The sequence below is a fragment of the Streptomyces sp. MMS24-W38 genome, from assembly GCF_059889265.1.
In genome coordinates this window covers 6,790,486-6,901,621 of record NZ_JCBCPP010000001.1, presented here as the reverse complement: position 1 = coordinate 6,901,621, position 111,136 = coordinate 6,790,486, and the positions used below count along the sequence as shown (strand labels likewise).

At 71.9% G+C, this 111,136-nt stretch carries 105 protein-coding genes and 3 pseudogenes (2 of these 108 running past the window's edge); 58 read left to right on the top strand and 50 right to left on the bottom strand.

Features of this window, described 5'->3' with window-relative positions; translation table 11 throughout:
• A protein-coding gene (locus tag AC6F7H_RS30410) for a hypothetical protein (RefSeq protein ID WP_500762144.1) crosses the window boundary here: on the bottom strand, positions 1-1,425 show its 5' portion. Its footprint begins 840 nt before the window's first position; 1,425 of the gene's 2,265 nt are visible here — the first part of the coding sequence; it begins with the start codon at positions 1,423-1,425; its stop codon lies beyond the left edge, outside the window.
• A gap of 425 nt (positions 1,426-1,850) precedes the next feature.
• Here AC6F7H_RS30410 and AC6F7H_RS30405 point away from each other — a divergent pair, with 425 nt between their 5' ends.
• Entirely contained in the window at positions 1,851-2,690 is an 840-nt protein-coding gene (locus AC6F7H_RS30405; protein ID WP_500760734.1) for a DeoR/GlpR family DNA-binding transcription regulator, read from the top strand.
• Between the two features lie 28 nt (positions 2,691-2,718).
• Here the strand turns inward: AC6F7H_RS30405 and cds1 are convergent, their stop codons facing one another.
• A complete protein-coding gene (gene cds1, locus AC6F7H_RS30400) occupies positions 2,719-3,843 on the bottom strand; it encodes an L-cysteine desulfhydrase Cds1 (RefSeq protein ID WP_500760730.1) in 1,125 nt (374 codons plus the stop codon).
• A 356-nt stretch (positions 3,844-4,199) separates the two neighbouring features.
• Between cds1 and AC6F7H_RS30395 the strand changes: the two genes are divergently transcribed.
• Entirely contained in the window at positions 4,200-4,523 is a 324-nt protein-coding gene (locus AC6F7H_RS30395; RefSeq protein ID WP_500760727.1) for a hypothetical protein, read from the top strand.
• 195 nt (positions 4,524-4,718) lie between these two features.
• Positions 4,719-5,264, top strand: coding sequence for an ATP-binding protein (locus AC6F7H_RS30390; protein WP_500760725.1), 546 nt, complete (start codon positions 4,719-4,721; stop codon positions 5,262-5,264).
• A 20-nt stretch (positions 5,265-5,284) separates the two neighbouring features.
• Here the strand turns inward: AC6F7H_RS30390 and AC6F7H_RS30385 are convergent.
• The 4 genes and pseudogenes from AC6F7H_RS30385 to AC6F7H_RS30370 all read right to left on the bottom strand — a co-directional run bounded on the left by AC6F7H_RS30385 (position 5,285) and on the right by AC6F7H_RS30370 (position 8,572).
• Positions 5,285-5,581, bottom strand: a pseudogene (locus AC6F7H_RS30385) (SHOCT domain-containing protein).
• Positions 5,582-5,744: 163 nt separating this feature from the next.
• Complete coding sequence (locus AC6F7H_RS30380) at positions 5,745-6,167, bottom strand: PPOX class F420-dependent oxidoreductase (protein WP_500760722.1); 423 nt, start codon at positions 6,165-6,167, stop codon at positions 5,745-5,747.
• A 55-nt stretch (positions 6,168-6,222) separates the two neighbouring features.
• Positions 6,223-7,119 (bottom strand): NAD(P)-dependent oxidoreductase, encoded by an 897-nt coding sequence (locus AC6F7H_RS30375; protein ID WP_500760720.1) that lies wholly within the window; start codon positions 7,117-7,119, stop codon positions 6,223-6,225.
• Between the two features lie 214 nt (positions 7,120-7,333).
• The gene (locus tag AC6F7H_RS30370) at positions 7,334-8,572 is read right to left on the bottom strand and encodes an ROK family protein (RefSeq protein WP_500760717.1); all 1,239 of its coding nucleotides are present in this window, start codon (positions 8,570-8,572) and stop codon (positions 7,334-7,336) included.
• A gap of 298 nt (positions 8,573-8,870) precedes the next feature.
• Here AC6F7H_RS30370 and AC6F7H_RS30365 point away from each other — a divergent pair, with 298 nt between their 5' ends.
• Positions 8,871-10,004: a methyltransferase gene (locus AC6F7H_RS30365; protein WP_500760715.1), complete on the top strand. Its 1,134-nt coding sequence runs from the start codon at positions 8,871-8,873 to the stop codon at positions 10,002-10,004.
• A 26-nt stretch (positions 10,005-10,030) separates the two neighbouring features.
• Here AC6F7H_RS30365 and AC6F7H_RS30360 read toward each other — a convergent pair whose 3' ends face one another.
• Positions 10,031-10,885 (bottom strand): class II fructose-bisphosphate aldolase, encoded by an 855-nt coding sequence (locus tag AC6F7H_RS30360; protein ID WP_500760712.1) that lies wholly within the window; start codon positions 10,883-10,885, stop codon positions 10,031-10,033.
• Between the two features lie 41 nt (positions 10,886-10,926).
• A complete protein-coding gene (locus AC6F7H_RS30355; protein ID WP_500760709.1) occupies positions 10,927-11,808 on the bottom strand; it encodes an SIS domain-containing protein in 882 nt (293 codons plus the stop codon).
• 169 nt (positions 11,809-11,977) lie between these two features.
• On the opposite strand from AC6F7H_RS30355, the gene AC6F7H_RS30350 reads away from it, so the two are divergent.
• Positions 11,978-12,757, top strand: coding sequence for a DeoR/GlpR family DNA-binding transcription regulator (locus AC6F7H_RS30350; protein ID WP_500760707.1), 780 nt, complete (start codon positions 11,978-11,980; stop codon positions 12,755-12,757).
• Positions 12,758-12,838: 81 nt separating this feature from the next.
• Positions 12,839-14,680: a glycoside hydrolase family 15 protein gene (locus tag AC6F7H_RS30345; protein ID WP_500760704.1), complete on the top strand. Its 1,842-nt coding sequence runs from the start codon at positions 12,839-12,841 to the stop codon at positions 14,678-14,680.
• Between the two features lie 3 nt (positions 14,681-14,683).
• Here AC6F7H_RS30345 and AC6F7H_RS30340 read toward each other — a convergent pair whose 3' ends face one another.
• A complete protein-coding gene (locus AC6F7H_RS30340; protein WP_500760701.1) occupies positions 14,684-14,866 on the bottom strand; it encodes a hypothetical protein in 183 nt (60 codons plus the stop codon).
• A gap of 238 nt (positions 14,867-15,104) precedes the next feature.
• Between AC6F7H_RS30340 and AC6F7H_RS30335 the strand changes: the two genes are divergently transcribed.
• Positions 15,105-17,387: a heavy metal translocating P-type ATPase gene (locus tag AC6F7H_RS30335; protein ID WP_500760699.1), complete on the top strand. Its 2,283-nt coding sequence runs from the start codon at positions 15,105-15,107 to the stop codon at positions 17,385-17,387.
• Positions 17,388-17,810: 423 nt separating this feature from the next.
• Positions 17,811-18,482, top strand: coding sequence for a phosphatase PAP2 family protein (locus AC6F7H_RS30330; RefSeq protein ID WP_500760696.1), 672 nt, complete (start codon positions 17,811-17,813; stop codon positions 18,480-18,482).
• A 68-nt stretch (positions 18,483-18,550) separates the two neighbouring features.
• Here the strand turns inward: AC6F7H_RS30330 and AC6F7H_RS30325 are convergent, their stop codons facing one another.
• Entirely contained in the window at positions 18,551-19,342 is a 792-nt protein-coding gene (locus tag AC6F7H_RS30325) for a response regulator (RefSeq protein WP_500760693.1), read from the bottom strand.
• Positions 19,339-21,051, bottom strand: a complete 1,713-nt coding sequence (locus AC6F7H_RS30320; protein WP_500760691.1) for a sensor histidine kinase — start codon at positions 21,049-21,051, stop codon at positions 19,339-19,341. Before AC6F7H_RS30320 ends, AC6F7H_RS30325 begins: the two co-directional genes overlap by 4 nt.
• A 347-nt stretch (positions 21,052-21,398) precedes the next feature.
• Here AC6F7H_RS30320 and AC6F7H_RS30315 point away from each other — a divergent pair, with 347 nt between their 5' ends.
• The 5 genes from AC6F7H_RS30315 (at position 21,399) to AC6F7H_RS30295 (ending at position 27,432) form a co-directional block, all read left to right on the top strand.
• Entirely contained in the window at positions 21,399-22,382 is a 984-nt protein-coding gene (locus AC6F7H_RS30315; RefSeq protein WP_500762142.1) for a Bug family tripartite tricarboxylate transporter substrate binding protein, read from the top strand.
• Positions 22,379-22,918, top strand: coding sequence for a tripartite tricarboxylate transporter TctB family protein (locus AC6F7H_RS30310; RefSeq protein WP_500760688.1), 540 nt, complete (start codon positions 22,379-22,381; stop codon positions 22,916-22,918). Before AC6F7H_RS30315 ends, AC6F7H_RS30310 begins: the two co-directional genes overlap by 4 nt.
• A gap of 1 nt (position 22,919) precedes the next feature.
• A complete protein-coding gene (locus AC6F7H_RS30305; protein ID WP_500760687.1) occupies positions 22,920-24,413 on the top strand; it encodes a tripartite tricarboxylate transporter permease in 1,494 nt (497 codons plus the stop codon).
• A gap of 183 nt (positions 24,414-24,596) precedes the next feature.
• Positions 24,597-25,718 carry a GDSL-type esterase/lipase family protein gene (locus AC6F7H_RS30300; protein ID WP_500760685.1) on the top strand — a complete coding sequence of 374 codons (1,122 nt, stop codon included), beginning with the start codon at positions 24,597-24,599 and terminating at the stop codon, positions 25,716-25,718.
• Between the two features lie 55 nt (positions 25,719-25,773).
• Entirely contained in the window at positions 25,774-27,432 is a 1,659-nt protein-coding gene (locus AC6F7H_RS30295; RefSeq protein ID WP_500760683.1) for a cellulase family glycosylhydrolase, read from the top strand.
• 89 nt (positions 27,433-27,521) lie between these two features.
• Here AC6F7H_RS30295 and AC6F7H_RS30290 read toward each other — a convergent pair whose 3' ends face one another.
• Both AC6F7H_RS30290 and AC6F7H_RS30285 read right to left on the bottom strand, forming a co-directional pair.
• A complete protein-coding gene (locus AC6F7H_RS30290) occupies positions 27,522-28,226 on the bottom strand; it encodes a class F sortase (protein WP_500760680.1) in 705 nt (234 codons plus the stop codon).
• 118 nt (positions 28,227-28,344) lie between these two features.
• The gene (locus tag AC6F7H_RS30285; protein WP_500760678.1) at positions 28,345-29,262 is read right to left on the bottom strand and encodes a hypothetical protein; all 918 of its coding nucleotides are present in this window, start codon (positions 29,260-29,262) and stop codon (positions 28,345-28,347) included.
• A gap of 218 nt (positions 29,263-29,480) precedes the next feature.
• Between AC6F7H_RS30285 and AC6F7H_RS30280 the strand changes: the two genes are divergently transcribed.
• On the top strand, positions 29,481-29,750 hold the full coding sequence (locus AC6F7H_RS30280; RefSeq protein WP_500760676.1) for a DUF6332 family protein: 270 nt from the start codon (positions 29,481-29,483) through the stop codon (positions 29,748-29,750).
• Here the strand turns inward: AC6F7H_RS30280 and AC6F7H_RS30275 are convergent.
• Both AC6F7H_RS30275 and AC6F7H_RS30270 read right to left on the bottom strand, forming a co-directional pair.
• Positions 29,711-29,926, bottom strand: a pseudogene (locus tag AC6F7H_RS30275) (response regulator transcription factor); the annotation flags it as partial. The gene AC6F7H_RS30280 and the pseudogene AC6F7H_RS30275 sit on opposite strands and share 40 nt — an antisense overlap.
• A gap of 436 nt (positions 29,927-30,362) precedes the next feature.
• Positions 30,363-31,061, bottom strand: coding sequence for a TetR/AcrR family transcriptional regulator (locus tag AC6F7H_RS30270; RefSeq protein WP_500760673.1), 699 nt, complete (start codon positions 31,059-31,061; stop codon positions 30,363-30,365).
• A 155-nt stretch (positions 31,062-31,216) separates the two neighbouring features.
• Between AC6F7H_RS30270 and AC6F7H_RS30265 the strand changes: the two genes are divergently transcribed.
• The gene (locus AC6F7H_RS30265; protein ID WP_500760670.1) at positions 31,217-31,672 is read left to right on the top strand and encodes a nitroreductase/quinone reductase family protein; all 456 of its coding nucleotides are present in this window, start codon (positions 31,217-31,219) and stop codon (positions 31,670-31,672) included.
• Here the strand turns inward: AC6F7H_RS30265 and AC6F7H_RS30260 are convergent.
• A complete protein-coding gene (locus AC6F7H_RS30260; protein ID WP_500760668.1) occupies positions 31,662-32,915 on the bottom strand; it encodes a geranylgeranyl reductase family protein in 1,254 nt (417 codons plus the stop codon). The genes AC6F7H_RS30265 and AC6F7H_RS30260 overlap by 11 nt on opposite strands.
• Positions 32,916-33,146: 231 nt before the next feature.
• Here AC6F7H_RS30260 and AC6F7H_RS30255 point away from each other — a divergent pair, with 231 nt between their 5' ends.
• A complete protein-coding gene (locus AC6F7H_RS30255) occupies positions 33,147-34,508 on the top strand; it encodes a dipeptidase (protein WP_500760666.1) in 1,362 nt (453 codons plus the stop codon).
• 157 nt (positions 34,509-34,665) lie between these two features.
• Here the strand turns inward: AC6F7H_RS30255 and AC6F7H_RS30250 are convergent, their stop codons facing one another.
• The 3 genes from AC6F7H_RS30250 to AC6F7H_RS30240 all read right to left on the bottom strand — a co-directional run bounded on the left by AC6F7H_RS30250 (position 34,666) and on the right by AC6F7H_RS30240 (position 37,068).
• On the bottom strand, positions 34,666-35,706 hold the full coding sequence (locus tag AC6F7H_RS30250) for an NUDIX hydrolase (RefSeq protein ID WP_500760664.1): 1,041 nt from the start codon (positions 35,704-35,706) through the stop codon (positions 34,666-34,668).
• Positions 35,707-35,845: 139 nt separating this feature from the next.
• Positions 35,846-36,037, bottom strand: a complete 192-nt coding sequence (locus tag AC6F7H_RS30245; protein ID WP_500760661.1) for a hypothetical protein — start codon at positions 36,035-36,037, stop codon at positions 35,846-35,848.
• A gap of 77 nt (positions 36,038-36,114) precedes the next feature.
• The gene (locus AC6F7H_RS30240) at positions 36,115-37,068 is read right to left on the bottom strand and encodes an ROK family protein (RefSeq protein WP_500760659.1); all 954 of its coding nucleotides are present in this window, start codon (positions 37,066-37,068) and stop codon (positions 36,115-36,117) included.
• 233 nt (positions 37,069-37,301) lie between these two features.
• Here AC6F7H_RS30240 and AC6F7H_RS30235 point away from each other — a divergent pair, with 233 nt between their 5' ends.
• Positions 37,302-38,351 (top strand): LacI family DNA-binding transcriptional regulator, encoded by a 1,050-nt coding sequence (locus tag AC6F7H_RS30235; RefSeq protein WP_500760657.1) that lies wholly within the window; start codon positions 37,302-37,304, stop codon positions 38,349-38,351.
• A 7-nt stretch (positions 38,352-38,358) separates the two neighbouring features.
• Positions 38,359-39,186 carry a hypothetical protein gene (locus AC6F7H_RS30230; protein WP_500760655.1) on the top strand — a complete coding sequence of 276 codons (828 nt, stop codon included), beginning with the start codon at positions 38,359-38,361 and terminating at the stop codon, positions 39,184-39,186.
• A gap of 18 nt (positions 39,187-39,204) precedes the next feature.
• Here AC6F7H_RS30230 and AC6F7H_RS30225 read toward each other — a convergent pair whose 3' ends face one another.
• Positions 39,205-40,509, bottom strand: coding sequence for a DUF6986 family protein (locus tag AC6F7H_RS30225; RefSeq protein WP_500760653.1), 1,305 nt, complete (start codon positions 40,507-40,509; stop codon positions 39,205-39,207).
• A 218-nt stretch (positions 40,510-40,727) separates the two neighbouring features.
• Here AC6F7H_RS30225 and AC6F7H_RS30220 point away from each other — a divergent pair, with 218 nt between their 5' ends.
• Positions 40,728-41,633, top strand: a complete 906-nt coding sequence (locus AC6F7H_RS30220) for an endonuclease/exonuclease/phosphatase family protein (protein ID WP_500760651.1) — start codon at positions 40,728-40,730, stop codon at positions 41,631-41,633.
• Positions 41,634-41,735: 102 nt separating this feature from the next.
• Here the strand turns inward: AC6F7H_RS30220 and AC6F7H_RS30215 are convergent, their stop codons facing one another.
• The 4 genes from AC6F7H_RS30215 to AC6F7H_RS30200 all read right to left on the bottom strand — a co-directional run bounded on the left by AC6F7H_RS30215 (position 41,736) and on the right by AC6F7H_RS30200 (position 44,758).
• Positions 41,736-42,698 carry an electron transfer flavoprotein subunit alpha/FixB family protein gene (locus tag AC6F7H_RS30215; protein WP_500760649.1) on the bottom strand — a complete coding sequence of 321 codons (963 nt, stop codon included), beginning with the start codon at positions 42,696-42,698 and terminating at the stop codon, positions 41,736-41,738.
• 62 nt (positions 42,699-42,760) lie between these two features.
• Positions 42,761-43,549 (bottom strand): electron transfer flavoprotein subunit beta/FixA family protein, encoded by a 789-nt coding sequence (locus AC6F7H_RS30210; protein WP_500760647.1) that lies wholly within the window; start codon positions 43,547-43,549, stop codon positions 42,761-42,763.
• A gap of 220 nt (positions 43,550-43,769) precedes the next feature.
• Positions 43,770-44,288, bottom strand: coding sequence for a flavin reductase family protein (locus AC6F7H_RS30205; protein WP_500760645.1), 519 nt, complete (start codon positions 44,286-44,288; stop codon positions 43,770-43,772).
• An 83-nt stretch (positions 44,289-44,371) separates the two neighbouring features.
• Positions 44,372-44,758, bottom strand: coding sequence for a thioredoxin family protein (locus AC6F7H_RS30200; RefSeq protein ID WP_181383873.1), 387 nt, complete (start codon positions 44,756-44,758; stop codon positions 44,372-44,374).
• Between the two features lie 371 nt (positions 44,759-45,129).
• On the opposite strand from AC6F7H_RS30200, the gene AC6F7H_RS30195 reads away from it, so the two are divergent.
• Entirely contained in the window at positions 45,130-45,858 is a 729-nt protein-coding gene (locus tag AC6F7H_RS30195) for a lysophospholipid acyltransferase family protein (protein WP_500760643.1), read from the top strand.
• A gap of 107 nt (positions 45,859-45,965) precedes the next feature.
• Here AC6F7H_RS30195 and AC6F7H_RS30190 read toward each other — a convergent pair whose 3' ends face one another.
• The 3 genes from AC6F7H_RS30190 to AC6F7H_RS30180 are packed head-to-tail and all read right to left on the bottom strand — an operon-like array spanning position 45,966 to position 49,218.
• Positions 45,966-47,039, bottom strand: a complete 1,074-nt coding sequence (locus AC6F7H_RS30190; protein ID WP_500760641.1) for a threonine aldolase family protein — start codon at positions 47,037-47,039, stop codon at positions 45,966-45,968.
• Positions 47,036-47,782, bottom strand: coding sequence for an SDR family NAD(P)-dependent oxidoreductase (locus AC6F7H_RS30185; RefSeq protein ID WP_500762139.1), 747 nt, complete (start codon positions 47,780-47,782; stop codon positions 47,036-47,038). The genes AC6F7H_RS30190 and AC6F7H_RS30185 overlap by 4 nt, the downstream gene beginning before the upstream one ends.
• 38 nt (positions 47,783-47,820) lie before the next feature.
• Entirely contained in the window at positions 47,821-49,218 is a 1,398-nt protein-coding gene (locus AC6F7H_RS30180) for a DUF6421 family protein (RefSeq protein WP_500760639.1), read from the bottom strand.
• A 252-nt stretch (positions 49,219-49,470) separates the two neighbouring features.
• Between AC6F7H_RS30180 and AC6F7H_RS30175 the strand changes: the two genes are divergently transcribed.
• Positions 49,471-50,190: a glycerophosphodiester phosphodiesterase gene (locus AC6F7H_RS30175; RefSeq protein ID WP_500760636.1), complete on the top strand. Its 720-nt coding sequence runs from the start codon at positions 49,471-49,473 to the stop codon at positions 50,188-50,190.
• Positions 50,191-50,196: 6 nt separating this feature from the next.
• On the opposite strand, the gene AC6F7H_RS30170 is transcribed toward AC6F7H_RS30175, so the two are convergent.
• Positions 50,197-50,739 (bottom strand): GNAT family N-acetyltransferase, encoded by a 543-nt coding sequence (locus tag AC6F7H_RS30170; RefSeq protein WP_500760633.1) that lies wholly within the window; start codon positions 50,737-50,739, stop codon positions 50,197-50,199.
• Positions 50,740-50,832: 93 nt separating this feature from the next.
• Between AC6F7H_RS30170 and AC6F7H_RS30165 the strand changes: the two genes are divergently transcribed.
• On the top strand, positions 50,833-51,234 hold the full coding sequence (locus tag AC6F7H_RS30165; RefSeq protein ID WP_500760630.1) for a VOC family protein: 402 nt from the start codon (positions 50,833-50,835) through the stop codon (positions 51,232-51,234).
• Between the two features lie 40 nt (positions 51,235-51,274).
• Here AC6F7H_RS30165 and AC6F7H_RS30160 read toward each other — a convergent pair whose 3' ends face one another.
• Positions 51,275-51,898: a MarR family winged helix-turn-helix transcriptional regulator gene (locus AC6F7H_RS30160; protein ID WP_500760628.1), complete on the bottom strand. Its 624-nt coding sequence runs from the start codon at positions 51,896-51,898 to the stop codon at positions 51,275-51,277.
• Complete coding sequence (locus AC6F7H_RS30155; protein WP_500760626.1) at positions 51,895-53,634, bottom strand: FUSC family protein; 1,740 nt, start codon at positions 53,632-53,634, stop codon at positions 51,895-51,897. The genes AC6F7H_RS30160 and AC6F7H_RS30155 overlap by 4 nt, the downstream gene beginning before the upstream one ends.
• 158 nt (positions 53,635-53,792) lie before the next feature.
• On the opposite strand from AC6F7H_RS30155, the gene AC6F7H_RS30150 reads away from it, so the two are divergent.
• The 3 genes from AC6F7H_RS30150 (at position 53,793) to AC6F7H_RS30140 (ending at position 56,498) form a co-directional block, all read left to right on the top strand.
• Positions 53,793-54,365 (top strand): DUF5134 domain-containing protein, encoded by a 573-nt coding sequence (locus tag AC6F7H_RS30150; protein ID WP_500760623.1) that lies wholly within the window; start codon positions 53,793-53,795, stop codon positions 54,363-54,365.
• A 412-nt stretch (positions 54,366-54,777) separates the two neighbouring features.
• A complete protein-coding gene (locus AC6F7H_RS30145) occupies positions 54,778-55,455 on the top strand; it encodes a phosphatase PAP2 family protein (RefSeq protein WP_500762137.1) in 678 nt (225 codons plus the stop codon).
• Positions 55,456-55,724: 269 nt separating this feature from the next.
• On the top strand, positions 55,725-56,498 hold the full coding sequence (locus AC6F7H_RS30140) for a TetR/AcrR family transcriptional regulator (RefSeq protein WP_500760620.1): 774 nt from the start codon (positions 55,725-55,727) through the stop codon (positions 56,496-56,498).
• Here the strand turns inward: AC6F7H_RS30140 and AC6F7H_RS30135 are convergent.
• On the bottom strand, positions 56,495-58,006 hold the full coding sequence (locus AC6F7H_RS30135; protein WP_500760617.1) for an LVIVD repeat-containing protein: 1,512 nt from the start codon (positions 58,004-58,006) through the stop codon (positions 56,495-56,497). The genes AC6F7H_RS30140 and AC6F7H_RS30135 overlap by 4 nt on opposite strands.
• Positions 58,007-58,213: 207 nt before the next feature.
• Between AC6F7H_RS30135 and AC6F7H_RS30130 the strand changes: the two genes are divergently transcribed.
• A complete protein-coding gene (locus AC6F7H_RS30130; protein ID WP_500760614.1) occupies positions 58,214-58,876 on the top strand; it encodes a DUF305 domain-containing protein in 663 nt (220 codons plus the stop codon).
• Between the two features lie 18 nt (positions 58,877-58,894).
• Here the strand turns inward: AC6F7H_RS30130 and AC6F7H_RS30125 are convergent, their stop codons facing one another.
• Positions 58,895-59,362: a DUF6214 family protein gene (locus AC6F7H_RS30125; RefSeq protein ID WP_109383722.1), complete on the bottom strand. Its 468-nt coding sequence runs from the start codon at positions 59,360-59,362 to the stop codon at positions 58,895-58,897.
• A 366-nt stretch (positions 59,363-59,728) separates the two neighbouring features.
• On the opposite strand from AC6F7H_RS30125, the gene AC6F7H_RS30120 reads away from it, so the two are divergent.
• Positions 59,729-60,532 carry a pectate lyase gene (locus AC6F7H_RS30120; protein ID WP_500760612.1) on the top strand — a complete coding sequence of 268 codons (804 nt, stop codon included), beginning with the start codon at positions 59,729-59,731 and terminating at the stop codon, positions 60,530-60,532.
• A 113-nt stretch (positions 60,533-60,645) separates the two neighbouring features.
• On the opposite strand, the gene AC6F7H_RS30115 is transcribed toward AC6F7H_RS30120, so the two are convergent.
• Entirely contained in the window at positions 60,646-61,467 is an 822-nt protein-coding gene (locus AC6F7H_RS30115; protein WP_500762135.1) for a PaaX family transcriptional regulator C-terminal domain-containing protein, read from the bottom strand.
• Between the two features lie 101 nt (positions 61,468-61,568).
• Between AC6F7H_RS30115 and AC6F7H_RS30110 the strand changes: the two genes are divergently transcribed.
• Together AC6F7H_RS30110 and AC6F7H_RS30105 are read left to right on the top strand one after the other, a co-directional pair.
• Positions 61,569-63,269 (top strand): DNA alkylation response protein, encoded by a 1,701-nt coding sequence (locus tag AC6F7H_RS30110; protein ID WP_500760609.1) that lies wholly within the window; start codon positions 61,569-61,571, stop codon positions 63,267-63,269.
• 52 nt (positions 63,270-63,321) lie between these two features.
• Positions 63,322-64,482: a WD40/YVTN/BNR-like repeat-containing protein gene (locus AC6F7H_RS30105; RefSeq protein ID WP_500760607.1), complete on the top strand. Its 1,161-nt coding sequence runs from the start codon at positions 63,322-63,324 to the stop codon at positions 64,480-64,482.
• A gap of 129 nt (positions 64,483-64,611) precedes the next feature.
• Here the strand turns inward: AC6F7H_RS30105 and AC6F7H_RS30100 are convergent, their stop codons facing one another.
• Positions 64,612-65,328, bottom strand: a complete 717-nt coding sequence (locus tag AC6F7H_RS30100; RefSeq protein ID WP_500760604.1) for a uracil-DNA glycosylase — start codon at positions 65,326-65,328, stop codon at positions 64,612-64,614.
• Between the two features lie 95 nt (positions 65,329-65,423).
• On the opposite strand from AC6F7H_RS30100, the gene AC6F7H_RS30095 reads away from it, so the two are divergent.
• Both AC6F7H_RS30095 and AC6F7H_RS30090 read left to right on the top strand, forming a co-directional pair.
• The gene (locus AC6F7H_RS30095) at positions 65,424-66,542 is read left to right on the top strand and encodes an N-acetylglucosamine kinase (RefSeq protein ID WP_500760601.1); all 1,119 of its coding nucleotides are present in this window, start codon (positions 65,424-65,426) and stop codon (positions 66,540-66,542) included.
• Between the two features lie 84 nt (positions 66,543-66,626).
• A complete protein-coding gene (locus tag AC6F7H_RS30090) occupies positions 66,627-67,550 on the top strand; it encodes a sirohydrochlorin chelatase (RefSeq protein WP_500760599.1) in 924 nt (307 codons plus the stop codon).
• A gap of 108 nt (positions 67,551-67,658) precedes the next feature.
• On the opposite strand, the gene AC6F7H_RS30085 is transcribed toward AC6F7H_RS30090, so the two are convergent.
• Entirely contained in the window at positions 67,659-68,711 is a 1,053-nt protein-coding gene (locus tag AC6F7H_RS30085) for a lactonase family protein (RefSeq protein WP_500760598.1), read from the bottom strand.
• Between the two features lie 178 nt (positions 68,712-68,889).
• On the opposite strand from AC6F7H_RS30085, the gene AC6F7H_RS30080 reads away from it, so the two are divergent.
• Both AC6F7H_RS30080 and AC6F7H_RS30075 read left to right on the top strand, forming a co-directional pair.
• Complete coding sequence (locus AC6F7H_RS30080) at positions 68,890-69,036, top strand: hypothetical protein (protein ID WP_500760595.1); 147 nt, start codon at positions 68,890-68,892, stop codon at positions 69,034-69,036.
• A 160-nt stretch (positions 69,037-69,196) separates the two neighbouring features.
• Positions 69,197-69,946, top strand: coding sequence for a DUF4142 domain-containing protein (locus AC6F7H_RS30075; protein WP_500760592.1), 750 nt, complete (start codon positions 69,197-69,199; stop codon positions 69,944-69,946).
• A 25-nt stretch (positions 69,947-69,971) separates the two neighbouring features.
• Here AC6F7H_RS30075 and AC6F7H_RS30070 read toward each other — a convergent pair whose 3' ends face one another.
• Positions 69,972-70,757, bottom strand: a complete 786-nt coding sequence (locus AC6F7H_RS30070) for a LysR family substrate-binding domain-containing protein (RefSeq protein ID WP_500760590.1) — start codon at positions 70,755-70,757, stop codon at positions 69,972-69,974.
• A 71-nt stretch (positions 70,758-70,828) separates the two neighbouring features.
• Between AC6F7H_RS30070 and AC6F7H_RS30065 the strand changes: the two genes are divergently transcribed.
• Both AC6F7H_RS30065 and AC6F7H_RS30060 read left to right on the top strand, forming a co-directional pair.
• Positions 70,829-71,221, top strand: a complete 393-nt coding sequence (locus AC6F7H_RS30065) for a DUF5997 family protein (protein ID WP_500760588.1) — start codon at positions 70,829-70,831, stop codon at positions 71,219-71,221.
• Positions 71,222-71,498: 277 nt separating this feature from the next.
• Positions 71,499-71,987 (top strand): hypothetical protein, encoded by a 489-nt coding sequence (locus AC6F7H_RS30060; protein WP_500760585.1) that lies wholly within the window; start codon positions 71,499-71,501, stop codon positions 71,985-71,987.
• 238 nt (positions 71,988-72,225) lie between these two features.
• Here the strand turns inward: AC6F7H_RS30060 and AC6F7H_RS30055 are convergent, their stop codons facing one another.
• The gene (locus AC6F7H_RS30055; RefSeq protein WP_500760584.1) at positions 72,226-73,131 is read right to left on the bottom strand and encodes an oxidoreductase; all 906 of its coding nucleotides are present in this window, start codon (positions 73,129-73,131) and stop codon (positions 72,226-72,228) included.
• A gap of 649 nt (positions 73,132-73,780) precedes the next feature.
• Here AC6F7H_RS30055 and AC6F7H_RS30050 point away from each other — a divergent pair.
• The 5 genes and pseudogenes from AC6F7H_RS30050 to AC6F7H_RS30030 all read left to right on the top strand — a co-directional run.
• Positions 73,781-73,837, top strand: a pseudogene (locus AC6F7H_RS30050) (hypothetical protein); the annotation flags it as partial.
• Between the two features lie 60 nt (positions 73,838-73,897).
• A complete protein-coding gene (locus AC6F7H_RS30045; RefSeq protein WP_500760582.1) occupies positions 73,898-74,497 on the top strand; it encodes a DUF5753 domain-containing protein in 600 nt (199 codons plus the stop codon).
• Positions 74,494-74,700 carry a DUF397 domain-containing protein gene (locus AC6F7H_RS30040; protein WP_500760580.1) on the top strand — a complete coding sequence of 69 codons (207 nt, stop codon included), beginning with the start codon at positions 74,494-74,496 and terminating at the stop codon, positions 74,698-74,700. The genes AC6F7H_RS30045 and AC6F7H_RS30040 overlap by 4 nt, the downstream gene beginning before the upstream one ends.
• A 131-nt stretch (positions 74,701-74,831) precedes the next feature.
• Complete coding sequence (locus tag AC6F7H_RS30035) at positions 74,832-75,923, top strand: DNA polymerase III subunit beta family protein (RefSeq protein ID WP_500760578.1); 1,092 nt, start codon at positions 74,832-74,834, stop codon at positions 75,921-75,923.
• Between the two features lie 148 nt (positions 75,924-76,071).
• Complete coding sequence (locus tag AC6F7H_RS30030) at positions 76,072-77,364, top strand: MFS transporter (RefSeq protein WP_500760576.1); 1,293 nt, start codon at positions 76,072-76,074, stop codon at positions 77,362-77,364.
• A gap of 128 nt (positions 77,365-77,492) precedes the next feature.
• On the opposite strand, the gene AC6F7H_RS30025 is transcribed toward AC6F7H_RS30030, so the two are convergent.
• Positions 77,493-77,963 carry a cation:proton antiporter regulatory subunit gene (locus AC6F7H_RS30025; protein ID WP_500760575.1) on the bottom strand — a complete coding sequence of 157 codons (471 nt, stop codon included), beginning with the start codon at positions 77,961-77,963 and terminating at the stop codon, positions 77,493-77,495.
• Positions 77,964-78,259: 296 nt separating this feature from the next.
• Here AC6F7H_RS30025 and AC6F7H_RS30020 point away from each other — a divergent pair, with 296 nt between their 5' ends.
• The 3 genes from AC6F7H_RS30020 (at position 78,260) to AC6F7H_RS30010 (ending at position 80,684) form a co-directional block, all read left to right on the top strand.
• Positions 78,260-79,171 (top strand): universal stress protein, encoded by a 912-nt coding sequence (locus AC6F7H_RS30020; protein ID WP_500760573.1) that lies wholly within the window; start codon positions 78,260-78,262, stop codon positions 79,169-79,171.
• Positions 79,172-79,306: 135 nt separating this feature from the next.
• Positions 79,307-80,143 carry a universal stress protein gene (locus AC6F7H_RS30015; RefSeq protein WP_500760571.1) on the top strand — a complete coding sequence of 279 codons (837 nt, stop codon included), beginning with the start codon at positions 79,307-79,309 and terminating at the stop codon, positions 80,141-80,143.
• A 64-nt stretch (positions 80,144-80,207) separates the two neighbouring features.
• Entirely contained in the window at positions 80,208-80,684 is a 477-nt protein-coding gene (locus AC6F7H_RS30010) for an SRPBCC domain-containing protein (RefSeq protein ID WP_500760569.1), read from the top strand.
• A gap of 41 nt (positions 80,685-80,725) precedes the next feature.
• Here the strand turns inward: AC6F7H_RS30010 and AC6F7H_RS30005 are convergent, their stop codons facing one another.
• On the bottom strand, positions 80,726-81,154 hold the full coding sequence (locus AC6F7H_RS30005) for a YjbQ family protein (protein WP_500760567.1): 429 nt from the start codon (positions 81,152-81,154) through the stop codon (positions 80,726-80,728).
• 115 nt (positions 81,155-81,269) lie between these two features.
• Here AC6F7H_RS30005 and AC6F7H_RS30000 point away from each other — a divergent pair, with 115 nt between their 5' ends.
• Positions 81,270-82,391, top strand: coding sequence for an NAD(P)-binding domain-containing protein (locus AC6F7H_RS30000; RefSeq protein ID WP_500760565.1), 1,122 nt, complete (start codon positions 81,270-81,272; stop codon positions 82,389-82,391).
• 83 nt (positions 82,392-82,474) lie between these two features.
• Here AC6F7H_RS30000 and mltG read toward each other — a convergent pair whose 3' ends face one another.
• Together mltG and AC6F7H_RS29990 are read right to left on the bottom strand one after the other, a co-directional pair.
• Positions 82,475-83,320: an endolytic transglycosylase MltG gene (mltG, locus tag AC6F7H_RS29995; RefSeq protein ID WP_500760563.1), complete on the bottom strand. Its 846-nt coding sequence runs from the start codon at positions 83,318-83,320 to the stop codon at positions 82,475-82,477.
• 43 nt (positions 83,321-83,363) lie between these two features.
• A complete protein-coding gene (locus AC6F7H_RS29990) occupies positions 83,364-85,166 on the bottom strand; it encodes an ABC transporter ATP-binding protein (protein WP_500760561.1) in 1,803 nt (600 codons plus the stop codon).
• A gap of 146 nt (positions 85,167-85,312) precedes the next feature.
• Between AC6F7H_RS29990 and AC6F7H_RS29985 the strand changes: the two genes are divergently transcribed.
• The 5 genes from AC6F7H_RS29985 (at position 85,313) to AC6F7H_RS29965 (ending at position 90,645) form a co-directional block, all read left to right on the top strand.
• Entirely contained in the window at positions 85,313-85,747 is a 435-nt protein-coding gene (locus tag AC6F7H_RS29985; protein ID WP_500760559.1) for a MarR family winged helix-turn-helix transcriptional regulator, read from the top strand.
• 277 nt (positions 85,748-86,024) lie between these two features.
• Positions 86,025-87,872 (top strand): ABC transporter transmembrane domain-containing protein, encoded by a 1,848-nt coding sequence (locus AC6F7H_RS29980; protein ID WP_500760556.1) that lies wholly within the window; start codon positions 86,025-86,027, stop codon positions 87,870-87,872.
• Positions 87,869-89,650, top strand: a complete 1,782-nt coding sequence (locus AC6F7H_RS29975; RefSeq protein ID WP_500760554.1) for an ABC transporter ATP-binding protein — start codon at positions 87,869-87,871, stop codon at positions 89,648-89,650. The genes AC6F7H_RS29980 and AC6F7H_RS29975 overlap by 4 nt, the downstream gene beginning before the upstream one ends.
• Before the next feature lie 200 nt (positions 89,651-89,850).
• Positions 89,851-90,321 carry a DUF5709 domain-containing protein gene (locus tag AC6F7H_RS29970; protein ID WP_500760552.1) on the top strand — a complete coding sequence of 157 codons (471 nt, stop codon included), beginning with the start codon at positions 89,851-89,853 and terminating at the stop codon, positions 90,319-90,321.
• Positions 90,322-90,390: 69 nt separating this feature from the next.
• Positions 90,391-90,645 (top strand): type B 50S ribosomal protein L31, encoded by a 255-nt coding sequence (locus tag AC6F7H_RS29965; RefSeq protein ID WP_109380703.1) that lies wholly within the window; start codon positions 90,391-90,393, stop codon positions 90,643-90,645.
• 28 nt (positions 90,646-90,673) lie between these two features.
• Here AC6F7H_RS29965 and AC6F7H_RS29960 read toward each other — a convergent pair whose 3' ends face one another.
• Positions 90,674-91,468 (bottom strand): metal-dependent hydrolase, encoded by a 795-nt coding sequence (locus tag AC6F7H_RS29960; protein ID WP_500760550.1) that lies wholly within the window; start codon positions 91,466-91,468, stop codon positions 90,674-90,676.
• 145 nt (positions 91,469-91,613) lie between these two features.
• Between AC6F7H_RS29960 and AC6F7H_RS29955 the strand changes: the two genes are divergently transcribed.
• Both AC6F7H_RS29955 and AC6F7H_RS29950 read left to right on the top strand, forming a co-directional pair.
• Positions 91,614-94,127 carry a DEAD/DEAH box helicase gene (locus AC6F7H_RS29955; RefSeq protein WP_500760548.1) on the top strand — a complete coding sequence of 838 codons (2,514 nt, stop codon included), beginning with the start codon at positions 91,614-91,616 and terminating at the stop codon, positions 94,125-94,127.
• 19 nt (positions 94,128-94,146) lie between these two features.
• Positions 94,147-95,013 (top strand): acyl-CoA thioesterase, encoded by an 867-nt coding sequence (locus tag AC6F7H_RS29950; RefSeq protein ID WP_500760545.1) that lies wholly within the window; start codon positions 94,147-94,149, stop codon positions 95,011-95,013.
• Positions 95,014-95,260: 247 nt separating this feature from the next.
• Here AC6F7H_RS29950 and AC6F7H_RS29945 read toward each other — a convergent pair whose 3' ends face one another.
• On the bottom strand, positions 95,261-95,674 hold the full coding sequence (locus AC6F7H_RS29945; RefSeq protein ID WP_500760543.1) for a roadblock/LC7 domain-containing protein: 414 nt from the start codon (positions 95,672-95,674) through the stop codon (positions 95,261-95,263).
• A gap of 278 nt (positions 95,675-95,952) precedes the next feature.
• Between AC6F7H_RS29945 and AC6F7H_RS29940 the strand changes: the two genes are divergently transcribed.
• Positions 95,953-96,552, top strand: coding sequence for a class I SAM-dependent methyltransferase (locus tag AC6F7H_RS29940; RefSeq protein WP_500760541.1), 600 nt, complete (start codon positions 95,953-95,955; stop codon positions 96,550-96,552).
• Between the two features lie 21 nt (positions 96,553-96,573).
• Here AC6F7H_RS29940 and AC6F7H_RS29935 read toward each other — a convergent pair whose 3' ends face one another.
• On the bottom strand, positions 96,574-97,470 hold the full coding sequence (locus AC6F7H_RS29935) for an oxygenase MpaB family protein (protein WP_500760539.1): 897 nt from the start codon (positions 97,468-97,470) through the stop codon (positions 96,574-96,576).
• Positions 97,471-97,710: 240 nt separating this feature from the next.
• Here AC6F7H_RS29935 and AC6F7H_RS29930 point away from each other — a divergent pair, with 240 nt between their 5' ends.
• Positions 97,711-98,547 (top strand): hypothetical protein, encoded by an 837-nt coding sequence (locus tag AC6F7H_RS29930; protein WP_500760536.1) that lies wholly within the window; start codon positions 97,711-97,713, stop codon positions 98,545-98,547.
• A 94-nt stretch (positions 98,548-98,641) separates the two neighbouring features.
• Here the strand turns inward: AC6F7H_RS29930 and AC6F7H_RS29925 are convergent, their stop codons facing one another.
• Complete coding sequence (locus tag AC6F7H_RS29925) at positions 98,642-98,824, bottom strand: tail-anchor membrane protein (RefSeq protein WP_109380710.1); 183 nt, start codon at positions 98,822-98,824, stop codon at positions 98,642-98,644.
• 299 nt (positions 98,825-99,123) lie between these two features.
• Here AC6F7H_RS29925 and AC6F7H_RS29920 point away from each other — a divergent pair, with 299 nt between their 5' ends.
• Together AC6F7H_RS29920 and AC6F7H_RS29915 are read left to right on the top strand one after the other, a co-directional pair.
• Entirely contained in the window at positions 99,124-102,117 is a 2,994-nt protein-coding gene (locus tag AC6F7H_RS29920) for an SCO1167/SCO6262 family helicase (RefSeq protein WP_500762133.1), read from the top strand.
• A complete protein-coding gene (locus tag AC6F7H_RS29915; RefSeq protein WP_500760534.1) occupies positions 102,114-103,448 on the top strand; it encodes an SWF or SNF family helicase in 1,335 nt (444 codons plus the stop codon). The genes AC6F7H_RS29920 and AC6F7H_RS29915 overlap by 4 nt, the downstream gene beginning before the upstream one ends.
• A gap of 42 nt (positions 103,449-103,490) precedes the next feature.
• Here the strand turns inward: AC6F7H_RS29915 and AC6F7H_RS29910 are convergent, their stop codons facing one another.
• Complete coding sequence (locus tag AC6F7H_RS29910) at positions 103,491-103,805, bottom strand: hypothetical protein (protein ID WP_500760531.1); 315 nt, start codon at positions 103,803-103,805, stop codon at positions 103,491-103,493.
• Positions 103,806-104,234: 429 nt separating this feature from the next.
• Positions 104,235-105,401 carry a xylose isomerase gene (gene xylA, locus AC6F7H_RS29905; RefSeq protein ID WP_500760529.1) on the bottom strand — a complete coding sequence of 389 codons (1,167 nt, stop codon included), beginning with the start codon at positions 105,399-105,401 and terminating at the stop codon, positions 104,235-104,237.
• Between the two features lie 114 nt (positions 105,402-105,515).
• Here xylA and xylB point away from each other — a divergent pair, with 114 nt between their 5' ends.
• The 3 genes from xylB to AC6F7H_RS29890 all read left to right on the top strand — a co-directional run bounded on the left by xylB (position 105,516) and on the right by AC6F7H_RS29890 (position 108,900).
• Complete coding sequence (xylB, locus tag AC6F7H_RS29900; protein ID WP_500760527.1) at positions 105,516-106,985, top strand: xylulokinase; 1,470 nt, start codon at positions 105,516-105,518, stop codon at positions 106,983-106,985.
• A 66-nt stretch (positions 106,986-107,051) separates the two neighbouring features.
• Positions 107,052-108,287: an ROK family protein gene (locus AC6F7H_RS29895; RefSeq protein WP_500760525.1), complete on the top strand. Its 1,236-nt coding sequence runs from the start codon at positions 107,052-107,054 to the stop codon at positions 108,285-108,287.
• 214 nt (positions 108,288-108,501) lie between these two features.
• The gene (locus AC6F7H_RS29890; protein WP_500760523.1) at positions 108,502-108,900 is read left to right on the top strand and encodes a luciferase domain-containing protein; all 399 of its coding nucleotides are present in this window, start codon (positions 108,502-108,504) and stop codon (positions 108,898-108,900) included.
• Positions 108,901-108,958: 58 nt separating this feature from the next.
• On the opposite strand, the gene AC6F7H_RS29885 is transcribed toward AC6F7H_RS29890, so the two are convergent.
• The 3 genes from AC6F7H_RS29885 to AC6F7H_RS29875 all read right to left on the bottom strand — a co-directional run.
• Complete coding sequence (locus tag AC6F7H_RS29885) at positions 108,959-109,153, bottom strand: hypothetical protein (RefSeq protein ID WP_109380715.1); 195 nt, start codon at positions 109,151-109,153, stop codon at positions 108,959-108,961.
• Between the two features lie 103 nt (positions 109,154-109,256).
• On the bottom strand, positions 109,257-110,120 hold the full coding sequence (locus AC6F7H_RS29880) for a phosphatidylinositol-specific phospholipase C/glycerophosphodiester phosphodiesterase family protein (protein ID WP_500760520.1): 864 nt from the start codon (positions 110,118-110,120) through the stop codon (positions 109,257-109,259).
• 192 nt (positions 110,121-110,312) lie between these two features.
• Positions 110,313-111,136 carry the 3' portion of an acyl-CoA dehydrogenase family protein gene (locus AC6F7H_RS29875; RefSeq protein ID WP_500760518.1) on the bottom strand. The gene runs 298 nt beyond the window's last position, so 824 of the gene's 1,122 nt are visible here — the last part of the coding sequence; the start codon falls outside the window, past its right edge; the stop codon is at positions 110,313-110,315.

Genomic DNA, 111,136 nt, shown 5'->3' with positions numbered 1-111,136 from the left:
GACGATGCGGGGTGCCCGGTCGGTGAGGGTGGCCATGGTGCGGGCGTAGGCGATCCGCCGGGTACGGGCGGGGTCGCCGGTCTCGCCCGGGAACTCGTGCGCCACGGCGGCGCGCTCGTCGCGGGCGATGCGCCAGGCCCGCCGGGCCAGCCAGCCGCAGAGCCCCAGCAGCAGGACGAGCAGGGGCGGGATCACGGACGCCTGCCAGGTGAGCACCACCGGTGGCCCGGGAATCGACGCCCCGGTGCCGTCCAGCCAGTCGGAGACCCGCTGGGCCACGCCGCCGGACATCACGCCGCCCAGTGCGCAGGCCAGCATCGCGACCGCGGGTCCGGCCAGTCCCCGCATGGCGGCACGCCGATCGGGGGCGCTTCGGTGCAGGGCGTGGGCGACTCCGGCGAGCACGATCACGAGGAGGCCCTGGGCGAGGGTGATGGTTCCGAAGGTCGCATCGCCGGACAGCCGGCCCGCCGACTCCCAGCCGGGGCGCTGCCATCCGGCGTACACCAGGGTCAGGACGAGCAGGGCGAGTGCGGCAAGGGGCAGCAGGCGCACCACGCGGGTGTCGAGTTCGCCGTCCAGCCGGCGGTCGGTGCGGCCGCGGCGGCAGACCACCCACACCACGGCGGCCGCGCCGGCGAACAGCGCCGCTTCGAGGAGCGGGCCGAGGACACCCAGCACCGCGGGGCCGCCGGGAGCACGGTCGTGACGGGCAGCCGCGCTGCCGACCGCGGCGGCGACGGTGAGCAGTCCGGCGGCGGTGTGCGCGGCGCGCAGCCGGGCGACCAGACGACGGCCGTACCAGAAGCCGGGCCGGCCCAGGGCGGTGGGGCCGGCTTCCTCCTCGGGCCCCTCGGGCTCGATCTCGTGGGCCATCGGCTGCTGGGACTCGTACGCGCTCCAGGTGCGCAGGGACAGGTACCACAGCAGCCCGGTCAGGGCTGTGGGCACCAGGGCGGCGAGGGCGAGCCGGCGGCCCGGCAGGCTCCACCAGCCGCCGTCCGAGGCCTCGGGCGACAGGAAGCCGAGCCAGGAGTGCCGCGCGGCGCACGCGTGCGTGCCCGCGCACTGCCAGGCCGCGAGGTCCAGGGCGACCTCGCAGGCGGCCGCGACGAGCAGCACCGTCAGGCTCAGTCCGGCCAGCCGCACCAGCAGTCCGTACAGCTTCACGAGGCGTCTGCCTCTGCGGCCTCGGGCCGTCGGGCGCATCCAGTGGGCGAGGTTGACCACCATGAAGGGCAGCAGCAACAGCCACAGGGCGCGGGTGCCGTTGCCGGAGGTGAGGTTGCACCAGACGTAAGCCTCGGGGACCGGGCCGTCCCGCTGGTCGGCGGGCCGGCGCTCCGCGTCGGCGTCGTCGGCACGCCGGAACACGGCGGCGATGTCGTCACCCGTGATCCGCACCGTGCGCGGATCGTTCAGCATCTCCTGCGGGGTGGTGCCGCCCACCCCGTGGACCAGGAGTTCCAGGGCTGCTCCGGCTTCCCCGGCCCGCTCGGCCGGGTCGCCCGCGCCCTCGGCCGGTCCGTGTTCCCGCGCATGCTCCACTGCTTCGCACCTCCCCCGTGACACGCCGTCGGATCCGTCCGTGCGGGCACAGGATCTCCCCTGCCGGAGCGGCTCGCACCTGTTCTCACGGAATCTCCCCGATCCGGGTGAGGTTCGGGCGGCCCGCGGGACGAATCCACGGGACAACGGTGGCATGTCCGCGACGAACAGCCGGGTGCGCCGCCCTTGTACCGGCATGCGAGGATGGGACGCCGACGCACCGGTGACTGAAAGAACGTGCCGGTCGGACCGGGCGTGTGCGGCGTGTCGGACGGCTGGGCGGCGAAAGGACCGGAGCGTACGTGAGCGAGAATCAGAACCTCCTCGCGGAGCAGCGGCGCGCCCTGATCCTCGACGAGGTCCGGCGCCGCGGCGGAGTCCGGGTCAACGAACTGACCCGCAAGCTCGGCGTGTCGGACATGACGGTCCGCCGCGACCTCGACGCGCTGGCCCGGCAGGGCGTCCTGGAGAAGGTGCACGGCGGCGCGGTCCCGCTGGTCGAGGCCAGCACGCACGAACCCGGTTTCGAGGCCAAGTCGGGTCTGGAGCTGAGCGCGAAGGACGACATCGCGCGGGCGGCGGCCGAACTGGTCGCCCCGGGGGCGGCGATCGCCCTCTCGGGCGGCACGACGACGTACGCGCTGGCCGGCCGGCTGCTCGAGGTACCCGACCTCACGGTGGTCACCAACTCGGTGCGGGTGGCGGACGTCTTCCACGCGGCGCAGCGCACCTCGGGCCCCCGGCAGGGCGCGGCCACCGTCGTGCTGACCGGCGGTGTGCGCACGCCGTCGGACTCGCTGGTGGGGCCGGTGGCCGACCAGGCGATCGCGATGCTCCACTTCGATCTGCTGTTCCTGGGGGTGCACGGCATATCGGTCGAGGCCGGGCTGTCGACGCCGAACCTCGCGGAGGCCGAGACCAACCGGCGTCTGGTGCAGTCGGCGCGGCAGGTGGTCGTGGTCGCCGACCACACCAAGTGGGGCACGGTGGGCCTGAGTTCGTTCGCGTCTCTGGACCAGGTGGACACGCTGGTGACGGACTCCGGGCTGCCGGCCGAGGCCCGCCTCGAGGTCTCCGAGCATCTGCGGCACCTGGTCGTGGCGGGGGAACCCGACGACCCTGCGGATCCCGCGGACGGCTGACCCCGCCGTTCGGACCGCCCGAAAGCCGTCAGTGCGGCCAGGCCCCGGTGCGCAGCAGCGTCTCGATCGACGCCGTGTGCGGGGCGATCTCCAGACCCTGGTCGGCCAGCCACGCGTCCGAGTAGTACTTGTCGAGGTAGCGGTCCCCCGGGTCGCAGAGCAGCGTCACCACGCTCCCCTGCCGCCCTTCGGCCACCATCTCCGCGACGATCCTCAGCGCGCTCCACAGCCCGGTGCCGGTGGAGCCGCCCGCCTTGCGGCCGATGACCCGCTCCAGGGCCCGTAGGGCGGCGACGGCGGCCGCGTCGGGCACCTTCATCATCCGGTCGATGGCACCTGGCACGAAGCTCGGTTCCATCCGGGGCCGGCCGATGCCCTCGATGCGGGAACCGCTGTCGCAGGTGACGTCCGGATCGCCGGTGGTCCAGCCCTCGAAGAAGCAGGAGTTCTCCGGATCGGCGACACAGACACGGGTGTCGTACTGCATGTAGTGGACATAGCGTGCGAGGGTCGCCGAGGTTCCGCCGGTGCCGGCCGTGGCGACGATCCACTCGGGTACCGGGAACGGCTCCGACTCCAGTTGGCGGAAGATGGATTCGGCGATGTTGTTGTTTCCCCGCCAGTCCGTGGCCCGCTCGGCGTAGGTGAACTGGTCCATGTAGTGGCCGCCGGTCTCCGCCGCGAGGACGGACGACGCCTCGTACATCGTGCGGGGGTCGTCCACGAAGTGGCACCGGCCGCCGTGGAACTCGATGAGGCGGCACTTCTCGGCGCTCGTCGTGCGCGGCATGACGGCGATGAAGGGCACACCGATCAGCTTCGCGAAGTAGGCCTCCGACACGGCGGTCGAACCGCTGGACGCCTCGATCACCGGGCGGCCCGGACGGATCCAGCCATTGCACAACCCGTAAAGGAAGAGGGAGCGGGCAAGCCGGTGCTTCAGGCTGCCGGTCGGATGCGTCGACTCGTCCTTGAGGTAAAGGTGGACGTTCCACCGCTCGGGCAGCGGGAAGCGCAGCAGATGGGTGTCGGCCGACCGGTTGGCGTCGGCCTGCACCCTGCGCACGGCCTCTTTCAGCCAGTCGCGGTAGCCGGGGTCGCTGTGGTCGACATCGAGGGTGACGCCGCTCGGGGGCTGTTGGGGGGTACTCACGACAGGGCTCCTTACGCTGAGCGCCGACGGCGTCCCGCGCGGCCGACACCCTGATCATATGCACCCCAGAATCGCCCCTCACCTGCATAAACATCTCTTTGAGCGACCCAAAGGCAACCCTGGTACCACGTCTTGTCCCCCTGCCGGGGGCGCCCGGGGCGCGGCTGTGGGGGCGCATTCGCGCGAGTGCTTCGGGCACCGCGGGGAACGGAGGTGCGTGCACTGGTGCTCGGCGGCGGGGGCGGGCAGACTGCACCGGCGGAGCAGGGTCCCGGACGGGGGCACACTGGATCTGGACATGAGCCGGCCCGCGGAGCACGGTCCGGTACACCGACGCGCACAAGGGGGCGGGTGGCATGGCCGAACCGGAGTTCACGGCCAGGGGCGTGCGGATCGGCAGGCGGCTGCGGTCGCTCACCCGGGCCGGGCAGGTCCGGATCAGCGACGGCAGGCTCGAGTTGCTCACCAGCCACGGAACCGAGATCGACAGCGCGCCGGTGCGGGCCGTACGCGCCTCCCGGCCCTGGTTCGCACCCGAGGACCGTGCCCTGGCCGACCTCAACGGCCATCGGTACCTGCTGACGCTGGGCGACCACGACCCGGCGCCGGGCGAGCCGGGGCCGCCCGCGGCACGCCGCTTCATCGAAGCCGTGCGCCGGGCATCGGGCCGCGACGCATGAGATGTCCGTGAGTTGCGTCACTTCAGGCCCTGCGTCACGCTGTTGTCACGTCACTCTGGGTTTACCGGCGATAACGCTGCGAACCAGCCCGCCGGCCACGACAGCAGGCGGCCATGTCGCGCGGGCACCCTGCTGGATCCGTACTCCGTGTTCTTCCGGACGTCCGTCCGGGCCTGACACCGGGGAGTCGCAGCTGTGATCACTCACCCAAGCAGACACTGCACGGTGGAGCTCCAGGCTCTGCCTTCGAGGATCGGCCAGGTACGCAGAATCGTATCTGCGCAATTGCGCTACTGGCATATGGAAATTTTGATAGACCGGGCCTCGCTCGGTGTGACGGAGCTGTTGTCCAACGTCCACCGGCACGCCCAGCCCGACAAGACCTGCACGGTCGAGCTGGAAGTACTGCTCGCCCGGCTCAAGGTCTCGGTGCGCGACCACGACCCGCGGCTGCCGGTCGTGTCGGACGCCGGTCCGCTCGCCACCTGCGGGCGGGGGCTGGCCATGGTGGCCGCGATGAGTGAGAGCTGGGGCGCGCTGCCGGACGGCGAGTCGGGCAAGGTCGTGTGGTTCACGCTGCCGACGCCGTCCGCGGCTCCCGTCGCGGACTGGGAGCGGTGTCCGAGGATCAACGCCGTCGAGCACGCCGCACACCGGTTCGCAAAGGTCGCACTCGTCGAGCACGCCGTCGAGGGCCACCGGCACGAACCGGAACCCGCCCGGTCCGCCGTTGCCGGCTGACCGGGCGGTGACTCCGGTGGTCATGCCGCACCGCCCTTGCCGCGCCGGCCGAACTCCTCGTCCAGGACGGACAACCGCAGCCAGTACTCGCTCTCGTCGATCTCGGTCGATCTCGCCGGAGGCGAAGCGGTGGCCGAGCACCTTGACGGGCGAGTCGTCCGCCACGGTGGGCCGGCCGGAGGCGGGCCACGGCGTCTCCGCCATGCCGTGCGGCGCAGCAGTGCGACGCCGCCGCCGATGACCAGAGCCCGGATCAGGGGGAAGAACAGGACCCACGGGCCGGGCCCGCCGTCACCGAAGTGCGCCAGGGACTGCATGAGCGTTCAACTCCTCGGATGCGCTGTCGCGTCGTGGTGACGCGACGCTTCCGAGAGTCGTCCCCCAGGGGGTACCGGGTCGTCGTACGGCCGGCGGCACCGCGCGTACCCCACGGGAAGCACCCGGGACGACGGCACCTGCTCCCCTCCTCCCCCGTCGGGTTCAGGTGGACGACTGGTCGCTGTCCTTCAGCGCGCCCCAGCCGTGCCAGCGGTCGACCTCGATCCAGGCGCTGACCCGGGCCCGGGCCCGGTTCGGGTACGGGTTGCCGGTGTAGTGCCGGGAGAGGCGGTCGATGTCGGCCAGGCCCTCGTCGTCCTTCAGCTCGACGACGCGGCCGATGAGGGTGACATGGGTGTACCAGTTGTCCTCGTCCAGCACGGTGAGGGTGACGCGCGGGTCGCGTCGCAGGTGCTTCAGACGGACCCTGCCCTCGTCCAGGCTGATCAGCGCGCGGCCGTCCTCCCACACGTACCAGGTGGGCGTGGAGACGGGTGTGCCGTCGGAGCGGAGGGTGGCCATGACGCAGGGGTTGGGGCGGCGCAGCAGGTCGTCGGCCTCGGAAGGCAGCGGGGGCTTGGACACTACGGACTCCTCGGTGGGTCGTCGAACGGTTCCCCGGACGCTTCGTACCGGGTGCTCAGGTGGTGGACTCGTCGTGACGGGCGAAACTGGCGTAATAGGCGGCGGCCATGTCCTCATCACCGTGGCCCTGGGCCGCGGCGCGTTCCAGGCGTTCGGCGCCGGCCGCGGCCACGTCCAGGCGTACACCGTGCTGCTCGCCGGCCCGGACGATCAGACGGGCGTCCTTGGCGGCGGTGGTCACGGCGAACTGGGCCGGGGTCAGCGGTCCGTCCAGGATCAGCCCCGCCTTGGCGCGCAGGTAGCCCATGTCGAGCGGGCCGCCCGCGATGAGGTCGAAGAAGCCGCCGGGGTCGACGTCCAGCGCCTCGGCCAGGGCTAGGGTCTCCCCCACGGCGGAGGTGACCGCGAGGACCCAGCTGTTGGCCACGAGTTTGAGCCGGGTCGCGCTGCCGACCGCCCCGTCCTCGCCGGTCCACACGGTGCGGGCGCCGACGGCGTCGAACACCGGGGTCACCGTGGTCCTGCCCCCGGCCGGTCCGGCGGCGATCACGGTCAGCTGTCCGGCCTCGGCCGGCTGCCGGGTGCCCAGCACCGGGGCGTCGTAGAAGATCAGGCCGTGCTCGCGCGCGAAGTCGGCCAGCTCGGCGACACCCTCGAGACCGGCGGTGGTGGACTGCGCCCAGACGGTGTCGCGCCGCAGGGCGGGGGCGGCCAGCCGCATCGTCTCCAGCGTGGCGGGACCGTCGTAGAGCATGGTCAGGACGACGTCGGCGGACTCGACCGCCTCGGCGGGGGTGCCGGCTACGTGTGCGCCGTCGGCGGCGAGCGGGGCGGACTTGGCGCGGGTGCGGTTCCAGACACGGACGGCGTGGCCGGCCCGGGCGAGGTTGCGGGCCATCGCGGCACCCATGATGCCGGTGCCCAGGACGGTCACGGTGAGCTGGTCGGTCATGGCCTCGGCTTTCTGCGGTTCGGGGCGGTCGCCCCGTGTGCGGTGGGCAGTGCCTCGTGCTCCGGTCCCGGATCCGGGGCGAGTGTCCCGGACCCGGTCGGCGCGCGCACTGTCCGTCAGTGCTTCGCCGATCACGTTTCGTGGGTCATTGTGCGGTCCCCGGCCGTGGTTCCGCCTGTCGACTCGGGCATCCGCCTGCCCACCGGCCGGACCGTTATGCCAGGGCCCCCAGCGGATCGTCGAGGACCGGCTGCCAGGCCAGTTCGGCGGCGCCGACCAGGCTGTTGTGATCCAGGGTGCAGGCCAGGATCGGAACGCCGCCGCTGCGGCCCCACAGGCTGCGGTCGGCGACGACGGCGCGCAGCCGGTCCGGGGCGGCGTCCAGGAGGGTGCCGTGCAGGCCGCCGAGGATGATCCGGTCCGGATTGAGGATGTTCACCAGGCCGGCGAGACCCAGCCCCAGGCGGTCGACGAGGGTGGCGACGGCGGCACGGACGGCCGGGTCGTCGTAGTGCTCGTGGATCAGTGTGTCGGCCTGTTTGAGAAGGGACATCTCGGGGCCGGGTGCGCGTCCGGCCGCGGTGAGGAAGGCGAGCGGGTCGGCCTCCACGTCCAGGCAGCCCCGGCTGCCGCAGTAGCAGGGGCGGCCCCCGGGGTTGACGGCGAGGTGGCCGACCTCCAGGGCGAGGCCGGAACTGCCGGTGTGCAGACGGCCGTCGAGCACCAGCGCGCCGCCGACGCCCCGGTGGCCGGTGGCCACGCACAGCAGGTCGCGCGAGCCGCGCCCCGCGCCGTGCCGGTGCTCGGCGAGGGCGACGAGGTTGACGTCGTTCGCCGCGAAGGCGGGGCCGTCGAGACCGGCGGCGCGCACCTGCTCGGCGAAGATCTCCCGCACCGGGGCGCCCGTGGGCCAGGCCAGGCGCAGCGGGCTGAACACCAGCCCCTCCGGTTCGGCCACCGCGGACGGCACGGAGAGCCCCGCTCCGACACACCGGCGTCCGGTCTCGCGGAGCAGTTCGGCGCCGGCCGCGACGACGGAGCCGAGCACCTTCGCCGGGTCGGCGTCGATGACCTCGCTGCCGGGCGCGGTGGCGACGATCCGGCCGCCGAGGCCGACGAGGGCGGCCCGGAACCCGTCGGAGTGCACCTGCGCGGCCAGTGCCACCGGTCCGTCCTCGGCGATCGAGAGCCGGTGCGAGGGCCTGCCCTGCGAACCGGCGGCCGCGCCGGGCCGGGCGTCCACCCTGATCAGGCCGAGCGCCTCCAGTTCGGCGGCGACGGCGCCGGCGGTCGCCCGCGTCACACCCAGTTCCGCGGTGAGCACCGCACGGGTCGGGGCACGCCCGGTGTGCACGAGCTCCAACGCGGGCCCCAGCGCTCCGCGTCCCCGGTCCAGCCGCGTCCTCGAGGTGGTCCCTTCCCCCGCCGGCCGGGGGTCCGCCTTCCCGCTCATGAGGGTGAGTCTCCCATGATCCGAAACACCGGCGGGCTGTCGGCCGTCGGCCCGGAGCGGGATGCTCAGCCGCCCGGCCGGTCCCCACTCCGGTGGTGCCGTACCCGTGTGCACGCACGGGCCCCCGTGGTGGGCGAGCCGTGACGGCCCGCCGAAACGGAGGACACGGGCGCCACCGAGGCCGGGCTGTTCCCCCGGGCCCGGGGGAACAGCCCGGCGCCCGAGGTCTCCTCCCGTCCGACACCGCTCGAGCTGGAACTCCGGGCTCCGCTAGCCTGGTCGCACGATGAACGACCGTATGACGACTCCGTGGGGCGCGCCGGTACTGACCCGCTTCCCCGAGGACCCCCGCGACAGGCTGCGCGCCTGGGACGCCTCCGACGAGTACCTCCTCGGGCATCTCGACCGGGAGCCGATCCCACTGGACGGCACGGTCGTGGTCGTCGGAGACCGCTGGGGGGCACTGGTCACGGCGCTCGCCGCGCACCGGCCGACGCAGATCACCGACTCCTGGCTGGGGCAGGAGGCGACCCGCGCGAACCTGGCACGCTCCGGTGTCGAGCCGGGCACGGTCCGACTGCTCACCACGCAGGATCCGCCGCCGGCCCGGATCGATGTGCTGCTGGTGCGGGTGCCGAAGAGTCTGGCGCTGCTGGAGGACCAGTTGCTGCGGCTGGCGCCCGCGGTGCACGAGGGCACGGTCGTCATCGGAACCGGCATGGTGAAGGAGATCCACACCTCGACGCTGAACCTCTTCGAGCGGATCATCGGCCCCACCCGGACCTCCCTCGCCGAGAAGAAGGCCCGGCTCATCTTCTGCGCCCCGGACCCTGCCCTGGCCCGGACCGCCAGTCCCTGGCCGTACAGCTACGCGCTGCCCGACGGCGTCGGCGCGGTCTCGGGCCGGACCGTCGTCAACCACGCGGGGGTCTTCTGCGCCGACCGGCTCGACATCGGCACCCGGTTCCTCCTGAAGCATCTGCCGACCGGGCGGACGGGCCTGCGGGTGGTGGACCTCGGGTGCGGCAACGGTGTCGTCGGTACGGCGGTGGCGCTGGCCGACCCGCGGGCCGAGGTGCTGTTCGTCGACGAGTCGTTCCAGGCGGTGGCGTCCGCGGAGGCCACGTACCGGGCCAACGGCGTACCGGGGCATGCCGAGTTCCGGGTCGGCGACGGCCTGGCGGGCGTGCCGGACGGCAGCGTCGACCTGGTGCTCAACAACCCGCCGTTCCACTCCCACCAGGCGACCAGCGAGGCGACGGCCTGGCGCATGTTCACCGGCGCGAGGCGCACCCTGCGCCCCGGCGGTGAGCTGTGGGTGGTCGGCAACCGCCATCTGGGGTACCACGTGAAGTTGCGGCGGCTGTTCGGGAACAGTGAAGTGGTGGCGAGCGACCCGAAGTTCGTCGTTCTGAAGTCCGTGAAACGTTAGCGCCGCAGCGCCCTTGACGGCCCGCGTCAGTGGGGGGTGAGCGTCACGATGATGTCCGCCACCGCGCGGGCCATCGCTTCCCGGCCCACGGTCAGGTAGCCGCGGGAGTCGACCGCTTCGGGGTGGGTGGCGAGGAAGTTCCTGATGGCGCCGGTCATGGCGACGTTCAGGGCGGTGCCGATGTTCACCTTGGCGATGCCCGATCCGACGGCCGCGGTGAGTTCGGTGTCCGGCAGGCCCGAGGACCCGTGCAGGACGAGGGGGACGTCCAGAGTCGCGGAGAGGCGTTCGAGGAGGGCGTGGTCGAGGGTGGCGGTGCGGGTGGTCATGGCGTGGGTGGTGCCGACGGCGACGGCCAGGGCGTCCACGCCGGAGTCGGCGACGAAGGCGCGGGCCTGGTCGGGGTCGGTGCGGGCGCCGGGCGCGTGGGCGTCCAGCGGCGGCGTTTCGCCCTTGCCGCCGATCTCCCCCAGTTCCGCCTCGATCCACAGGCCCCGGGCGTGCGCCCAGTCGACGGCCGCCCGGGTCGCGGCGAGGTTCTCGGCGTAGGGCAGCCGGGCCGCGTCGTACATCACTGAGCCGAAGCCGGTGTCCGCGGCCTGGCGCAGCAGGGCGTCGCTCTGGACGTGGTCGAGGTGCAACGCGACGGGAACGGCGGCGCGTTCGGCGGCGGCGACGGCGGCGCGGGCGAGCGGCAGCAGACGACCGTAGCGGAACTTGACCGCGTTCTCGCTGACCTGGAGGACCACGGGTGCGTTCACCGACTCGGCCCCGGCTATGACGGCTTCGACGTGTTCCAGCGTGATGACGTTGAACGAGGCGACGGCGGAGCCTGCCGCGGCGGCGCGGTCGACGAGTTCGCCGGTGGTGGTGAGGGGCACGTTCGCTCCTTTCCGGTCTTTTCCGGTCCTTTCCGGCGGGTTCAGGGCTCGAGAACGACTGAGCGGGTGAGGTGGCGGGGGCGATCGGGGTCGAGTCCGCGGGCCTCGGCGACGGCGACGGCGAGGCGCTGGGCGCGGACGAGTTCGGCCAGCGGGTCGAGGGTGCCCTGGATCCACGATCCGCCGGTGTCCCGTACCTGCGCGGCCAGACCGTCCGGTGCGTCGCCCAGCATCCAGGTAGCCGTACCGCGCGTGGTGACGCTGATGGGGCCGTGCCGGTATTCCATGGCCGGGTAGGCCTCCGTCCACGCCAGGGCGGCCTCCCGCATCTTCAGACCCGCCTCGTGGGCGAGGCCCACGGTCCAGCCGCGACCGAGGAAGGTGAACTGGGTGCAGTGCACGAGCCCTTCGGGCAGCGGCCGCGCGAGGGCGGTTCGCGCGTCCTCGACGACCGTTTCGGTGTGCAGGCCGAGGTGGGCGCGGAGCAGGGTGAGGGCCGTGGTCGCGAACCGCGTCTGGACGACGGAGCGTTCGTCCGCGTAGTCGAGTACGACGGTCTCGTCCGCCGATGTCGTCACGGCGGTGTCCGGGTCGGCGGTGAGCGCGGTGGTGCGGGTGCTGCCCTTCAACCGGTCGAGCAGGTCCAGGACTTCGGTGGTGGTGCCGGAGCGGGTGAGGGCGACGACGTGGTCGTAGGCACGTCCGTGCGGGAACTCCGAGGCTGCGAAGGCGTCCGTCTCGCCCTGGCCCGCTCCCTCGCGCAGGGCCGCCACCGCCTGCGCCATGAAGTACGAGGTGCCGCAGCCGACGACCGCGACCCGCTCCCCCGGTGCCGGGAGGGCCCGGGTGTGCTCGGCCGCCTGCATCGCGGCCCGCGTCCAGCACTCGGGCTGACTCGTCAGTTCGTCCTCGACATGCGTCATGTCCGCCCTCATCATCCTCGATGATTGTTGTTGCAAGATAGAGCGGAGTTTCAAGCACAATCAAGCATCCGAGCAGAGATCGTCGGGTGCGTCGGCGTCTGCCCGGCGGACAGGCGCTAAGGTCGCCGGAGGCCGAAAGACGGCAGGTGGCCGCAGGACGGGAGGGCGGATGTCGCGGGACGCCCGCTGGCAGGCGCTGCTGGAACTGCTCGTCGAGCGGGGCCGGCTGGACGTGGACGAGGCCGCCGCCGAACTGGAGGTGTCGGCCGCGACGATCCGCCGGGACTTCGACACCCTCGCCGGGCAGCAGATGCTGGTGCGCACCCGGGGCGGGGCGGTGGCGCACGGGGTGTCGTACGAGCTGCCGCTGCGCTACAAGACCGCTCGCCGCGCCTCCGAGAAGCAGCGGATCGCCGAGGCGGTGGCGGGGTTCCTCGCACCGGGCGAGGCGGTCGGGCTGACCGGCGGCACCACCACCACGGAGGTGGCGCGTGCGCTGGCGGTACGCGGTGATCTCGCGTCCGGGTCGCCCGCGCTGACGGTGGTGACCAACGCGCTCAACATCGCCAATGAACTCGCCGTGCGCCCACAGTTCAAGATCGTGGTGACGGGCGGTGTGGCGCGGGCCCAGTCGTACGAGCTGGTCGGGCCGCTCGCGGACGGGGTGCTGGGGCAGATCACGCTCGACGTGGCGGTGCTCGGCGTCGTCGCCTTCGACGTCGTACACGGTGCGGCGGCGCACGACGAGGCGGAGGCGGCGATCAACCGACTGCTGTGCGAGCGGGCCGAGCGGGTGATCGTGGCGGCCGATTCCAGCAAGCTGGACCGGCGGGCGTTCGCCCGGATCTGTTCGGCCGAGTCGGTGGACACCCTGGTCACGGACGCGGCGGCGGCCCCGGAGACGGTGCGCCGGTTCGAGGAGGCTGGGCTGCGCGTCGTCGTGGCGTGAACCGCGCACCGCGGGCCGGCCTGCCGGGTCTGCCTAAGCTGGCAGACAGAGCGGCACGTACCGCGGGCCAGGGAGGCTGCGATGGACGAAACGGCGAGGGAGCGGGGAACGTCCGGCAGGCAGCGGTACGCGCCGGTCGCCGATCACGGCCTGATCGGCGATCTGCGCAGCGCGGCGCTGGTGGCGACCGACGGCACCATCGACTGGTACTGCTGCCCGGACTTCGACGCGCCCAGTGTCTTCGCCGCGATCCTGGACGCCGAGCGCGGGGGCTCCTTCGAGCTGACGGCGGCCGTGCCGGCGCGCACCAAGCAGTTCTACTTCCCCGACACCAATGTCCTGATCACCAGGTTCTTCACCGAGGACGGCGTGGGTGAGGTGCAGGACTTCATGCCGGTCACCGGGGAGCCGGAGCCGGCCGAGGAGGGCCGGCACCGGCTGATCCGGCGGGTGCTGTGCGTGCGCGGCGCCCTCCCGTTCCGGATGCGGACGGCTCCGCGGTTCGAGTACGGCACCCGGCCGCACACCCTGCGACTGGCCGGCGAGCTCGCGGTGTTCGAGTCCGAGGCGCTGTCCCTCGCGCTCACCTCGACCGTCCCCCTGGAGGCCGACGGCCCGGACGTGCGGGCCGACTTCAAACTGGCGGAGGGCGAGACCGCGGTGTTCGCCCTGGACCAGGTCGGCGGCGAGGTGGCCCCCCGCCACTGCGCGCACCGGGAGGCGGAGGAGCAGTTCGGCACCACGGTGCGGTACTGGCGGCACTGGCTGTCCTCCTCCCGTTACCGCGGCCGGTGGCGGGAGATGGTGCACCGCTCCGCCCTCACCCTGAAGCTGCTCACCTACGCGCCGACCGGGGCGATCGTGGCGGCGCCCACGACGAGCCTGCCGGAGGAGCTCGGCGGGGAACGCAACTGGGACTACCGGTACGTGTGGATGCGGGACGCGGCCTTCTGCGTGTACGCGCTGCTGCGGCTGGGCTTCTCCGAGGAGGCCAAGGCGTTCATGGGGTTCGTGGCCCGGCACGTCAGTCCCGGCGCCGGGTGCCCCTCCGGCCCGCTGCAGATCATGTACGGCATCGACGGCCGTACCGACCTGTCCGAGCGTGAACTCGGCCATCTGGAGGGGTACCGGGGTTCGGCACCGGTGCGGGTCGGCAACGCGGCGGCCGACCAGTTGCAGCTCGACATCTACGGGGCGCTGATCGACTCCGTCTACCTGTACGACAAGTGGGCCGAGCCGATCTCCAGCGAGCAGTGGGACCGCGTGTGCGCGCTGGTGGACTGGGTGTGCGCGCACTGGGACCAGCCCGACGAGGGCATCTGGGAGACGCGCGGCGGGCGCAGGAAGTTCCTCTACTCGCGGCTGATGTGCTGGGTGGCGATCGAGCGGGCCGTCCGCATGGCCACCCGGCGCGGCCTGCCCGCCGATCTCCCCGGCTGGCGGGCGAGCCGTGACGCCATCTACCGGCGAATCATGGGCCACGGCTGGTCCGAGGCACGCCGGGCCTTCGTGCAGCACGAGGACGGAGACGTGCTGGACGCGGCGGTGCTGATGATGCCGCTGACGAAGTTCATCGCGCCGACCGACCCGAAGTGGCTGTCCACGCTCGACTCCCTCACCAGGGATCTGGTGTCGGACTCGCTGGTCTACCGGTACGACCCGGAAGCGAGCCCGGACGGCCTGCGCGGAGACGAGGGCACGTTCTCCATCTGCTCGTTCTGGTACGTCGAGGCGCTGACCCGGGCCGGGCGGCTCGACGAGGCGTCCCTCGCCTTCGAGAAGATGCTGACGTACGCCAACCACCTGGGCCTGTACGCCGAGGAGATCAGCCACACCGGGGAGCAGCAGGGCAACTTCCCGCAGGCGTTCACACATCTCTCGCTGATCAGCGCCGCGTTCAATCTGGACCGCGCCCTGGGCTGAGTCTCAGTGGCCGCGGCCCGTGCCCTCGCCGGGCGCGGGTGACGCGGGGGTGCGTGTCTCGTCGTGCGCCGGTGCGGGCGCGCTGTCCGCGACGACCGGGTCCAGCCCCTGGCCGACGCCGTAAGCCATGCCGGAGGTCGCAGCCAGGGCTGCGACGAATGCGGTGATCTTCAATCCGGCACGCATGGTCACCTCTTCTCTGAAACTCCTCGGAATCGCCTCGGAGCAGCACGTCCGGCCCGGGCCCGGCCCGGTGCCCACACACCCCAAAATGCCCCCAGGGGGTATCTATTCAAGACCTGGTGACCCTTGAAATCAAATACCTCCCGGGGGTATACCTGGGAAGCGGGAGAGATACCCCCGACCCGTATACTGCAATCGGCTGCCGGCATGTTCCGGCCGGCCCTCGTCACCAGGAGCGCCCATGACCGTCCGTACAGCCGGCAACGAGACCGAGGCCGGGGCCCGGGGAGAGGTGGAGCTGGTCATCGGCGGGATGACCTGCGCCTCCTGCGCCGCGCGGGTCGAGAAGAAACTCAACCGGATGGACGGGGTCACCGCCACGGTCAACTACGCCACCGAGAAGGCCAGGGTGTCGCACGACGGCGCGGTCACCGTCCAGGACCTGATCGCCACCGTCGAGGCCACCGGGTACACGGCACGGGAGCCCGCGCCGCCCGCGCGTGGGAACGAGCCCGCGTCCTCCGGCTCCGCCGGATCCCCCGACGAGCTCCGGTCTCTGCGGGAGCGGTTGATCACGGCCGTGGTGCTGTCGGTGCCCGTCGTCGCGATGGCGATGATCCCGGCCCTGCAGTTCGAGTACTGGCAGTGGCTGTCCCTGACACTGGCGGCACCGGTCGTGACGTACGCGGCGTGGCCCTTCCACCGGGCGGCGTTCACCAACGCGCGGCACGGTGCGGCCACCATGGACACATTGGTCTCGGTCGGTACCTCGGCGGCGTTCCTGTGGTCGCTGTGGGCGCTCTTCTTCGGCACCGCCGGCACCCCGGGCATGACCCACCCCTTCGAACTGACCATCGCCCGTTCGGACGGCGCCGGGAACATCTATCTGGAGGCTGCCGCGGGTGTCACCGCGTTCATCCTGGCCGGGCGGTACTTCGAGGCGCGCGCCAAGCGGAAGGCGGGCGCGGCGCTGCGGGCGCTGATGGAACTGGGCGCGAAGGACGTCACCGTGCTCCGGCCCGACGGGCGCGAGGAGACGGTGCCCGTCGAGGAGTTGGCGGTCGGCGACCGTTTCCTGGTACGCCCCGGCGAGAAGATCGCGACCGACGGGGCAGTCGTCGAGGGCACCTCGGCGGTGGACGTCTCCATGCTCACCGGAGAGTCCGTGCCGGTGGAAGTGGCCCCCGGGGACGCGGTCACCGGGGCCACACTCAACGCGGGCGGGCGTCTCGTCCTGGAGGCCACCCGGGTCGGCTCCGACACCCAGCTCGCCCGGATGGCGAAGATGGTGGAGGACGCGCAGAACGGCAAGGCCGCCGCGCAGCGGCTCGCGGACCGGATCTCCGCGGTCTTCGTGCCGATCGTGATCGCGCTGGCCCTGGGCACGCTGGGCTTCTGGCTGGGCGACGGCGCCGGGCTGACCGCCGCGTTCACCGCCGCCGTGGCCGTACTGATCATCGCCTGTCCGTGCGCCCTCGGCCTCGCCACGCCGACCGCGCTGATGGTCGGCACCGGGCGCGGCGCGCAGCTCGGCATCCTCATCAAGGGCCCGGAGGTCCTGGAGACCACCCGCCGCGTCGACACCGTGGTGCTCGACAAGACCGGCACGGTCACCACCGGCCGGATGACCCTGCTCGCCGTGCACCCGGCCGAAGGTACCGACGAGGCCGACGTGCTGAGGCTGGCAGGCGCCCTGGAGCACTCCTCCGAGCACCCGATCGCCCGTGCCGTCGCCGACGGCGCCCTGGAGAAGCTGGGCACGCTGCCCTCTCCCGAGGACTTCGGCAACGTGCCAGGACTCGGCGTCCAGGGTGTCGTGGAGGGCCATGCGGTGCTCGTCGGCCGGGAACAGCTGCTGGCGCAGTGGGAACTGAAGCTGCCGGCCGAGCTGGCGCGGGCCCTGGAGACGGCCCAGGCCGCCGGGCGCACCGCCGTCACGGTGGCCTGGGACGGTGAGGCGCGCGCGGTGCTGGAGATCGCCGACGCCGTGAAGGAGACCAGCCCCGAGGCGGTGCGCCGGCTGCGCGCGCTCGGCCTCCGGCCCGTCCTGCTGACCGGGGACAACGAGGCGGTGGCCCGGACCGTCGCCCGCGAGGTCGGGATCGCGCCGGAGGACGTCATCGCCGAGGTGCTGCCGCAGGACAAGGTGGATGTCGTCAAGCGCCTTCAGGCGGAAGGCCGCTCGGTCGCGATGGTCGGCGACGGTGTCAACGACGCGGCCGCGCTGGCCCAGGCCGACCTCGGCCTGGCCATGGGCACCGGCACGGACGCGGCCATCGAGGCCGGCGACCTGACCCTCGTCCGGGGCGACCTGCGGGCCGCGGCGGACGCGATCCGGCTGGCCCGCCGCACTCTCGGCACGATCCGGTCCAACCTGTTCTGGGCCTTCGCCTACAACGTCGCCGCGCTGCCGCTCGCCGCGGCCGGCCTGCTCAACCCGATGATCGCGGGGGCGGCCATGGCCTTCTCCTCGGTCTTCGTCGTCGGCAACTCCCTCCGCCTGCGTACCTTCCGGGCGGCCTGACCGGCGACGGTCACCCGGACGGGTGTGACGGCCGGGCTGCGGCGGGGGCGCGGAGACGTACCGGGTGGATCACGCGTACCGTGGGCACCTGATGATTCCCGGTCCACGGTGCGGGTGCGTCCAGGGCCTGTCCGGCGGATCAGGCCGCAGGAACTCGACGGCGCCTCATCGGCGCCGGTGAGCGGGGCCTGGTGCGGTCAGCTGCGAGGCGGAGGAGGGAGTCGGTCGGGGTCTCCCCTGCTCATGGGGCTCCCCCCGCTCGAGCGAAGCCGAGAGCTCGGGGAAGGAGCCGTGGCGACCGACGACAACGCCGCAGACAGGCGTACCGGCCCCCGCGTCTGCGGCATGATCCGCCGGACAGGCCCTGGCGAGCCCCGGACACACGGCCCCCCCACATACACAACGCCACCGCGGGAGAGACGAATGAGCGAGCCGACCACCACCGACCAGGGCGGTACCCGTCCGCTCACCGCGCCCGCCCGGCCCGCCGACGGACTCCGTCGGATGGCGTCCGCCGTCCTCGGCGATCTCAGGGCCGTGGACGGTGCCCTGTACGCGGCGGTGGCGGCCACTCCCACCCCCACCCTCGACCGGGCCCTGCGCCGCCTCTCGCACGCGGCCGACCATTCGAAGATCTCGTTCGCCATCGCCGGTGCCCTCGCCCTGGGCGGGTCGCGGCAGCGCCGGGCCGCGCTCGTCGGCGTGGGGGCCATAGCCGTGGCGTCGGCGTCGGCCAATCTGCTCGGCAAGCGTCTGGTCCGCAGGAACCGGCCGGACCGGGAAGCCGCCCGGGTGACCGTGGACCGGCATGTCCCGATGCCCACCTCGGCTTCCTTCCCCTCCGGGCACACCGCGTCGGCGGTCGCCTTCGCCACCGCCGTCGGTACGGTCCTGCCCGCGGCCTCCGGCCCGCTCGGCGCACTGGCCGGCGCGGTGGGCTACTCACGCATCCATACGGGCGTGCACTACCCGGGAGACGTCGCCGCCGGCGCGGTTCTCGGCATCGCGAGCGCGGCCGCCGCCCTCGCCCTGGCGTCAGCCCGCCTCCCCGCCTCGTACGGAAGCGGAAGGCCACGCCCGTCCCGGGCCCGGTGACCGCCGACCGGGGAGGACGAACACCGTCCCCGGGAGCGACGCGGCCCGCCGGTCCCGGGACGGCACGCCTAGAGCCGCGCCCCGCCCCGCGGGCGGACCCCACCGGCCCGCCCGCCGGCCTGCCGCAGGGGCCCTCCGACGAACCGGTAGCGGCGTTCCGGCCGCCCCGCGACCCCGTACCGCAGCGAGACCTCGGCCGTGCCCACGGTGTGGAAGTGCTCCAGGTAGCGGCGGGCGCTGACCCTGGAGACGCCGGTGAGGGCGGCGCACTCGGTGGCCGACAGCGTGCCGTCGGCCTCGCGCAGGGTGCGCTCGACCAGTTCGGCGGTCTCCGCACTCATGCCCTTGGGCAGCATCGGAGCCGCGTACGTCACGACCGGCGCCGCCGCTCCGGCCAGCACCCGGTCCACGTCGGCCTGGCCACGTACGACCGTGCCCAGCAGCCGACCGCGTTGGACGGCGTACCGCTCCAGCCTGGCCCGCAGGTCCTCGAACTCGAACGGCTTGAGCAGATAGTCGACGACCCCGTGCCGGACCGCCCCGCGCACCGTCTCCGCCTCCCGTGCGGCGCTGATGGCCATCACGTCGCAGTCGTGCCCCGCGCTGCGCAGCCGGGGGATCACGTCGAGGCCGAACAGGTCCGGCAGATACAGGTCGAGCAGGACCAGATCGGGACGGAGTTCGTCCACCGCGGCGACGGCCTGCTCACCGGTGCTGGCGACGCCGACGACCCGGAACGCCTCGACGCGGTCGACGAAGGCGCGGTGCACACGGGCCACCATGAAGTCGTCGTCGACCACGAGCACGTCGATCGTGTCGGCGCGCGCGGGCCCGGCGTGCTCACCGTGCGTACTGGTCATCGGCCGGCTCCTTCCGCCACCGCGTCGGCGAGGTGGCTCACGGTCATGCGGGCGGTGAACATCGCTCCGTCCGGGGTGTTGGTCACCGAGATCTCACCGCCGTGACGTTCGCAGACGAGACGGGTGAGCGCCAGTCCGATACCGCGCTCGCCCTCCTGGGCGGCCTTGGTGGTGAAGCCGTGTGAGAAGACCTCGCGGGCCAGTTCGGGGGTGACTCCGGGGCCGGAGTCACGGACGACGATCTCCACACTTGCGGCGTCGTGGCGCAGTTCGACCTCGACCCAGGCGTCGTGCCCTCCCTCTCCGCCAGGGCCCCCTGTCCCCGGATCGGCACCCGGATCGCCCACGGTGGCCGCCGCGTCCACGGCGTTGTCCACGAGGTTGCCCACGACCGTCGCCACGTCGGCGGCGTCCTCGGGGGCCAGCCGGTCGAGGGCGCTGTTGTCGGAGATGCGCAGGGTCACCCTGCGTTCGGCGGCGAGGGAGGCCTTCGCCGTCAGCAGGGCGGCGACGGCGGTGTCCCGCACCCGCCGGCTGAGCGTGACGTCGAGGGACTGACGGCGCCGGCTCAGAGCACGTATGTAGCGCACGACCTCGTCCTGCTCACCGATCTGGATGAGCCCGGAGATCGTGTGCAGCTGGTTGGCGAACTCGTGCGCCTGGGCGCGCAGCAACTCGGAGGAGCTGCGAAAGGACCCGATCTCCCTTTCCAGACGGGCGAGTTCGGTACGGTCGCGCAGGGTGGTGACCGCACCGAGAAGACGCCCGTCCTTGGTGACGGTCATCCGGTTCATCACCAGCACCCGGCCGTGCCGCACGACGACCTCGTCACGCCGACGACCGGGCCCGTGCCGCGACGGGTCCCCAGCCCGGTCCTGCGTTCCGGCGAGGACGTCCCGCAGCCGCCCGTCGACGCCGAGGGAGTCCAGGCTCTGGCCGACGCAGTCCTCGGGCAGGGCGAGCAGACGGCGCCCCATCTCGTTGACGAGGGTGAGCCGGTGCTGCGGATCCAGTGCGACCACGCCCTCGGCGATGCCGTACAGCATGGCCTCGCGGTGTTCGGCGAGCCCCGCGATCTCGCGCGGCTCGAGGCCGAGACTCTGCCGCTTCACCCGCCGCGCGAGCAGCCAGGAGCCGGCCACTCCCAGCCCGCTGGCGATGCCCAGATAGGCGAGCAGATAGGAGGAGGCACCGCTGAGCCGCTGCCACACCGTCGGGTCGGTCACGCCGATCATCACCGTGCCGAGGTGGCGCCCGAGGTTGTGCCGGTCCGCCCCGAGGACCGGCACCTGCGCGACCCGTTCACGGCTGCCGTCGAGCGTCATGGGTCCCGACCAGCCGCGCCCGCGTACCGCGCCGTCGCCCGGTGGCAGGCGTTCACCGATCACCGTGGGGTTCGTGGAGGCGACGATCCGGCCGTCCGGACCGGCCACGGTCACCGAAGTGACCCCGGACTGCGTCTGGGTGGAGTTCACCAGCGCGGCGAGAGCCTCGCCGGGCACCGGTCGCGTCAGCCTGCTGCGCACCAGCGGGTTGGCGGCCAGCTGTTCGGCGAGGGCGCCGACCCGGCGGCCCTCGACCCGGTTGAACGTCGCCTCCGACTGCGCCAGGGAGACCGCGGCGACCGCCAGCAGGACCACCACGACGATGGCGAGCTGGAGCACCAGCATCTCGCCCGCGAGGGTCTGACGGCGGAAGGTGACGGCCACGACGTACTCAATCTCTCCTGCCGACGGGCTCTCCGGCCGGCGATGCCCTCCGGCGGGCACGACGCGGTGCGACGCAGGTGACGGGCTGCCCCATCATGGCGCCCACCTGCGCCGGGCGAAAGACACCGGCACCGCCCGGACTGCCCGCGGTGCCCCGGGAATGCCGCGACACGGTCGCCCGGGACCCGCCCCGGACGTCCGGCGGGCCGCTGACGCAATGACCAAAACCTCCGTTGGTTCCGCAAGCGGGACAGCCCGCCGGCACACGTGCACCATGTGGCGCACGCCGCCCTCCCCCACAGGGCTTCGCGTGACCCCAGACGACCGACCGACAGGTGGTGGCATTCGTGCGCCTGCGCACTCCCCTCGCCCTGCTCGGGGCCGCCGTGCTGGTACTCGTGGGTCCGCCGCTGCTCACGACCGGCAGCGGCACCGAGACCGGCACACAGATCCCGGGCCTGCGCTTCATGGTTCCCAACACGCCCGGCGGCGGCTACGACATCACGGCCCGTACGGCCGCGAAGAACGCCGAGGACGCCGGGCTCACCCACAACATCGAGGTGTTCAACCTGCCCGGCGCCGGCGGCACCGTCGGCCTCAGCAGACTGGTGAGCGAACACGGCAACGGCAAGCTCGCCATGTCGATGGGCCTCGGTGTCGTCGGCGCCGTCCGGTCCAACGACGCGCCGAAGACCCTCGGCGACACCACCCCGATCGCCCGGCTCACCGAGGAGCAGGACGTCGTCGTGGTCGCCAAGGACTCCCCGTACAAGACGATCGACGACCTGATCGGCGCCTGGAGGGACAACCCCGGCAAGCTCCCGGTGGGCGGCGGTTCCTCCCCCGGCGGACCCGACCACCTCGCGCCGATGCTGATGGCGCGGGCCGCCGGGATCGCCCCGAAGCAGGTCAACTACATCCCCTTCGACGGCGGCGGCGAGCTGCTCGCCTCGATCCTCGGCAACAAGGTCGGGTTCGGCGTGTCCGGCGTCGGTGAGTACCTCGACCAGATCGAGGCGGGTGAGCTGCGCCTACTCGCGGTCACCGGACCGGAGCGGGTCCCCGGGCTCGACGCGCCCACACTGCGGGAGGCGGGCTACGACGTGAACTTCACCAACTGGCGCGGCCTCGTCGCCCCGCCCGGACTGACCGACGCCGAACGCGACAAACTCGTGGCACTGGTCGAGGAGTTGCACGATTCGGACGAATGGCACAAATCCATGAAGCAGAACGGCTGGGACGACGCCTTCCTGACGGGAGAGAAGTTCGGTGACTTCCTGGAGGCCGAGGACAAGCGCGTGGTGTCCGTCCTGAAGGAGCTCGGACTGTGACCACACCGACCACCGGCCTGACCCCCGAGCCCGCCGCCGAGCGGCGCTCCTGGCTGCGCGACCACTCGGAACTCGGCGTCTGTGCCATGCTGCTGGCGCTCGGCGTCCTCGTCCTCACCGACGCCCTCACCATGGACGTCGACATCACCCAGCGCGGCCCCGTCGGACCGAGGACGGTACCGGTCGTGGTCGGCGTCGGACTGCTGCTCGTCGCGGCCCTGCTCGCGGTCGACGTACTGCGCGGCGGTCGGGGGCAGGCCGAGACCGGCGAGGACGTCGACCTGTCCGAACCCGCCGACTGGCGCACGGTGCTGCTGCTCGCCGGGGTGTTCCTCGGCTCGGCCGTCCTCATCGAACCGCTCGGCTTCCCGGTCGCGGGCGCACTGCTCTTCTGGGGCGCGGCCTTCGCCCTCGGCAGCCGCAGGTTCGACCGCGATCCGCTGATCGCGGCAGTCGTCTCCCTCGTCGCCTACACCGTGTTCAACAACCTGCTCGGAGTACCGCTGCCCGGTGGTCCGCTGATGGGAGTGCTGTGACGTGAACGCCCTCAACTCCCTTCTGGACGGCTTCGGTACGGCCCTGACCCCGATCAATCTGCTGTGGGCCGCGATCGGCGTGCTGTTGGGCACCGCGATCGGCGTACTGCCCGGTATCGGCCCGGCGATGGCGGTGGCGCTGCTGCTGCCGGTGACGTACGGGCTCGACCCGATCGCCGCGTTCATCATGTTCGCGGGGATCTACTACGGCGCGATGTTCGGCGGTTCGACGACCTCGATCCTGCTGAACACACCGGGGGAGAGCGCCGCCGTGGTCGCGGCCATGGAGGGCAACCCCATGGCCAAGTCGGGTCGTGGTGCGCAGGCACTGGCCGCCGCCGCGATCGGTCACTTCACGGGTGGCATGGTCGGCACGATCCTGCTGGTCGCGTTGGCGCCGGCGGTCGCCGAACTCGCCGTGGACATCGGCGCGCCGGACTACTTCGCCATCATGGTGCTGGCCTTCATCGCCGTGACGTCGGTGCTGGGTTCGTCGCGGATCCGGGGTCTGGCCTCGCTGCTGATCGGCCTGACGATCGGCCTGGTGGGCCTGGACCAGATGACCGGCCAGCAGCGGCTGACCTTCGGTTCCCTCCAACTGGCCGACGGCGTCGATGTGGTGATCGTCGCGGTGGGCCTGTTCGCCATCGGCGAGGCGCTGTGGGTCGCCGCGCATCTGCGGCGCAGGCCGCCCGAGCCGATTCCGGTGGGCCGGCCGTGGCTGGGCCGCGGCGACGTGCGGCGCACGTGGAAGTCCTGGGCACGCGGCCCGTTCATCGGCTTCCCCTTCGGGGCGATCCCGGCGGGCGGCGCGGAGATCCCGACGTTCCTGTCGTACGTCACGGAGAAACGGCTGTCCAAGCACCAGGACGAGTGGGGCAAGGGTGCCATCGAGGGCGTGGCGGGACCGGAGTCGGCGGCATCGGCCTCGGCGGCGGGCACGCTGGTGTCCATGCTGACGCTCGGCCTGCCGACCACGGCCGTCGCGGCGGTGATGCTGGCCGCCTTCCAGCAGTACGGCATCCAGCCGGGCCCGCTGCTCTTCGAGCGTGAGCCCGAGCTGGTGTGGGGCTTGATCGCCTCCCTGTTCGTCGGCATGGTGCTGCTGCTCGCCCTCAACCTCCCGCTGGCACCGGTGTGGGCGAAGCTGCTGCGCATCCCGCGGCCGTACCTGTACGCCGGAATCCTGTTCTTCGCGACGGTCGGCGCGTACGCGGTCGGCGGCGAGGTGATCGACCTGGTGATTCTGCTGATCATCGGTCTGATCGGCTTCGGGATGCGGCGGTACGGCCTGCCGGTGCTGCCCGCCATCATCGCCGTCATCCTCGGCCCGGCCGCCGAGCAGCAGCTCCGCCGCGCGCTGCAGATCAGTGACGGCAGCGTCGCGGGTCTGGTCAACACGCCCTTCTCGGTGATCGTGTACGCGGTCATCGCGCTGCTGCTGGCCTGGCCGCTGCTGCGGAAGGTGGTGCTCCGCAGGCGCGTCGAGTCCTGATCCGCGCGTGGAGTTCTCCGCGCCTTGGGTGTGGTGCACAGGTGCACCACACCCAAGGCGCGTTCCGACATCGCGGCACCGCCGCGCGCGCTTCCCTCCGCCACCCCTCTTGACGCGTCACTGACAAGGGTGGCTTGATGTCTCGATGGGAGCGCTCCCACATCGTCCGGGGAAGGGAACACCATGCGCGTCACCGACCGCTTACCGCTACGGGCGCTGCTCGTACTGACCGCCCTGCTCCTCCCGTTCGGCCTCGCCCTCGGCCCTCTAGCGCCACACGCGGCGGCCACGCCGAACGCGGGCCCCGTCCGCATCATGCCGCTGGGTGACTCGATCACCGGCTCACCCGGCTGCTGGCGGGCCACGCTGTGGAACCAGTTGCGGAACTCCGGCCACACGGACATCGACTTCGTCGGCACGCTGCCCGGCCAGGGCTGCGGCCTGGCGTACGACGGCGACAACGAGGGCCACGGAGGCGAACTGGTGACCAACGTCGCGGACCAGGATCTGCTGCCCGGACGACTGGCGGCGACCCGGCCGGACATCGTTGTCATGCATTTCGGCACGAACGACGTCTGGAGCAGCGTCTCCCCCGGCCGCATCCTCGCCGCCTACACCAAGCTGGTGGCGCAGATGCGCGCGGCCGATCCCGACACACGGCTCCTGGTGGCCCGGATCATCCCGATGAACCCCGCGAGCTGCGCCGGCTGCGCCCAGCGCGTCGTCGACCTCAACGCCCTGATCCCCGGGTGGGCCGAGGCGACGAGCACCAGCCGCTCCCCGGTGACCGTGGTCGACCAGTGGACGGGCTTCGACACCGCCGCCGACACCTACGACGGCGTGCACCCGAACGACTCCGGCAACCAGAAGATCGCCGCCCGCTGGTACCCGGCCCTGTCCGAACTCCTCGACCGGGGTGTCCCGGGCGACCCCGGTGGCCCCGGCGACGGCGAACCGGCCTGTGTCGCGTCGTTCCGGGCCGTCTCGTCCTGGCAGGGCGGTTACCAGGCCGAAGTGACGGTACGCAACACCTCCGCCGTCCCCCTCTCCGGCTGGACCTCGACGGTCGCACCGGCCGACGGCGCTCGACTGACCCAGGTGTGGAACGGCACGCTCGGCGCCGCCGCCGACGGCACGGTGACCGTCACCAACACGATCTGGAACGGCGCCCTGGCTCCCGGCGCGAGCGCCGCCTTCGGCTTCCTCGCCCACGCCCCGGCAACGTCCGGCGCCCCGGCGGCGACCGTCGGCTGCACGGCCGCGGCAGCCTCCTGCGCCATGGCGCACACCGGGCACGCCCCATGACGCACGGCACGCACCAGGACCGAACCGACCCCCGAACCGCACCTCTGGAGCCGCCATGAGAACCCGCGCTTCCCGCATGCTCTTCCCCGCATCCACCGCCCCCCGCGTGGCCGGTCTGATCGCCGCTCTCCTGGGGCTCCTCCTCCCGCTGCTCGCCTTCGGCACCCCGGCCCACGCTGCCCCCACCGGCTTCCGCGTCGAGAACGGCCGGCTGTTGGAGGCCTCCGGGAACGACTTCGTGATGCGCGGCGTCAACCACGCCCACACCTGGTACACGGACCGGATCAGCTCTCTCGCACACATCAAGGCCAAGGGCGCCAACACCGTGCGCGTGGTTCTCTCCAGCGGCGACCGATGGGCCGCCAACGACACCGCCGACGTGGCCGACGTCGTCGCGCGGTGCAAGCAGAACCGGCTGATCTGCGTCCTCGAGGTGCACGACACCACGGGTTACGGCGAGCAGAGCGGAGCGGTGACGCTCTCCCGCGCCGCCGACTACTGGATCGGCGTGCAGAGCGCGCTGACCGGTCAGGAGGACCATGTCATCGTCAACATCGGCAACGAGCCCCACGGCAACACCGGCTACACGAACTGGACGGCCGACACCAAGGCCGCGATCCGGAAGCTGCGCGACGCCGGGTTCGACCACACGCTGATGGTCGACGCCCCCAACTGGGGCCAGGACTGGGCGTTCACCATGCGTGACAACGCCGCCTCGGTGTTCGCCGCCGACCCGGACGCCAACACGGTGTTCTCCATCCACATGTACGGCGTCTTCGACACCGCGGCCGAGATCAGCGACTACCTGGGCCGTTTCGTCGCCGCGGGGTTGCCCCTCGTCGTGGGCGAGTTCGGGCACAACCACTCCGACGGCGACCCCGACGAGGACACCGTTCTGGCCGTCACCCGGCAGCTCGGGCTCGGCTACCTCGGCTGGTCCTGGAGTGGCAACGGCGGCGGGGTCGAGTACCTGGACATGGTCGTGAACTTCGACCCGAACCGGCTGACCAGCTGGGGTGAGCGCCTCTTCGACGGCGCCAACGGAATAGCGGCCACCTCCGAGGAGGCCGCTATCTACTCCTCCGGCCCGGGCCGTGACACCACGGCTCCGACCACCCCCGGCACGCCGGCCGTCTCCTCGGTGACCTCGTCGTCCGCCACCCTCTCCTGGACGGCGGCCACCGACACGAACGGAGTAACGGGCTACGACGTCGTTCGGATCGACAACGGTGACGAGACGGTCGTCACCACTACCACCGGCACCTCCGCGACTCTCACCGGCCTCTCCCCCGCGACCTCCTACACCTTCGCTGTGTACGCCCGCGACGCGGCCGGCAACCGCTCACAGCGTTCCGCCACGGTGACGGTCACCACGTCCTCCGGCGGGAGCCAGGGCTCCTGCGAGGTCAGGTACCGGGTGACGAACGAATGGCCCGGCGGCTTCCAGGGCGAGGTCACGGTCCGCAACACCGGCGGCTCAGCGGTCGACGGCTGGACGCTGAGCTGGGTCTTCCCGGGTGCCCAGCGCATCACCAACATGTGGGGCGGCACCCCGGCCCAGACCGGTTCCGAGGTCAGTGTCGCCTCGGCCCCCTACACCGCGGCGATCCCCGCGGCCGGCTCCGTCACCCTCGGCTTCACGGCCACCACGACGGACCGCAATCCGAGTCCCTCGGCGTTCACCCTCAACGGGTCCGTCTGCTCAGTGGCCTGACGAACGCGCTGCCCGGAAGGGTGCCTTTCTCCCCCTTCCGGGCAGCGAACCCATGCCGCCGTCCGTCCGTGGCGGGCGGTCCGTCCGGATCAGACCAGGTGGGCGAAGACCACCAGGTTCTCGGTGTAGTCCTTGGCCGCGCGGTCGTAGGCTCCGGAGCAGGTGATGAGCCGGACCTGGGCGTCGTCCGTGTCGGCGTAGACCCGCTCGTTGGGGAAGTCGTTCTTGGCGAACGACTCCGCGTGGTCGATCACGAACGTCGCGTTCCGCCCGTCGGCCCGCTCCACCGTGAACCGGTCGCCCTTCTCGAGTTCGGAGAGCCGTGCGAACACGGCCGGCGAGGTCTTCGTGTCCACGTGTCCGGCGATGATCGACGTTCCGTGCTCGCCCGGGGACGCCCCGTCGGCGAACCAGCCGACCAGGTTGATGTCGTCCGGCGGCGGTGCGTCGAGCTGGCCCGAGGCTCCGACGGCGAGATCGGTGAAGGGTGCGTCGACGTCGATGTCAGGGATGCGGATCCGGGTCGGGGCGGACCGCGGCAGTTTCCTGCTCGTCGGCGCGGTCGTGGCGGGACCGGAGGCCGAAGGGGACGCCGACGGGGACATCATGGCGGAGGCCGCGGGGGGAGAGTGCGGGCCGCGGGCGTCGGCGGAGGGCTCCTCCCCGCCGCCGAGCAGGCTCACCGCAAGCACCAGGGCCGCCGTACCCCAGAAGATCGCCGTCATGAGGGCGCGCAGTCTCCGCCTCGCCGGAGTCGGATCGTTGTGGTCGGGGGAAAGGGGGCGGGCTGCCATCGGGGGACCACCTCATTCGGACACGGCAGCGAACACGGCATACGAAAAGGACGAGCCGGGGCCGCCGTACGCGCGACGCGCGTACGGCGGCCCCGGCTCCTATGACGTCAGGCATGGCTCAGGCCACGCTTCCGAAAGCCTTCTTGCGCTTCAGCGCGTAGGCACCGGCGCCGAGGACCACCAGGGCAGCCAGGCCGCCGCCGGAGACAGCCGGGTCCGCGAGGCCGCCACCGCCGGCGTGCACTCCGCCGTGCGGCTTCTCGTTGTAGCCGCCCTCGTCGTTGTAGCCGCCCTCGTCCTTGTAACCACCCTCGTCCTTGTAACCACCCTCGTCCTTGTAACCACCCTCGTCCTTGTAGCCGCCCTCGTCCTTCTTGCCGCCCTCGTCCTTCTTGCCCTTGTGCTCGCCGTCGTCGTGCTTGCCGCTCCAGTCACCCTCGTTCACGGCCGCGAGAGCCCCACCACCGGTGTGCACTCCGCCGCGCGGCTTCTCCTTGTGGCCGCCCTCGCCCTTCTCGCCCCTCTCGTCCTTACGCTCGTCGCACCTCTCCTCGCACCTCTCGTCCTCGTCCTCGTCCTCGCCGTAATCGCCGTCGTCCCCGGCCACAGCGGTGAGAGCGCCGCCGCCGGTGTGCACTCCGCCGCGCGGCTTCTCCTTGTGGCCGCCCTCGCCCTTCTCGCCCTTCTCGCCCTTGTGCTCGTCGCCCCTCTCGTCCTTACGCTCGTCGCACCTCTCCTCCTCGCGCTCCTCGCACCTCTCGTCCTTGTACTCGTCCTCGTCCTCGTCCTTGTACTCGCCGTAATCGCCGTCGTCCCCGGCCACAGCGGTGAGAGCGCCGCCGCCGGCGTGCATTCCGCCATGCGGCTTGTCGTGCCTGCTGTCCTCCTCGTGGCGGCTGTCCTCCTCGTGCTCCTTGCTGTAGGAAGACTTGTCGTGGTCCGAGTCGCCCATATGGGCGGCAAAGGCTGCGGGCGCCCCGACCACGAGGGCCGCGGTGGCCGTCGCGGTGGCGAGCAGCATGCGGGCAGAGCGCATCTGACTGTCCTTCCGTCGGCGCACCCGGCTGCTGACACCTGGCCAGCACGGTTGACCGGGCCCCGACGTGATTAACCGTCAGTCATAAGAGCCGCTCCCACCATTCGAGGCGTTCACACGGGTTACGGCTTCACCCTGACGGCGTACCAGCGGGTGCTCACGGCGCCGGGCTGCTTGACTTCGGGAAAACCGAGCAGGGACTTGTTCGGGGGACACCGGTGCGGCGGACTCAGGCCGAGCGGGACGCGAGCACCATCGAGATCGGCTACGCCCTGTGCAGCGCGGCGTTCGCCGCGGCGGTCCTCTTCGGGGCGGTGGCAGGTTCCGCGCTCCTCTTCAGCCTCCCGGGCACCGTCGAAGGCCTCCTGCTCCATGCCGGGCTGGTGCTCGCTCCGGTTCTCTTCCTCGTGCGTGTGGCCAGTGTGCTGCTGCGGTTCCGGATGGTTTCTCAGCCCGGCCAGCCCGGCCGTGCCGGGCCCGACTCGTAGGCCAGGAAGGCCAGTTGTGCCCGGTCGCGGGCACCCAGTTCGACCATGGCCCGGCCGACGTGGGTCTTGGCGGTGAGCGGGCTGACGACCAGGCGGCGGGCGATCTCCTCGTTGGACAGGCCGATGCCGACCAGGGCCATCACCTCCCGCTCCCGTTCGGTGAGTTCGGACAGGGCTCCGGTGGCGGGTCCGTCGTCGATACGCGGCCGCAGCCGCCCCGCGTCCTGTTCGACGCGCACGCGCGCGTGCCGTGATCCGGAGTGCCGTATCCGGACACGAACAGCAGCAGTCGCGCGAGGGGGTCCAGCGCCGTCCGCTCGCCCGCCCGGGCGTGTTCGGCGAAGTGGGAGCCGATCGGCACGAAGGCCGTGAGAAGCGCGGTGGAGCGCCGTGCCAGGGCCACCGGGAACGGCGGCGCTCGACGCCCTCGCCGGCCCAGCGGCCCCGGCCGGGCGGGCCGGTCGCCACGTCCCCGGCGGCCCGCCTCGGCGCCCGTGCTGCTCGTCCATGCCCGTCACGCTGGACGCCGGGTGCGGCGAACGGCATCACCCCGGCGTCGTGATCACGTGTGCTCCCGGCGAAGTACGCCGTCAAGGGTGCCAGGGGACGCCGCTACGTCAGTGCCGGCAGGCCCACGGAGTGGGCGAGTCGGCCCACCGCGTGCCGGAAGAACGTCGCGCGGTCCTCCACGACCCGGTGGAACTGCCCGAACAGTTCGAACCCGATCAGTCCGTACAGCTCGGCCCAGGCCGCCACCATCGCCGCCACCACCTCCGGCGGGAGGTCCGGCGCGAGGTCGGCGGCCATCCGCTCGGCCTCCGGCCGCAGCCCGGCCGGAAGCGGGGGTTTCGCCAGTTCGGAGTCGCACTGTGCGTCCCGCAGGACGTCCCTGAGCAGGAAACCCACACGAGCGGCGGCCGGGACGGTGGTCTCCGGCGCGCTGTATCCGGGCACCGGCGACCCGTAGATCAGCGCGTACTCGTGCGGGTGCCCGAGCGCCCAGTCGCGCACGCCCTCGCAGAGCGCGGTCCAGCGCCGGGTCGGCGCGGCGCCGGCGACCGCGCCATGGGCTGCTTCGGCGGCGTCGCCGAGGGAGTCGTAGGCATCGATGATGAGCGCGGTCAGCAGGTCGTCGCGGCTCGGGAAGTACCGGTACATCGCGGAGGAGGCCATGCCGAGTTCGCGGGCCACGGCCCGCAGTGAGAGCTTGGCGGCGCCTTCCGCCGCGAGCTGCCTGCGGGCTGCTTCCTTGATGGCCGCGGTGACTTCGAGCCTCGCTCGGGCACGGGCGCCGTGTGCTGTGCTGCTCATGCGGATCAGTGTGCCACGAACCCAGAGCAGCGCACACAAAGGAGAGCAGCGCTCTTGCCTTGCCGTGTCGACACCGTGCAGACTGAGGACACAACGAGAGCGGCGCTCACAAAAGAGAGCAGCGCTCCCAATGGCATTCCGACCGGAGGTCACCGATGTCGTCGTCAACGCCCTACTACCGCAAGAGCAGTCCCATGGCCGTCCGGCTCAACAGCGTCATCGGCCGGCTGGCCCGGCACGGCGTCAGCCTCGCCGGCGCCGCCGAGCTGTCCGTCCGCGGCCGCACGAGCGGACGGATGCAACGCATCCCGGTCAACCCGCACACCTGGGACGGCGCGCAGTATCTGGTCTCGGCGCGCGGCCACTCCCAGTGGGTACGCAACATGCGCGCCGCCGGGGGCGGAGAGCTGCGCGTCGGACGCAAGGTCCGCTCCTTCACCGCGGTGGAGCTTCCCGACGAGGAGAAGCTCCCGATCCTGCGGACCTACCTGAAGAAGTGGGGCTGGGAGGTGAACCAGTACTTCCAGGGGGTCACCGCCGAGTCCTCCGACGAGGAGATCGTCGCGTCCGCCCCCGACCACCCGGTCTTCCGGATCACGGTCACGAACTGACGGACGCGCCCTCGGAGTCGGACCCGCCGCCCGCGGGACGCCGGTCCAGCGCGGTCATGGCGCGGTGGGCCATCGGGTGAGTGCGGACCAGCTCGCCCAGTGTCGTCGCCCCGCGCGTGATGTCCCGGAACGCCCTCCAGGCGGGGCGGAAGCCGGTGAGGACGGCGTGGAACACCCCGGGGCGCCGTTCGAACGCGGCCAGCATCCGCTTGCCGACGCTCATCTCGACCCCGAGTCCCGCCTTGACCGCGAAGGCGTAGTTCAGCGCCTGCCGGCGCGTGTCCACGGCGTCGTGCGCCTCGGCGATACGCACCGCCCACTCCCCCGCCAGCCGGCCCGAGCGCAGCGCGAAGGAGATGCCCTCACGGGTCCAGGGTTCCAGCAGTCCGGCGGCGTCCCCGCACACGAGCACCCGGCCGCGTGAGAGCGGCGAGTCCTCGGTGCGACAACGGGTCAAGTGTCCGGAGGAGATGCTCGGTTCGAAGCCGGCGAGGCCGAGCCGTCCGATGAAGTCCTCCAAGTACCGCTTGGTCGCGGCGCCTTCACCCCGCCGCGAGATCACACCGACGGTCAGCGTGTCCCCCTTGGGGAAGACCCATCCGTAACTGCCGGGCATCGGACCCCAGTCGATGAGCACCCGCCCCTTCCAGTCCTCGGCGACGGTCTCCGGCACCGGGATCTCCGCCTCCAGCCCCAGGTCGACCTGGTCGACCTTGACCCCGACGTGCGCTCCTATCCGGCCGGCGCTGCCGTCCGCGCCGACCACGGCCCGCGCGAGCACGGTCTCACCGCCCTGCAGGACGAGGGCGACCGTGCGGCGGTCCGGCACGGCCGAGCCGTGCTGCTCGACCCGCTGCACGGCGGCGCCGGTCCGCAGTTCGGCGCCCGCCTTCTGCGCGTGCTCCACCAGATGATGGTCGAACTCGGGCCGGTTGATCAGTCCGAACAGCATCTGCCTCGACCGGCGGGTGCGGGTGAAGCGGCCGTTGTGGGAAAACGTCACCGCGTGCACGCGGTCCTTCAGCGGAAGTTCGAAGCCGGGGGGCAGCGAGTCGCGCGAGGGGCCGATGATGCCGCCGCCGCAAGTCTTGTAGCGCGGCAGGTCCGCCTTCTCCAGCAGCAGCACGCGCCGCCCCGCGACCGCCGCCGCGTAGGCGGCCGAGGCCCCCGCGGGTCCCGCGCCCACCACGACGACGTCCCATACCTGCCGCGCGTCGTCCGCCGAAGAGTTCTCGCTGCTCACGATGGTCTACTGCTCCCGATCCAGCCGCCTGCCTCCCCCAAGCTCTCGGCTTCGCTCGAGCAGGGGGTACCCCATCTGTCTCCCGCATACTACGGCGACGATCACCCGAGGCCGCTGTGGGAGGATCGGACGGCATGGATGCCCCGTACAAGGGCCTCGTCCGTGCCGAATGATCGTCCCGCACACGAAAGTACGCATCCGTACAACGTCGCACCCACAAGGAGCGTGCCCATGTCGTCGAATCCGGTCGCCGTGACCGTCACCTCACTGATGCCCCGGGCGAAGGAGGAACTCGCCGAACTGGTGGCCTTCAAGTCGGTGGCGGACTTCGACCAGTTCCCGCGCAGTGAGAGCGAGGGCGCCGCGCGCTGGATCGCGGACGCGCTCACCGCCGAGGGGTTCCAGGACGTGGCCCTCCTCGACACCCCGGACGGGACCCAGTCGGTGTACGGCTACCTTCCCGGTCCCGAGGGCGCGAAGACAGTGCTCCTGTACGCCCACTACGACGTGCAGCCGCCGCTGGACGAGGCGGGCTGGGACACCCCGCCGTTCGAACTGACCGAGCGGGACGGCCGCTGGTACGGGCGCGGGGCCGCCGACTGCAAGGGCGGCGTGCTCATGCATCTGCTGGCCCTGCGCGCTCTCAAGGTCAACGGTGGTGTGCCCGTCAACGTCAAGGTGATCGCCGAGGGGTCGGAGGAGCAGGGCACCGGCGGCCTGGAGCGGTACGCCGAGCAGCACCCCGAGCTCCTGGCGGCCGACACCGTCGTCATCGGTGACAGCGGCAACTTCCGCGCCGGTCTGCCGACGGTGACCGCCACCCTGCGCGGCATGACGCTCGTGCGGCTGCGGGTCGACACCCTCGAAGGCAACCTGCACTCGGGCCAGTTCGGCGGTGCCGCCCCCGACGCCCTGGCCGCCCTGGTCCGTGTCCTGGACTCGCTGCGCGCCGAGGACGGCAGCACGACCGTCGACGGGCTGGCCGGCGACAGCACGTGGGACGGACTGCAGTACGACGACGAGCAGTTCCGCAAGGACGCCAAGGTGCTCGACGGCGTGGACCTGATCGGCTCCGGCACGGTCGCCGACCGTATCTGGGCCCGCCCGGCCGTCACCGTCCTCGGCATCGACTGCCCGCCGGTCGTCGGCGCCACCCCGTCCGTGCAGGCGAGCGCCCGCGCGCTGATCAGTCTGCGCGTGCCGCCGGGTGTGGACGCGGTCGAGGCGACCAAGCTGCTCCAGGCCCACCTGGAGGCGCACACGCCGTGGGGTGCGCGGGTGAGCACCGAGCAGATCGGTCAGGGCCAGGCGTTCCGCGCCGACACCACCAGCCCGGCCTACCGGGCCATGGCCGACGCGATGGCGGTCGCGTACCCGGGCCAGGAGATGGGCTACGCCGGTCAGGGCGGCTCCATCCCGCTGTGCAGCACCCTCGCGTCGCTCTACCCGCGGGCGGAGATCCTCCTCATCGGGCTGAGCGAGCCGGAGGCTCAGATCCACGCGGTGAACGAGAGCGTCTCCCCCGACGAACTGGAGCGGCTGTCGGTCACGGAGGCGCTGTTCCTGCGCAACTACGCGGCCGCCGTGAGCTGATCCCGCCGGGCCCGTCCGACGTTCTGCCGCGTTGCCGCCGTATGCGCATCCGGACACACGCGCGGCGGCAACGCTCCGCGCGGGCGGCGGATACGGCCGGGGCGTCCCGCCGAGCCCACGAGGGCCGAGCGGCCCGCCGTCGTCCCGTGTCCTCTCCTCAGCCGACCGGTACCCCCGCTTCCAGGTACACGGCCTTCCCGCGTTCCCGTGCCCGCAGGGCGCGGCGGAGGCGCTCGTAGCGCACCGGGGGCAGCATGTCGGCGGCCTCCGTCTCGGAGACGAAGCGCCAGTCGCGCAGTTCGGGGCCGGGCAGCAGCAGCCGCGCGGCGTCGGCGGCGGGGAGACGACCGCCGTCGAAGATCAGACGCAGACCGCCGTAGGCGGGCGGCGCGGGTGGTTCCCAGTCGACGACGAGCAGTGCCGGCACGTCGTCGAGGCGGATCCCGGTCTCCTCGGCGACCTCGCGCATGCCCGCCCGCGCGGGTGCCTCACCGGGTTCGACGACCCCGCCCGGGAACTCCCAGCCCGGCTTGTAGGTCGGGTCGACGAGAAGCACTCTGTCCCGCTCGTCGAAGAGGAGGACACCGGCGGCCACGGTCTCGGCGGTCGGCTCGGGTGTCTGCACGATGTCGCAGGCGGGCACCTCTCCGTTGCCGACCGCCTCGGCGATGCGGACGGCGGTGGCGTACGGAGTCAGCGGGCCGGTGTCGACCGGGTAGGCGTCGGCGGTGAGCCAGGAGGCCAGGGCCGCCCGGTACGGCTCGATGTGGTCGTAGGACCACTGCCGTACCCGCATCTCGCCGTCCGGGAGGTCCGGCCGGACCTCCCGGCCCGCTATTCGCTCGCGCAGGATCGTTTCCGCCGGAGCGAGGAGAACATGCCGGACCGGAATGCGGCGGGCCGCGAGGCCGCCGAATATCTCGTCCCGGTACTCCTGTCTCAGCAGGGTCATCGGGATGACGAGGGTCCCGCCGAGTTCCGCGAGCATCGCCGCCGCCGTGTCGATCACCAGCCGACGCCAGATGGGAAGGTCCTGGTAGTCGCCGACCTCGGCGAGGTGTTTGGGCGGAAGCAGATGGCCCAGCGCCCCGCCGATGACCTCGGGGTCGAAGAGCGCGCTGTTCGGGATCAGTTCGATCAGTTCCCGTGCGGTCGTCGTCTTCCCCGCACCGAACGCACCGTTGATCCAGACGATCACGGTTCCCCCTCTTCTGTTGGCCCCCTGTGGCTTGCCCGCTCCACCCTGCCACGGAAACCAGCCCCAGTTGAGAACGCACACCGACGGCGCCGGCGCCCCCTTCCGAGGCGTCGGCGCCGTGGATTTCGCGGTGGGCCCGTCAGCCCCTGGCCTCCCGGTCGTCGTCGGCGAGGACCGGGCTCTCGTCGGCGACGGTCTGGTCGAGGGTGCCGAGGGTGTCGCCGACGGGAAGGCTGTCGAGGCTCTCACCGAGCGCGTGAGACGGGGTGATGGCCGCGACGACGAAGCCGGTGGCGAGGGAGGCGATGGCGAGCATGCTGCGCTTCTTCATGCCGGGCTCAACTGCCGAAACCGCCTCGGGGTCACGCGGCGCGGAGAATACGGCGTGGTGCGTGGGGCCCGCCGTCCTCAGACGCCCGCGGCGGCCGGGTCCTTCCGCTTCGCCAGCGCCGCGGCCGCCGCGCCCACCAGGCCGGCGTCGGTGCCCATCTGCGCCGGTGTCACCACGAGCCGCTGGACGAAGGACAGGGTCGCGTACTCGGCCAGGGCCTGCCGCAGCGGTGCGAAGAGTACCTCGCCCGCCTTGCCCACTCCCCCGCCGACCACGGCGATGTCGATCTCGACGAGGGTCGCGGTGGCCGCGATCCCGGCGGCCAGTGCCCGCGCGGCCCGGGCGAACGACGCCACGGCCACCGGATCCCCGGCCCGGGCGGCGGCGGCCACTGCGGCGGCGGAGGTGTCGCCGTCCGGTCCGGGGCGCCAGCCGTTCTCCAAGGCCCGTCGGGCGATGTTGGGGCCGCTCGCGATGCGTTCCACGCAGCCGCGTGAGCCGCACGGGCACGGGTCGCCGTCGAGATCCACGCTGATGTGGCCGATGTGCCCCGCGTTGCCGGTCGGTCCGGGGTGCAGCCGGCCGCCCAGCACCAGTCCGCCGCCGACCCCGGTCGAGACGACCATGCACAGCGCGTTGTCATGACCGCGGGCGGCGCCCTGCCAGTGTTCGGCCGCGGTGATCGCCACACCGTCGCCGATCAGTTCCACGGGCAGCCCGCCGGTCGCCGCCCGGACCCCGGCGACCAGCGGGTAGTCGCGCCAGCCGGGCACGTTCACCGGGCTCACGGTGCCCGCCGAGGCGTCCACGGGGCCCGCGCTGCCGATGCCGACCGCGCCCGCGTTCTCCCACAGCGGGGACGCGGTGAGCTCCGCCAGCACCGCCCCGACCTCCCGCATCACGGTGTCGCCGTCCTCCTCGGCGGGCGTCGGCCGCTGGGCACGGACCAGGATCCGGCCACGGCCGTCCACCAGCGCGCCGGCGATCTTGGTACCGCCGATGTCGAGCGCAGCCACGAGGTCGGTGTGCATCAGTGTCGGATCTCCCCCGTCAACCATGAGAAACGCGCCGAAATGACCCATGCCCGGCCAGGAACCGACACACAGGGCGAGCCGCACCTCGATCTCGCGGTGATCTGCGGGCCGGAGTGCGCGATGGACAGTGTCCCCGAGCCTGACAACGTTGTCCAGGCCCTATGCTCGACGCCACATCCTCATACAAGCCCATGGATCCACGCATCCCATGATCGACAGGACACCACACCGTGCCGGAGACGCCCCGCCGCACCAACCGCCTCTCAGGGTCCCGTTACGGCAACCGTCCGACCATGAAGGACGTGGCGGCCCGCGCCGGGGTCGGCCTGAAGACGGTCTCGCGAGTGGTCAACGGCGAGCCCGGGGTCACGCCGGAGACGGAGCGCCGGGTGCAGGAGTCCATCGACGCCCTCGGTTTCCGCCGCAACGACAGCGCCCGGGTGCTCCGCAAGGGCAGCACCGCCAGTGTCGGCCTGGTCCTGGAGGATCTCGCGGACCCGTTCTACGGTCCGCTGAGCCGGGCGGTCGAGGAAGTCGCCCGCGCGCACGGCGCGCTGCTGATCAACGGCTCCAGCGCGGAGGACGCCGACCGCGAACAGGAGCTGGTGCTGGCGCTGTGCGCCCGCCGGGTGGACGGGCTGGTGGTGATTCCGGCCGGTGACGACCACCGGTACCTGGAACCGGAACTCAAGGCGGGCGTCGCCACGGTCTTCGTGGACCGGCCGGCCGGTCGCATCGACGCCGACGTCGTCCTCTCGGACAACTTCGGCGGTGCCCGTGACGGCGTGGCGCATCTGATCGCCCACGGGCACCGGAGAATCGGTTTCATCGGTGACATGCCCGGCATCCACACCGCGTCCGAACGGCTGCGCGGCTACCGCGCCGCCATGGAGGACGCGGGCATACGGGTGGAGGACGCCTGGATCTCCCTCGGCGTCACCGACCCCGAGCGGGTGCGCCGGGCCACCGAGGAGATGCTCTCCCACCCGGACCCGGTCACCGCGGTCTTCGCGGGCAACAACCGGGTGACCGTCACCGTGATCCGGGTCCTGACCGAGCGGTCCCGTCAGGTCGCGCTCGTCGGCTTCGACGACATCGAACTCGCCGATCTGCTCCAGCCGGGCGTCACGGTCGTCGCCCAGGACGCGGCGGCCCTCGGCCGGACCGCGGCCGAGCGCCTCTTCCGCCAGATGGACGGCACCCTGCTCGCCCCCGAGCGCATCGAGCTGCCGACCCGGCTGATCACACGCGGCTCCGGCGAGCTGCCCCCGGCGGACTGAGCCCGCGGTGTCCACCGAGTACCGCACCGGCGACCCGGGTCCCGCAGGGCGCACACTGCGGGCGCTGGGCCTGGCCGAGGCACCGCGTGAGCATCCGTTGTTGTATCCGGGGCCGTGGCCACGGGAGTCGGCGCTGCTCGACGGGGACCGGCTGCTGCCGCTGGACCGCCTGGTCCACGAGGACCGGGTGCCCGTCCTCGCCTTCGGTTCCAACGCCAGCCCCGGCCAATTGCGGTACAAGCTGGCCCGGTTCGGAATTTCCTCGCCCGTCCCCATGGTGCTGGCCCGGGCGTCCGGTGTCGACGTGGGTGTCTCGGCGCATGTGAGCCGGATGGGCTATGTGTCCGCTTCTCCGGTCAAGGCCCCTGGTGTCGAAAGGGAGTTGTTCGTGATCTGGCTCGGCGTCGAGCAGCTCTCGGTGATCGACGCGAGCGAGGGCGTGCCGCTGCCGGACGGCAACTACGACCGCGCCTGGCTGCCCGCACCCGACGTCCGCGTGGAACTCCCCGACGGCACCCCGCTCCCCGGCGCCCACGCCTACGTCAACCAGCACGGTGTCCTCCACGACGGCACCGGAGCCCCGCGCACCCACTGCGGGCAGCGCCCCTTGCTCACCGAACTCCTCATGAGGTCAAGGAGGTTGCGGGAACTGTTCGGCGTCTCCGCCGAACAGTTCAGTGCGCGGGCCCGTGCCGACCGGCTGCTGTGCGCACGGGGCACGCGGGTGTTCGCCGAGGAGCACCTGGTGACGGCGTCGGGGCTGGAGCGGTACGTACGGTCTCAGCGGGTGGGGAGCCCGGGCACCGGTGCGTCGTTTTCGCCGCCCCGCACGTAGCCGACGCCGACGAGGGGGCTACCGGGCGGAGGCCTCCAGGCCGCCGCGGCACGGGGACGCGAAGCCCTCCAGGTCGGCGCGGGTGAGGCCGGTCGTCCGCGCGACCTCGGCGATGTCCAGGGCGCCGCAGTCCAGGCCGCGCAGCAGGTGTCCGGCGAGGGCCTTCGCGGTGGCGGGCTCGTCCATGACGTCACCGGCGGTCCGGGTGGCGTACCGGGCGAGCCGGGCGGCGGCCTGCTCGAAACCCTCCCGGTAGAAGGCGAAGACGGCCGCGTAACGGGTGGGGAGGTGACCGGGGTGCATGTCCCAGCCCTGGTAGTAGGCACGGGCGAGGGCGCGGCGGGTGAGGCGGTGGTGCAGCCGCCAGGCCGCGTGGACCTGTGTGCTCGGGCCGACGGGCAGGACGTTGGTGGAGCCGTCCGAGACACGTACGCCGGTGCCCGCGGCGGCGACCTGCATGACGGCCTTGGCGTGGTCGGCGGCCGGATGGTCGCTGGCCTGATGGGCCGCGGAGACACCGAGGCAGGCGCTGTAGTCGAAGGTGCCGTAGTGCAGTCCGGTGGCGCGGCCCCCGGCAGCCTGGATCATCCGGGCGACGGTGGCGGTGCCGTCGGCGGCGAGGATGGCCTGGCTGGTCTCGATCTGGATCTCGAAGCCGAGCCGGCCGGGCTCGAGACCGCGCGCCTTCTCGAACGCCTCGAGGAGCCGCACCATGGCGGTGACCTGCTCGGGATAAGTGACCTTGGGCAGTGTCAGCACCAGCCCGGCGGGCAGCGGGCCGGCCTCGGCCAGGCCGGTGAGGAAGATGTCGAGGGTACGGATGCCCCGGTCGCGCACGGCGGCCTCGAGGCACTTCATCCGGATGCCCATGCAGGGGGCGGCCGTGCCGTCCCGGTACGCCTCGGCGATCAGCCGGGCCGCGCGGGCGGCGGTCTCGTCCTCCTCGGCGTCGGGGCGGTTGCCGTAGCCGTCCTCGAAGTCGACGCGCAGATCCTCGACGGGCTCGCGCTCCAGCTTCGAGCGGACGCGACCGTACACGTCCTCGGCGAGTGCGTGGTCCAGCCCGATGGCGTCGGCGAACGAGGCGGCGTCCGGGGCGTGTTCGTCGAGCGCGGCCAGTGCCTGGTCGCCCCAGGAGCGGAGGGTCCCGGCGGTGAAGGCGTCACCGGGGACGTAGACGGTGTGGACGGGCTGACGGGTGCCGGGGTCTCCGGGGTAGCGCCGTGCCAGTTCGGCGTCGACGGGCGCCAGGGAGGCGCCGATCTCCGCGCCGACGGCGTCCGTGAGGCTCGTCGCGACCTGCTCCTGCCGACCCTGGGTCATCCCACACCCACCCAATCTTCCGCGGCACGGAATCAACAATCCGTTGAACGAAGCTATCGGGCGGTCTCCGGACCGGTCAACACCGTCTTACGCCCCGCTCGCGCCCCGATCCACTCCACCGTCTCGGCGTGCCCCCCGTGCATCTGGCACTGTCTGTATTCGCTTCCTCCGTCCGACTCGCCCGGAAACCGCCGCACGGCACCAGCGAAGGAGCTTCTGTGCCGAACCACAGCCGAGTCACGCGCCGCCTGGGACTGAGAACCGCGCTCGCCGCCTCCGTCACGCTCCCGCTCTCCAGTACAGCGCTGCCCCCCGAGCCCGCCTCGGCCCGGGGACGTCCGGGCCGGCCGCTGGAGGTCATGTCGTTCAACCTGCGCTTCGCGAGTACGGCGGAACCCCACAGCTGGGCCGCCCGCAGACCCGTGACGCGCCGGCTGCTGCGCCGCGAGCAGCCGCACGTCATCGGCACCCAGGAGGGCCTCCACCAGCAGCTGCGCGACATCGAGGCCGACCTGGGGCCGTCCTACGACTGGATCGGCACCGGCCGGGCGGGCGGCAGCCGCGACGAGTTCATGGCGGTCCTCTACGACACCCACCGGCTCGCCCCGCTGGAGTACGACCACTTCTGGCTGTCCGACACGCCGTACACGATCGCCTCGAACACCTGGGGCAGCGCCCACCTCCGCATGGTCACCTGGGTCCGCTTCCGCGATCTGCGCGCCGGTGGCCGGGAGTTCTACGTCCTCAACACCCACTTGGACAACGCCAGCCAGTACGCACGCGAGCGGGCCGCCGCCCTGATCGCCGAGCGCGTCGCCGGGCTCGCGCGCTCCCTGCCGGTGGTCGTGACGGGGGACTTCAACGTCGCCGCCCACGGGAACCCCGTGTACGACACGCTGCTGGGCGCCGGCCTCGTCGACACCTGGGACGCGGCGGCCGACCGGGGCGAGCCTTACGGGACGTTCCACGGGTACGGGCCGCTGGTTCCGGGCGGTGCCCGCATCGACTGGATCCTGACCACACCCGGCGCCACGGTGCACCGGGCCTCGGTCAACACCTTCACCCTGGACAGTCGGTTCCCGAGCGACCATCTGCCGGTACAGGCGTCGCTCGCCTTGGGCTAGACGGCGCCGTACCGGAACAGGATGTGCCGGGACAGGCCGAGGCCCCCACGACCACGGGAACTCGAGGTGCGGTCGCGGGGGCCTCGTACGGTACGGGGAGGGTCAGCCCTTGCGGGCCTTGATCTCCTCGGTGAGCTGCGGGACCACGTCGAACAGGTCGCCGACCACGCCGTAGTCGACCAGATCGAAGATCGGCGCCTCGGCGTCCTTGTTGACCGCCACGATCGTCTTCGAGGTCTGCATGCCCGCCCGGTGCTGGATCGCCCCGGAGATCCCGGCGGCCACATACAGCTGCGGCGACACGCTCTTGCCGGTCTGCCCGACCTGGCTGGTGTGCGGGTACCAGCCCGCGTCCACCGCGGCCCGCGAGGCCCCCACCGCCGCACCGAGCGAGTCGGCCAGCGCCTCGATCACCGCGAAGTGCTCCGCGCCGCCCACCCCGCGGCCCCCGGAGACCACGATCGCGGCCTCGGTCAGCTCCGGACGGCCCGTCGCCTCCCGCGGCGTGCGCGCCACCACCCGGGTGCCCCTCGCCTGCGCGGAGAACGTGACGTCCAGCGCCTCCACCGCGCCGGCGGCCGGGGCCGGCTCCACCGCCGCGCTGTTCGGCTTGACCGTGATGACCGGGGTGCCCCGGGAGACCCGGGAGCGGGTGGTGAACGCGGCGGCGAACACCGACTGCACGGCCACCGGACCCTGATCGCCGGCCTGAAGGTCGACGGCGTCGGTGATCACGCCCGAGCCCAGGCGCAACGCGAGACGGGCCGCGATCTCCTTGCCCTCGGCAGAGGACGGCACCAGCACGGCGGCCGGGGAGACCTGCGCGGCCGCGGCCTGCAGGGCGTCCACCTTCGGCACCACCAGGTAGTCGGCGTACTCGGCGGCCTCGTGGGTGAGCACCCGGGCCGCGCCGTGCTCGGCCAGCACGGCGGCGGTGTCGGCGGCGCCGGCGCCCAGCGCGACGGCGACCGGCTCGCCGATCCGGCGGGCCAGCGTCAAAAGCTCCAGGGTCGGCTTGCGGACCGCGCCGCCGGCGTGGTCGACGTAGACGAGAACTTCAGCCATGGGACTTCTTCTCTCCTGCTTGCGAAAGATGAGGGGCGAAAAGCGAGCTCGAGCCGCGTGGCTCAGACGAACTTCTGGCTCGCGAGGAAGGCGGCGAGCTGCTTGCCGCCCTCGCCCTCGTCCTTGACGATCGTGCCCGCGGTGCGGGCCGGGCGCTCGGTCGCCGACTCGACCGCGGTCCAGGCGCCGGCCAGGCCGACCTCGTCGGCCTCCAGGTCGAGGTCGGACAGGTCCCAGGAGGTCACCGGCTTCTTCTTGGCCGCCATGATGCCCTTGAACGACGGGTAGCGTGCCTCGCCCGACTGGTCGGTGACCGACACCACCGCCGGCAGGGACGCCTCGAGTTGCTCACTCGCGGCGTCGCCGTCCCGGCGGCCCCTCACGGTGCCGTCCTCGAGGGAGACCTCGGAGAGCAGGGTGACCTGCGGCACGCCCAGGCGCTCGGCGAGCAGCGCCGGGACCACGCCCATGACGCCGTCGGTGGAGGCCATGCCACAGATGACCAGGTCGTAGCCGGCCTTCTCGATCGCCTTGGCCAGCACCAGGGAGGTGCCGATGGCGTCGGTGCCGTGCAGGTCGTCGTCCTCGACGTGGATCGCCTTGTCGGCGCCCATGGACAGCGCCTTGCGCAGCGCGTCCTTGGCGTCCTCCGGGCCCACCGTCAGCACGGTGATCTCCACGTCGTCGTCGGAGTTCCCGGCGATCTGCAGCGCCTGCTCGACCGCGTACTCGTCCAGCTCGGAGAGCAGACCGTCCACGTCGTCGCGGTCGACGGTCAGGTCCTCGGCGAAGCGCCGGTCGCCCGTGGCGTCGGGCACATACTTCACGGTGACAACGATCCTCAAGCTCACGCCGGCTCTCCTACTGCATCGTCATTTCTGGCTGCCTGCCTTCAGGCAGCATAAGCGCCTCAACCGGCCGTTCCCGATCGGGGCGAAGCACTCTTCCCAACGAAATATTACTCGCCAGTACACCCAGTTCTTTCCCGCTGAGCAAGCGCTTTGAACTGTGACCTTCGCAACGCAGCGTAACCGGAACCCGACGGGCCCGCAGCAGGGATCCCCGGCCCCGTCAATCACGCAGTGCGCGGAAACGGCCCTGATGGTGGACGAGGGGCCGGCCGTGACCGGTGTGGTCGCCGAGCAGGACCTCGGCCAGCACGATCCGGTGGTCGCCGGCGGGCACGCGTGTCACCACCGCGCACACCGTCCAGGCGAGGACGTCCTCCAGCACGGGGACGCCCTCGGGGCCCTCGTGCCAGGCGGTGGCCGCGCCGAAGCGGTCGGCGCCCGGGCGGGCGAAGGTGGCCGCCAGCTCCCGCTGGTGCTCGCCCAGCACATGGACCCCGACGTGATCGCTCGCGACGATGGCGGGCCAACTGGCACCCCCGGTGCCGACACCGAAGGAGAGCAAGGGGGGATCGGCCGAGACCGAGACGAGGGAAGTGGCGGTGAAGCCGACCGGGCCGGACTCCCCGCGCGCGGTGATCACCGCCACGCCCGCCGCGTGCTGCCGGAAGACGGAGCGCAGCAGCTCCGGCGAGGCGGGCACCCACCGGGGGTGAAGGAGTTCCGAGTCCTCCGAGAACATGGTGTCAGGCTGACGACAGGTGCCACGCACCGTCAAGTCGGTCCCGGGATGTGGGAGATGACTCACGGGAGGGCGTCCCTCCGTCACACCGCCTCCCCCAGCGCGGCGATCACATCGGCCTTGCGCGGCTGCCCGGTGGCCCGCCGCACGACACGGCCGTCGGCGTCGAGGACCAGCACCGTCGGCGTCTTGAGGATCTCGAGCCGGCGCACGAGGTCCAGGTGGGCCTCGGCGTCGATCTCCACATGGGCCACGCCCGGGACCAGGCCGGCCACCTCGCCGAGCACCCGCCGGGTCGCCCGGCAGGGCGCGCAGAAGGCGCTGGAGAACTGCACCAGCGTGGCGCGTTCACCCAGTTCCGCGCCGAGCTCCGGCGCTCGGAGCCGCTTGCCGTCGTCCCGCCCGCGCACCCGTACTCTCCCGCTCCGCCGCCGCCGCGGCACTCCGTGGGCACTCGCCGCCGCGAGCACCAGCACACACCGTCAGTCCGGTCAGTCCGGTCATCGACTCTTCGTAGCGTTCACGAGACCGCAAAGATTCCCCGGCACCCCGTACGGGTTTTCCGTAGGGGACACGTGATCCATGGACATCGACGCGGGAGGGCCGCGAGATGTACCTGCTCCTGCGGCGGATGACGGTGCGCGCGAGGTAATGGCGACGCAAAAGCCCGAGGTGGATCAAGGGGGTGGACGTGACAAGAATCTCGCCGCAGGCGGCCGTCAGGGCTGGTCCGCCGGTCGTTCTTGGGGCACCATCAGCGACGAGCCGTAAACCTACGGCTGCGTAACTTCGGCTGGGAGTCCCCTTCCCAGGCAGAGACAGGAAGGGTTCCACCCCACCCATGGCAGAACTCGTCTACCGCCCCGTGATCGGTTTCGCCCAGACTCTGTTCAAGGTGTGGGACCTCAAGATCGACTGCCGGGGTTCGGAGAACATCCCGCGATCGGGCGGCGCCGTGCTGGTGAGCAACCACATCAGCTACCTGGATTTCGTCTTCAACGGTCTCGCCGCCCTTCCGCAGAAGCGCCTCGTGCGCTTCATGGCGAAGGAGTCCGTGTTCCGGCACCGGGTCTCCGGCCCGCTGATGCGCGGGATGAAGCACATCCCCGTGGACCGCAAGCAGGGCGAGACGGCGTACGCGCACGCGCTCGACTCGCTCCGGTCCGGCGAGATCGTGGGGGTCTTCCCGGAAGCGACCATCTCGCAGTCGTTCACGCTGAAGAGCTTCAAGTCGGGTGCCGCGCGCCTGGCGCAGGAGGCCGGCGTACCGCTGGTCCCGATGGCGGTGTGGGGCACCCAGCGGCTGTGGACCAAGGGCCACCCCCGCAACTTCAAGCGCAGCCACACCCCGATCACCATCCGTGTCGGTGAGGCGCTCGAGGCGTCCAGGGACAAGTACGCGGGCGCGATCACCCGGCAGGTGCGCGAGCGCGTCCAGGAGCTGCTGGAGGCCGCGCAGCGCGCCTACCCGGTGCGCCCCAGGGGCCAGGACGACACCTGGTGGATGCCGGCGCACCTCGGCGGGACGGCCCCGACTCCGGAACAGGTCCGCGAGGCCGAGGCACGCTGAGCCCGAACGAGCCCCCTTCGAGAATGGCGAGAACGGGGGTTCACCCGCAAGAGCGCGGCCGATCGAGAGTCAACGCGTTCTCGATCGGCCGCACACCCACGCAGTCCCTACGCGCGCGCCATCTCCTCCTTGAGCGCCGCCAGGAACGTGTCCACGTCGTCCTCGGTCGTGTCGAAGGCGCACATCCAGCGGACGTCGCCGGCGGCCTCGTCCCAGAAGTAGAAGCGGAAGCGCTTCTGCAGCCGCTCGCTCACGTCGTGCGGCAGGCGGGCGAAGACCGCGTTGGCCTGTACCGGGTGGAGGATCTCCACTCCGTGCACGGCGCGTACGCCCTCGGCGAGGCGCTGGGCCATCTCGTTGGCGTGCCGGGCGTTGCGCAGCCACAGGTCCCGGGCCAGCAGGGCCTCCAACTGCACCGAGACGAAGCGCATCTTCGAGGCGAGCTGCATGGACAGCTTGCGCAGGTGCTTCATGTGCCGGATGCCGTCCGGGTTCAGTACGACGACGGCCTCGCCGAACAGGGCGCCGTTCTTGGTGCCGCCCAACGAGAGCAGGTCGACGCCGGCCGCGTTGGTGAAGGTGCGCATCGGCACGTCCAGGGTGGCGGCGGCGTTGGCCAGCCGGGAGCCGTCGACGTGCACCTTCATGCCACGGGCGTGCGCGTGCTCGCAGAGGGCACGGATCTCGTCCGGCGTGTACACCGTGCCCAGTTCGGTGGCCTGGGCTATGGACACCACCTGCGGCATGGCACGGTGTTCGTCCTCCCAGCCGTACGCCTGCCGGTCGATCAGCTCGGGGGTGAGCTTGCCGTCCGGGGTGGGCACGGTGAGCAGCTTGATGCCGCCGACCCGCTCCGGTGCCCCGCCCTCGTCCACGTTGATGTGGGCGCTCTCGGCGCAGATCACCGCGCCCCAGCGGTCGGTGACCGCCTGGAGCGCGACGACGTTGGCGCCGGTGCCGTTGAAGACCGGGAAGGCCTCGGCGGTGGGACCGAAGTGGCTGCGGATCACCTGCTGGAGGTTCTCCGTGTACGCGTCCTCGCCGTACGCGACCTGGTGTCCGCCGTTGGCCAGGGCCAGGGCGGCGAGCACCTCCGGGTGGGCCCCGGCGTAGTTGTCGCTGGCGAAACCGCGGACGTCCGGGTCGTGATGACGACGTGCGTCGGTCCTGGGTGGGTTCACGGCTTCTCGGTGAGCCACAGACGGGTTCCGTTCACTTCCGCGGCGGGCTTGTCCCAGACGCCGACGATGGCCTCGGCGAGGTCCTTGACGTCCGTGAAGCCCGCGAACTTCGCGTTGGGGCGGTCGGCACGCATCGCGTCGTGCACCAACGCCTTCACCACCAGGATCGCAGCCGCCGATGTGGGCCCCTGCTCGCCCCCCGCCTTGCGGAAGTAGTCGGCCATGGCCAGCGTCCACGCCTCGGCGGCGGCCTTGGCGGCGGCGTAGGCGGCGTTGCCCGCGGTGGGCTTGCTGGCACCGGCCGCGCTGATCAGGACGTACCGGCCGCGGTCGCTGCGCTGGAGCGCCTCGTGGAAGGCGAGGGAGGTGTGCAGCACGGTGCGTACCAGCAGCAGCTCCAGCAGGTCCCAGTCGTCCAGTTTGGTCTTGGTGAAGGTCTCGCTGCCGCGCCAGCCGCCGACCAGGTGGACCAATCCGTCGACCCGGCCGAACTCCTTCTCGGTGCGACTGGCCCACTCGCGGGTGGAGTCCAGGTCGAGCAGGTCGACCGTGTCACCGGTGACGGTGGCGCCGCCGTGCGCGTAGCGCGCCGCGTCCACGGCCGCCGCCAGTCGCTCCGGGTCGTTGTCGGAGCCGACCACCGTCGCCCCCGCCTCGGCCAGCCTGAGCAGTGCCGCGCGCCCCGCGGGTCCTCCTGCGCCGGCCACCGCGATCACCGCACCGTCGAGCGCCCCGTTCCCCATGGTCCTCGCCTCCTGAGCAGTGTTGTGAATGAGATCGCTCACGCGGCGACCCGCTCGGCGCTGTCCCCCGTGATGCCCCGGGTCGAGGCGATCACGTTCTTCAGCTTCTTGGACAGTGCCTCATAGAACATGCTCAGCGGAAACTCGTCCGGAAGCACGTCATCGACGAGTTTCCGCGGCGGCTGCGTCAGGTCCAGTGCCTCGGGGCCCTTGGCCCACTTGGATCCCGGGTGCGGGGAGAGGTAGGTGGAGACCAGTTCGTAGCCGGCGAACCAGTGGACGAGTTTCGGGCGGTCGATGCCGTCGCGGTACAGCGTCTCGATCTCGGCGCACAGCTGGTTGGTGACCTGCGGGGCGCGGTCCCAGTCGATGCTGAGTTTGTTGTCGGTCCAGCGGACGACATCGTGCTTGTGCAGGTATGCGAAGAGCAGTTGACCGCCGAGGCCGTCGTAGTTGCGGACCCGCTCGCCGGTGACCGGGAAGCGGAACATCCGGTCGAACAGCACCGCGACCTGCACGTCACGTGCCTGCGGGACGCCGTCGCCGGCCAGCTTGACGGCCTCCTTGAAGGCGGTGAGGTCGCAGCGCAGCTCCTCCAGGCCGTACATCCAGAACGGCTGGCGCTGCTTGATCATGAACGGGTCGAAGGGCAGGTCGCCATGGCTGTGAGTGCGGTCGTGCACCATGTCCCAGAGTACGAACGCCTCTTCACACCGCTTCTGGTCGTGCACCATCGCGGCGACGTCCGTGGGCAGCTCCAGGCCCAGGATGTCGACGGCGGCGGCGGTGACGCGGCGGAATCGGGCGGCCTCGCGGTCGCAGAAGATGCCGCCCCAGGTGAACCGCTCGGGGGCCTCGCGCACGGCGATGGTCTCGGGGAAGAGCACCGCGGAGTTGGTGTCGTAGCCCGCGGTGAAGTCCTCGAAGGTGATGCCGCAGAACAGCGGGTTGTCGTAGCGGGTGCGTTCCAGTTCGGCCAGCCAGTCGGGCCAGACCATGCGCAGCACGACCGCCTCGAGGTTGCGGTCGGGGTTGCCGTTCTGCGTGTACATCGGGAAGACGACCAGGTGCTGGAGGCCGTCCTCGCGGCCCGCGGCGGGCTGGAAGGCCAGCAGCGAGTCGAGGAAGTCGGGCACCTCGAAGCCGCCCTCGGCCCAGCGGCGCAGATCCTTCACCAGGGCCTCGTGGTAGGCGCGGTCGTGCGGGAGCAGCGGGGACAGCTCGTCGAGCGCGTCGGTCACCCGGCGCACCTCGGCCTCGGCCTCGGTGCGGGCCGGGGCGTCCTCGGCGTCGAAGTCGATCGAGCCGTCCTTCGCCTGCCAGGGCCGGATCCGCTGCACGGCATCCTTGAGCACGGGCCACGCCGGGTGCTCGACCACCCTCGGCACCGGAGGAACGTTTCTCTCCGCACCCACCTGCACAAGAATTTCCGTCATATCCCATCCTCCGCCAAAGGAACTGCGCACGACGACCGTATACGTACGGGGTTTCTCCCAGCAAGGGGAGTCTCCGCAAATTATCCTGCGCCGCCCCGGCCGTCACCGCATTTTTTCCTGCCCATCGCGCGGGTGGACGACACTCCTCAGAAACGATGTTCAGCGTCTGGACGGAACGGGCACAGGCGATACGGTCCAGGAGGGCCGTAGGGACGCGGCCCTGTGCCGCCGTCGACGGAAGCGAGTCGGATCTTGAACTTCCTCACCATCGGTCACCGCGGAGTCATGGGTGTCGAGCCCGAGAACACCATCCGGTCCTTCGTCGCCGCCCAGGAGGCCGGCCTGGACGTCATCGAGCTCGATCTGCATCTGAGCAAGGACGGCGAGCTCGTCGTCATGCACGACGCGGAACTGGACCGCACGACGGACGGCACGGGTCCGATCGCCGACCGGACCGTCGCCGAACTGCGCACCCTGGACGCCGGCCGCGGCGAGCACGTCCCCGTCTTCGAGGAGGTGCTGGACACCGTCCACGCACCGCTGCAGGCCGAGATCAAGGACGTACAGGCGGCCAGGGCGCTGGCCGAGGTGATGAACCGGCGGGGCCTGGCGGACCGGGTCGAGGTGTCCTCGTTCCACGACGACGCGATCGCCGAGATCGCGCGCCTGGTGCCCGGGGTGCGCACCGCGCTCGTCGCCAGCCTCCCCCACTCTCGAACATACTCGAGCGGGGGGACCCCCATCGGCACGGACGTCGTGGAGCGGGCGGTCGGCGCCGGCGCGGCGACCGTCTGCCTGAACATCCGCCGCCTCACCCTGGAGATCGTCGAGCGGGCCCGCAAGGCGGACCTGAGGATCATCGGCTGGGTGGTGAACACGCAGGACCACCTCAGACTGGTCCGGGCCCTCGGGCTCGACGGCGCGACCACCGACTACCCGGAGATCAAGCGCACCGGCCGGTTCACCGCGTGAGGGCCGTCAGGCAAGTTCCTTGACCAGCAGCTCGAACCGCAGGTCGGCACGTTGCGGAACGCCGAACCGCTCGTCGCCGTACGGGAAGGGCGTCGTCCTTCCCGTACGGCGGTAGCCGCGCCGCTCGTACCAGGCGATCAGGTCCTCGCGCACCGAGATCACGGTCATGTGCATCTCGTTCGCGCCCCAGGTCTCGCGCACCAGCCGCTCCGCGTACGCGATGATCGCCTTGCCGAGCCCGGCGCCCTGGAGCTCGGGGCTGACCGCGAACATGCCGAAGTAGGCGTGATCGCCACGGTGTTCGAGCTGGCAGCAGGCGACGATCCGGCCCTCGCGCTCCACCGTCAGCAGCCGACTGTCCGGCGACTCGACGACCTCCCGCACCCCCTCGGCGTCGGTCCGCTGCCCCTCGAGGATGTCCGCCTCGGTGGTCCACCCGGCCCGGCTGGAGTCACCCCGGTACGCCGACTCGATCAGCGCGACGAGAGCGTCCACATCGGCATCGACGGCGTCACGGAAGGTCAGCGTGCTCTCGGTGACGGTATCCATGGGGCACTTCTCCGGTTTCTCGCTCGCCTCTTCATCACTTCCCGGCGTGGCCAGGGCACGGAAGAGACTAACCCGACCGCTACGCTCGGCCGCATGGTGCATGTACTCGGCAGTCGCGTTCTGCTGCGCCCCACCGATCCCGAGCGCTCCCGCGCCTTCTACGGCGAGCAACTGGGCCTCGCCGTGTACCGCGAGTTCGGCACCGGCCCGGAGCGCGGCACCGTCTACTTCCTCGGGGGCGGCTTCCTGGAGCTGTCCGGCCGGTCCGACACCCCGGCGGCCCCTGCGGCCACGGCGGCGCGGTTGTGGCTCCAGGTCGCGGACGTCGCGGCGGCCCACCAGGAGCTGCGGGACAAGAACGTCGAGATCGTCCGGCCGCCGGTGCGGGAGCCGTGGGGCCTCATCGAGATGTGGACCGCCGACCCGGACGGCACACCCATCGTCCTGGTGGAGACTCCGGCCGACCATCCGCTGCGGTACCGGCCGGGACTCTGAGGCCGGTGATCCGACACCGGGGAGGGGCGCGAGGGCCGCGTCACGCCCGTACGGCGCTCAGGCGTCCTTCCAGCTGCCCCAGCAGCCCGCCGAGCAGCGCGGCCAGCTCGCCGAGATCCGGCCCGCCCAGACCGGAGAGCACGGCGTTCTCGTAGGCGAGTTGCGCGGGCATGATGCCGTCGACGACGTCCCGTCCGGCGTCGGTGAGGCGGACCCGGGCCATGCGGCGGTCACGCGGGTCGCCGCGGCGTTCCACCAGGCCGCGCCCGGTGAGCTGTTTGAGGCGTTTGGTGACGGCGGCGCCGGAGGAGAAGGTCTCGCGTGCCAGTTCGCCCGGTGTCAGTTCGCGCCCGGTGCGACGCAGCGCGCCGAGCAGGTCGAACTCGGGGCGGGTCAGTCCCGCCCGGCTCAGCGGGGCGTCCTCGGCCTGCTGGAGCAGGGCGGCACAGCGGTTGATGCGCCCGATGACCTCCATGGGCCCGGTGTCGAGGCCGGGGTACACGGCCCGCCACTGCCGGACCACCGCGGCCACGGTGTCGCCGCCTGTCGCCGGAAGCCCCTCGCCGGACGAGTTCCCCGCACCGGCCGGGAGTCCCCCGTCGGCGGGAAGTCCTCCCTCGATCTGAAGTCCTGCGTCGGCCGGGAGCCGTTCGGTCGCCGTCATGGCCGTATGTCCTTCGTGTTCGTGCCCGGATCTGTACCCGGGTTCATGTCCGTGCCGGGGTTCGGGTCCTCGCCGGGGGCGGTCAGCAGCCCCTGGCGTCGTACCGTCGCCGCGAGCGTACGGTGTCCCTCCCGCTCGGCGAGCACGACGTGTTCCTGCGGCAGCGTGCGGAGCCACCATTCGCCCGCCGCCGCGTCGGCGGCGGCCCGCAGGTCGACAAGGGCGGCGGCCAGGCCGCGCCGGGCGGTCTCCAGGGCGGTGGGGTCGGCCTGCGGGTCGGTCAGGAGCCGGGCCGCGTGTTCGCGCCGGAGGCCGGCCGTGCTGAGCGCCGTCGCGACGCGGTTGCCCGCCCGCCGGTTGGTGACGGCCAGGGCGGCGACGAAGCCGACCAGCGCGCCGACCAGGGTGTCCACCACACGACCGGTGACCAGGGGGCCGGTCGCCTGGTAGCCGGGGAACTCGGTGATGAGCAGGGCCAGCGGGGTGACGCAGACGCTGCCGAGCCAATAGTTGCGGCCGATGAGCGCTTCGGCCCCGAAGTTGAAGACGAGGCAGCACAGGACGAGGGCGAGCGGCCCCAGGTTGGCGATCGGGGCGACGGCCGCGAAGATCAGCACGCCGACGAGGTTGCCGAAGACCCGCTGCACGGTCCGGCTCCAGGTGAGGGTGATGTTGGCCTGGTAGAGCGCGGCGGCGGTGGTCAGGGCCCAGTAGGGCCGTCCGATCCCGATGGCCAGGGAGGCGTACCCGGCGAGGCTGCAGCCGAGGACGGTGCGTACGGCGATGGGGGTGAGCGGTCCCAGCCGGGACCACAGGGAGCGGTGGGGGATGGCGCTCTCGGCGGCCACCCCGAGGAGTTCGTCGGCGCCCGAGCGGGGGTCGTCGGCGCCCGGGACACTGCCCGTGCCGCGCAGCTCACGGGCCTGGGCGCGCAACCGCGCGGGGTCGGCCTCCGCCGGCGCGGCGAGCGCGATCTCGGCGCGGATGACCAGCCGTTCGAGGGCTCGGCGGGTGGCGGCGGAGCGGGTTCCGGTGAGGAGCAGGCACTGCCAGGCGGCCTGCACGGCGGCGTAGGCGGCGGCACGGGCCCGGGTGTGGCCGTCGCCGGTGCCGCCGGTCTCGGCGTACGCGGCGGTGGCGGACAGCGCGTCGGCGGTGGCGCGGCGCTCGGGGCCGTGCGGCCGGACGAGTACGGGCGCCATGCCGACCAGCCAGGCCCAGACCCCGGCCACCGCTGCCAGTGCGACATGGTCGGGGACCTGCCCGAGGGTCTGGGGGACGAACAACGAGGCGGAGCTGACGAAGGTGAGGATCACGTTGCCGGGCGGGCCGATGCGCGTGACGTCGCACAGCACCTTCTGCACGGCGGCCAGCAGGGCGCCGACGGCGACCAGGATCACCGCGTTGCTGGTGAGCGAGGCCGAGACCAGGGCCACGGCGAGACCGCCGACCATGCCGATCACCACTCCCGCGAGCGCCTTGGCGCGGGCGGCGTACGGACGGTTGTGGGCGTAGAGGGCGCACAGGGAACCGGCCATGGTGTAGGCGGCGAGGTCCAGTCGGCCGAGGGCGACCAGGATCAGGTTGGGCGGTGCGACTGCGACCACCACGCTGAAGGCGGGCTTGAACCAGATGTTGGAGGGCCGTCCGACGCGCAGTACGTCGACCAGCGGGAAGCGCCGGGACTTCGGCGTGGGGGCGGGATTCGGGGTGGGACGGGGGGTCGCACTGCTCATGACGTACAACGCTACCATGTCTTTTACTCGTAAAACATCTCCGTGACCTGCGGCGCTCCCCCGAATGCTCCCCATGTACCCCTGTGCGCTCGCGTGCACGCCTTCGAGCGGGGGCATGCCTTGACCTGACCGTGGAGCGGCTCCAGGGGGAGGTGCGCGTGCACGGACCGGCGTCGTTCGGCTGGTTGCTGGTCGCGCTCTGCGCGGCGACCGGCGCCTACTGCCTGCTGCGGATGCGCAGCAGTGTCGAGGAGCAGCGCCGCGCCGCGGGCGGTGAGGCGCTGATGGGTTTCGGCATGGCCGCGATGGCCGTGCCGGCGGCGGTGTTCACCCCGCCCTCATGGGCGTGGCCCGCCTGTGCGGTGGTGTTCGGCGCGGCCGCGGTGCAGGCCCTGTGGGCAGGGCGCGGGAGCCCGCGCCATCTGCACCATCCGGTGGGCGCCGGGGCCATGGCCTACATGGCGGTGGTGATGGCCGCCTCCCCCGGCCGGGAGCACGGACACGGCGGCGCGGGCATACCTGCGCTGACCGGGCTCCTGCTGCTGTACTTCGCCGGATACGTGCTGGTGACGGGTGTGCGGCTGGTACCGGTGGCCGCCGTGCCGGAGCACTTGGCGGCCACCGGCGCGGGGCCTTCCGGAGCCTCGGGCTGGGGGGACCGGCCCGAGCTGGCGCTGGCGTGCCGGCTGTCCATGGGGATCGCGATGGTGGCGATGCTGCTGACGATGTGAGGCGGGCCGGCCGGCCGCGGGCCGACGAGCGGGACCGTTGCCCGCGTCACTTTGCCCGATGGGCCGTACCCGGGAGTCCTCCGCGCTCACAGGCCGGCCGCATGATGCTCCCCGCAGCGCTGCTGCTGCCCGGCGTCCTGACCGCCGTCGTCGGTCCCGGGCTGCTCGCGCGGGCCGACCGGCCGGACCGGCTCATGGTGGGGCGCCGGCTGCGGCTGACGGCCGTGGCGTCACTGGTGCCGGTGGTCCCGGTCCTGGTGGCGTTCGCCCCCGGGCTGCGGGCGCTGGGGGAGAACTGCCCGGAAGCATGCGCTGAAGCCCTCTTCGCTCCAGGGCTTCCGGGCGATCGGGGCGTCGGTGTTGGCCCCGGGCCCCGGCGGTCGGCGAGGATCGCTTCATGCGCTCCCCCCACATGTCTCCCCCCGACCTCGAACCGCCGCCCCGTCCACCGGAGCACCGGCACCGCCTGGCCGTCCTGTCCATCGGTGTACCGGCTCTGTGCTCGGTACTGCTGCTGATCCTGGTCGGCGCCGAGTGGCGCCCGCTGACCGGTGTGGACGGCGACATCGCCCGTACCACGCACCGCTGGGCGGTCGACGAACCTGGGCTGACGCAGACGGCCCGCGTTCTGACGGACTGGGTCTGGGACCCGTGGACCATGCGCCTGCTGGCCGGGGCGGTCGCACTGCTGCTGGCGTTCCGGTACGCGGCCCGCTGGACCGCGGTGTGGCTGGTGGTGACCTGCGCCGTGGGGACGGTTCTGCAGCAGGTCCTCAAGGCGGCGGTGGGCCGCGCCCGCCCGGTGTGGGCGAACCCGGTCGACTCGGCCCACTACGCGGCCTTCCCGTCGGGCCACGCCATGACCGCCACCGTTGTCCTCGGTCTCCTGCTGTGGCTCCTGCACCGGCACGGCGTGAGCCGGGCCGTGTGGGTGTGGGCCGCGACCGTGGCGGCGCTCTCGGTGGCCGGCGTCGGTCTCACCCGTGTCTGGCTCGGCGTCCACTGGGCCACGGACGTGCTCGGGGGTTGGCTCTTCGGCGCCCTGGTCGTGGCCGTGGCGGTGCGCGTCCACCGGCGGCGACACCCGTGAGACCGCACGATCCGCGTCTCCCGGAAATCTCCCGCGGGTCCGTGACCACTTCCCGGTGCCTGCCCGGCGGGACGCACGAGGGCCGGACGCACCGGAGCGGCCCGGGCGGCCGCCCGCAGGGCGGGAGACGGCATCGCGTCAGTGCCGTTCTCCTCGGGCGATCCCCCGCGTCGCCCGAGGAGAACGGCAGCCCGGAGTGGACCCACCAGGGGTCTGACCGGACGCGTTGAGTATAGTTGGCTGCCAGCCAGTCAACGCAGGAGTCCAGCATGTCCCCGCGCAGCCCCTCGGTCAATGAAGAATTGCGGAGGCGTTCGAAGGAACGGCTTCTGCAAGCCGCCGTCGAAGTGGTGAGCGAGCGCGGATACGAGGCGACGACGCTCGGCGACATCGCCGACCGCGCGGGGTCCGCGCGGGGTCTGGTCTCGTACTACTTCCCGGGGAAGCGCCACCTGGTGCAGTCCGCGGTGCACCGGCTGATGCACCGGACACTGGAGGAAGCGCTGGAGCGCGAACCGCGCACCGACGACGGGCAGGAGCGGATGGCACGGGCCATCGACGCGATCCTGGGCCTGGCCCGCGACCGCCCCGTACTGATGCGCCAGCACATGGCCGGACTGCTGCAGGCCGAGGGTTTCCTGCCCTGCCCCGAGCAGCGGCGCCTGGCCGAACTGCTCAGCGACACCATCGCCCGGCACGGCTCCGGCGAGGTCGACAGCGACTACCCGATGTTGCGCGCCCTGCTGATGGGCGCCGTGTTCTCGGCTCTGCTGCCGGGTGCGCCGATGCCCGTCGAGGCACTGCGCGCGGAGCTGTTCAAGCGCTACCGGCTCGACTGGGAGCTGGGTGTCCCGCCCGGCACCGAGGTGCCGGGCGGGACGGGTGCGTCGGACAGGACCGGACGGACGGACGGAACGGACCGGACGGACGCGGCCGGCGGAACGGGCGCGTCGAGCCGGACGGATGTGTCGCGGTTCTTCGCGACCGAACCGGCCCCGGGGCCCTCAGCCCCACCCCGTCGCCCCGCCCCGGACAGGTCCTAGCCCCTGTCGTCGAAGTAGTCAGGCTGCGTCTGCGGGTTGAGCTCGCGCATCTGGACCCTGTCGGCCGGGTCGGTGCGCCGGTCGTCGATCCTCAGGACGTCGAGGCCCTTCTCGATGTCGTTCGAGTAGATGTAGCCGTTGTAGTAGTACGCCGACCAGGAGCCGCCGGTGACGATCCGGTCGGTGGCCAGCGGACCCCGCTCGAAGTAGGCGATCTCCTTCGGCTTCGAGGAGTTGGTGAAGTCCCAGACGGAGACGCCGCCCTGGTACCAGGCCTGAACCATGATGTCCTTGCCCTTGACCGGGATCAACGAGCCGTTGTGGGCCACACAGTTCTCGGTGTCCGCCTGGTGACGGGGAATCTTGAAGTAGCTGCGGAAGACGAGCCGGCTCTTGTCGCCCTTGCCGACGATGTCGTAGATGCCGTCCGCGCCCCGGTCCGGTCCGACGGCCGCATTGCAGGTGGCGGCGCCACCGCCGCCCAACTCATCGGTGAACACGACCTTGTTGGCCCGCTGGTTGAAGGTCGCCGAGTGCCAGAAGGCGAAGTTGACGTTGTCCTGCACCCGGTCGATCACCTTGGGGCGCTCGGGGTTCTTGATGGAGAACAGGATGCCGTCGCCCATGCAGGCACCGGCGGCGAGGTCCTCGGACGGCAGCACGGTGATGTCGTGGCAGCCCGTGGTCTTGGAGACGCCCGGGTTGGTGGGCGCGCCCGGGTTTCCGCCGCCGTCCGGCCCCTCACCGGGGAACAGCACCGGGAATCCGACCACCGCCGCCTTGTGCGGGGCCTTGCGCGGCACCTTGATGACGGAGATTCCGTCGTGCGGCGGCTGGCAGTCGGGGTAGGCGGCGTTCGGCGAGTACGAGGAGACGTAGACGTAGACGTTCTTGCGCTCGGGCACCAGCGTGTGGGTGTGCGAGCCGCAGGCGGTCTCGACGGCCGCGACGTAGCGCGGGTTCCGCTTGTCGCTGATGTCGAAGACCTTCATGCCCTCCCACGAGGACTTCTCGGTCGCCGGTTGCGTGGTGCTGTTGCAACTGCTGTCGCTGCGCGAGGAGTCGGTGGAGAGGAACAGCAGGTCACCGGAGACGGAAATGTCGTTCTGGGAGCCGGGGCACAGCACCTGGGCCACCGTCTTCGGTGACTTCGGGTTGCTGATGTCGAAGATGCGGAAGCCGTCGTAGTTGCCCGCGAAGGCGTACCGGCCCTGGAACGCCAGGTCCGAGTTGAATCCGGTCAGCGCGTCCTTGGGGATGTTGGCCACGTGCCGGATGTTGTCGGAGCGGACGACTTCGTCCTGGGCGGGTATCTCGCCGCTCTCGATGGCCTCACGCGCCTCGGCCTGCGCGCTTCGGGACATCTCCTTCGAGGCGGCCGGCTCGTCCCCGGGGTCGGGGATCGCCGCGGCCGGTGCGGCGGTGAGCAGCGCGGCCAGCAGTCCCCCGGCCGCTGCGACGACTCCCAGCCGTCTGCGCCGGGTTCGGGGATCTTTCAACAGGATCACTGTCTTTCCTCCCTTGTACCGTTCGACTCGGAACGGGTGGTGCACCGGCAGTATCTTCCTGACCATGCACATAACAACAGTGGGCAACACACTCGCAACGAAGTTTTCTGCTCACTGCCGCGCGGAAGCGTGCTAGGACAGTCGTCGGCACTCACGAGGTGTCCCGTAACCCTCCCCAGAGGGGTCCCCCCAGCCACAGGAGGTCCCGTGCTCTTCCGCCGTGTGTCACGCGTGTCCGTCGTCGCGACCGGGCTGACCGCCCTGGCCGTACTCGGGCTCGCGGGCTGCGACTCCGATACGGACGACGCCGAGTCGGCTGCCGCCAAGGGGCCTTCGGTGATCGCACCGGGCGAGCCCGGACAGCCGAACCGGACGTTGTCGGCCGCGGAGGCCGCAGAGCAGCGCGCCGAGGACGACTCCCCCAACTCCGCGGACGTCTCCTACACCCGCATGATGATCGAGCACCACTCCCAGGCACTGGAGATGACCGAACTCGTCCCGGACCGCGCCGAGTCGCCGAAGGTCGTCAAGCTGGCCGAGCGGATCGCGGCCGCGCAGCAGCCGGAGATCAAGGCGATGGAGGGCTGGCTGACGACGCACAAGAAGACCAAGAAGGCCGACGAGCACGACCACGACCACGCGGCGATGCCCGGGATGGCGACCCCGGCCCAGCTCAAGAACCTGCGCGCGGCCGAGGGGAAGGCCTTCGACCAGCTCTTCCTCACGCTGATGATCACCCATCACGAGGGGGCGATCACCATGGCCACGGACGTGAAGGCGCAGGGCAACAACATCCAGATCGAGGAGATGGCCGACGACGTGGTCGCCCAGCAGACGAGCGAGATCACGCGGATGCGCGGCCTCCTGTGACGCCCGCGTCGGAGCCGTTCACCGCCGGGTGTGACGCGGGCTCAGCAGGCCCGCGTCACGTGCCCGGCCGATGACCCGCAGCGCCCCGCGCCGGCTGTATCCGGTCGCGCACATCACGGCGAGCACCGGGTCGGCACCTTCCTCCTGGGCCGCGCGGTACTCCCGCGCCACGAAGCGCCTTCCCACGGGTCCCTGCGGCCCGACCACGCGGGTCCGCCGCTCCCCCGTACCGGACGGGGCACCGGCGGCCGGTTCGTCCTCGGCGCCGCAGGCCCGCGCGAGCGGCCCCTCGATCCAGTCGGCGAACAGCGCCAGGTCCTCCAGCGACAGCGCGGGCCGGGCCCGTACGTCCTCGACGCAGACACTGTGCCCGGACACCATCGCGAGCGCCTCGACCCCGGCTCCGTCCGCGAAGGTCAGCCGCACATCGAACCAGCGCGTCGTGTGCTCCCCTTCGCGCACCTCCCAGGCAGGCCGCACGGACACGGCACCGTCCGCCGGAGAACGATCGGAAAGATGAAGGAAAGACTCCTCAAGCACGCTCGCAACGTAACCACGTGAGCACTTTCCCTACGGACGAACACGCACCCCGACCGGTGGACGGCACCCTGTCAGCGGAGCGGGTGCCCCTTCGGCCGTGCGGCCGAGGAGGCGGGGCCACGACGCCCTCACCTCTCCGCTGGAGAACGCGCTCACTGCCGCTGCAGATGGCTGAATACCTGCCGTACGAGGCGTTGACCAGAAAGCGCTTTCCCTCTACGTTCCGTTCAGCGACGTGAACCTCGCGCACCCACGGCACCTCCGCACCCCGCGTCGCCGACACCCCCACATCACGACAGAAGGAACCGGAACATGACTTCGGTGACAACACCGCGCACCCACGGGCGGGCGCTGACCGGCGCGCTGGCCACCCTCGGGCTCTCGGTTGGCATGCTTATGACAGCAGGCGCCTCCCCGGCCGGCGCCGCCACCTGGCCGACCCCCAACGGCAGCGAGGGGGTCTCCTCCACCATCTCGGTGTCCGGCACCAAGGACTACGGGATGAAGCGCCTCTACGGCACCGGCGCCCTGGGCTCCGGCAGCCAGGACGAGGACCAGGGCCCGATCCTGGAGCTGGCGGACGGCGCGGTCCTGAAGAACGTCATCCTCGGTGCCCCGGCCGCCGACGGCGTCCACTGCAAGGGGTCCTGCACGCTGCAGAACGTGTGGTGGGAGGACGTCGGCGAGGACGCGGCGACCTTCAAGGGCAAGTCGTCGTCATCGGTCTACACCGTCAGCGGCGGCGGGGCGAAGGAAGCCAGCGACAAGGTGTTCCAGTTCAACGGCGCCGGAACGCTGAACGTGTCGAACTTCGCGGTCAAGAACTTCGGCACCTTCGTGCGCTCCTGCGGCAACTGCTCCACGCAGTACAAGCGCACGATCAACCTCAACACGATCGAGGTGAACTGGAAGGGCGGCAGGATCGCCGGGATCAACACCAACTACGGCGACAGCGTGACCCTGCGCAACATCACGGTCATCGGGGACAGCAGCAAGAAGATCATCCCCTGCCAGAAGTACATCGGCAACAACACCGGCAAGGAGCCCAGCACCAACGGCTCGGACGCCGACGGCACGTACTGCAAGTACGGGTCGTCCGACATCGCCTACAGGTAGCCCTTCCCCGCACAACGGCCCCCCACGGTGAGGCGGCGGCCGCACGGAGCGCCCCGCGCGGTGCTCCGTACGGCCGCCGCTTCGTGCCCCGCGCACCGCCTGCCTCATCCGCGCTACCTCCGCCCGCCCGGTCCGCTGTTCCCGGTGCGCCCACTGGCTCCATCGGTCCCACTGGGCCCGCCCACGCTCGCGCGGATCTCGCCGATGAGTTCGCGCCGGTAGTCGGTGTACGCGGCCCGCAGCGCGTCGCCCGGCCAGTCGGCGGGGAGGAGGGCCGCAGGCAGGACGGGATCGGTGAGCAGGTGGCGTACGACGGCCGCGAAGACGGCGAGCCGGTCGGCGGGGCGGTCGGCGCCGTCGATGTGCGCGAGGAGCGCGCGGGCCGTGCCCGCCCAGGCGTCCAGCGGCCACAGACTCCCGGCCAGGTCGGCGGCGGGCCTGCCGGGGCGGGCCGTGTAGTGCTGGGCCACCCGGTCGAGAGGCACGGACAGCGGGCGGTCCAGGTTGGCGGGCCGGAGCCACACGCCCTCGCGGAGTTCGGCGAGCCTGAGGGCGGCCAGCCGGGTGCGCAGATCCGCCCGCTCGGCGGGACCGCGTCCCGTCGCGGTGATCACCACCATCTCCCAGTCGCCGTCCCACGCGCGCGTGCTCGGCCGTACGGCCTCGTCCTGGCGGGTCTGGCGGTCGAGCAACCGGTCACTGAGGCGGTATCCCGCACCGGTTTCGGTGCGCAACAGATCACCGGCGGCCACCATCCGGCTGAGGGCGGCCCGCAGCGTGGACCCGCCGACGCCGAAGCGCTCCACGAGCCGCCCCAGTTCCCGCGCCGGAAGCTGTGGCGGGTGCGTGCCGAGCAGCAGGCTCAGCACGACCGACCGCGCGGACAGGGGACGCAGTCGCAGGTCACCGGGTCGCTCCGGGTCGTTCATCCGCATGAATGCGTACTGTACGGCGTGCTTCTCGCCCTGCGGCGCACTGCCGGACGACATGTGTTGCATCATTGCTACATCCGTAGAATTAATGCAACACTCGGCGTATGGCCACGACAATCGCGCACGAGCAGCACGGCGGATTCGCCGCCTCACCCGAGGGACACGCGGCACCCCGCGGGTACGCCACGCACGACGTCCTGAATCAGCCCGCTCCCCTGGCCCCCTACGACGCCTCCGACGACACCGCCCTCCTGGAGGGGGTGCGGCGCGAGGGCGCCGGTTGGGCGGAGGAGGATCTGCGGCGGCTCGGCCGGCTGGCCGGCAGTGCCCGGGTGCAGGAGTGGAGCGAACAGGCCAACCGCCACGAGCCCGAACTGCGCACGCACGACCGGTACGGGAACCGGATCGACGAGGTCGAGTTCCATCCAAGCTGGCACCACCTGATGCGCACGGCCGTCACCGAAGGGCTGGCCGGCGCGCCCTGGGCGGACGACCGACCCGGCGCCCATGTCGCGCGCACCGCCGGCGGACTCGTATGGGGGCACACGGACGCGGGGCACGGCTGCCCGACCTCCATGACGTACGCGGCGGTACCCGCCCTGCGCCGGCAGCCGGAGCTGGCTCGGGCGTACGAGCCCTTGCTGACCAGCCGGGAGTACGAGCCGGGCCTGCGGGTGCCGGGCGAGAAGCGCGGGCTGCTGGCCGGCATGGGGATGACGGAGAAGCAGGGCGGCTCCGACGTCCGGACCAACACCACGAAGGCGACGCCGACCGCGGAGCCCGGTGTGTACACGCTGCACGGACACAAGTGGTTCACATCGGCGCCGATGTGCGACGTGTTCCTGGTGCTGGCGCAGGCTCCGGGGGGCCTGTCGTGCTTCCTGCTGCCGCGCGTGCTGCCGGACGGCACGCGCAACACGTTCCGCATCCAGCGGCTGAAGGACAAGCTGGGCAACCGGTCCAACGCGTCCTCCGAGCCGGAGTTCGACGGGACCGTCGCCTGGCTGGTCGGCCCGGAGGGGCAGGGCGTGAAGACCATCATCGAGATGGTCAACTGCACCCGGCTGGACTGCGTGATGATGTCGGCGGCGCTGATGCGCAAGACGCTCGTCGAGGCGGGGCACCATGTGCGCCACCGCAGTGCCTTCGGGGCCCGGCTGATCGACCAGCCGCTGATGCGCAACGTGCTGGCCGATCTCGCCCTGGAGTCGGAGGCCGCGACGGCGCTGACCCTGCGACTCGCCGGGGCGGCCGACCGCGCGGTGCGCGGGGACGCGCAGGAGGCCGCGTTCCGCCGGATCGCGACCGCCGTCGGCAAGTACTGGGTCACCAAACGGGGCCCGGCCTTCACCGCCGAGGCCCTGGAGTGCCTGGGCGGCAACGGCTACGTCGAGGAGTCGGGCATGCCCCGGCACTACCGTGAGGCCCCGCTGCTGTCGATCTGGGAGGGCTCGGGCAACGTCAACGCCCTCGATGTGCTGCGGGCGCTGGGCCGGGACACGGCAACGGCGCAGGCCCTGTTCGCCGAACTCGCGCTCAGCCGGGGGGCGGACGCCCGGCTGGACGCGGCAGTGAGCCGGCTCGAGGGCCGTCTGGCGGAGGGCTCGCAGGCAGGGGCCCGGCGGCTGGTGGAGCAGCTGGCCCTGGTCCTCCAGGGCTCCCTCCTCGTCCGGCACGCCCCGTCCGCGGTCGCCGACGCCTTCTGTGCGACGCGGCTCGGCGGTGACTGGGGGCACTCGTTCGGCACCCTGCCCGACGGGGCCGATCTGGGCTCGATCGTGAACCGCGCGCTTCCGGCCCTGTAGGCCGCCGCACCGGTCCGACCTGCGACGACGCCTGATCCGAAAGTGACTGTCAGTGGCGGGGTGCAGACTGACCGATGTCTGGAACGGATGCGTCGACGAGGGTGTCGGCGACGTCGCGGAGGTGATCGGCATGACCGAGGTACTGCTCGCCGTGGGCACCCGCAAAGGCCTGTTCATCGGGCGCCGACGGGGTGGCGCCTGGGAGTTCGACGACCGCCCCTACTTCAACGCCCAGGCGGTGTACTCGATCGCCGTCGACACCCGGGGCGCGGTCCCCCGGCTGCTGGTCGGCGGGGACAGCGCGCACTGGGGCCCGTCCGTGTTCCACTCCGACGACCTGGGCCGCACCTGGACCGAACCGGCGCGGCCCGCCGTCAGGTTCCCCAAGGACACGGGCGCGTCGCTGGAGCGGGTCTGGCAGCTTCATCCGGCCGCGGCGGAGCCGGACGTGGTGTACGCGGGCACCGAGCCGGCCGCGCTCTACCGCTCGGAGGACCGCGGGGAGACCTTCGATCTGGTCCGTCCGCTGTGGGAGCATCCGACCCGTTCCAAGTGGGTGCCGGGCGGTGGCGGCGAGGGTCTGCACACCGTGCTGACCGACGAGCGGGATCCGCGCGCGGTGACGGTGGCCGTGTCCACGGCGGGCGTGTTCCGCACCCGCGACGGCGGCGTCAGCTGGGATCCCTCCAACTCCGGGGTCTCCGCGGTGTTCCTGCCGGATCCGAACCCGGAGTTCGGGCAGTGCGTGCACAAGGTCGCCCGGGACGCGGCGACACCGGACCGGCTGTATCTGCAGAACCACTGGGGCGTCTACCGCAGCGACGACGCGGGCGCGCGGTGGACGGACATCGGCGAGGGTCTGCCGTCGACGTTCGGCTTCGCGGTGGTGGCGCATCCGCATCGAGGTGACACGGCGTACGTGTTCCCGATCAGCGCCGACTCCGATCGGGTCCCGGCCGACCGGCGCTGCCGCGTCTTCCGCACCACGGACGCGGGCAGGAGCTGGGAGCCGCTCACCGCGGGCCTGCCACAGGGCGACCACTACGGCACGGTGCTGCGCGACGCGATGTGCCACGACGGCGCCGACCCCGCGGGCGTGTACTTCGGCAACCGTAACGGTGAGGTGTACGCGTCGGCCGACGACGGCGACAGCTGGCAACAGCTCGCGGCGCATCTGCCGGACGTGTTGTGCGTGCGGGCCGCGGTTGTCTGAGGGGTTTGAGGGGACTGAGGAAGTTGAGGGTCCAGAAAGATCCGAGGCCCCGCGGTGCGGACCGGTCAGATGCGCACCGCGGGACTCGGGTCGTCGGGTTCGTCCTCCTGGCGGTTCCGGGAATCCGCGTCAACGGCCCTGCTGAACCGCCGTGTTCGTCTCCTGGGCCGGCGGCAGCCGCCAGTCGACGGGGGCGGCACCCTGCCGGACCAGGAAGTCGTTGGCCCGGCTGAACGGGCGCGAGCCGAAGAAGCCCCGGTCCGCCGACATCGGTGAGGGATGAGCCGACTCGATGGCGGGATAGTCCCCGAGCAGTGGACGCAGATTGCGCGCGTCCCGGCCCCACAGGATCGACACCAACGGGCCGCCCCGCGCGGCGAGGGCGCGGATCGCCTGCTCCGTGACTTCCTCCCAGCCCTTGCCCCGGTGGGCGGCCGGCTTGCGCGGGGCGGTGGTGAGCGCCCTGTTGAGCAGCAGGACCCCCTGCTCGGTCCACGGGGTCAGATCGCCGTTGGCGGGCCTGGGCAGGCCCAGGTCCGCGTTCAGTTCCCGGTAGATGTTCTCCAGGCTGCCCGGCAGCGACCGCACGTCCGGCGAGACCGCGAAACTCAGGCCGATCGCCATTCCCGGTGTGGGATAGGGGTCCTGACCGACGATCAGGACGCGTACGTCGTCGAAGGGCTGCTGGAACGCCCGCAGCACGTTCGCTCCCGCCGGGAGGTACGTCCGGCCGGCCGCCACCTCGGCGCGCAGGAAGTCCCCCATGGCCGCGATACGTCCGGCCACCGGTTCCAGGGCCTTCGCCCAGCCGGGCTCAACAAGTTCATGCAAGGGTCGTGGTGCCACGCCGGATCACTCTAGTAGCTCACACCGACACCCCGTACCAAGCGGTCCGGCCCCTACGCCGGAAAGGCGTCCGGGCGCTAGTGTTCCTCCGCGTCATGGTCGTCGAGGAGGTGGGGAACGCGGTGTCTCCGTCCGCCGGACCCGGATTCGTCGCCGCGGATTCCGGGGGCTCCGGGCTGCGTGTCGTCGTCGGTGCCGCCGGGCGCGGTCCGCTCGCCCGGGGTGCTTCCGGTGAACCGGTGCGGACCGGTGCCCGGGGGATCGACCCGGGGCATCTCATGGAGCAACTCGTGCCCATGGCACGGGGGCTGGCCGCCGAGGCCGGAATCGGGCGGCTGGACACGGCGGCCGTCGGTGCGGCCGGACTGGCCAGCCTCGGGGACGCGCTGCGCGCCGAGCTGCCGGGGGCGCTGAACCGGGAGCTGGGGGTACGGCGTGTGGCACTGGCCGCCGACGCCGTCACCGCCTACGTCGGCGCTCTGGGGTCCCGGCCTGGTGCAGTGATCGCCGCCGGTACGGGCCTGATCGCCGTCGGCACCGATCTGGCCGGGTGGCGCCGGGCGGACGGCTGGGGGCATCTGCTCGGTGACTGCGGCGGCGGCGCGTGGATCGGGCGGGCGGGCCTGGAGGCGGCGCTGCGCGCCCATGACGGACGGGACGGCGGCTCCAGCCGGCTGCTGGAGTGCGCCGAGGAGATGTTCGGCCCGGCGGCCGCGCTGCCCGGCCACCTGTATCCGCGCACCGACCGGCCGGCCGTCCTCGCCTCCTTCGCACCCCGGGTAGCGGAGTGCGCCGCCGATGACGCCGTCGCCGCGGACATCCTGCGGGCGGCCGCCCGGCACATGGCCGACTCGGCGGCGGCCGTCTGCCCGGAGACGGGTCCGGGCGTGGGTGCCGGCACGGGTTCGGGTGCCGGCGCAGGTTCGGGTTCGGGTTCGGGTTCGGGTTCGGGTTCGGTCGAGCCTCTGGTGGCACTCACCGGTGGCCTGTTCAACATGGGCGACCCGCTTCTCGTACCCCTGGGCGAGGAGTTGGCGAAACGGCTGCCGAGGGCCCGGCGGGTGACGGCCGAGGGCAATCCGCTGCACGGGGCGGTGCGTATCGCCACCGACCTCGCGACCGGTTCGTTCACCCTTCCGAGTGACGAGAAGATGCTGTGCGTGACGAGTCCGGCAGGTGGAGGGGGCATCGCCGCACCCGATGCCGGCATATAACACATCAGACATATCCGGATGGATGTCTCGCAGACGTACCCTCCCCGAACAGAGGAGCCCAGGAAACCACTAACATTCCGCTCCATGAGCACCCCCACTGGGCCCGCGTCCGGCCTGCCAGTACGAATGCCGCGCCCCCGCCAGCCCGGACGGCACCGCCGTCCCGAGCCTCTGGTGGCTCCCGAGGGCGCGCCCGCGCTCGTCCTCGCCGTGCCGGGTACTCCGAGCAACGCCACCCGATCCCTCGCGGACGAGGTCGTGAGCATCGCCCGTTCCGAGCTCCCCGGTCTGGACGCTCGGATCGGTTACCTCGACGGAGACGACGAGGAGTTTCCCACGCTGCAGGCAGTACTCGCGCACGCCGCCGAGGAGCGCACCGCCCGCTTCGAGCAGGCTCGCGCCGCCGGCATGGACGTCAAGGAACCGGACGGCCCCGTCGCCGTCGTCGTGCCGCTGCTCGCCGGTCCGGACAGCGCGCTGCTGCGCCAGGTCCGTCAGGCGCTGATGGACAGCCGCGTCGCCGCCGAGCTGACCGATGTGCTCGGTCCGCACCCGCTGCTCGCGGAGGCTCTGCACGTGCGGCTGTCCGAGGCCGGTCTGGCCCGCGCCGACCGGGCCCGGCTGTTCACCGTGGCGACCGCCGCGGACGGCATCATCCTCGCCTCCGTGGGCGGTGACGAGGCCGTGCAGGCGGCCGGGATCACCGGCATGCTGCTCGCCGCGCGTCTCGCCGTGCCGGTGATGGCGGCGGCCCTGGACGAGGAGGGTTCGATCGCGTCGGTGGCCGAGCAGCTGCGCAACTCCGGTTCGCAGCAGCTGGCTCTCGCGCCGTACCTGATCGGTCCCGAGATCGACGCGAGCCTGGTCGAGGAGGCCGCGAAGGAGGTCGACTGCGCCGCCTCCGAGGCGCTGGGCCCCTACCCGGCGATCGGCAAGCTCGCCCTTGCCAAGTACACGTCCGCGCTGGGCATCGCCCCGCAGCAGGCGCAGAGCACTCCGGCGCACTGACCGGGGCGGCTCATCCGCTCGTACGTCGCCGAAAGGCCCGCTCCGACCACTTCCGTTCCAGTGGTCGGAGCGGGCCTTTCGGCTTGTGTCCGCCGGGGTTGGCGGCTCTCAGTCGACGACCACACAGGACGCCGCTGCCACCGGGATCGCACCGCCACGCCGGGGTACGCCCGTGTCCGGGTCGACCGCGAACCAGGTCACGTCCCCGGAGCGCTCGTTCGCGACGTACAGGAAGCCGCGGGACTCGGTGAGCGCGCGGGGCCAGTGACCGCCGCAGGGCACGGTGGCGGTCAGCCGCAACCCGGCCGCCCCGTCTGCGTGCTCCTCGACCGCGAGAACCGACAGCACGTCCTCGCCGCGGGTCGCGGTCCACACGAAGCGCCCGTCGGGCGAGACGGCGACGCCCGACGGGTAGGCGTCGCCCGCCGGGGGGCAGGGCAGGACCGGGATCTCGGTGAGTGGTCGGAGCGCGCCCTCGGCGGCGTCCCAGCGGCAGACGACCAGGGTGGGGCTGAGCTCGTTGAGGACGTACGCGCGTGTGCCGTCCGGGTGGAAGGCCAGGTGACGGGGGCCGGAGCCGGGGCGCAGCGCGACCTCCCGGTGCTGCGCGGGAGCACCGTCGGCCAGGGTGTACACCCGTACCGAGTCCGTGCCGAGGTCGACGCCGACCGCCCAGCGGCCGCTCGGGTCGGGCAGTACCTGGTGGGCGTGCGGCCCCTGCTGGCGCTGCGGGTGGGGGCCCGAGCCGGTGTGCCGGAACACCCCGGACGCGGACCGCCCCAGGCCGCCGTCGGCGCGGACGGGGACGGCGGTGACGCCGCCGGAGCCGTAGTTGGCGGTGAGGACGTGTCCGGCGAAGACGCAGAGGTGGGTCGGCCCGTTCGCGTGGACCGGCACCGGGGAGCCGGCCGACTCCGGTACGTCCCTCGCTCCGGCACCGGACACCCGGTATGCGGCCACGGCCCCTTCGGCCGTCTCGCTGACCGCGTAGAGCGTCCTTCCGTCGGGTGAGAGCGCCAGGCAGGAGGGGTCGGGCAGATCGTTCAGGATGCCCAGGACGGTCAGTGCGCCGTCGTCGGGGGCGACAGAGGCGGTGACGATGCCCGGGCCTCCCGCCGCCGTGAACGATCCGATGAACGCCCGCCGTCTGCCGTCCGTCACGCCTGATCCCCTCCGGTTCCCTGCCGTCCGCGGCTGATCCTGCCGGTCCCCACCGGTCTTCGACCGATTTCGCCCCGACCGGAGCGACGCTAGCAGCCGACCCCTCCAGGTCTAGACCAAAGCTCTCGGTTCGTCTGCTCAGGCACCGCACGCCTGCTTTCGACACCCGGAGCCGCTTGTGATCTTCGGCACTTCCGGCTCTGACGTCTCCCGCCCCTCCCGGAGCGGCGATGGCGTCACCCTGCTGGACGAGATCCGGACGGGAGCACCCTTCGGCAGCAAGAACGCCCTGGTCACACGGGGGTGGTCCGTCGTGGCCGCCTGAGTGTCGGCCGACCTGCCGAGCGGGGCGGGCGGCGTCGCACGGCCGCACCGGTCGTCGTCACCGGATACCGGCGGCAGAAGATTCCTTCCGGAACGGTGATTGTTTCGCCACTGCCGTCCGTACTCCCTGGCGTTGGGCTGTTGATACACCAGGAGGCACGATGCGCATCTCGCGCAGCACGGCAGGAACCGCGTTCGTGGGCGGAGCCATGGTTCTCACCCTCTCCGCGCTCGCCTACCCCACCATGCTGGGCGTGCAGAACACCTCGAGCACCCAGGACCGGGTCGTCGCCAACACGCAGTACGGCCAACTGACCGAGGCCGACCGCGACTTCGTGGTCAAGGTGCGTGCCGCCGGACTGTGGGAGCACCCCCTGGGCCTGCTGTCGATGGAGCGGGGCACGACGCCGGAGATGAAGGAGGTGGGAGAGCACCTGGTCGTGGGACACGGACGGCTCGACGAGAGCTGCCGCAGGATCTCCCTCGAGCTGGGCATCACCCTGCCCAACCAGGCTTCGCCCCAGCAGGAACAGTTCGTGGAGACCATCAAGGCCACCAACGACAAGGAGTTCGACACCACGGCCGTGAACATCATGCGGGTGACGCACGGCCAGATCTTCTCGGTGATCGCCAAGGTCCGGGCCAACACCAGGAACACCCTGGTGCGGCAGTTGGCGGACCAGGCCAACGACACCGTGCTCGACCACATCACGGTCCTGGAGAAGACCGGACTGGTCAATCACGAGCAGGTCAACTTCCAGCAGACCAGCCCGCCCAAGATGCCCCGGGAGCAGGTAACGCCGCCGGCCCCGCAGGCGGGCGCCCCGGTGCTGGTGCTCGAGATCCCCGAGGAGCTGAAGGACCTCAACACGGTCTCCCCGGCGCCGACCCCTGGCGCGACGGTGAAGTAGGCGCCCCGGGGCCCGGGGACGGACGTCAGGACCCGCGGCGGGGTTTGCCGCCCCGGCGCGGGTTCTTCGGTGTGCCGCCGGTGCCCTTCCGCCGCCCGCGGCCGGCCGGCCCGCCCGCCGTCTGCTGCCGGCGGGCACCTCCCTTCTCGGCGGCCCGCCCGGGCTTCCCCTGTTTCTCCTGCGCGGAAGGCTGGGGCCGGGTGCGGCCCCGGGTGCTGTTGACGGTCCGGCCGCGGACGATCCCGATGAAGTCCTCCACCGAGTCGGTGGTCGCGGCCTCGGGCCACGCCAGCGCCACGCTCGACTCGGGGGCGTCCCTGAGCGGCCGGTGGGTGAGGTCCTTGCGGTGGTGCAGCCGCGCCAGGGACAGCGGTACGACGAGCACGCCGATCCCGGCCGCGACGAGCTGGACGGCGTCGGCGGTGGTCGCGGGCCGTTCGAGGGCGGGCCTCCCGGGCAGGGTCTCCCACCCGAGGACGTCGTCGAGGGGGTGCAGCACGATCTCGTCGGCCAGGTCCTCGGGGGCCACCTCGTCGACCGCCGTCACGAGGTGGTCCTTGGGAACCACGACGACCGTCTGCTCGGTGTAGAGGGGAATCGCGCTGAACACCGTCCGGTCGACGGGCAGCCTGACGAGGCCCGCGTCGGCCTCCCCGTTCAGCAGCAGGTCGGCCGCCTCCGCGGCGGGCACCTGGGTGAGGGTCAGCGGGACACCGGGCAGTCGCTCGTTCCAGACGCGCACCCACTTGCCGGGCATCACCCCGGGTGCGTACACGAGCCGGAACGACGGGGACACATCCGAGCCTGTCACCCGGCCAGGCTACCGGCCTCGCCGACCGATCGTGGTCAGCGGTCGCGCACACGGTCGATACCCTGGACACCATGACGTCGCACCAGAGCACCCAGACGATGAAGCCCGCGACCGCGGCGAAGAAGCTGGGTGTGTACCTCGAGGCCACCCCCGCCGAATTCCGGGAGGGTGTCGTCTCACGCGCCGAGCTGAACGCGCTCCAGGCGGACCCGCCCCAGTGGCTGCGGGACCTGCGGCGCGACGGCCCGCACCCCCGCCCGGTGGTCGCGGCCAGGCTGGGCATCTCCATCTCGGGTCTCGCCCGCGGTGGAATCACCGAGCCCCTCACCACGGAGCAGATCAAGGCTCTGCGGGAGGAGCGTCCCGAGTGGCTGGAGCGGGAGCAGGCCACGCAGGCGGAGGTCCGCAAGGAGGCGGAGCGCATCCGGCAGCGGAACGAGGAGCGCGCGAAGCGCAACGGCTGATCGGCCGATCCCCATCGCGCCTTTCCTCACCACCGAACGCCTTCGAAGGACCCCGAACACCCCCGCACGGGCTTTCCCGGCGGGGGTGTTCTCGTACGCACGCGACCCTGCGTGACGCGATATCGACGGAACGCGAGCCTGCCCCGCCCCTTCCGGCACATAGAAATATCTACGACCATGGCTGCACGCCGGGTCGGCGCGCGGACGACCGTGCGGCCGTCGGCCCGTGACCAGCACGCGCCCGCAGCGGCGCAGCCGACCATGCGCGGGGTGGGACATGCAGAGCGCCAGATGGAAACGAGCCGTCGAGTGGCTGGCCGCGGCGGCCAGGGACCCCCGGCAGTGCAAACGGGAATGGGACCACGGCACGGGGACGGCGCTGCTCGCCGCAGGACGGTACTGGGACGTGCTGAGCGTTCCCGACCGGCTCGGACTGCTCGCCCTGGACCTCCTGTGGAGCGATCCGCTGAAGGTGCCCGGACCCACCCTGGTGGATGTCACGGCACGCAGGGTCGGGTTCTTCCTGCCGGCCGACCCGGCCGGCGAGTGGATCGGGTTCGGCGTGCGGCACGTCAGCCGCGGCTCCTGGGTGGCGGTACCCCCGCCGTACCGCCCCACCGGCCGCCTGGAATGGCTCGTCCCCCCGGACGGCACCGGCACCCTGCACTGCCCCACCACCCTCGAACAGGCCCTGCGCACAGCCACCGGCACCCTCGCCGTCCTGACCCCCACCGGCACGGAACCGGCGGAGCCAGGCGGTTGGTGAGCCCCTCGCCGAGGCGATCCTCCCCGGCCGGGACACAAGAAGCCGGAGCACGTCCGCCGCTGTTTCAAGCCGTCCCCCGAGACGATCGCCGAACTCACCAGCCTGCTCAAGCCTGACGACGCCCGGCGCCAAGGGCCCGCGGCCATGACGGCACCGTGCGTCTCCTCCTTGCCACGATGTGACGATCACCGGATCTCGCTATCACGTAACCCCGGCCAGGGTCTGGACACAGGCGCGCTCATGCGTCGGTCTCGCCCGGCTCGTCAAGGCGGGCCAGCTCCTCCTCGGTCAGGCGAAGGGCACCGGCGGCGATGTTCTCGGCTAGGTGCACCAGATTGGTGGTACCGGGGATAGCCAGCATGTGCGGACCACGATGCAGTGTCCAAGCGAGCCGTACCTGCGCCGGCGTTGCGCCGTGAGCGCGGGCGACCGTGTGGACGCGCGCGTGCTGCTCCTGGGCCGCGGCTGCCTCGCGCCGCAGGCCGGAGACGGCGAAGTACGGGACGAAGGCGATGTCCTGCTCCCGGCACAGGCCCACCATTCCGCTCTCGTCGGCGCGGCGCCATTCCACGCTGTAGGAGTTCTGCACGCAGACCACGGGCGCGATCGCCTGGGCCTCGGCCACGTGCTCCGGGCGCACGTTGGAGAGCCCGAGGTGCCGGATCAGGCCCGCTTCGCGCAGTTCGGCGAGGGCGCCGAAGTGCTCGGCAATCGAGGCCATGTCGGGGCCGTTGCGGCGCAGGTTGACCACGTCCAGGTGGTCGCGGCCGAGCTGGCGCAGGTTCTCCTCGACCTGGCCGCGCAGTTGGTCGGGGCGGGCCATGGTGAACCACTCACCGGAGGGATCGCGCCCCGGGCCGACTTTGGTCACCACGACTACGCCGTCCGGCCAGGACGAGAGGGCCCGGTTGATGAGCTCGTTCGCGGAACGCAGTGGCGAGAAATAGAAGGCTGCCGTGTCGATGTGGTTGACGCCCTGCTCGAACGCACTGTGCAGCAGCCGGACGGCGACATCGCGGTCGATGGGCGTACCGTCGGAGTTTCCCATCATGCCGTTGCCGGTCAGCCGCATCGCGCCGTAGCCGACGCGGTTCACCTCCAGATCACCGAACTTCCAGGTCCCTGCTGCCGCCGCTGTGCTCACCGTGCTCCTTCACCCGTCGGTTCGTCAGGTTCTGGAGTATGGGGTGGTGGTGAGATGTCATGACAGATCAACAGGCTGGGCGAAATGTCACATCAGTATCGGGAACGAACCGTCACCGCACAGCCGTTGGAGCTGCCGAGAGCCGTTCGATCAGAACGTCCTTCTGATGACCGTGCTGCACCGTGTGTCTGCAAGCCCGCTCACGCCGCCCAGGTGATCAGCGATCGCCCCGACCCTCCAGCAACTCGATACCGCATTGGCTGCACCGCCGGACGTTTCTCCCGGCCGTATCTCCAGATGCCTCCCGTCCAGGCCTCTCGGACGACTTCATGAAGTAACCGCATCGTCACGCAGATGGCCTGACGAGGTCGGACTTCCGTGCCCGGCCACGCGGTACGGCCGTTGTACGGGTTTGTACGGCAGGTGTACGGGTCCGTGCTCGTGGCCGGAGCAGTTGATCAGTCGTTTGCCGGTCACGACGGACCACTGCGCATAACAGGGGGCGCGATGAGCAGGACGACCCAGCGAGAATGCGGGACCACCGGCCGGCGCCGGCCGGACAAGGAGCGCCCGGCGGCTATGGAGCGCCTACGGCAAGCTCGTCCGCCTCTTCCGCGAACGGGCCGGCCTCACCCAGCAGGCCCTCACCGAGGCGATCGGGTACTCGCTGGAGCAGGTCGCCTCCGTCGAGCAGGGACGGAGACCGGCGAAGACGGCCTTCACGGAGGCCGCGGAGCGGGTACTGGAGGCGGGCGGGGCGCTGCGGGTGCTCCAGGAGGACGCGGACCGGGCCAAACTGCCCTTCTTTTTCCAGGACTTCGCCCTGCTGGAGGCCGAGGCGGTGAGTAGGTTCTCCTACGATCCCCTGTTGGTTCCTGGGTTGCTGCAGACCGAGGCATACGCACAGGCGCTGCTTGAAGCGCACTTTCCGCCTCTGCCCGATGAGATCGTCGAGCAAAGGGTGGCGGCCCGCCTTGCGCGTCAGGCGCTGCTGAGCCGCAAGAGCCTGCCCATGGTCTTTGTGTTCGTCGTGGAAGAGGCAGCGATCCTGCGAGTGGTGCGCAGCACTGCCGTCATGCAAGGACAGTTGGAGCATCTGCTGATGTGCTCGAAGATGCGCAACGTCGAACTCCAGATCATGCCCACGATCCGCGGTGCCCACAGCGGACTCAACGGGCCGATGGTGCTGATCGAGTCGACCGACTGCAAGCAGTTCGTCTACATCGAGTCACAGGACGTGGTAAGCGTCAGGTCCGACCGGAACGAGGTCAGCGAGTTCTGGCTGCGGTATGGAATGCTGCGCACACAGGCCCTCAACACCGAGGAGTCCTCCCGTCTCATCGAGCGCATGGCAGGGGAGCTATGAGCACCGATCAGGGCATCGAGCAGTCCAGTCAACTCGCCTGGTTCAAGAGCAGCTACAGCGGAACGAGCGGCGGCGACTGCCTAGAGGTGGCTGCCGGCTCGGGCGCCGTGTACGTACGGGACTCGAAGGCCGTGGGCGACGGACCCGTGCTGCGGGTCGACCGGAACGAGTGGGCCGCATTCGTGGCGCTCATGGCCGTGTAGCGCACTGAAGTTCCTGATCGCGACAAGGGGCTCGTCCGCGTCACTTCAGGTGACGCGGACGAGCCCTGGTCATGCCACCGGTTGACCCTCGACCTTGTCGAGGCGGCAGGGTCCCGGGTGTGGAGAGCGAGATGCGCAGCATTGGTGAGATGGCCCGGGACAGCGGCCTGAGCGTGAGCGCCCTGCGGTTCTACGACCGTGCGGGGGTGCTGGTCCCCGACTGGGTGGACCCGGTCAGCGGCTACCGCTGGTACGCGCCCGAGCAGTCGGACGAGGCCAGGCTGCTGGCGCGGTTGCGCCGGGCCGGGATGCCGCTGGCCGACATCCGGCTGGTGCTGGCCGGCTGGGCCGGCGCGGACACCGATCTCGTACGGCAGCTCCTTCAGGCGCACCTGCGCCGGCTGGAACAGGGGTTGTCCGATGCCCGCGGTGAGTTCTCCACGCTCCGAGCCCTACTCGACGACAGGGAGAAACCCATGACCTCGCTCCGTACCTCCTCGGCCCGCCCGGCCCTTGCCTCGCACGAGCTGGCCGCCACGTTGGACGCGGTCCGTTTCGCCGCCTGCACGAATCCCGAACTGCCGATGCTCGGCGGGGTCCTGTTCGACGTCGAGGGCGACGCCCTGCGTCTCGTGGCGACCGACCGGTACCGGCTGGCCGTCGCGCGGGCCGCGGTCACCGGGCACGGCGGGCCCCGGGTGCAGGTGACCGTGCCCCTGCCGCTCGTCGACGCGATGCGGGCGCTGGCCGGCGGCACCGAACCCGTCCGGCTCGCCGTGGACGGTGACCGGGTGACGCTGGAGACCGAGAGCGGCCGTCAGGTGGCCGGTCAGTGCCTCGACCACGAGTTCCCGGACTACCGGCGCCTGGTCCAGCTGCCGGCCGGGCGTCGGGCCCTCGTCGACGTGGCGGCCTTCCGGAAGGCGGTGGAGGCGGGTCCCGTCCGTACCGGCGAGGTGCGCGAGCAGGACGGGGTGCCCTACGAGGTCAGCGTGCTCGGGGTGGCCGACGACGGCACGGTGGTCCTCTGCGATGACGGTGACGACGGCCAGGACCGTGTCGCCGTCAACCGCGAGTTCCTGCTGCACGCCCTCGACGCCGGGGCCCGTGACCGGCTGGCCCTGGAGTTCGGCGCCTCCACGGCACCGCTCGTGATCCGCCGGCCCGACGACGAGGACACCTTCTCGCTGCTGATGCCGGTCCGGCTGGACAGCCAGGCCTGAGCCTCGGGGCCGGGCTCAGCGCCGTAGCGCCAAGGCGCTACGGCGCTGAGAACCCCTGACGGAATGAACTGATGGCTCGACACGGGTGGGTGAGGCGTGGCTGGGACCGTTCGTCCCGAGGTCGGTACGGCATTGGTCGGGGGTCCTGATGTCGGCCGGCGATGAGACCGCGGAGTCTCCTGGGGCAGCTCGTGGCGTCCCGTCCGCGCAAGGTGACGAGCGGCACCCGCAGGTCCGGGAGCGGCTGCCTCGGTCCTACCTGTGGTGGCTCGTCGGGATCCTGGTCTCGCTCGTGGGCAACGTGGTCTTCTACTTTGCTCTCGGCTGGGCTGCCGGCGCGTACGGCGGGGGCGTCGCGGGCTTGGTTCTGAGCGCGATCACGCTTCCCCGCGTTCTGCTCCTTCTCCTCGGGGGTGCGGTGAGCGACCGAGTCAGCGCGCGTCGCGTGCTGATCGTCGGCGATGCGGCGATGCTGGTCGCCTCGCTCGGTCTGGCAGCCCTCGCCCACCACCTGGGAGCTCCGCCCTGGTTGCTCATCGCGACAGGCATCGCGGTGGGTGTCGTCGATGCCTTCTATCTGCCCGCCTCGGGGTCCATGCCCCGTCGGCTTGTGGCCGAGGCACAGTTACCGCGGGCGTTGTCCCTGCGACAGGCCGGCGGCCAGGTGATCACCATGGGTGGCGGGCCTCTGGGCGGCGTCCTGGTGGGTCTTGCCGGGCTCGCGGGCGCGGCCGTGTTCAACGCCGTCACCTTCGCCTTCACGCTGATCGTCCTGGCGATCATCCGCCCGCGGTACGAAGCAGCACAGCCCCCCGGAACAGCCGGTCTGCTCAAGGAGGCCGTGGACGGCGTGCGCGTGGCCTTCGCCCATCCGGTGCTGCGTCCGGGTCTTTGCCTCACCGGTTTCGCAGCCGGCTTCCTGTTGCCCGTGCTGTCGCTCCTGGTCCCCCTGCTCGCCCGTGAGCGGGAATGGGGCGCGGGAGCCACGGGGCTCGTGATCGGAGCGCAGGGCGTGGGCATGGTGGCGATCACCCTGCTGGTGGTGAAGCGCGGTCCGCTGGGACGGCCCGGTCTGCTGTCGGCGAGCGCGCTCGTGCTGGCCGGTGCGGGGGTACTCGCCCTGGCGTTGGCACCGGGCACGGCGGGGGCGGTGGCCGCCGGCTCGGTCATCGGTGTCGGCAACGGGATCTTCTCCGCGCACATCGCGCCGTTGGTCCTGGCAGCAGCACCGGAAAGCCACCTGTCCCGCGTCCAGGCGGTTCTCGTGCTCGTGCAGAGCCTGGCCTTGTTGCTCATGAACAGTGTGCTCGGCCCATTCGTCGAGCTCGAAGGTGCCACAGTCGTACTCGTCGCCTGCGCCGTCATGCTCGTCGGCGTCGGGCTTGCGGGTCTGACCTCCGGCCCGCTCCGCGACGACCGCACGGGACTGCGGACCCGCTGAGCCGGGCCGGCCGCGCTTGCCGCGCGCCGGCGGCACGGCCTGGAGATGCCCTGCCCGTCGAGCGGCCCGCCAGCCGGTGGCCACCTTCGTCAGCGCGGTGACGGAAGCTCACGGAGGAGTGCGCGCGCTCACTCCCGTCCGAGGATCTCGGCGGCGGTCTCGATGCCCTCGCGGGTGCCGATGACGATGAGTGTGTCACCGCCCGCAAGCCGGAAGTCCGGCGTCGGGGACGGGATCGCCTCGGCCCGCCGCAGCACGGCCACGATCGAGGCTCCGGTGTCGGTGCGCATCCTGGTCTCGCCCAGCACCCTGCCGTTCCAGTGGGAGGCGGCGGACAGCTCGATGCGCTCCGCGACCAGGCCCAGGTCGGTCGTGTGCAACAGGTTCGGGCTGTGGTGGGCGGGCGTCAGCGCGTCGATCAGGGCGGCCGACTCGGCGACGTTCAGCCGCAGCGACTGGGCGCAGGCGTCCGGGTCGTCGGATCGGTAGATGCTGACCGTGCGTGCGCCGTCCCGGTGCGCGATCACGGAGAGGTGCTGGCGCTCACGCGTGGTGAGGTCGTACTTCACGCCGATGCCCGGCAGTGGCGTGGTGCTCATCCGTGGAGCAGGCACAGCCCGTCCCCTTCCCGGTTTCTTCTGGTCATCCGTCGTTCTGGGCGGGGTCCCTCCATCCCGCTGATGGTCAGCCCCCGTGGGGGACATGGTGTCATCCCGCCATGTCGTCGAGAGGGTGGGTGGTGTCACGGATGGACAAACGATCGCGGCGGACTCGACCCTCACGAGGGCGGACCGCCGGAGGGTCCTGATCGCTCCGGAGGTGTGGCCCGTTGGGCCCATGGCTACGGGGTTCCGCAATGGGATCATGGTGGTGACATACCGATTGGGGAGGCGTCATGAGTCGTCTGGTCGTTGTGGGAGTCGATGGATCGGCCTCGAGCCTGGCCGCGGTGGGTGCTGCGGCCGAGGAGGCACAGCGGCGCAAGGCCGAGCTGCGGGTGGTGCACGCGTTCCTCTGGCCTGCCATGCATGTGCCGCTGGGCCCTTCGCCGCTGGGCCCCCCCGGGGGCGGTCTCCAGGCCGCGGCCGATCAGCTGGTGGCCGAGGCGGTGGAGCACGCCAGGTCGGTGGCACCGGATGTGGACGTCTCGCACACCGTGGTGACGGGGGAACCGCTGACCGTGCTGGAGGCGCAGTCCGCCTCCGCGGAACTCGTGGTCGTCGGATCCCGCGGGATGGGGGGTTTCGTCGGGCTTCTGGTGGGGTCGACGGCGGTGCACCTGGCGGCTCACGGGCGGTGCCCGGTCCTGGTCGTGCGTGAGCCGGGGGCGGCGGACGGACCGGTCGTGGTCGGAGTCGACGGTTCCCCGGCGGGCGCGGAGGCGATCGGCTTCGCCTTCGCCGAGGCGTCCCTGCGCGGCACCGAACTCGTCGCGCTGCACTCCTGGACCACCTGGAACGCGCCGGCCCCGGCCCCGCAGGACGAGAAGGCCCCCTACGCGAGCGAGCCCGGCGATCTGCGGGCCGGCGAGGAGCGTCTGCTGTCCGAGGCACTGGCCGGGCACCAGGAGCGGTACCCCGGTGTGAAGGTCCGGCACGAGCTCGTGCACGGCGGCACCCGCGAAGCGCTCATCGAAGCGAGCCGTACGGCGCGGTTGCTGGTGGTCGGGGCCCGGGGGCGGGGCGGATTCACCGGGCTGCTGCTCGGCTCGGTCAGCCAGGCGATGCTGCACCACGCCCACTGCCCGGTGGCCGTCGTCCGCGGCGACAGCGGAGAGAAGGAAGAGAAGGCGGAGGGGAACGCGTAGCACGCTCCCCCTTCCGAGGCTTCCGGGCCGCCGGGCTCCGGGCCGGTACGGTCCCCTGCCCGCGGGTACTCGGGCACTCACGGGCGTGACCGGGACGCACCTGCGTCAGGGGCCCGGCCCGGACGGGAGTGAGCAGTGGATGACACGGTGATCGCCGGAGTGGACGGATCGCCGTCCAGTCTCGCCGCGGCGGACGTCGCGGCCCGTGAAGCCCAGCTGCGCGGCGCACAGCTGCGGATCGTGCACGCCTTCAGTCGTCACCCCGACCTGGACCCGACGATCCGCGGCGCCCTGGCGCAGGCGGAACAGCGGGCCGCCGCCGTGGCGCCGGGTCTGGAGGTGACCAGGACCGTGGTGTCCGGGGACGCCCTGACGGTGCTGCGGAGCGAGTCGCGCCACGCGGTACTGGCGGTGCTCGGCGGACGGGGCCGCGGCGGGTTCGGGGACCTGCTGCTGGGCTCGACGGTCGTGCAGTTGGCCGCCCACGGGCACTGCCCGGTCATGGCGGTTCGGGGACGCCCCGATCCGCGGGGGCCCGTACTCCTCGCCGCGGACGGCTCGGCGGCCGGTGCGGCGGCGGCCGGATTCGCCTTCGCCGAGGCGGCGCTGCGCGGGGCCCGGCTGGTCGCCCTGCACGTGTGGAACACCTTGAACGAGCCGACACCCTACGAGGGGCCTGGCGCCCCGCTGAACGTGGTGGTGGACCTGGACCAGCTCCGCGAGAAGCACCGGCACCGGCTGGAGGAGGCCCTGGCTCCTTGGCGGGCCGCTCATCCGGAGGTGTCCGTGGAACTGCTCGTGGAGCGGTCCCGGGTGCGCCACGCACTGCTGGACGCCAGCAGGGAGGCCCAGTTGCTGGTGACCGGGGCCCGGGGGCACGGCGGCTTCACCGGGATGCTGCTGGGCTCGGTGAGCCAGGCCCTGCTCCACCACGCCGACTGCCCCGTCACCGTCGTCCGCGGCAAGCAGTGACCGAACGGAGGGCGATGCCGGCGGACGTGATGACGTCCGGGCACCTCGACGGCACGATGAGAGCATGTACACGACGCGGGTCTCCCGTCTGGTGAACGCGCCCCGCCCGGTGGTCCACCGGGCGCCGGTGAGTGCGGAGGCGATCGCGCGGTGGCGGGTGCCGCCGGGTGTGCGGGGCGAGGTGCACGAGTTCGATGCGCGCGAGGGCGGCCGGTTCCGGGTCTCGCTCACGTGCGACGCACCGGACGCGCCGGGCAGGTCCGCCGAGCACACCGACACCTACCGCGGCCACTTCGCGGGGCTCGTGCCGGGTGAGCAGGTGGTGGAGATGCTCGAGTTCGAGACCGAGGACCCCGCGCCGCGCGGGACGATGACCATGTCCACCACGCTCACCGACACCGACGACGGTGGCACCGCCGTCCTGGTGGTCCACGAGGGCGTCCCCGGCGCCGTACCCGCCACCGGCAACGAAGCGGGCGCCCGCCGGGCGCCGGCGCACCTGGCCCGGTTCGTCGAATCGGACGGTGCCGACTCCGCGTAGGGCCCGTTCCGTCGGTCACCGGCAGGCCGGTGACCGACGGTCTACCGGCCGCCGAGGAAGCTCAGTCGAACCTGACGGTTGGCATTGTCTTTATTGGTGTCGACCAGGCACACGGACTGCCAGGTGCCCAGCTCCAGCCGGCCGCCCAGTACGGGCAGGGTGGCGTGCGGCGGGACGAGGGCGGGCAGGACGTGGTCGCGGCCGTGGCCGGGGCTGCCGTGGCGGTGCTGCCAGCGGTCGTCGGCCGGCAGCAGGGTGTGCAGGGCGGCCAGGAGGTCGTCGTCGCTGCCGGCGCCGGTCTCGATGAGGGCGATGCCGGCGGTGGCGTGCGGCACGAAGAGGTTGAGCAGTCCGTCGCGACCGGCCGCCACCTCCCGCAGGAAGGACTCGCAGTCGCCGGTGATGTCGGCGACCCGCTCCGCGGAGCCGGTGGCGACGTTCAGGATCCGGGTGGTGAAGGCATCTGACATGGCTTCCATCCTGGCCCATGGGCCCGGGGTCTTCGAGGAAGGGAGCCTCCGAGTGGCGGCAACGGCTCGCGGGAAGATGTGTCCCCCTAGCGGCGTTAGTAGAAATATGAACTACATGAGCGAGGCCGAGGTCGCCGAGGTCCAGGCAGTCGTCATAGGCGCCGGGCAGGCGGGACTGTCCAGCGCCTGTCACCTGCGGCGCACCGGGTTCGAGCCGGACCGCGACTTCGTGGTGCTCGACCACAACCCCGGCCCCGGCGGCGCCTGGCGGTACCGCTGGCCCTCACTCACGTACGGCAAGGTGCACGGGATGCACTCGCTGCCCGGCATGGAACTCACGGACGCCGATCCGGCCCGTCCGTCCTCCGAGGTCATCACGGAGTACTTCGACCGCTACGAGCGGACGTTCGACCTGCGGGTCCGGCGACCGGTGCAGGTCCGGGCGGTGCGGGAGGGAACCGGCGGGCGGCTGCTCGTGGAGACCTCGGCGGGCGCCTGGTCGACACGGGCGCTGATCAACGCCACCGGCACCTGGAACCGGCCGTTCTGGCCGCGCTACGAAGGTCAGGAGACCTTCCTGGGAAGGCAGTTGCACACCGCTCAGTACCCGGGCCCCGAGGCGTTCGCCGGTCAGCGGGTGGTCGTGGTGGGGGGAGGCGCCTCGGCCACCCAGCATCTGCTGGAGATCGCCCCCCACGCGGCAACCACCACCTGGGTGACCCGGCGGCCCCCGGTCTTCCACGAGGGCCCCTTCGACGAGGAGGCGGGGCGGGCGGCCGTGGCACTGGTCGAGGAACGGGTACGGCAGGGGCTGCCGCCGCGCAGCGTCGTCTCGGTGACGGGACTGCCGCTGAACGACGCGATCCGCCGGGGTCTCGCCGACGGCGTCCTGGACCGGCAGCCGATGTTCGACCGGATCACGCCGGAGGGAGTGGAGTGGACATGGGGGTCCCCCCTGCTCGAGCGCAGCCGAGAGCTCGGGGGAAGGCGGCGAGTGGCGGCCGACGTCATCCTGTGGGCCACCGGGTTCCGTCCCGCCATCGACCACCTCGCTCCGCTGCGACTGCGGGAGCCGGGCGGCGGCATCCGCGTCGAGGGCACCCGGGCGGTCGCCGACCCCCGCGTCCACCTAGTCGGCTACGGCCCCTCGGCCAGTACCGTCGGGGCCAACCGCGCCGGGCGGGCGGCCGTACGGGACATCGGGCGCCTGCTGGCGGAGGAACGCGCCGCGGCCTGACGCCGCCCCCGGGTGGTAGGCCGGTGGCCGGTGCCGGCCGGGTCATTCCTCGGGCCGGCCGCTCGCCTCCCCCTCCCCTCCCCCTACTCCTTTGCCTTTTCCGCCTTCTTCTTCTGCCGCGCGTCGAACTCGGCGACGTCGCCCTGGTGTTCCTTGTAGTCGGCGGTGAAGCGGGTGTCGCCCGGTGTGACCATGACGAAGTACAGCCAGTCGCCCGGCGTCGGGGTGATCGCCGCCCGCATCGCCTCCTCGCCGGGGTTGCCGATCGGGGTGGGCGGCAGTCCCATACGCGTATACGAGTTGTAGGGGCTGTCGGCCTTGGTGTCCGCCTCGGTGGTACGCGGTGCCGAACGGCCCAGGGCGTAGTCGACCGTCGAGTCCATCTGCAGCGGCATCCCCCGCTCCAGCCGATTGAAGATCACCCGGGCCACCTTGCCCATGTCGGCCTTGGTGGACGCCTCCGCCTGGACGATGCTCGCGATGGTGACGGCCTGGTAGACGTTCATCGCGTTGCGCTGCGCACCGGCGGCGGTCGGGGCGCCGTTGAACTTCTTGTTGGCGCTGTCGACCATCAGCGACAGCAGCTGCTCCGGCGTCATCCCCTCCTTCAGCGGATAGGTCCCCGGAAAGAGATAGCCCTCCGGGTTCCCCTCGGCATCGCTCGGCAGTTTGAGGGCTGCCTTCGCGAGGGACTTCTTCGCACTCCCCACGGGCAGTCGGAGGGCCTTGTCGACAGCCGCGTACACCTGGCCCGCCCGGTGGCCCTCCGGGATCACCAGGGTGGTGGGGCGGGGATCGTCGTCGTCGCCCAGGGCCAGCAGGGGCACCGCCACGGCGGTACCGGCCACGACGGCCCCGGTCGCGACGAGGGCGAGTCGGCCCCGGCGCGTCAGTCGGATCGTGTTCCGTGACGGAGTGTTCTTCTGCATGCGGGCACGGTAACGCTCATACCGTCACAAACCTGGCATATTTTCATCTTGTCGGCTCCAGTTGGGCGTCCCTGCGGACAAGAGCCGCGTAACGCCCGTCCAGCTCCAGCAGTTCCTCGTGCGTGCCGCGTTCGACCACCCGGCCCGCGTCGAGCACCACGATCTGGTCGGCGCCGCGGACGGTGGACAGCCGGTGGGCGATGGTGAGCGTGGTGCGGTTGGCCGACAGCGCGTCGATGGCCTGCTGGACGGCGGCCTCGGTACGGGTGTCGAGCGCGCTGGTCGCCTCGTCGAGGACGAGGACCGGCGGGTCGCGCAGGATGGTCCGGGCGAGCGCCAGACGCTGCTTCTCGCCACCGGAGAAACGGTGGCCGCGCTCTCCCACGACCGTGTCGTACCCGTCGGGCAGGGCGGCGATGTGGTCGTGGATCTGCGCCGCGCGGGCCGCCGCGTGGAGTTCCTCGTCAGTGGCGTCGGGCTTGGCGAAGCGCAGGTTGTCGGCGACGGAGGCGTGGAAGAGATACGTCTCCTGGGAGACGACGCCGACCGCGCGCGCCAGGGTGTCGAAGTCGAGGTCGCGTACGTCCACCCCGTCGAGGGCGACCCGGCCGGAGGTGACGTCGTACAGCCGGGGCACGAGGTGGCCGAGCGTGGACTTGCCGGCACCGGTCGAACCGACCACGGCGAGGCTGGTGCCTGCGGGAACGGTGATGTCGATGCCGTCGAGGACGGGACCGCCCTTGCCGTCGTAGCCGAAGGTGACGTTCTCGAACCGGACCTCGCCGCCGACCCGGGCGAGACGGACCGGCTCCGCGCGTTCGGTGATGTCGACGGGGAGGTCGAGGTACTCGAAGATGCGCTGGAACAGCGCGAGCGACGCCTGGACCTGGACACCGGTCGACAGCAGGCTCACCGCCGGCCGGAACAGGCCCTGCTGAAGCGAGACGAAGGCGACGATCGTCCCGATGGAGACGCCGGGCCCGCCCGTCCGCAGGACGATGCCCGCGGTCCAGTAGATGACGGCGGGCATGGCGGCCATGACGATCGTGATGACGGCCATGCGCCAGCGGCCGGCCATGTTCGACCGCACCTCCAGGTCCACCAGGCGTTCGGACTCGTCGGCGAAGGCACTGGTCAGAGAGTCGGAGCGGCCCATGGTGCGGCCGAGCAGGATGCCGCTGACCGACAGCGACTCGGTGACCGTGGCGGCCATCGAGGCCATCTGCTTCTGGCGCTGGGTGGTGATCTTCTTGCGTTCGTTGCCGACGCGGCGGCTGATCCACACGAACACCGGCAGCAGGACCAGCGAGACGACGGTCAGCCGCCAGTCGAGGGCGAGCATCGCGACGACGGTGGCGACGACGCTGGTGAGGTTGGAGACCAGCGAGGTCGCCGTCGAGGTCACGGTGGCCTGCATGCCGCCGATGTCGTTGGCGATGCGGGACTGGACCTCGCCGGTGCGGGTGCGCGTGAAGAAGGCGAGCGACATGCGTTGGAGCCGGTCGTAGACCGCGGTGCGCAGATCGTGCATGACACGTTGACCGACGGTCGTGGAGATCAGCGTCTGGAGCACTCCGAAGACGCTGGTGAGGACGGCGCTGAGGATCATGCCGAGGGCGAGCAGGCTGAGCAGCCCGGTCCGGCCCTCGGGGATCGCGACGTCGAGGATCGCCTTCAGCAGGAACGGGGTGGCGACCGAGACGAGGGACGCCGCCCCGACGAGCAGGCCGACGATCGCGAGACGACCCCGGTAGGGACGGAACAGCTTCAGGATGCGGCGCACCTGCCGGGGCTGTTCCCCGGCGCCCGCGGGTGCGCTCCAGGCGGGTTCGCGGTCGGGATGCATGGTCTCCTTCGGGAACTGGCAGCAGGGAACAGGGAGTAGTGAGAAGCCGGGAACGGCCGCCTGACACCGGGCACGCCGGGATCAGCGGACCCTAGCTCATTGTTACCTATACTCACAATGAACGGCATCCTGATATTGTTCCGCGCATGACCACCCCCGACCCCGACGGCCTGCTGGCCGAGCAGCTGCTTCGGCTGACCCGCCGGGTGCACCGCATCCAGAAGCGTCATCTGGTGCGGCGCGAACTGGGCATCACCCCGGCCCAGTCCCGGTTGCTGCGCACCCTCGCCCACTACGCCTCGCCGCCGCGCATGGCCGATCTGGCCGAGCGGCTGGAGGTGGTGCCCCGAGCGGTGACGACGCTGGTCGACGGACTGGAGGCGAACGGCAAGGTACGGCGGGTGCCCGATCCGGCCAATCGGCGGGTGATCCGGATCGAGCTCACCGACGACGGGCACACCGCCCTGCGGGAGCTGCACGCCGCGCGCCGGGCCGCCGCCGAGGAGATCCTGGCTCCGCTGACGGACCAACAGCGTGAGGCCCTCGGCGGGCTGCTGGACACCTTGATCGACACACCTTGATCGACGGGACGGCGGCCGCACCGCAGCAGGGCGACACGTCCTGCTGAGGCAGCGCGCCGCGATCGTCCGGAGCCTCGCGCCGTGACCGTCCGACGGACCGCACGGCACTCGTCCGACCCGTCGCGCCGTGCCCCTGCGACGCGGGCAGCCTGTTCCGTGCGGTCTCGTGGAAAACCGTTTGCCTTCCCACACGCAGCGGGGTCAACCTGTCACGGTTTGCTGCCGCAGTCGTCCGCGGACGACGCACGGCCCCGCCTTTGCGAGTCACTGGGACGTCATGCAGATCCAAGACCTTCCGTATCCCGACCCGGGCGTGCCCGATGCCCGCTCGGGTCCCCGATTCCTGTGGTGGCTCTTCCGGAATCAGCTCTCCGGCCAGCTCAGATCCCTGGCCTGGGGACTGCTGCACTTCGCTGCCATCGCCTCACTGCCGTTCTGCGTGGGCATCGGCGTCCAGGCCGCCGTCGACCGCTCCGGCGCCCGGCTGGCACTGGCCGGCGGACTCATGGCGCTGGTGTGCGCGGGAAACGCCGTCGGCGACACCTTCCTGCACCGGGCCGCCGTCACCAACTGGATCACCGCGGCCGCCCGCGTCCAGCAGTTGCTCGCCCACAGGACCGCGGCCCTGGGATCCGTACTGACCCGGCGTGTCGCGGCCGGCGAGGTCATGGCGGTGTCCACCGGTGACGTCGAGAAGGTCGGCTGGTTCGTGGAGGCCCTGTCGCGGTTCACCGCGGCGGCGGTCACCACCGTGGCGGTCTGCGTCGGCCTGCTCGTCCTCCAGCCCGCGCTCGGCGTGGTCGTCGCCGTGGGGGTGCCCCTGCTGGCGCTCGCGGTACTGCCCCTGCTGCCGCACGCCACCCGGAGGGCCGACACCCAGCGGGAGAAGGCCGGCCGGGCCACGGAACTCGCCTCGGACACCGTCGCCGGGTTGCGTGTGCTGCGCGGCATCGGCGGTGAGGAACTGTTCCTCGACCGCTACCGGCGCGCGTCCCAGGACGTCCGCCGCGCGGCCGTGCACAGTGCCCGGATGTGGTCCCTCATCGCGGCGGTCCAGGTGCTGCTGCAGGGAATCCTGCTGATCACCGTGGTCTGCTACGGCGTCTACCTGGCCCGTGAGGGGCGCATCGCGGTGGGGGAACTGGTCACCGTCTACAGCTCGGTCATGCTGCTCTCCTATCCGCTGCGGCACTTCGAGGAGATCGCCATGGCGTACTCCTTCTCACGGCCTTCGGCCACTCGCGCGGCGCGTGTGCTGTCGCTGGAGCGGGCCACGGGCACCTCGGGCGCGCCGCCTGCCGTCACGCCCACCGGTGACCTGTACGACCCGGTGACCGGTCTGCTCGCCCCGGCGGGTCGGTTCACCGCCGTGGTGTGCGGGGACCCGGACGCGGCGGGGCGGCTGGCCGAACGGCTCGGCGGGCACGCGACGTCCGCCGCACGGGACGGTTCGGTGCTGCTCGGCGGGGTGCCGCTCGACGAACTACCGCTGGACGTCGCCCGCGGCGCCGTCCTCGTGCAGGACAAGGACCCGGTGCTGCTGTCCGGCACACTGCGCGAACTGCTCGACGTACCCGCGTCCGGTGCCGTCGGAGCGCGCGAGGCCCTGGAGGCCGCGCAGTGCGGGGACGTGCTGGCGGCACTGGTGCAGGGTTCGCCGGGCGCCTCGGACCCGATGGACACGCTGATCACCGAACGCGGACGGTCCCTCTCCGGCGGTCAGCGCCAGAGGCTCTCCCTGGCCCGGTCGCTGGTCACCGACCCGGAGGTACTCGTACTGGACGAGCCGACCTCCGCCGTCGACTCGCACACCGAGGCCCGTGTCGCACAGGGCCTGTGCGAACTGCGGGCGGGCCGCACCACCGTGGTGTTCGCCTCCTCCCCGCTGCTGCTCGACCGGGCGGACCAGGTGGTCCTCCTGCACGACGGGACGGTCGTGGCGGTGGGCGGCCACCGCGAACTGGTGCGCACCGAGTCCCGGTACCGGGCCGTGGTGGCACGGGAAGACCGCGACGACCCGAAGGACGTCGAAGACCTGAAAAGCCTGAACGACCTGAAGGGTCTGAACGACCTGAACGGTCTGAGCGGCCTGGAAGAACTCGAAGAGATCGAGGAGACGGCATGATCGGCGTGGCGCCACCGGCCCACGACCCGGCGGCCCCCACCACGGTCGGCACCCTGCCCGTGGGTGCCCCCGCCACCGTACGCGCCTACGTGGCCGAACTGCTCCGCAGGCACCGCCGGGCCTTCGCACTGCTGATCACGGTGAACACCGTCGCGGTGGTCTCCTCGATGGTCGGCCCGTATCTGCTGGGCGGTCTGGTGGAGCGGGTGTCGGACCGGACGCGGGAACTCCATCTGGGGCTCACCGCCGGGCTGTTCGCGCTCGCACTGGTCGTCCAGGCGGTGTTCGTCCGGCAGGTCCACCTGCGGGGGGCCGTACTCGGGGAGCGGATGCTGGCCGATCTGCGCGAGGACTTCCTGGTGCGGTCGGTCGGGCTGCCGCCGGGAGTGCTGGAACGCGCCGGGACCGGTGATCTGCTGTCCCGGATCACGACCGACATCGACCGGCTCGGCAACGCGATGCGCGAGGCCGTGCCCCAGCTGGTCATCGGCGTGGTGTGGGTGGCACTGCTGCTGGGCGGGCTGGTCGTCACGGCGCCCGAACTGGCGCCGGCCGTGCTGGTGGCCGTTCCGCTGCTGGTGACGGGCTGCCGCTGGTACTTCCGGCGGGCGCCTGCGGCGTACCGCTCGGAGGCCGCCGGGTACGCCGCCGTGGCCGCGGCGCTCGCGGAGACCGTGGACGCGGGGCGGACGGTGGAGGCCCACCGCCTCGGCGAGCGCCGAGTGGCACTGTCGGACCAACGGGTGCGGGAGTGGACGGCCTGGGAGCGTTACACGCTCTGGCTCCGGTCGGTGCTCTTCCCGGTCGTCAACATCACTCACGTGACCGTGATCGGCTCGGTGCTGATGATCGGTGGTGTGTTCGTCCTGCAGGGCTGGATCGGTGTCGGCCAGCTGACGGCCGGGACGCTGCTCGCCCAGATGCTCGTCACCCCGGTCGGGCTGATCCTGCGCTGGTACGACGAGTTGCAGGTGGCCCAGGTGTCGCTGGCCCGGCTGGTCGGGGTCCGGGAGATCGAGCCCGACGCCGGTGACACCGCCCTGGCCCCCGACGGACGCCACGTGCGCGCGGAGCAGGTGTGCTTCGGCTACCGCGAGGGCGTCGACGTGCTGCGCGAGGTGTCGCTCGAGGTCGCCCCCGGCACCCGGATGGCGCTGGTCGGCCCGTCCGGCGCGGGCAAGTCCACTCTGGGCCGGCTGCTCGCCGGGATCTACGCGCCCCGGGACGGCACGGTGACCCTGGGCAGCGCCGAGCTGTCCCGGATGACCGCGGAACGGGTCCGTGGCCATGTGGCTCTCGTCAACCAGGAGCACCACGTCTTCGTGGGCTCCCTGCGCGACAACCTGCGGCTCGCCCGGACGGACGCCGAGGACGACCGGCTGTGGGCGGCGCTCGGCGCGGTCGACGCGGACGGCTGGGCACGTGCGCTCGAGGACGGTCTCGACAGTGAGGTCGGTTCGGGAGGGCTCGCGCTCACCCCGGCCCAGGCCCAGCAGATCGCGCTGGCCCGCCTGGTGCTGGCCGACCCCCACACGCTGGTCCTGGACGAGGCGACCTCGCTGCTCGACCCCCGCGCGGCACGGCATCTGGAACGCTCCCTGGCCCGCGTCCTCGACGGTCGCACCGTCGTCGCCATCGCCCACCGCCTGCACACCGCCCATGACGCGGATGTCATCGCCGTCGTCGAGGACGGCCGCATCAGCGAGCTGGGCAGCCACGACGAGCTGGTCTCCGCGGACGGCGCGTACGCGGCGCTGTGGCGTTCCTGGCACGGGTGAGGACACGGCGGCCCGCCCAGGGGGACGCCGTGCCGTTGCGCGGAGTCGAACCTGGGTGGAAGGCTGGAGTCAGGCACCGGCTCGGGGAACATCCGGGGACTCCGGAGGACCGGGGTGCGGGTGAGGCCGGTGCTCCGTGCAGATGCGGCCCGCAGCGGGCCACGGCGGGAACGGGCCCGTCGCCACCCCTGGAGGTACCCGTGAACAGTGCCGGCGGTTGGGGAGACGATGTCTACCAGCCCGACGAGTCCGAGGTTCAGGACGACGCCGGACTGCTCGATGCCGAGGACACCCTCGTGGACGACGGTGTGAGCGACCCCCTCGACCGGGGCTGGTCCCCTCCCGAGCGGCCGTGGGCCGTGGAGCACCGCGGTGTGACGGCGGCGGAGGGCCACGCGGGCGAGACGCTGGACCAGCGGCTCGCCGAGGAGCTGCCCGAACCCGCGGCTTTCGACGGCGACGGTCTCGGCGACAGCGAGGGCACCGACGGCGAGCTCCTGGACAACGAGGTCGGTGCCGCGCGCTCCGGCAGGCTCGTCGCTCCCGACGAGGGGGCGCACGAGGACGAGGAGACCGCCCTGGTGGCCACGGACGTCGGTATCGACGGCGCGGCGGCCTCGGCCGAGGAGGCCGCCATGCATGTCGTCGACGAGGACACCCTGCCCGGGTGACCCCGCCGTTGCCTCCTGCCACCGTCCCCCCGGGCGGAGCACGTCGTACGAGTCGCACGAGGAGCTTTCATGCAGCAGGACAAGCACCCTGACTACCACCCCGTCGTCTTCCGCGACCGGTCCGCCGGTTACGCCTTCCTCACCCGGTCCACCGCGACCAGCGAGCAGACCATCGAATGGGACGACGGCGAGACCTACCCGGTGGTGGAGGTGGAGATCTCCTCGGAGAGCCACCCCTTCTACACGGGCAAGGCACGCACCGTGGACACGGAAGGGCGCGTCGCCCGCTTCGAGCGCCGGTACGGCGGTGAGGGCTCCGGGTGAGATCCCCGGGCGGGCCGGGGCCGCCGCCTCAGATCACGTTGAGCGCCACCGCTCCGCCCACTCCGCCGAGCAGCATGAACGCAGGCATCAGCACCTTGATCTCCACCCAGCTGCCTGCCTTGAACCGCATCGCCTTCGGCGGGCCCACGGGGTACCAGCGCTTGCGGCCCACCGGTATGGGCCACAGGATCGGACAGCCGGAGACGGTCAGGGCGTCCCCGATGTCGTGGACCAGCGCGCCCAGGACGATCGGCAGCCCCAGCCACAGGTACTCCTGGCCCGGCGCCGTGAACAGCCAGGCGGCGCCGTTGCCCGGCTGGTCCAGAGTGCCCGCGAGGATCCACGCGCTGGTCGCGGCGAGCAGCCACACCAGTACATCGCTGCTGGCACCCCGGGCCGCCCGCCACAGCAGGCCCTCGATGGCCAGAACCATGTGGACGAAGAGGATGGCCAGCACCGCCCACCGGCCGCCGGTGATCGCCAGGACGGAGGTGCCCCCACCGATCAGGACCGCCCACAGCCAGGTGTGGGTGAGGGTGCGGTGGCCGCCGGAGCGGCGCGGGTCGCCCGGCTTCCTGGTGGCCTTGTAGACGGCGGACGACAGTTTGTCGACGATCTCGCACAGTCGCCGGGAGACGGGCCCGAAGGCGCGGGATATCGTCGCCGCCTTGTGGTCCAGGTCCGGGGCGAGGGCCGCACCGGCGCAGATGAGAGCGCCGACCAGGAGCACCGGCCAGGGCATCGGTTTTCCTGCGGCGGCCGTCGCCGCTCCGACACCGAGCCAGGCCGCGGCTCCCGACAGTGAGTGTGCTGGTCCCATCATCCCCGTTGCCCGCCCCATCGCTCGTGTACAGCTGTCCGGTTGACCAGGTGCGCTGACGCTCCTCGGCGCCACAGCGTAGCCTTCGCGATCTTCGTTCCCGAATCCGATTCCCACGTGGGGCCCGACGGCAGGCAAGATGGGGGGTGTGACCCTCATCGATCAGCTGCCACCGACCGCCGACCCCGACGCCCTGTACGAAGCCTTCGAGTCGTGGGCCGAGGAACGCGGTCTCACGCTCTACCCCCACCAGGAGGAAGCGCTGATCGAGGTGGTCTCCGGGGCGAACGTGATCGTCTCGACGCCCACCGGCTCGGGCAAGAGCATGATCGCGGCGGCCGCCCACTTCGCCGCGCTGGCGCGGGACGAGGTCACCTTCTACACGGCCCCCATCAAAGCCCTGGTGTCGGAGAAGTTCTTCGAGCTGTGCAAGATCTTCGGCACGGAGAACGTCGGCATGCTGACCGGCGACGCGTCCGTCAACGCCGACGCCCCGGTCATCTGTTGCACCGCCGAGGTACTGGCCTCGATCGCGCTGCGCGACGGCAGGCACGCCGACGTGGGCCAGGTCGTCATGGACGAGTTCCACTTCTACGCGGAGCCGGACCGCGGCTGGGCCTGGCAGATCCCACTGCTGGAACTGCCGCAGGCGCAGTTCGTCCTGATGTCGGCGACGCTCGGTGACGTCTCCTTCTTCGAGAAGGACCTCGCCCGCCGCACCGGCCGCCCCACCTCGGTGGTCCGCTCGGCGACCCGCCCGGTACCGCTGTCCTACGAATACCGCTACACGCCGCTCACCGAGACGCTCACGGATCTGCTGGCGGCCCGGCAGGCTCCGGTCTACATCGTGCACTTCACGCAGGCGCAGGCGGTGGAGCGGGCCCAGGCGCTGATGAGCATCAACATGTGCACGCGCGAGGAGAAGGACCGGATCGCCGATCTGATCGGCAACTTCCGCTTCACCACCAAGTTCGGCCGCAACCTCTCCCGCTACGTCCGGCACGGCATCGGTGTGCACCACGCCGGCATGCTGCCCAAGTACCGGCGGCTGGTGGAGAAGCTCGCGCAGGCCGGTCTGCTGAAGGTCATCTGCGGTACGGACACGCTGGGCGTGGGCGTCAACGTCCCGATCCGCACGGTGCTGTTCACCGCCCTGACCAAGTACGACGGGAACCGCGTGCGGACGCTGCGGGCCCGTGAGTTCCATCAGATCGCGGGCCGCGCCGGACGGGCCGGCTTCGACACCGAGGGGTTCGTCGTCGCCCAGGCCCCCGAGCATGTCGTCGAGAACGAGAAGGCGCTGGCCAAGGCGGGCGACGACCCGAAGAAGCGTCGCAAGGTCGTCCGCAAGAAGGCGCCCGAGGGGTTCGTCGCCTGGTCGGAGCAGAGCTTCGAGAAGCTCATCGGCTCCGATCCCGAGCCGCTGACCTCCCGTTTCCGGGTGACGCACACGATGCTGCTGTCGGTGATCGCCCGGCCCGGCAACGCCTTCGCGGCGATGCGGCACCTCCTCGAGGACAACCACGAGCCGCGCAGGCAGCAGCTGCGGCACATCCGGCGGGCGATCGCCATCTACCGCTCGCTGCTGGACGGCGGCATCGTCGAGAAGCTGGACACGCCGGACGCCGAGGGCCGGATCGTCCGGCTGACCGTGGATCTTCAGCAGGACTTCGCGCTGAACCAGCCGCTGTCCACCTTCGCGCTGGCCGCGTTCGAGCTGCTGGATCCCGACTCTCCGTCGTACGCGCTCGACATGGTGTCCGTGGTGGAGTCCACGCTGGACGACCCGCGCCAGATCCTCGCCGCCCAGCAGAACAAGGCACGCGGCGAGGCCGTCGCCGCGATGAAGGCGGACGGCGTCGAGTACGAGGAGCGCATGGAGCGCCTCCAGGACATCACGTACCCGAAGCCGTTGGAGGAGCTGCTCTTCCACGCGTACAACACCTACCGCAAGAGCCATCCCTGGGTCGGCGACCATCCGCTGTCGCCGAAGTCCGTGGTACGGGACATGTACGAACGGGCGATGTCCTTCACGGAGTTGGTGTCCCACTACGAGCTGGCCCGCACCGAGGGCATCGTGCTGCGGTACCTGGCCAGCGCCTACAAGGCACTGGAGCACACGGTCCCGGACGACCTGAAGTCCGAGGACCTCCAGGACCTGATCGCCTGGCTGGGCGAGATAGTGCGTCAGGTCGACTCCAGTCTGCTGGACGAGTGGGAGCAGCTGGCCAACCCCGCGGAGATGACCGCCGAGGAGGCCCAGGAGAAGGCCGACCAGGTCAAGCCGGTCACCGCCAACGCGCGTGCCTTCCGGGTCCTGGTCCGCAACGCCATGTTCCGCCGGGTCGAGCTCGCCGCTCTGGACCAGGTGGACGCGCTGGGCGAGCTGGACGCCGAGGCCGGCTGGGACGCGGACGCCTGGGGCGAGGCGATGGACGAGTACTGGGACGAGTACGAGGAACTCGGCACCGGCCCCGACGCTCGCGGTCCCAAGCTGCTGCTGATCGAGGAGGAGCCGGCCGACGGGCTGTGGCGGGTCCGGCAGATCTTCGACGATCCGAACGGCGACCACGACTGGGGCATCAGCGCGCAGGTCGACCTCACCGCCTCCGACGCGGAGGGCCGCGCGGTCGTCCGGGTCACCGACGTCGGCCAGCTGTGAGCACAGGAGCGTTCCTCCCATGACGAATCCGACCGAGAGCCTCGTCGCCCTGCTCGACCTGGAGCAGATCGAGGTCAACATCTTCCGGGGCCGCAGTCCGCAGGAGTCGCTGCAGCGGGTCTTCGGCGGCCAGGTGGCCGGCCAGGCCCTGGTCTCCGCGGGCCGCACCACCGAGGGCGACCGCCCCGTGCACTCGCTGCACGCGTACTTCCTGCGCCCGGGGCGCCCCGGGGTGCCGATCGTGTACGAGGTGGAACGGGTGCGGGACGGGCGGTCGTTCACGACCCGCCGGGTCACCGCCGTGCAGCAGGGGCGCACGATCTTCAATCTCACCGCTTCCTTCCACAGACCTGAACAGGGGAGTTTCGAGCACCAGTTGCCGCCGGCCCGCGCGGTGCCGGACCCCGAGTCGCTGCCGACGGTCGCGGACGAGATCCGCGAGCATCTGGGCACGCTGCCGGAGCAGTTGGAGCTGATGGCCCGCCGTCAGCCCTTCGACATCCGCTACGTGGACCGGCTGCGCTGGAACCGGGACGACGTCAAGGGCGCCGAGCCGCGCAGCGCGGTGTGGATGCGCGCGGTCGGCCCGCTCGGTGACGATCCGCTGGTGCACACGTGCGCCCTGACCTACGCCAGCGACATGACCCTGCTGGACGCCGTCCGGATCCCGGTGGAGCCGCTGTGGGGTCCGCGGGGCTTCGACATGGCGTCGCTGGACCACGCCATGTGGTTCCACCGCCCGTTCCGTGCGGACGAGTGGTTCCTGTACGACCAGGAGTCACCGATCGCCACGGGCGGGCGGGGGCTGGCCCGCGGGCGGATCTACGACCGTGCGGGGCGGATGCTGGTGTCCGTCGTCCAGGAGGGGCTGTTCCGGGCGTTGTAGGTCAGCGGGCCGGTCGCCGGTTCCTGTCGCGGGATTCCCGCCACGCCTGGCCCGGCGGGCGGTCCGGGCGTGGCGGGCACGGTCGTGGCGATGGCGTGGATGGCGGTGTTCGCGGACATGCTCGTCTCCCCCTGCGGGATGTGCACGGTCGGCGCGGCGTGCGCCGACCCGGAGAAAACCGTATCCACTCCATCACTCTCTGCGACAGCCCTGTGGACAACTCCGCGGGGGTCGACGAACGTGCGGGTCAGTTCCCTGTGAGACCGTTGGAGCCCGGTCGGCGGGCGTCCACGTCCAGATGTTCTCCGACCCGGTTGACCAGCAGGGTCATCTCGTAGGCGACCCGCCCGACATCGGCCTCGGCCCCGCTGAGCACGCACAGGCAGCTGCCGGCGCCCGCCGCGGTGACGAAGAGCATGGCGTCGTCGAACTCGATCATCGTCTGGCGCATTCCGCCCGCACCGAAGTGCTGTCCGGATCCCTTGGCGAGGCTGTGCAGTCCGGACGACACGGCCGCCAGGTACTCCGCGTCCTCGCGGCGCAGTCCCGTGCTCGTCCCGGTCACCAGTCCGTCGTTGGACAGGACCAGGGCGTGCCGCACCTGCTCGACACGCTGGGTCAGGTCGTCCAGCAGCCAGTCGAGTCCCTGATTTTGCTTCATTTCGTGAATTTCCCCCTTGCTCTTCCCCGTGATGGTTCCCGTGGTCCCGTCCGTGCGCCTTTCCGTTTGCTTCCCCCGTGCGGTGCTTCCCCTGACGGGGAGATCCCTTTGGCCAGCCTTCCCCACGACCGGGCGCCGGACAAGGAGGTTAGGAGCCACGGGACAGAAGATGACCGACGAAGAGTGGCCCGAGTTCGTCTCGCGCAGAACCCGCACCGGCAAGCTCTCCACCGCCGGACGGTGCGGTCCGGGCCGTCCGGTGGGGGATCATGCGGGACATGAGCGACGACCACACACACGTCCAGGAGTTCTTCAGCGCGCGGGCCGTCGACTGGGACCGCCGCTTCCCCGACGACGGTCCGGCCTACGCGGCCGCGGTCGCCGACCTCGGGCTGCGCGAGGGCGACCGGGTGCTCGACGCGGGCTGTGGCACCGGACGGGCCCTGCCGCCGCTGCGTGCCGCTGTGGGCCCCTCGGGAACGGTCCTCGGGGCGGATCTGACGCCGGCCATGCTGTGGGAGGCCGCGGCCGCCGGGCGGGACGGCGACGGCACGCTGCTGCTCACCGACGTCGCCGCACTGCCCCTGCGCTCGGGGGCGCTCGACGCCGTGTTCGCGGCGGGCCTCATCGCGCACCTGCCCCATCCGGCCGAAAATCTCCGTGAGTTGGCGCGGGTGGTGCGCCCCGGTGGGGTGCTCGCGTTGTTCCACCCGATCGGCAGGGCCGCGCTCGCCGCGCGCCAGGGCCGCTCGCTCACACCGGACGATCTCCGCGCGGAGCACAACCTCCGTCCACTGCTGGCCGGTTCGGGCTGGCGCATGACGTCGTACGCCGACGAGGACACGCGGTTCCTGGCGCTGGCCGTCCGGGAGGACTGACCTCTCCGGCCGCCCCTGCGCTCAGTCGGCGGGCGTGGTGTCCGGGTGCCGCACCGGGCAGCCGCCGAGGCCCGGCACCGGGTCGGTGCCCAGGTCCTCCAGCCGGTAGCCGTTCGGATAGCTCTTGATCTCCCAGTTCTGCCGGGCGAAGTGCGGGGCGCGCCGGGGCGGCAGCAGCCGGACCGCGCGGCCGCGCAGCCGCACCGCGCGGCGTACGCACACGCGGGTGGCGGCGCTCGGCGGGGTGTAGCGGAAGGCCCGCAGGAGGGGGTCGTCGAGCAGGGCGAGTGTGGCGGTGCGCAGCAGCGGGGCGAGCGGACGCGGGTACCAGGAGGTCATGAGACCGAGTGTGGCGTCCGAGACCCTGCGCGCGCCCTCGTCCCAGCCGAAGTGGGCCTGCTCGTAGGAGTCGAGGCAGCTCTCGAACTCCTCATAGGAGCCGGGGATGCCCTGGATGCCCATGTGCCGCCCGAGTGTCCGGTAGTGGACGGCACTGGCGACGGTCTCGTGCCGCGACATCCTGCGCCACCCGTAGGCGTCGATCCACCGCTTGGGCATCACGACGAACGTGCACAGGACGTATCGCATGTCGTCGTTGGGGATGTCGTAACCGCGGTGCATCCGGTTGATGCGGCGGATCGCGGTCCGGCCCCGGTCGCTGCCGAATCCGTGCTCGACGACGGCGTCCAGGAGGAGCGAGGTGTCGTCGTAGCGCTTCTGGGTGCGGTCCGTGAGCTCCGCGGTCTCGGCGAGCAGACGGCCGATACGGGGAACGGCGTACGTGCGGTACAGGGCGAGTTCGAGTGACCGGGTGAAGTCCCAGGGGAATTCGTACGCCGCGCTGAGGCGGTAGATCTCCGTGGCGTCCCGGTGCGGGTCCATCCGCCGGATGCGTTCCAGTCGCTCGAAGCGCTTCACCGCGCCGCCCCCTTCTGCCGCCGGACTCCGATCCTACTGTGCGTGGCGGATGTTGTACGGCTGGTGAGGGTCACGGTGGCCCGGCAGGTCGTCCGAGGGCGCGCCCGCACGGCAGCGGGTGGCTGATTCGCCCCGTCCTGGCGGAAAGCAGCCGCTCCGGGCAGGGCTTCGAGGTCGTGACAAGGGGGTCGGGGTCGGATTAGGGTGCGCGCCGGTGAACGAGACGACGGGGAGGCCGGCATGGCCGGGACGGACGAGGAAGCCACCACCGCGGACGACGCGCTCTATGTGCTCACGGCGGCGTTGCTGACGCCGGCGAAGTTCCCGAGCGTGCTGGGCGACGACTATCCGGAGGCGTGCGCGGTGCTCGGCCTCGCCCCGCTCGCCGACGGGTACGGGCTTGTGCTCGGGCAGGACGGCGAGGGCGCCCGGTGGACCGTCGTCGTCGACGACGTGTCGCTGGTCGCCGTCGCGATCGCTTCCTGGGACTGCGGCATGGAGCACGATCTGTCGCCGGACGAGCGCACGGTCGTCGCCTCGCTGCCGGGCTGGCCCCTCGCGGTCGCCGTCGCGGCGCCGAACGTGCCCGCGCCGCACGATCCGGACCCGGACACGGCTGACGGGCCCGCGCTGACACCTCCCGATCCCGAGGCCTGGGGGCCGGCGCAGCGGCGCCTGGGCGCCGACGAGATCGCGCTCCAGTGGGCGGTCTGGCGGGAGCAGGTCGACGACACGGATTTCTCGGCTGCGGGCGGCTCCGGAGAAACCCCCGACGGCGCCGAGTCCGATGGGCCGGACGGTCGGCCGGGCCACAGCGGTATCCGGCGCGTTCTGGCGGAGGCGCGCGCCTACCTCACCTCGCCGCCGCCGCTCGGCCGGGTCCGCTCGTCCTTCGCCCCGGGCGAGGCGCGCACCCTGCGTGCCGACGGGCCCGGCTGGTCGCTCGTGGCCAGGACCGACGACATCGCGTTCGTCCTGCTCGACGACGAACCCGGGGAGGTCCTCCCGGTGGGCAGGGGGCCGGAACTGCCGGGCCTCCTGGAGGGCCTCGACAAGATCGCCGTACGGCCGCTCTGAACCGCGCGGGCGGCGCCCCGAGGCGGTCGCCCCAGGATCCGGGCCGGGCCATGGCCCGGCCCGGCACCGACCCGCCGGGCGCGCCCCACCGGTCTCAGCGACCCAGCTCCTTGCGTGAGACACGGCGCAGCCGGCTCCGCTGTGAAGGGTCCAGGGCCAGATACGCGGCGGCCGGAACTCCCAGGACTATCAGGAGCGCCGCCCACCAGGGCAGCCAGATGAGCAGGATGAGTCCGGCCGCCACACCCCCTGCGGCGATCTTGGCGTTCTTCGACATGAGTGTCGCCTCCTTCGCGGCCGTTGCCGCTCTCTTCTTGAAAACGGGCCCGCGCCTTCGGCGGTTCCGACCGCGACCCTGAGACATCCCTGAGGTTCGACCCCCAGGCTTCCCTGAGGGCCACCGTCGGCTCGTCGCCGAGTCGACGATCCGACGCTTCGGGGCGGAGGACGACCACGCATCCCTGGTGACCCAGTTCACCACCCGGGCACACCCGCACGCCCCCGATCGTGCTGTACCCTCGGCGACTCCGACATGACTAGTCAAGTTTGATGAATCGATGAAGCAAGGACTCCGCCATCGTCGCGCAGACGCCTCCCCCGCCGCACGCTCCCGCTCAGTACGCCGAACTGGCCCACTGTTCAGCCGTATTCGTACCCGGTGACCCGGCCCGCATCGGCCGGGTCGCCTTCTGGCGGCCCGACGGGGCGGCTCCCCCTGACATGGACGCGGCGTCGGTCGAGGAGCTGACCGTCGTCGTTCCCTGCGAGACCGGGGTGGAGACGGTGAGCGTCCCGGCGGCACTGCTGCCGGTGCGCGCCGCGCTGCCCGTCCTCACCCGAGCACGGACACGCGACGAAGGGCACCCTGCCACCGTGTTCTGGGGCGCTGCCGCCGTGCACGCCCTGGGCCTGGTGGCGCGCGGTCTGCTGCTGCCGGGGCTGTCCCCGGCCGGCCACGACGCCTGGCGCACGGGGCCGCTGGGCGCGGAGGACACCGAGGCGGTGCGCCGGCTGGCCGCCGCGATGCCGCCCGAGGCGCACGCCCTGCCGGTGGACGGCCCGGGGCCGCTGCGCCTGCCCGATCCCGAACGGCTGCTGCGCTCCTTCCTCGACGCGGTCGCCGACACCTTGCCCCGCTCCCCCGCCGCACCCCTCGTCACCGGCACCCCCGCCTACGCGGTACCACAGCGACAGCAACTGCCCGAACTGCGCGACTGGGCCGCCGACGTCGCGGCGGGCCACGACGCCGGCGTACGTCTGTCGCTGCGCGTCGAGGTGCACGGCCTGACGGAGCTCACAGACCTGACGGCACCCTCGGCCACCCGGGACGACGCCGCCATGGACGGCGACACCGGCGACACCACGGACGGCGACGGCGCGAACGCCACGTTCCGAGCAGTGCTCCAGGTCCACAGTGTGAGCGACCCCGCGCTCGTCGCGGACGCCACCGACGTGTGGGCCGGACCCGCAGACGGCACGGACGGCCCTGACAGCACTGACAGCACTGACAGCTCGGACGGCGGTTTCGGACCGCGCGCCCGGATGGACACGCTGCTCGCGCTCCGCCGCGCCGCCCGCGCCTGGGCCCCGCTCACCCCCCTGCTGTCGGCGACCGTGCCGAACGCGGTCGAACTCGCCGACGAGGAGGTCACCGAGCTCCTCGGAGAGGGCACCAGGGCGCTCGCCGGCGCCGGCGTCGACGTGCACTGGCCGAGGGAGCTGACCCGCGAACTGATCACCCGCGCGGAGATCGGTCCCGCCGACGACGAGCGGGGCCCCGGGCGGCCCGGCGTCGCGGGCGCCTCTCAGGGACCGTCCTTCCTGTCGGCCGACGCACTGCTCGCCTTCGACTGGTCGTTCGCCCTGGGCGGCCGGCACATCACCCGCGCGGAGCTGGACCAGCTCGCGGAGACCAAGCGTCCTGTCGTGCGGCTGCGCGACCAGTGGGTGCTGCTCGACCCGCAGGAGGTGCTCCGCGCCCGCGCGCGCCAGGACCACGAGGTGAAGCCCGTCGACGCGCTCGGGGCCGCCCTGACCGGCTCGGTGGAGGTGGACGGCCACCGGATCGAGGTGCGGCCCACCGGCTGGCTGGCGGCCCTGCGGGACCGGCTCGCCGACCCCGAGGCACAGGAGCCCGTCGCACAGCCGACGGCCCTCGCCGCCACACTGCGGGACTACCAGCGGCGCGGGCTGAACTGGCTGGCCCACATGACGTCCGTGGGCCTGGGCTGCTGCCTCGCCGACGACATGGGCCTCGGCAAGACCATCACCCTGATCGCCCTGCATCTGCACCGGCAGTCCGACCCCGCGTCCGCCGGCCCCACCCTCGTGGTGTGCCCGACCTCCCTGATGGGCAACTGGCAGCGGGAGATCGAACGGTTCGCGCCCGGTACGCCGGTACGCCGCTTCCACGGTGCGCGGCGCTCGCTGGACGACCTGGCCGAGGGCGAGTTCGTCCTCACCACGTACGGCACCATGCGGCTGGACGCTCCCCGGCTCGCCGAGGTGTCCTGGGGAATGGTCGTCGCCGACGAGGCCCAGCACGTGAAGAACCCGTACGCGGCGACGGCCCGGCAGCTGCGCTCCATCGGCGCCCGCGCACGCGTGGCGCTCACCGGCACCCCCGTGGAGAACAACCTCTCGGAGCTGTGGGCCGTCCTGGACTGGACGACGCCCGGCCTGCTCGGCCGGCTCGGCACCTTCCGCAGGCGGTACGCGGACGCCGTGGAGGGCGGACAGGACCCGGCCGCGGCGGAACGACTGGCCCGGCTGGTACGGCCGTTCCTGCTGCGCCGCCGCAAGTCGGACCCGGGGATCGCGCCCGAGCTGCCGCCGAAGACGGAGACGGATCATCCGGTGTCGCTCACCCAGGAGCAGGCGGGGCTGTACGAGGCCGTGGTACGGGAGGCCCTCGCCGAGATCTCCGGCACCGACAGCATGGCGCGACGGGGAATGATCGTGAAGCTGCTGACCGGGCTCAAGCAGATCTGCAACCACCCGGCGCAGTTCCTCAAGGAGGACCGTCCGGTGCTCGCGGGGCGGTCCGGGAAGCTGGAGTTGCTGGACGAGCTCCTCGACACGGTGCTCGCCGAAGAGGCCGGGGTGCTGGTCTTCACGCAGTACGTGCGGATGGCCCGTCTCCTGGAGCGCCACCTCGCCGCACGGGGCGTGCCGTCGCAGTTCCTGCACGGCGGCACGCCGGTGGCCGGGCGCGAGGCGATGGTGCGGCGTTTCCAGGACGGCGAGGTCCCGGTCTTCCTGCTGTCGTTGAAGGCGGCGGGCACGGGGCTGAACCTCACCCGTGCCGAGCACGTCGTGCACTACGACCGCTGGTGGAACCCCGCCGTCGAGGCGCAGGCGACGGACCGCGCGTACCGCATCGGCCAGACCCGGCCGGTACAGGTGCACCGGCTGATCGCCGAGGGCACGATCGAGGACCGCATCGCCGAACTGCTGGTCCGCAAGCGCGAACTGGCGGACGCGGTGCTCGGCTCCGGGGAGGCGGCGCTCACCGAGCTGACGGACGCCGAACTGGCGGATCTGGTGGAACTGCGAGGGGGAGCACGATGAACCGGTACGACGGTGCGGAGACCGACGGCCACGACGCCGACGGTCACGCGGCCGACGGTGAAGCCGCCGGGACGGAGCGGACGTTCGCCGCGCCGCCTCCCGCGCGGGGGCGTGGTTTCGCGCAGACCTGGTGGGGTCGGGCCTGGCTGACGGCGCTGGAGGGCACGGCCCTGGACATCCAGCAGCTCAAGGCGGGTCGCGGGCTCGCCCGCGCGGGAGCGGTCGGCGCGGTGTCCGTGCGTCCGGGACGCATCACGGCCGTCGTACAGGACCGCGACCGCACGGCGCACCGGGCGGACGTCCTGCTCCAGGAGCTGTCCGACGAGCAGTGGGACCGTTTTCTGGGCATGGCCGTCGAACGGGCCGGACATGTGGCGGCGCTGCTCGACCGGGAGATGCCGCCGCACCTGGTGGAGGACGCGGAGCTGGCCGGGGTCGAACTGCTGCCGGGCCTGGGCGATCTGGAGCCGGAGTGCGGCTGCGGGGCCTGGGACCACTGCGGTCACACGGCGGCGCTCTGCTACCAGGTGGCCCTGCTGCTGGACCAGGACCCGTTCGTCCTGTTCCTGGTGCGGGGACGCGGTGAACGGGCCCTGCTGGACGCGCTCCAGTCGCGTGCCGGGGCACGCGCGGGAAAGCAGTCCCAGCCGGAGGGCGTGGACGCGGCCGAGGCGTTCGCGGCGGGCGGCATCCGGCCGGGGCTGCCCGACGCTCCCCCGCTCCCCGCGGCACCGGGGGTGCCTCCGTCACTGGACACGGACGGGCCGCCTCCCGCCGGGATCGACCCGTCCGCCCTGGAGTTCCTCGCCGCGCGGACCTCCGCGCAGGCCCGTCACCTGCTCGCGGAGGCGATCCGGGACGGGCATGAACGGCAGCCGGTGGAGCCGGATCCGACGGTGGCTCAGGACGCGGTGCGGCTGGCCGCCGGTGACCCGGCGCGTGCCGTGGCGGACCGGCTCGCCACCGGTTCGGGGCGTGGCCGGGAAGGGCTGGCCGTGGCCGTACGGGCCTGGCGCCAGGGTGGTGCGGCGGCGCTGGCCGTGCTCGACGAGGAGTGGACGGTGGACACCGAAGCGCTCGCCCGCGCGCGTGCGGCCCTCGAGTCGGCCTGGGCCGAGGGTGACGAGGACGAACGGCCGGTGTTCCGGGCCCGTGCCAACCGCTGGACCGTCGTCGGCGCGCCGGTGCAGCTGCGGCTGGGACGCGACGGCCGCTGGTGGCCGTACCGCAAGGAGCGCGGCCGTTGGGTCCCGGCGGGAGGTGCCGCCCAGGACCCGGCGACGGCCCTGGCTTCGGCGAGGGCGGAGCTCCACGCCGGGAGAACGCCCTGAAGCAGCCTCCCCGGGAGACACCGCGTACGCGCCCGATCCGGGTCAGCGCAACCCGGCCTCGTCCAGGGACGGAAGGAGCGACTCGAGCCCGCTGGGCAGACCGCTGGGCAGATCGGTCGGCAGACCGCTGGGCAGTTCGCTCGGGAAGCCCGACGGCAGCCCGGTGGGGAAACCGGACGGCAGCAGGCTCTCCGGACCGCCGGGCAGTTCGGAGGGGGCAACCAGGGACGGGTCGGGCCGGCCGCCGGTGCCCGTGCTGCTCCCGGCGGGCTCCTTGTCCGGCGAGTCGTCGTCGCCTTCCGACGCCATCAGCACGATCACGGAGACGGCCGCCACGGCCACGATCGCCGCGAGCACGATGAGCAGGAGGTTCCTGCGCCCGCCGGGACCGCGTCCCCCTCCGCCTCCGTCGCCGGGCGGACCCTGCGGCGGATCGGAGGGCGGAGGCGGAAAGGACGGCGGGGGCGGGTTCGGCGGCGGAGGTGCGCCGCCGTACGAGGGTGGTCCGAAGCCGCCGCCCGGGGGCGGCGTGTCACCCGGCGGGCCGGGCGGCTGGGGCGGTACCGGTGGCTTGGCCATACCGGCCATGGTCGCCTCGGACGCGCTCCTGACGCGAGCGTCCCGCACGGAATTCGACACGGAGCCGGGGCACGGGCCGAGCCCGCGGCACGCTCCGCGCGCGGAGACCGAGCCGTGCGCTCCCGTGTGAGCGCGGCCGCCGCGCGAAGCAGCACGCCGGCCGCACTCACACCGCCCCGGGCCCCCGAGCCCCGGGAGGTCCGGGGCTCAGCCCCGGGCGCCCAGCAGGTGGTCCATCGCCAGCTGGTCGAGGTGCTCGAAGGCCATGCCGCGCTCGGCGGCGGTGTCGGCGTCGAAGTCCTCGAAGGCCGACCGGTCGCCGAGCAGTGCCTGGAGGCCGTCGGCCGCCGTGGGCTCCGCCAGCTGGTCCAGGCGGGCCGCGCGCAGTGCCTCCTGCACCTCGGGGTCGGAACGGAAGGCCGCCGCGCGGTCCTTGAGGATCAGGTAGTTGCGCATGCAGCCCGCCGCCGAGGCCCACACCCCGTCGAGGTCCTCGGTCCGCGGCGGCTTGAAGTCGAAGTGCTTCGGGCCGCTGTAGCCGGCCGACTCCAGCAGGTCCACCAGCCAGAACGCGGCACGCAGGTCACCGGCGCCGAACCGGAGGTCCTGGTCGTACTTGATGCCGGACTGGCCGTTGAGGTCGATGTGGAACAGCTTGTCCGCCCACAGCGCCTGCGCGATGCCGTGCGGGAAGTTCAGCCCGGCCATCTGCTCGTGGCCGACCTCGGGGTTGACGCCGTACAGCTCCGGCCGCTCCAGGCGCTCGATGAACGCGAGGGCGTGGCCGACGGTGGGCAGCAGGATGTCCCCGCGCGGCTCGTTCGGCTTCGGCTCGATGGCGAAGCGGAGGTCGTAACCCTGCGAGGTGACGTACTCGCCGAGCAGGTCGAAGGCCTCCTTCATCCGGTCCAGGGCGACCCGTACGTCCTTGGCGGCGCCGGACTCGGCGCCCTCACGGCCGCCCCAGGCCACGTACACCTGGGCACCGAGTTCGACCGCGAGGTCGATGTTGCGGATGGTCTTGCGCAGCGCGTAGCGGCGCACGTCGCGGTCGTTGGCCGTGAAGGCGCCGTCCTTGAACACCGGGTGGGTGAAGAGGTTGGTCGTCGCCATCGGCACCTTCATGCCGGTGGCGTCCAGCGCCTGCCGGAACCGCTTGATGTGTCCCTCGCGCTCGCTGTCGCTCGAGCCGAAGGGGATCAGGTCGTCGTCGTGGAAGGTGACGCCGTGAGCCCCCAGCTCGGCCAGGCGCCGCACCGACTCGACCGGGTCGAGGGCACGCCGGGTGGCGTCACCGAACGGGTCGCGTCCCTGCCAGCCGACGGTCCACAGGCCGAAGGTGAACTTGTCCTCGGGGGTGGGCCGGTAGTTCATGCCGTGGCTCCTTGCTCGCTGAGGCTATTTCGTCATGGCGATTTACAAATTAGTATGCGGGAGCAGCTCTGGGAAGAGAGTCACCCCGCTGAACCGCGGAAGAGGGAGAGACCGATGTCAGCAGCCGAGGGTCCGCTCGTCGTCGGCGTGGACACATCCACCCAGTCCACCAAGGCGCTGGTCGTCGACGCGGCCACCGGACGGGTCGTCGCGAGCGGCCAGGCTCCGCACACGGTGACCTCGGGGGCGGGCCGGGAGAGCGATCCGCGCCAGTGGTGGGACGCCCTGTGCGAGGCGCTGCGCCAGTGCGGGCAGGCGGCGCACGAGGCCGCCGCGGTGTCGCTCGGCGGCCAGCAGCACGGGCTGGTCACCCTGGACGAGCGGGGCGAGCCGGTGCGTCCGGCGCTGCTGTGGAACGACGTGCGCTCCGCGCCGCAGGCCCGCCGGCTGACCGGGGAACTGGGCGGCGCGAAGTTCTGGGCCGAGCGCACCGGAAGCGTGCCGGCCGCCTCGTTCACGGTCACCAAGTGGGCCTGGCTGGCAGAGCACGAGCCGGATGCGGTCCGCGCCACCAAGGCCGTCCGGCTGCCCCACGACTACCTCACCGGACGGCTCACCGGTCAGGGCACCACCGACCGCGGCGACGCCTCCGGCACCGGGTGGTGGGCCTCCGGGACCGAGTCGTACGACGAGGAGATCCTCGCGCATGTGGGGCTCGACCCGGCCCTGCTGCCCCGTGTCGTGCGGCCCGGAGAGGTCGCCGGGACCGTGCGCGCCCACTCCGACCTGCCGTTCTCCAAGGGCACTCTGGTGGCGTGCGGCACCGGGGACAACGCGGCCGCCGCGCTGGGCCTCGGTGTGCGGCCCGGTACCCCGGTGATGAGCCTCGGCACCTCGGGCACGGTGTACGCGGTGTCGCGGCGCCGGCCGGCCGACCCGACCGGCATCGTGGCGGGCTTCGCCGACGCGCGCGGCGACTGGCTGCCGCTCGCCTGCACGCTCAACTGCACGCTCGCCGTGGACCGGGTCGCGACCCTGCTGGGCCTGGACCGCGAGGCCGTCGAACCGGGCCACGGCATCACGTTCCTGCCCTTCCTCGACGGCGAGCGCACCCCCAACCTCCCGAACGCGTCCGGCCTGCTGCACGGGCTGCGCCATGACACGACCGGCGGTCAGCTGCTCCAGGCCGCCTACGACGGTGCCGTGCACTCCCTGCTCGGCGCGCTCGACCGCGTCGTCGGTGAGGATGGGGAGGACGAGAAGGACAAGGCCGCCGACCCGTCGGCGCCCCTGTTGCTGATCGGCGGCGGCGCCCGGGGCACGGCCTGGCAGCAGACCGTACGACGGCTCTCGGGTCGGGCCGTGCAGGTGCCCGAGGCGCGGGAGTTGGTGGCGCTCGGTGCGGCGGCGCAGGCGGCCGGCCTGCTCACCGGGGAGGACCCGGCCGCGGTCGCCCGCCGCTGGGACACGGCGGCGGGGCAGGTGCTGGAGCCGGTGGAACGGGACGAGGAGACGCTGGCCGGGATCGCCGGGGTACTCTCCGGCGCGGCCCCGCTCCTGGAGCGGGGCACGGACACCCGCTGAGGCCTTCGCCGGCGAACACCGGCCCCGGCCACACCATGACAGAACCGACCGAGGACTGACGGAGGCATGAGCGCACCGCTGTACGAGGCCCGCCCGGCCGGCTCGGGTCGGGTGCCGCCCCCGCCCGGTCCGGGGCACGCGCTGCCCGACACCCAGCAGGGCATGCGGCGCCGCAACCTCTCGCGGGTGATGCACACCGTCAGCGCCGAGGGGCCGCTGTCCCGGGCCGCCGTCGCCTCACGCATCGGCCTGACCCGGGCGGCGGTGTCCACCCTGGTCGACGAGCTCATCCGCTCGGGCCTGCTGGAGGAACTGGGCCCCGAGCGGCCGGGACGCGTGGGCCGGCCGGGCTCGGCGCTCGCCGTCAGCGGGCGCGGTCCGGCCGGAATCGGTGCCGAGGTCGGCGTCGACCATCTCGCGGTGTGCGCGGTCGATCTGCGGGGGCGGGTCCGGGCGCGGGCGGTACGGCACGTCCCGAACCGCGGCCGCTCCCCCGAACCGGTGATCGAGGAGCTGACCGGACTCCTGCTCCGGGTCGTCGCCGAGGCCGAGGGCGAGGGGCTGTGGCCGGCGGGGCTCACCGTGGCCGTGCCGGGCCTGGTGGCACGGGACACCCGGACCGTCGTACGCGCGCCGAACCTCGGCTGGCGCGACACCGACCTCGGCGCCCTGCTCCCGGCACGGTTCCCGCTGACCGTGGCCAATGAGGCCGACTGCGGGGCGCTGGCCGAACTCTGGCTCGGCGAGGGCACACCACGCGACTTCCTCCATGTGTCGGCCGAGATCGGCATCGGCGCCGCCGTGGTCGTGGACGGGCGGCTGTTGCGCGGAACCCGGGGCTTCGCGGGCGAGTTGGGGCATGTGCCGGTACGGCCCGACGGCCCGGAGTGCGGCTGCGGCGGACGCGGCTGCCTGGAGCAGTACGCCGGTGAGAGGGCGGTGCTGCGCGCCGCCGGCGTGGAGCCGGGCGAGGACCGCGTGGGCCTGCTCGCCGGCCGCGCCGAGCAGGGCGACCCTGCCGTACGGCGCGCCCTGCACGACGCGGGAACGGCGCTCGGCATCGCACTGACCGGGGCGGTCAACCTCCTGGACCCGGAGAGTGTCGTGCTGGGTGGCGCGCTGTCCGGGCTCGCGCCCTGGCTGCTGCCCTCGCTCCGCTCCGAACTGGCCCGGCGCACGGCGGGCCCGGCCTGCCCCGTCTCGGTGTCGGCCCTGGGCCCCGAGGGCCCCCTGCTGGGTGCGGCGCACTCGGTGGTCCGGGGAGTTCTGGACGACCCGGCTGCGGTCGCCGGGAGGGCCTGAGCCCACCCGCCCCGCCGGCCTGGCCCCTGACCCCGCGCCGGCCTCTCGTCGAGGGCGCCGTGGTCTGGCACGAACCAGAACCGGTCACCGCGGGAGGTCACGAGGTGGCCGACTGCCATGATGTGATCACGGGTAAGGGGTGCGCCGCCTCACCGATCGATTACGAAACGCCCAACTACTGGTTGCCGCACGGTGAGCGGGTCACTATGAGGCCATGAAACCGGCGCAGCGAGCCATGGAGCTACTTCGGACCTGGCCCGACCTCACCGCCTGCAAGGCAGGTTGCGGTGCCGGACCGGCCCTCCGCTCCGCTCGCGAAGAGATCGTCCACTTCCACTCCGAACGGGACGTCGACCTCCACCTGACCCGCCGCGCCATTCAGCGCTTCCACTACGATCTGAACGCCTCGACCGCGATCCAGCTGACCCCGGGGTCGAGTTGGGTGACGGTGCACCTGGACTGCGCCACCGACGTCGACCTGCTGCTGAGCCTGGTGAGCGTCGCACTCAAGGCCCATCAGGCCCCACCGCCCCCCTCCGGCGCACCGACGGTCGCCGGGTGCAATTTCCACCGGGTCACGGTGCTGCCGCGCGACGTGGTGACAGACCACTGAGACCACTGAGAACGCCGAGCACGCCGAGCACGCCGAATCGCCCGGCAGACCCCGGGCCTTACGGCCGCAGGCCGCTGACGATGTCCGCCGTCGCGGTCAGACCGCTGTGGATGGTGGGGGCGATGCTCGTACTGGCCAGATAGAACCCGAGCAGCAGGCAGACCAGAGCGTGGGAGAGCTTCAGCCCGCCGTTGCGCAGGAAGATCACCGCCAGGACCGCGAGCAGCAGCACCACAGAGATGGAAACGGCCATCGTCAACCTCCTCCGCCACGTCCGCTTCGCGGCGTTCGGCCGCAAGTGTGGCGTAGCGGAGGGTTCGTCCGGGCGGCTGACCTGTCCTCCGAACGTGTGGTGTCTACCGCGGGCGGTACGCGTCGAGGAAGGACTCCAGTCCCGCGAGGTCGTCGGTGTTGAGGTGGTCGACGCCGGCGGCGGCCAGTTCGCCCCACAGGGCGTCCCGGGCGGGGCCCGACTGGTCCGGGGTGGCCCAGAAGCGCACTCGCCGGCCGCGCGCGTGCGCGGTGCCCACGATGTCCCGCAGTTTTTGGCGCTCGGCGGCGGGGAACGCGCCGACACCCCGCCAGGTGAAGTGGAGCGTCCAGTTGTCGCTGATCAGCGGGATGAGAGAGGGCCGGGCCGGCCCGCCGAGGTCGGTCAGCCGGCCGTCGTAGAAGGCGCGCCGCACCCGTTGGGCCTCCAGGGGCGCTCGGGCCGCGCGGTCCCCGGAGACGACGGCGGTGACCGGACCGGGCAGCACTCGGCCGTCGGCGCAGGTGGTGAACAGATGCCGGTACCGGCGCAGGCGGCGGTCGAGTTCGAGGTAGGTGGACGCGCCCTCGGTCTTGATGTCGACGAGGAGTTGGAACGGCCCCGGGTGTCCCCGGTACACCGAGCCGCGATGGGCCCGCACGCGGGCGGCGAGCGGGTCGAGGTAGAGGGATTCGAGAGTGCGGGACGGGTCGAGGTCCTCGGGGTCGTGGGCGACGAGGAGTTGGCCGCCCACGAGGAAGATGTCTGCCTCGACGCTGCCGAACCGGTGGTCGAGTGCGTCGAGGAGGGGACGCGGGTGTTCGTAGTCGTTGTGGGCGTGGGCGCGCCACAACGGACGTGGGTGGTGCCTCTGTTCACCGGCCAGCGCCTCGGCGCCGGGCAGGGCCACCGAGCCCGCGAAGGCGGCGCCGAGGGTGGTGAGGGCTCTGCGACGGGTGGTGAGGACCATGCTCTGCCTCCCTGGAAGTGCCGTACGGAACCACTGGAGTATGGGGTCGGCACCCATCCGAAGAGCAGTGCTGTGCGGGGAGTTGGCCGATCCGCCGTCACGCGTTCACCTCACCGGGACCAGGCACGCGAAGGAGCCCGCCCCCCATGAAGGGCGGGCTCCTTCGACCAGGACCGGGCTTGTGACGGCGCCTCAGGGTGCCCGGAGGTCGACCAGTTCGGCCAGTGCCTCGCGATGGGCGCCCGCCGTACCGTAGGCGACGGAGTCGGCCTTGGCCCGCTTCAGGTACAGGTGGACCGGGTGCTCCCAGGTCATACCGATGCCGCCGTGCAGTTGCAGTGCCTCCTCGGCGGCGTGGACGGCGACCTGTCCCGCGTAGGCCTGGGCGACGGCGACAGCCACATCGGTGTCCCGGCCGGCGGACAGGGCGGCAGCGGCGTTGCGGGCCACCGCACGGAGGTTGACGACCTCCAGCCACAGCTGGGCGAGCCGGTGCTTGAGCGCCTGGAAACCGCCGACCGGCCGGTCGAACTGCCTGCGGTCGTTCAGATAGCGGACGGTCTCCGTCAACGCCCAGTCGGCGAGCCCGAGTTGTTCCGAGGCCAGCAGTCCGGCGCCGGCTCGCAGGGCCCGTCGCACGGCGGGTTCGGCGTCGCCCAGCCTGCGTCCCCGAGCGCCGTCGAGGACGACCGTGGCGACGGGGCGGGTGAGGTCCAGGGACGTCTGACCGGTGACGGTGGCCGCGGCCGCCTCGACGGCGTACAACCCGCCGTCGTCCGCCGGTACAAGCAGCACGTCAGCCACGGCGGCGTCGGCGATGCCGGTCAACTCGCCGTGCAGTGCGCCGTCCGTCACGCGTGCGGTGGTGAAGGACGCGCCGGGCGCGGTGTGCAGTCCGACGGCGAGGACGCCGATCCGGCGCGCGGACGCCAGGGAGGCCAGCACGTCCTCCCCGTCCGCGCAGGCCAGCAGCGCCTCGGTGGCCACGACGGCGCTGGTCAGGTAGGGCACGGGGG

What these genes read in the sequence shown, in the direction of transcription:
- AC6F7H_RS30060 (WP_500760585.1), top strand. Translation starts at nt 71,499, where the DNA reads ATGCAGAGCGCCAGATGGAAACGAGCCGTCGAGTGGCTGGCCGCGGCG.
- xylB (WP_500760527.1), top strand. Translation starts at nt 105,516, where the DNA reads ATGTCAGCAGCCGAGGGTCCGCTCGTCGTCGGCGTGGACACATCCACC.
- AC6F7H_RS29950 (WP_500760545.1), top strand. Translation starts at nt 94,147, where the DNA reads ATGACGAATCCGACCGAGAGCCTCGTCGCCCTGCTCGACCTGGAGCAG.
- AC6F7H_RS30245 (WP_500760661.1), bottom strand. Translation starts at nt 36,037, where the DNA reads ATGAAGAAGCGCAGCATGCTCGCCATCGCCTCCCTCGCCACCGGCTTC.
- AC6F7H_RS29940 (WP_500760541.1), top strand. Translation starts at nt 95,953, where the DNA reads ATGAGCGACGACCACACACACGTCCAGGAGTTCTTCAGCGCGCGGGCC.
- AC6F7H_RS30065 (WP_500760588.1), top strand. Translation starts at nt 70,829, where the DNA reads ATGACGTCGCACCAGAGCACCCAGACGATGAAGCCCGCGACCGCGGCG.
- AC6F7H_RS30300 (WP_500760685.1), top strand. Translation starts at nt 24,597, where the DNA reads ATGCGCGTCACCGACCGCTTACCGCTACGGGCGCTGCTCGTACTGACC.
- AC6F7H_RS29990 (WP_500760561.1), bottom strand. Translation starts at nt 85,166, where the DNA reads ATGCATCCCGACCGCGAACCCGCCTGGAGCGCACCCGCGGGCGCCGGG.
- AC6F7H_RS30345 (WP_500760704.1), top strand. Translation starts at nt 12,839, where the DNA reads ATGGACGAAACGGCGAGGGAGCGGGGAACGTCCGGCAGGCAGCGGTAC.
- AC6F7H_RS30355 (WP_500760709.1), bottom strand. Translation starts at nt 11,808, where the DNA reads ATGACGCATGTCGAGGACGAACTGACGAGTCAGCCCGAGTGCTGGACG.
- AC6F7H_RS30225 (WP_500760653.1), bottom strand. Translation starts at nt 40,509, where the DNA reads ATGACCCAGGGTCGGCAGGAGCAGGTCGCGACGAGCCTCACGGACGCC.
- AC6F7H_RS30285 (WP_500760678.1), bottom strand. Translation starts at nt 29,262, where the DNA reads ATGCGCTCTGCCCGCATGCTGCTCGCCACCGCGACGGCCACCGCGGCC.
- AC6F7H_RS30120 (WP_500760612.1), top strand. Translation starts at nt 59,729, where the DNA reads ATGACTTCGGTGACAACACCGCGCACCCACGGGCGGGCGCTGACCGGC.
- AC6F7H_RS30025 (WP_500760575.1), bottom strand. Translation starts at nt 77,963, where the DNA reads ATGAGCACCACGCCACTGCCGGGCATCGGCGTGAAGTACGACCTCACC.
- AC6F7H_RS30295 (WP_500760683.1), top strand. Translation starts at nt 25,774, where the DNA reads ATGAGAACCCGCGCTTCCCGCATGCTCTTCCCCGCATCCACCGCCCCC.
- AC6F7H_RS30020 (WP_500760573.1), top strand. Translation starts at nt 78,260, where the DNA reads ATGAGTCGTCTGGTCGTTGTGGGAGTCGATGGATCGGCCTCGAGCCTG.
- AC6F7H_RS30115 (WP_500762135.1), bottom strand. Translation starts at nt 61,467, where the DNA reads ATGCGGATGAACGACCCGGAGCGACCCGGTGACCTGCGACTGCGTCCC.
- AC6F7H_RS30030 (WP_500760576.1), top strand. Translation starts at nt 76,072, where the DNA reads ATGTCGGCCGGCGATGAGACCGCGGAGTCTCCTGGGGCAGCTCGTGGC.
- AC6F7H_RS29960 (WP_500760550.1), bottom strand. Translation starts at nt 91,468, where the DNA reads ATGATGGGACCAGCACACTCACTGTCGGGAGCCGCGGCCTGGCTCGGT.
- AC6F7H_RS30370 (WP_500760717.1), bottom strand. Translation starts at nt 8,572, where the DNA reads ATGAGCGGGAAGGCGGACCCCCGGCCGGCGGGGGAAGGGACCACCTCG.
- AC6F7H_RS30395 (WP_500760727.1), top strand. Translation starts at nt 4,200, where the DNA reads ATGGCCGAACCGGAGTTCACGGCCAGGGGCGTGCGGATCGGCAGGCGG.
- AC6F7H_RS30325 (WP_500760693.1), bottom strand. Translation starts at nt 19,342, where the DNA reads ATGACCAGTACGCACGGTGAGCACGCCGGGCCCGCGCGCGCCGACACG.
- AC6F7H_RS29880 (WP_500760520.1), bottom strand. Translation starts at nt 110,120, where the DNA reads ATGGTCCTCACCACCCGTCGCAGAGCCCTCACCACCCTCGGCGCCGCC.
- AC6F7H_RS30005 (WP_500760567.1), bottom strand. Translation starts at nt 81,154, where the DNA reads ATGTCAGATGCCTTCACCACCCGGATCCTGAACGTCGCCACCGGCTCC.
- AC6F7H_RS29945 (WP_500760543.1), bottom strand. Translation starts at nt 95,674, where the DNA reads ATGAAGCAAAATCAGGGACTCGACTGGCTGCTGGACGACCTGACCCAG.
- AC6F7H_RS29930 (WP_500760536.1), top strand. Translation starts at nt 97,711, where the DNA reads ATGGCCGGGACGGACGAGGAAGCCACCACCGCGGACGACGCGCTCTAT.
- AC6F7H_RS30110 (WP_500760609.1), top strand. Translation starts at nt 61,569, where the DNA reads ATGGCCACGACAATCGCGCACGAGCAGCACGGCGGATTCGCCGCCTCA.
- AC6F7H_RS30010 (WP_500760569.1), top strand. Translation starts at nt 80,208, where the DNA reads ATGTACACGACGCGGGTCTCCCGTCTGGTGAACGCGCCCCGCCCGGTG.
- AC6F7H_RS30155 (WP_500760626.1), bottom strand. Translation starts at nt 53,634, where the DNA reads ATGAGCAGTGCGACCCCCCGTCCCACCCCGAATCCCGCCCCCACGCCG.
- AC6F7H_RS30035 (WP_500760578.1), top strand. Translation starts at nt 74,832, where the DNA reads ATGCGCAGCATTGGTGAGATGGCCCGGGACAGCGGCCTGAGCGTGAGC.
- AC6F7H_RS30255 (WP_500760666.1), top strand. Translation starts at nt 33,147, where the DNA reads ATGTCGTCGAATCCGGTCGCCGTGACCGTCACCTCACTGATGCCCCGG.
- AC6F7H_RS30165 (WP_500760630.1), top strand. Translation starts at nt 50,833, where the DNA reads ATGGTGCATGTACTCGGCAGTCGCGTTCTGCTGCGCCCCACCGATCCC.
- AC6F7H_RS29915 (WP_500760534.1), top strand. Translation starts at nt 102,114, where the DNA reads ATGAACCGGTACGACGGTGCGGAGACCGACGGCCACGACGCCGACGGT.
- AC6F7H_RS29885 (WP_109380715.1), bottom strand. Translation starts at nt 109,153, where the DNA reads ATGGCCGTTTCCATCTCTGTGGTGCTGCTGCTCGCGGTCCTGGCGGTG.
- AC6F7H_RS30185 (WP_500762139.1), bottom strand. Translation starts at nt 47,782, where the DNA reads ATGGGGAACGGGGCGCTCGACGGTGCGGTGATCGCGGTGGCCGGCGCA.
- AC6F7H_RS30040 (WP_500760580.1), top strand. Translation starts at nt 74,494, where the DNA reads ATGAGCACCGATCAGGGCATCGAGCAGTCCAGTCAACTCGCCTGGTTC.
- AC6F7H_RS29965 (WP_109380703.1), top strand. Translation starts at nt 90,391, where the DNA reads ATGCAGCAGGACAAGCACCCTGACTACCACCCCGTCGTCTTCCGCGAC.
- AC6F7H_RS30075 (WP_500760592.1), top strand. Translation starts at nt 69,197, where the DNA reads ATGCGCATCTCGCGCAGCACGGCAGGAACCGCGTTCGTGGGCGGAGCC.
- AC6F7H_RS30290 (WP_500760680.1), bottom strand. Translation starts at nt 28,226, where the DNA reads ATGGCAGCCCGCCCCCTTTCCCCCGACCACAACGATCCGACTCCGGCG.
- AC6F7H_RS30215 (WP_500760649.1), bottom strand. Translation starts at nt 42,698, where the DNA reads ATGGCTGAAGTTCTCGTCTACGTCGACCACGCCGGCGGCGCGGTCCGC.
- AC6F7H_RS30270 (WP_500760673.1), bottom strand. Translation starts at nt 31,061, where the DNA reads ATGAGCAGCACAGCACACGGCGCCCGTGCCCGAGCGAGGCTCGAAGTC.
- AC6F7H_RS29975 (WP_500760554.1), top strand. Translation starts at nt 87,869, where the DNA reads ATGATCGGCGTGGCGCCACCGGCCCACGACCCGGCGGCCCCCACCACG.
- AC6F7H_RS30335 (WP_500760699.1), top strand. Translation starts at nt 15,105, where the DNA reads ATGACCGTCCGTACAGCCGGCAACGAGACCGAGGCCGGGGCCCGGGGA.
- AC6F7H_RS30145 (WP_500762137.1), top strand. Translation starts at nt 54,778, where the DNA reads ATGTCTCCCCCCGACCTCGAACCGCCGCCCCGTCCACCGGAGCACCGG.
- AC6F7H_RS30340 (WP_500760701.1), bottom strand. Translation starts at nt 14,866, where the DNA reads ATGCGTGCCGGATTGAAGATCACCGCATTCGTCGCAGCCCTGGCTGCG.
- AC6F7H_RS29925 (WP_109380710.1), bottom strand. Translation starts at nt 98,824, where the DNA reads ATGTCGAAGAACGCCAAGATCGCCGCAGGGGGTGTGGCGGCCGGACTC.
- AC6F7H_RS30160 (WP_500760628.1), bottom strand. Translation starts at nt 51,898, where the DNA reads ATGACGGCGACCGAACGGCTCCCGGCCGACGCAGGACTTCAGATCGAG.
- AC6F7H_RS30350 (WP_500760707.1), top strand. Translation starts at nt 11,978, where the DNA reads ATGTCGCGGGACGCCCGCTGGCAGGCGCTGCTGGAACTGCTCGTCGAG.
- AC6F7H_RS30090 (WP_500760599.1), top strand. Translation starts at nt 66,627, where the DNA reads ATGAGCACCCCCACTGGGCCCGCGTCCGGCCTGCCAGTACGAATGCCG.
- AC6F7H_RS30170 (WP_500760633.1), bottom strand. Translation starts at nt 50,739, where the DNA reads ATGGATACCGTCACCGAGAGCACGCTGACCTTCCGTGACGCCGTCGAT.
- AC6F7H_RS29980 (WP_500760556.1), top strand. Translation starts at nt 86,025, where the DNA reads ATGCAGATCCAAGACCTTCCGTATCCCGACCCGGGCGTGCCCGATGCC.
- AC6F7H_RS29895 (WP_500760525.1), top strand. Translation starts at nt 107,052, where the DNA reads ATGAGCGCACCGCTGTACGAGGCCCGCCCGGCCGGCTCGGGTCGGGTG.
- AC6F7H_RS30375 (WP_500760720.1), bottom strand. Translation starts at nt 7,119, where the DNA reads ATGACCGACCAGCTCACCGTGACCGTCCTGGGCACCGGCATCATGGGT.
- AC6F7H_RS30195 (WP_500760643.1), top strand. Translation starts at nt 45,130, where the DNA reads ATGGCAGAACTCGTCTACCGCCCCGTGATCGGTTTCGCCCAGACTCTG.
- AC6F7H_RS30180 (WP_500760639.1), bottom strand. Translation starts at nt 49,218, where the DNA reads ATGACGGAAATTCTTGTGCAGGTGGGTGCGGAGAGAAACGTTCCTCCG.
- AC6F7H_RS30000 (WP_500760565.1), top strand. Translation starts at nt 81,270, where the DNA reads ATGAGCGAGGCCGAGGTCGCCGAGGTCCAGGCAGTCGTCATAGGCGCC.
- AC6F7H_RS30240 (WP_500760659.1), bottom strand. Translation starts at nt 37,068, where the DNA reads ATGCACACCGACCTCGTGGCTGCGCTCGACATCGGCGGTACCAAGATC.
- xylA (WP_500760529.1), bottom strand. Translation starts at nt 105,401, where the DNA reads ATGAACTACCGGCCCACCCCCGAGGACAAGTTCACCTTCGGCCTGTGG.
- AC6F7H_RS30330 (WP_500760696.1), top strand. Translation starts at nt 17,811, where the DNA reads ATGAGCGAGCCGACCACCACCGACCAGGGCGGTACCCGTCCGCTCACC.
- AC6F7H_RS30365 (WP_500760715.1), top strand. Translation starts at nt 8,871, where the DNA reads ATGACGACTCCGTGGGGCGCGCCGGTACTGACCCGCTTCCCCGAGGAC.
- mltG (WP_500760563.1), bottom strand. Translation starts at nt 83,320, where the DNA reads ATGCAGAAGAACACTCCGTCACGGAACACGATCCGACTGACGCGCCGG.
- AC6F7H_RS29890 (WP_500760523.1), top strand. Translation starts at nt 108,502, where the DNA reads ATGAAACCGGCGCAGCGAGCCATGGAGCTACTTCGGACCTGGCCCGAC.
- AC6F7H_RS30140 (WP_500760620.1), top strand. Translation starts at nt 55,725, where the DNA reads ATGTCCCCGCGCAGCCCCTCGGTCAATGAAGAATTGCGGAGGCGTTCG.
- AC6F7H_RS29985 (WP_500760559.1), top strand. Translation starts at nt 85,313, where the DNA reads ATGACCACCCCCGACCCCGACGGCCTGCTGGCCGAGCAGCTGCTTCGG.
- AC6F7H_RS30205 (WP_500760645.1), bottom strand. Translation starts at nt 44,288, where the DNA reads ATGTTCTCGGAGGACTCGGAACTCCTTCACCCCCGGTGGGTGCCCGCC.
- AC6F7H_RS30095 (WP_500760601.1), top strand. Translation starts at nt 65,424, where the DNA reads ATGGTCGTCGAGGAGGTGGGGAACGCGGTGTCTCCGTCCGCCGGACCC.
- AC6F7H_RS30265 (WP_500760670.1), top strand. Translation starts at nt 31,217, where the DNA reads ATGTCGTCGTCAACGCCCTACTACCGCAAGAGCAGTCCCATGGCCGTC.